The organism is Salipiger marinus (assembly GCF_035481585.1).
In the GTDB taxonomy this organism is placed as follows: Bacteria; Pseudomonadota; Alphaproteobacteria; order Rhodobacterales; family Rhodobacteraceae; genus Salipiger; species Salipiger marinus.
Genome location: NZ_JAYKSL010000020.1, coordinates 1 through 96575 on the forward strand (window position 1 = coordinate 1; position 96575 = coordinate 96575).

The 96575-nt window shown below is 65.2% G+C and carries 71 protein-coding genes and 4 pseudogenes; 40 read left to right on the plus strand and 35 right to left on the minus strand.

Features of this window, described 5'->3' with window-relative positions; genetic code table 11:
• Positions 1 to 506 precede the first annotated feature (506 nt).
• Together VK682_RS20975 and VK682_RS20980 are read left to right on the plus strand one after the other, a co-directional pair.
• The gene (locus VK682_RS20975) at positions 507 to 866 is read left to right on the plus strand and encodes a TA system antitoxin ParD family protein (RefSeq protein WP_089851822.1); all 360 of its coding nucleotides are present in this window, start codon (positions 507 to 509) and stop codon (positions 864 to 866) included.
• A gap of 14 nt (positions 867 to 880) precedes the next feature.
• Positions 881 to 1450 carry an ATPase gene (locus VK682_RS20980; protein ID WP_324782529.1) on the plus strand — a complete coding sequence of 190 codons (570 nt, stop codon included), beginning with the start codon at positions 881 to 883 and terminating at the stop codon, positions 1448 to 1450.
• A 241-nt stretch (positions 1451 to 1691) separates the two neighbouring features.
• Here VK682_RS20980 and VK682_RS20985 read toward each other — a convergent pair whose 3' ends face one another.
• Positions 1692 to 2489, minus strand: a complete 798-nt coding sequence (locus VK682_RS20985; protein ID WP_324782491.1) for an MmyB family transcriptional regulator — start codon at positions 2487 to 2489, stop codon at positions 1692 to 1694.
• A gap of 179 nt (positions 2490 to 2668) precedes the next feature.
• On the opposite strand from VK682_RS20985, the gene VK682_RS20990 reads away from it, so the two are divergent.
• The 4 genes from VK682_RS20990 (at position 2669) to VK682_RS21005 (ending at position 8097) form a co-directional block, all read left to right on the plus strand.
• Entirely contained in the window at positions 2669 to 3025 is a 357-nt protein-coding gene (locus VK682_RS20990; protein ID WP_324782492.1) for a hypothetical protein, read from the plus strand.
• A complete protein-coding gene (locus VK682_RS20995; RefSeq protein WP_324782493.1) occupies positions 3022 to 3351 on the plus strand; it encodes a DUF1330 domain-containing protein in 330 nt (109 codons plus the stop codon). Before VK682_RS20990 ends, VK682_RS20995 begins: the two co-directional genes overlap by 4 nt.
• A gap of 261 nt (positions 3352 to 3612) precedes the next feature.
• Positions 3613 to 3948, plus strand: coding sequence for a VOC family protein (locus tag VK682_RS21000; RefSeq protein WP_324782494.1), 336 nt, complete (start codon positions 3613 to 3615; stop codon positions 3946 to 3948).
• Between the two features lie 216 nt (positions 3949 to 4164).
• Positions 4165 to 8097, plus strand: coding sequence for a PAS domain S-box protein (locus VK682_RS21005; protein WP_324782495.1), 3933 nt, complete (start codon positions 4165 to 4167; stop codon positions 8095 to 8097).
• Between the two features lie 102 nt (positions 8098 to 8199).
• On the opposite strand, the gene VK682_RS21010 is transcribed toward VK682_RS21005, so the two are convergent.
• Both VK682_RS21010 and VK682_RS21015 read right to left on the minus strand, forming a co-directional pair.
• Positions 8200 to 8580, minus strand: a complete 381-nt coding sequence (locus VK682_RS21010; protein ID WP_165616925.1) for a response regulator — start codon at positions 8578 to 8580, stop codon at positions 8200 to 8202.
• 180 nt (positions 8581 to 8760) lie between these two features.
• Positions 8761 to 8968: pseudogene (locus tag VK682_RS21015) on the minus strand (transposase); the annotation flags it as partial.
• Between the two features lie 450 nt (positions 8969 to 9418).
• Between VK682_RS21015 and VK682_RS21020 the strand changes: the two are divergent.
• The gene (locus VK682_RS21020; protein ID WP_324782496.1) at positions 9419 to 11380 is read left to right on the plus strand and encodes a CHASE4 domain-containing protein; all 1962 of its coding nucleotides are present in this window, start codon (positions 9419 to 9421) and stop codon (positions 11378 to 11380) included.
• 102 nt (positions 11381 to 11482) lie between these two features.
• On the opposite strand, the gene VK682_RS21025 is transcribed toward VK682_RS21020, so the two are convergent.
• Genes VK682_RS21025 through VK682_RS21035 form a run of 3 tightly spaced genes read right to left on the minus strand, consistent with a single transcriptional unit; the run spans position 11483 to position 14927 of the window.
• On the minus strand, positions 11483 to 12193 hold the full coding sequence (locus tag VK682_RS21025) for a sulfite exporter TauE/SafE family protein (protein ID WP_230796986.1): 711 nt from the start codon (positions 12191 to 12193) through the stop codon (positions 11483 to 11485).
• Positions 12190 to 13587, minus strand: coding sequence for an amidohydrolase family protein (locus VK682_RS21030; RefSeq protein ID WP_324782497.1), 1398 nt, complete (start codon positions 13585 to 13587; stop codon positions 12190 to 12192). Before VK682_RS21030 ends, VK682_RS21025 begins: the two co-directional genes overlap by 4 nt.
• Positions 13584 to 14927 carry a uracil-xanthine permease family protein gene (locus VK682_RS21035; protein ID WP_324782498.1) on the minus strand — a complete coding sequence of 448 codons (1344 nt, stop codon included), beginning with the start codon at positions 14925 to 14927 and terminating at the stop codon, positions 13584 to 13586. Before VK682_RS21035 ends, VK682_RS21030 begins: the two co-directional genes overlap by 4 nt.
• Before the next feature lie 175 nt (positions 14928 to 15102).
• Between VK682_RS21035 and VK682_RS21040 the strand changes: the two genes are divergently transcribed.
• Positions 15103 to 16119: a substrate-binding domain-containing protein gene (locus VK682_RS21040; RefSeq protein ID WP_324782499.1), complete on the plus strand. Its 1017-nt coding sequence runs from the start codon at positions 15103 to 15105 to the stop codon at positions 16117 to 16119.
• Positions 16120 to 16170: 51 nt separating this feature from the next.
• Here VK682_RS21040 and VK682_RS21045 read toward each other — a convergent pair whose 3' ends face one another.
• The gene (locus tag VK682_RS21045; protein ID WP_324782500.1) at positions 16171 to 17031 is read right to left on the minus strand and encodes an alpha/beta fold hydrolase; all 861 of its coding nucleotides are present in this window, start codon (positions 17029 to 17031) and stop codon (positions 16171 to 16173) included.
• Between the two features lie 106 nt (positions 17032 to 17137).
• Between VK682_RS21045 and VK682_RS21050 the strand changes: the two genes are divergently transcribed.
• A complete protein-coding gene (locus tag VK682_RS21050; RefSeq protein ID WP_324782501.1) occupies positions 17138 to 18100 on the plus strand; it encodes a LysR family transcriptional regulator in 963 nt (320 codons plus the stop codon).
• Positions 18101 to 18376: 276 nt separating this feature from the next.
• On the opposite strand, the gene VK682_RS21055 is transcribed toward VK682_RS21050, so the two are convergent.
• The gene (locus tag VK682_RS21055) at positions 18377 to 18760 is read right to left on the minus strand and encodes a DUF1761 domain-containing protein (RefSeq protein ID WP_324782503.1); all 384 of its coding nucleotides are present in this window, start codon (positions 18758 to 18760) and stop codon (positions 18377 to 18379) included.
• A gap of 116 nt (positions 18761 to 18876) precedes the next feature.
• Here VK682_RS21055 and VK682_RS21060 point away from each other — a divergent pair.
• The 3 genes and pseudogenes from VK682_RS21060 to VK682_RS21070 all read left to right on the plus strand — a co-directional run.
• Positions 18877 to 18948, plus strand: a pseudogene (locus tag VK682_RS21060) (hypothetical protein); the annotation flags it as partial.
• 394 nt (positions 18949 to 19342) lie between these two features.
• Positions 19343 to 19504 (plus strand): WYL domain-containing protein, encoded by a 162-nt coding sequence (locus tag VK682_RS21065; RefSeq protein WP_324782530.1) that lies wholly within the window; start codon positions 19343 to 19345, stop codon positions 19502 to 19504.
• A gap of 299 nt (positions 19505 to 19803) precedes the next feature.
• Entirely contained in the window at positions 19804 to 20835 is a 1032-nt protein-coding gene (locus tag VK682_RS21070) for an SDR family NAD(P)-dependent oxidoreductase (RefSeq protein ID WP_324782504.1), read from the plus strand.
• Positions 20836 to 20869: 34 nt separating this feature from the next.
• Here VK682_RS21070 and VK682_RS21075 read toward each other — a convergent pair whose 3' ends face one another.
• The 3 genes from VK682_RS21075 to VK682_RS21085 are packed head-to-tail and all read right to left on the minus strand — an operon-like array spanning position 20870 to position 26518.
• Entirely contained in the window at positions 20870 to 22333 is a 1464-nt protein-coding gene (locus VK682_RS21075; RefSeq protein WP_324782505.1) for a CgeB family protein, read from the minus strand.
• Positions 22320 to 25685 carry a glycosyltransferase family 2 protein gene (locus VK682_RS21080; RefSeq protein WP_324782506.1) on the minus strand — a complete coding sequence of 1122 codons (3366 nt, stop codon included), beginning with the start codon at positions 25683 to 25685 and terminating at the stop codon, positions 22320 to 22322. The genes VK682_RS21075 and VK682_RS21080 overlap by 14 nt, the downstream gene beginning before the upstream one ends.
• Positions 25686 to 25723: 38 nt before the next feature.
• Positions 25724 to 26518, minus strand: coding sequence for a sulfotransferase family protein (locus tag VK682_RS21085; RefSeq protein ID WP_165616923.1), 795 nt, complete (start codon positions 26516 to 26518; stop codon positions 25724 to 25726).
• A gap of 236 nt (positions 26519 to 26754) precedes the next feature.
• On the opposite strand from VK682_RS21085, the gene VK682_RS21090 reads away from it, so the two are divergent.
• Positions 26755 to 27900 (plus strand): GSCFA domain-containing protein, encoded by a 1146-nt coding sequence (locus VK682_RS21090; RefSeq protein ID WP_324782507.1) that lies wholly within the window; start codon positions 26755 to 26757, stop codon positions 27898 to 27900.
• Positions 27901 to 27959: 59 nt separating this feature from the next.
• Here VK682_RS21090 and VK682_RS21095 read toward each other — a convergent pair whose 3' ends face one another.
• The 4 genes from VK682_RS21095 to VK682_RS21110 all read right to left on the minus strand — a co-directional run bounded on the left by VK682_RS21095 (position 27960) and on the right by VK682_RS21110 (position 36815).
• Positions 27960 to 29918, minus strand: a complete 1959-nt coding sequence (locus VK682_RS21095) for a heparinase II/III domain-containing protein (RefSeq protein WP_089851787.1) — start codon at positions 29916 to 29918, stop codon at positions 27960 to 27962.
• Positions 29919 to 30181: 263 nt separating this feature from the next.
• The gene (locus tag VK682_RS21100) at positions 30182 to 30877 is read right to left on the minus strand and encodes a hypothetical protein (RefSeq protein ID WP_324782508.1); all 696 of its coding nucleotides are present in this window, start codon (positions 30875 to 30877) and stop codon (positions 30182 to 30184) included.
• Positions 30878 to 30896: 19 nt separating this feature from the next.
• A complete protein-coding gene (locus VK682_RS21105) occupies positions 30897 to 31976 on the minus strand; it encodes a GSCFA domain-containing protein (protein WP_089851783.1) in 1080 nt (359 codons plus the stop codon).
• Positions 31977 to 32069: 93 nt separating this feature from the next.
• Positions 32070 to 36815: a calcium-binding protein gene (locus VK682_RS21110; protein WP_324782509.1), complete on the minus strand. Its 4746-nt coding sequence runs from the start codon at positions 36813 to 36815 to the stop codon at positions 32070 to 32072.
• 394 nt (positions 36816 to 37209) lie between these two features.
• Here VK682_RS21110 and VK682_RS21115 point away from each other — a divergent pair, with 394 nt between their 5' ends.
• Both VK682_RS21115 and VK682_RS21120 read left to right on the plus strand, forming a co-directional pair.
• Positions 37210 to 40821, plus strand: a complete 3612-nt coding sequence (locus VK682_RS21115; protein WP_089851779.1) for a glycosyltransferase family 2 protein — start codon at positions 37210 to 37212, stop codon at positions 40819 to 40821.
• A 4-nt stretch (positions 40822 to 40825) separates the two neighbouring features.
• On the plus strand, positions 40826 to 41623 hold the full coding sequence (locus VK682_RS21120; RefSeq protein WP_165616921.1) for a glycosyltransferase family A protein: 798 nt from the start codon (positions 40826 to 40828) through the stop codon (positions 41621 to 41623).
• 250 nt (positions 41624 to 41873) lie between these two features.
• On the opposite strand, the gene VK682_RS21125 is transcribed toward VK682_RS21120, so the two are convergent.
• Positions 41874 to 42665, minus strand: coding sequence for a hypothetical protein (locus VK682_RS21125; protein ID WP_131821875.1), 792 nt, complete (start codon positions 42663 to 42665; stop codon positions 41874 to 41876).
• Between the two features lie 218 nt (positions 42666 to 42883).
• On the opposite strand from VK682_RS21125, the gene VK682_RS21130 reads away from it, so the two are divergent.
• Both VK682_RS21130 and VK682_RS21135 read left to right on the plus strand, forming a co-directional pair.
• On the plus strand, positions 42884 to 43168 hold the full coding sequence (locus VK682_RS21130; protein ID WP_131821874.1) for a hypothetical protein: 285 nt from the start codon (positions 42884 to 42886) through the stop codon (positions 43166 to 43168).
• Positions 43169 to 43263: 95 nt separating this feature from the next.
• A pseudogene (locus tag VK682_RS21135) lies at positions 43264 to 43448 on the plus strand (IS5/IS1182 family transposase); the annotation flags it as partial.
• 52 nt (positions 43449 to 43500) lie between these two features.
• Here VK682_RS21135 and VK682_RS27395 read toward each other — a convergent pair.
• Positions 43501 to 43781, minus strand: a pseudogene (locus VK682_RS27395) (IS481 family transposase); the annotation flags it as partial.
• A gap of 89 nt (positions 43782 to 43870) precedes the next feature.
• Positions 43871 to 44905, minus strand: coding sequence for a hypothetical protein (locus VK682_RS21140; protein ID WP_131821833.1), 1035 nt, complete (start codon positions 44903 to 44905; stop codon positions 43871 to 43873).
• Between the two features lie 136 nt (positions 44906 to 45041).
• Here VK682_RS21140 and VK682_RS21145 point away from each other — a divergent pair, with 136 nt between their 5' ends.
• The 4 genes from VK682_RS21145 to VK682_RS27400 are packed head-to-tail and all read left to right on the plus strand — an operon-like array spanning position 45042 to position 51418.
• Positions 45042 to 46061 carry a hypothetical protein gene (locus VK682_RS21145; RefSeq protein ID WP_324782510.1) on the plus strand — a complete coding sequence of 340 codons (1020 nt, stop codon included), beginning with the start codon at positions 45042 to 45044 and terminating at the stop codon, positions 46059 to 46061.
• A 55-nt stretch (positions 46062 to 46116) separates the two neighbouring features.
• Positions 46117 to 48612, plus strand: coding sequence for a glycosyltransferase (locus tag VK682_RS21150; RefSeq protein ID WP_324782511.1), 2496 nt, complete (start codon positions 46117 to 46119; stop codon positions 48610 to 48612).
• Positions 48613 to 48664: 52 nt separating this feature from the next.
• A complete protein-coding gene (locus VK682_RS21155) occupies positions 48665 to 49816 on the plus strand; it encodes a KpsE/RkpR family capsule polysaccharide export protein (protein ID WP_089849321.1) in 1152 nt (383 codons plus the stop codon).
• A gap of 15 nt (positions 49817 to 49831) precedes the next feature.
• Positions 49832 to 51418 (plus strand): ABC transporter ATP-binding protein, encoded by a 1587-nt coding sequence (locus VK682_RS27400; RefSeq protein WP_089849323.1) that lies wholly within the window; start codon positions 49832 to 49834, stop codon positions 51416 to 51418.
• Between the two features lie 55 nt (positions 51419 to 51473).
• Here the strand turns inward: VK682_RS27400 and VK682_RS21165 are convergent, their stop codons facing one another.
• Positions 51474 to 52793 (minus strand): UDP-glucose dehydrogenase family protein, encoded by a 1320-nt coding sequence (locus tag VK682_RS21165; protein ID WP_089849325.1) that lies wholly within the window; start codon positions 52791 to 52793, stop codon positions 51474 to 51476.
• Between the two features lie 282 nt (positions 52794 to 53075).
• Between VK682_RS21165 and VK682_RS21170 the strand changes: the two genes are divergently transcribed.
• A complete protein-coding gene (locus tag VK682_RS21170; RefSeq protein WP_242656765.1) occupies positions 53076 to 53888 on the plus strand; it encodes an ABC transporter permease in 813 nt (270 codons plus the stop codon).
• Here the strand turns inward: VK682_RS21170 and VK682_RS21175 are convergent.
• From VK682_RS21175 to VK682_RS21185, 3 genes are all read right to left on the minus strand, one after another.
• Positions 53864 to 54145: a hypothetical protein gene (locus VK682_RS21175; protein WP_324782512.1), complete on the minus strand. Its 282-nt coding sequence runs from the start codon at positions 54143 to 54145 to the stop codon at positions 53864 to 53866. The two genes, VK682_RS21170 and VK682_RS21175, sit on opposite strands and share 25 nt — an antisense overlap.
• A 43-nt stretch (positions 54146 to 54188) precedes the next feature.
• Positions 54189 to 54356 carry a hypothetical protein gene (locus tag VK682_RS21180; RefSeq protein WP_165616861.1) on the minus strand — a complete coding sequence of 56 codons (168 nt, stop codon included), beginning with the start codon at positions 54354 to 54356 and terminating at the stop codon, positions 54189 to 54191.
• Between the two features lie 83 nt (positions 54357 to 54439).
• The gene (locus VK682_RS21185; protein ID WP_089849327.1) at positions 54440 to 55639 is read right to left on the minus strand and encodes an RNA-guided endonuclease InsQ/TnpB family protein; all 1200 of its coding nucleotides are present in this window, start codon (positions 55637 to 55639) and stop codon (positions 54440 to 54442) included.
• 26 nt (positions 55640 to 55665) lie between these two features.
• On the opposite strand from VK682_RS21185, the gene tnpA reads away from it, so the two are divergent.
• Positions 55666 to 56070, plus strand: a complete 405-nt coding sequence (gene tnpA, locus VK682_RS21190) for an IS200/IS605 family transposase (RefSeq protein ID WP_278184865.1) — start codon at positions 55666 to 55668, stop codon at positions 56068 to 56070.
• 49 nt (positions 56071 to 56119) lie between these two features.
• Complete coding sequence (locus tag VK682_RS21195; protein ID WP_165616862.1) at positions 56120 to 56905, plus strand: Bug family tripartite tricarboxylate transporter substrate binding protein; 786 nt, start codon at positions 56120 to 56122, stop codon at positions 56903 to 56905.
• A gap of 236 nt (positions 56906 to 57141) precedes the next feature.
• On the opposite strand, the gene VK682_RS21200 is transcribed toward VK682_RS21195, so the two are convergent.
• Both VK682_RS21200 and VK682_RS21205 read right to left on the minus strand, forming a co-directional pair.
• Positions 57142 to 58638, minus strand: a complete 1497-nt coding sequence (locus VK682_RS21200; RefSeq protein ID WP_324782513.1) for a CAP domain-containing protein — start codon at positions 58636 to 58638, stop codon at positions 57142 to 57144.
• Between the two features lie 44 nt (positions 58639 to 58682).
• The gene (locus tag VK682_RS21205) at positions 58683 to 61214 is read right to left on the minus strand and encodes a M10 family metallopeptidase C-terminal domain-containing protein (RefSeq protein ID WP_324782514.1); all 2532 of its coding nucleotides are present in this window, start codon (positions 61212 to 61214) and stop codon (positions 58683 to 58685) included.
• A 283-nt stretch (positions 61215 to 61497) separates the two neighbouring features.
• Between VK682_RS21205 and VK682_RS21210 the strand changes: the two genes are divergently transcribed.
• Positions 61498 to 62871, plus strand: a complete 1374-nt coding sequence (locus VK682_RS21210) for a phosphomannomutase (RefSeq protein WP_089849337.1) — start codon at positions 61498 to 61500, stop codon at positions 62869 to 62871.
• A 263-nt stretch (positions 62872 to 63134) separates the two neighbouring features.
• On the opposite strand, the gene VK682_RS21215 is transcribed toward VK682_RS21210, so the two are convergent.
• Positions 63135 to 63413 carry a hypothetical protein gene (locus tag VK682_RS21215; RefSeq protein ID WP_324782515.1) on the minus strand — a complete coding sequence of 93 codons (279 nt, stop codon included), beginning with the start codon at positions 63411 to 63413 and terminating at the stop codon, positions 63135 to 63137.
• A 344-nt stretch (positions 63414 to 63757) separates the two neighbouring features.
• Between VK682_RS21215 and VK682_RS21220 the strand changes: the two genes are divergently transcribed.
• From VK682_RS21220 to kdsA, 3 genes are read left to right on the plus strand one after another with little or no spacing between them, the layout of a single operon-like run.
• Complete coding sequence (locus tag VK682_RS21220; RefSeq protein WP_324782516.1) at positions 63758 to 64741, plus strand: KpsF/GutQ family sugar-phosphate isomerase; 984 nt, start codon at positions 63758 to 63760, stop codon at positions 64739 to 64741.
• The gene (locus VK682_RS21225) at positions 64741 to 65535 is read left to right on the plus strand and encodes a 3-deoxy-manno-octulosonate cytidylyltransferase (RefSeq protein WP_089849341.1); all 795 of its coding nucleotides are present in this window, start codon (positions 64741 to 64743) and stop codon (positions 65533 to 65535) included. The genes VK682_RS21220 and VK682_RS21225 overlap by 1 nt, the downstream gene beginning before the upstream one ends.
• Complete coding sequence (kdsA, locus tag VK682_RS21230) at positions 65532 to 66356, plus strand: 3-deoxy-8-phosphooctulonate synthase (RefSeq protein WP_230796997.1); 825 nt, start codon at positions 65532 to 65534, stop codon at positions 66354 to 66356. Before VK682_RS21225 ends, kdsA begins: the two co-directional genes overlap by 4 nt.
• A gap of 96 nt (positions 66357 to 66452) precedes the next feature.
• Here the strand turns inward: kdsA and rfbA are convergent, their stop codons facing one another.
• The 4 genes from rfbA to VK682_RS21250 form a co-directional block, all read right to left on the minus strand.
• Positions 66453 to 67334, minus strand: coding sequence for a glucose-1-phosphate thymidylyltransferase RfbA (gene rfbA, locus VK682_RS21235; protein ID WP_089849346.1), 882 nt, complete (start codon positions 67332 to 67334; stop codon positions 66453 to 66455).
• An 85-nt stretch (positions 67335 to 67419) separates the two neighbouring features.
• Positions 67420 to 68469, minus strand: a complete 1050-nt coding sequence (rfbB, locus tag VK682_RS21240) for a dTDP-glucose 4,6-dehydratase (RefSeq protein ID WP_089849348.1) — start codon at positions 68467 to 68469, stop codon at positions 67420 to 67422.
• Positions 68470 to 68473: 4 nt separating this feature from the next.
• Positions 68474 to 69037 carry a dTDP-4-dehydrorhamnose 3,5-epimerase gene (gene rfbC / locus VK682_RS21245; protein WP_089849349.1) on the minus strand — a complete coding sequence of 188 codons (564 nt, stop codon included), beginning with the start codon at positions 69035 to 69037 and terminating at the stop codon, positions 68474 to 68476.
• 106 nt (positions 69038 to 69143) lie between these two features.
• Positions 69144 to 70169: a replication initiator protein A gene (locus VK682_RS21250; RefSeq protein WP_089849352.1), complete on the minus strand. Its 1026-nt coding sequence runs from the start codon at positions 70167 to 70169 to the stop codon at positions 69144 to 69146.
• A gap of 450 nt (positions 70170 to 70619) precedes the next feature.
• Between VK682_RS21250 and VK682_RS21255 the strand changes: the two genes are divergently transcribed.
• The 3 genes from VK682_RS21255 to VK682_RS21265 all read left to right on the plus strand — a co-directional run bounded on the left by VK682_RS21255 (position 70620) and on the right by VK682_RS21265 (position 74341).
• Complete coding sequence (locus VK682_RS21255; protein WP_089849354.1) at positions 70620 to 72002, plus strand: AAA family ATPase; 1383 nt, start codon at positions 70620 to 70622, stop codon at positions 72000 to 72002.
• A 68-nt stretch (positions 72003 to 72070) separates the two neighbouring features.
• Positions 72071 to 73108 (plus strand): ParB/RepB/Spo0J family partition protein, encoded by a 1038-nt coding sequence (locus VK682_RS21260; protein ID WP_089849356.1) that lies wholly within the window; start codon positions 72071 to 72073, stop codon positions 73106 to 73108.
• Between the two features lie 141 nt (positions 73109 to 73249).
• Complete coding sequence (locus VK682_RS21265) at positions 73250 to 74341, plus strand: DUF2793 domain-containing protein (protein WP_324782517.1); 1092 nt, start codon at positions 73250 to 73252, stop codon at positions 74339 to 74341.
• A gap of 85 nt (positions 74342 to 74426) precedes the next feature.
• On the opposite strand, the gene VK682_RS21270 is transcribed toward VK682_RS21265, so the two are convergent.
• From VK682_RS21270 to VK682_RS21285, 4 genes are read right to left on the minus strand one after another with little or no spacing between them, the layout of a single operon-like run.
• Positions 74427 to 75743: an HlyD family type I secretion periplasmic adaptor subunit gene (locus tag VK682_RS21270; protein ID WP_089849359.1), complete on the minus strand. Its 1317-nt coding sequence runs from the start codon at positions 75741 to 75743 to the stop codon at positions 74427 to 74429.
• Positions 75740 to 77884, minus strand: a complete 2145-nt coding sequence (locus VK682_RS21275) for a type I secretion system permease/ATPase (protein WP_089849361.1) — start codon at positions 77882 to 77884, stop codon at positions 75740 to 75742. The genes VK682_RS21270 and VK682_RS21275 overlap by 4 nt, the downstream gene beginning before the upstream one ends.
• Complete coding sequence (locus VK682_RS21280; protein WP_089849363.1) at positions 77881 to 79233, minus strand: TolC family protein; 1353 nt, start codon at positions 79231 to 79233, stop codon at positions 77881 to 77883. The genes VK682_RS21275 and VK682_RS21280 overlap by 4 nt, the downstream gene beginning before the upstream one ends.
• Positions 79230 to 80090: a SapC family protein gene (locus VK682_RS21285; protein ID WP_324782518.1), complete on the minus strand. Its 861-nt coding sequence runs from the start codon at positions 80088 to 80090 to the stop codon at positions 79230 to 79232. Before VK682_RS21285 ends, VK682_RS21280 begins: the two co-directional genes overlap by 4 nt.
• A 340-nt stretch (positions 80091 to 80430) precedes the next feature.
• Here VK682_RS21285 and VK682_RS21290 point away from each other — a divergent pair, with 340 nt between their 5' ends.
• Together VK682_RS21290 and VK682_RS21295 are read left to right on the plus strand one after the other, a co-directional pair.
• Positions 80431 to 81804, plus strand: coding sequence for a polysaccharide biosynthesis/export family protein (locus tag VK682_RS21290; RefSeq protein WP_324782519.1), 1374 nt, complete (start codon positions 80431 to 80433; stop codon positions 81802 to 81804).
• A 59-nt stretch (positions 81805 to 81863) separates the two neighbouring features.
• A complete protein-coding gene (locus VK682_RS21295) occupies positions 81864 to 82625 on the plus strand; it encodes a metallophosphoesterase family protein (protein WP_324782520.1) in 762 nt (253 codons plus the stop codon).
• Between the two features lie 21 nt (positions 82626 to 82646).
• Here the strand turns inward: VK682_RS21295 and VK682_RS21300 are convergent, their stop codons facing one another.
• Positions 82647 to 83324 carry a sugar transferase gene (locus tag VK682_RS21300; protein WP_324782521.1) on the minus strand — a complete coding sequence of 226 codons (678 nt, stop codon included), beginning with the start codon at positions 83322 to 83324 and terminating at the stop codon, positions 82647 to 82649.
• A gap of 915 nt (positions 83325 to 84239) precedes the next feature.
• On the opposite strand from VK682_RS21300, the gene VK682_RS21305 reads away from it, so the two are divergent.
• The 7 genes from VK682_RS21305 (at position 84240) to VK682_RS21335 (ending at position 96242) form a co-directional block, all read left to right on the plus strand.
• Entirely contained in the window at positions 84240 to 89375 is a 5136-nt protein-coding gene (locus VK682_RS21305) for a beta strand repeat-containing protein (protein ID WP_324782522.1), read from the plus strand.
• A gap of 64 nt (positions 89376 to 89439) precedes the next feature.
• Positions 89440 to 90297, plus strand: coding sequence for a hypothetical protein (locus VK682_RS21310; RefSeq protein WP_324782523.1), 858 nt, complete (start codon positions 89440 to 89442; stop codon positions 90295 to 90297).
• Positions 90298 to 90318: 21 nt separating this feature from the next.
• On the plus strand, positions 90319 to 90708 hold the full coding sequence (locus VK682_RS21315) for a hypothetical protein (RefSeq protein WP_324782524.1): 390 nt from the start codon (positions 90319 to 90321) through the stop codon (positions 90706 to 90708).
• A gap of 414 nt (positions 90709 to 91122) precedes the next feature.
• Positions 91123 to 91923, plus strand: a complete 801-nt coding sequence (locus tag VK682_RS21320; RefSeq protein ID WP_324782525.1) for a glycosyltransferase family 2 protein — start codon at positions 91123 to 91125, stop codon at positions 91921 to 91923.
• Between the two features lie 11 nt (positions 91924 to 91934).
• A complete protein-coding gene (gmd, locus tag VK682_RS21325; RefSeq protein ID WP_324782526.1) occupies positions 91935 to 93056 on the plus strand; it encodes a GDP-mannose 4,6-dehydratase in 1122 nt (373 codons plus the stop codon).
• A gap of 3 nt (positions 93057 to 93059) precedes the next feature.
• A complete protein-coding gene (gene fcl, locus VK682_RS21330) occupies positions 93060 to 94031 on the plus strand; it encodes a GDP-L-fucose synthase (protein WP_324782527.1) in 972 nt (323 codons plus the stop codon).
• A gap of 75 nt (positions 94032 to 94106) precedes the next feature.
• Complete coding sequence (locus VK682_RS21335; protein ID WP_324782528.1) at positions 94107 to 96242, plus strand: polysaccharide biosynthesis tyrosine autokinase; 2136 nt, start codon at positions 94107 to 94109, stop codon at positions 96240 to 96242.
• Between the two features lie 192 nt (positions 96243 to 96434).
• Here VK682_RS21335 and VK682_RS21340 read toward each other — a convergent pair.
• A partial coding sequence (locus tag VK682_RS21340) for an integrase core domain-containing protein (RefSeq protein WP_324782531.1) occupies positions 96435 to 96575 on the minus strand: 141 nt, incomplete at its 5' end.

A 96575-nucleotide genomic window follows, 5' to 3' on the forward strand; every position in this document is an offset into this window, starting at 1 on the left:
GTGAGAGACAAAAACCAGACCAGTGCGCCCTAACTTGCGGCGCGCTGCCCGTCATGCCCTCGAATTCCGTTCCGCCTCGTCTGCAACCAGCTCCGCGTTCCCGCCTCGCCGCCGCCCCGTCTGGCGTCCCGTCAGCACCTCAGCGCCGCCGGTGAGGGGCTATCTACGGAATACAACAAACACCCGCAACCCCTTTTTCGCAAAAACTTCACGGGCAACAGAAAGAAAGGTTTTTCGCCTATCCCGAGGGCGTTGCGCCCCTCTCGGGCGCTGGCCTGCACCTTCAGGCTCGCACCGCGCGCCCCTTGGGCCCCCATCCTCCGAATCCCTGCCCTATCCCCCGGCGAGAGATGGGGCCTGCCGCGCCGCGTGTCCCCGGCCCCGGGGAGGTCCGCCGCGCCTCCAGCCCCCCTTTGCGCAGAAGAAGGCGCGGTCACGGGTCCGGCCCCTCCCCTTGATTTTGAGGTAGCAAAATGCCACCTTGGCGGGAGATCGAGGAGGACATCATGGCCCAGTCAGTGAAGCTTTCAGATGACGTGATGGCGAGCGTGCGCCGGGAAGCCGATCTCCACAGCCGGTCCGTTGCTGGCCAGATCACCCACTGGCTGCGGCTCGGACGGGCGATCGAGCAGTCGGGCGCCTATGACCATACCCGCGTGACGGCAGCACTGGAGGGCCGCCTCGACACGGTCGAGCTCGGGGACGAGGAAGCCGCCGCCTGGCTGGATGCGTTCACCGAAAAGATGTCTGCCCCTTCCACGACGGAACAGGCCTTCTTTGCCAAGCGGCAGAAGCTTGGCCGGGGTGTCGGCCTCGACGCGGCCGGAAACCTCATTCATGCGGCAGGATCTGACGCGGCAGCATAAGACCCAGTCTCGTCCTGCTTGCGGGCCCGAACGGCGCGGGAAAATCCACGCTCTATCAGACCCGGGTCGCCCCGAGCTTTTCCGGGCCGTTCATCAATGCGGACCTGATCCAGCGCGACGAGCTCAGGGATGCCTCGATGGAGGCGTCCTACAGGGCGGCAAGGATCGCAGCCGAACGCCGGGCGGACCTTCTGGAGGCCCGCAAGAGCTTCGCGACCGAGACCGTCTTCTCCCACCCCTCGAAGCTGGACGTCATCACGGACGCGCGCGCGCGCGGTTATATGGTCATCGTCATGCATGTGGGCGTGGATGATCCGGACCTCTCGGTCGCGCGGGTGCGGGCCCGCACCGAAGAAGGAGGCCACGACGTCCCCGAGCAGAAGATCCGCGACCGCTATGCAAGAGGCCAGCCCCTGATCCGGCAGGCCGTGCGTCAGGCCGACCGGGGCATGGTCTTCGACAACTCGAGACTCAACGCGCCGCCTCGCCTGTCCCTCCTCTTTGCCGCGGGGCGTCTTGTTCAGGCGGAACCGGTGCTGCCGCGCTGGATCCTGTCCGGCTATGCCGAGGATCTGGTGATCTGACGCCGTGTTTTGCCCGCGACAGAAGATGCGCGCCCTGTGTTTGCCATGGAAGGGGTCACTTCCTGACGGCAGAGCCCGTCCGGGCAACCTCCTCAAGGCATCGGGCAAGCGGGATGTCCGTCAGCCTGCGGACCTGAAGCCAGAGTTTCCCGGCATAGGACGCTGTCACACCGGGTCGCCTGCGGACCGCTGGCCTTGGCGCAGATCTTTCCGGAGTCTGCTGTCGGCCTGCCAATGCCGGTCATGATCCGAGGTAGAGGCCTGCCATGGCCTCGGCTGTGTCCTGATCGGCGGGAAAGAACGCCTCGATCGTCACTTCGGACAGGGTGACATCGACCGCCGTGCCAAAAACCGTCGTCGTGCTGATGAAGGACAGCGGACCCCTGCTGCTTTTCAGCCGCAGCGGGACCGCGATATCCTGAGGCTGCCTTGGCATTCGGGGCTGTTTTGCGGGTTCGGGGCAGGGCAGCGCTGTGAGTTCGGCCCGGAGAGCGGCAAGGCGCGCGTCAGCCGTTGCCTCGATCTCATGATCCAGCCGGGCAAGGACATGCGCGCGCCACGCGCCAAGGTTGAGGATACGCGGGGCGAGGCCTTCCGGATGGAGGCTTACGCGCAGAACGTTCACCTCCCCTGCCAGCAGGTGCGGCGCGACGCCGGTCAGCAGGTAAGGCACGGCGGCGTTTGCGGCGAGCAGGGTCCAGTGGCGATCCACCGCCAGCGCGGGATGCGGCAGATGCCCGCGCAGAATCCGGCTGACCGCCTCGCGGGCGGCAGAAAGGTCGGGCGCGTCAAGCGGGCGTTGCGGGAACTGCGCCGCATAACCGCCCGCGTTGAGCATGAGATTCCGGTCCCGCAGCGGCAGGCCGAGATGTTCGGCCAGCTGCAGGATCATGTCGCGGCTTGGCTGGGAGCGGCCCGATTCCAGAAAGCTCAGGTGGCGCTGTGAAATCTGCGCCTCGAGGGCAAGCGCGAGCTGGCTGAGCCTGCGCCGGGTCCGCCACTGCTTCAACAAGGATCCGACCGTGTGCTTCTGCTCCATGGGGGCAGCCTCTTTGTTCATGCGCCTCGGTCCAATTACCTCTGAGGTAATGGACGGCTGTCGCCGGTCGCAAGATAGTCGGGCCATCCCTTCGGCAAGCGGAGCCTGAAATGATCGAAGATCCACATAGACCCAGCCTGAGAAACATCCTCGCCCTCGACGCGGCGACATGCACCGCCATGGGGCTGCTGCTTGTTCTGGCCGCGGGGCCGGTTGCGCGGCTGACGCAGATTCCGTCAGGACTGCTGTTCTGGGCGGGGCTGCTGCTGCTGCCCGTCGCCGCCTTCATGGCGCTTGTGGCCAGAGCCCTGCCTCCGCCCGGCTGGGCGGTCGCCGTGATCGTGGCGGCAAACCTGCTCTGGGTTGCGGCCAGCCTGATCCTGCCGGGGGCGGGCGTGTTTGCGCCAAGCGCCCTGGGCTGGGTCTGCATTCTGGCGCAGGCAGCGGGCGTCGCGCTGTTCTCCTGGCTGGAATGGACGGCACGTCCTGCGGCCATTGCGAAAATCCGACGCCGAACCGAAAGACCGCGCCCATGACCTGCTATGCCATCGGCCATCTGCGGACCGTCCAGATGGGACCAGAGATCATCGCCTATCTCGACGCCATCGATGCCACTCTGGCGCCGTTCGACGGACGGTTCCTCATTCATGGCGGCCAGAACCATCTGCTGGAAGGGAGCTTCACCGGCGATCTGATCGTGATCGCCTTCCCGGATCTGGCCCGGGCCCGAGGCTGGTATGGATCGCCGGACTATCAGAAAATCCTGCCGCTTCGGTCGGAGAATGCCGAAGGCGACGTGTTCATCATCGAAGGTGTGGCTGCGGATCATCGCGCACCCGACATCCTTCGGCAGGAAGCATGACCGCAGGCGCGTCAGGGATCGCCATCGATGCCGCATATCAGGGGGATCCTGCGGTCATTTACCGGAACCCGCGCGGATCCCATCCGGGCCACAAAGACCGCTGCCCCCGGCCCGAATTGGGCGGTGATCCGCGCTGTCATCCTGCGGGGGTGTGAAATCGGCGGGCGGGTGCCGCCCGGCATGGGGCGACGAGGTGGGGCGGCAGGTGCTAGATTCAGGGCGCGCAGGTTCAGGAATGGCGCCAGTCAAAAGGGAGAGCCCATGAAAATCCGGCCGGGGAAAAATATCGCAATCAAGGTGCCGCGTCACAAATGGCAGGAAACGGTGGCCTTCTACCGCGACAAGGTCGGGCTGAAGGTCGCAAGGGAGCTGACGAACAGCGTCGGATTTGTCTTTGGCGAGATGACTTTGTGGGTGGACAGGGTCGAACGGCAAAGTCAGGCTGACGTCTGGCTGGAGCTTTTTACAGAGGATCCGGATCGCGCGCTCGATCATCTGGAAAGCCCGCAGCGCGACGAGCTGGAGCCTCTGGACGGTGTGACCGGGCATTGGACTTCGGATCCGGCTGGCGTGGTCCTGCTGCTCAGGAACGAATGACCGCACCGGCTGTTCCTGGTGAAATCCGGCAATTCCGACGCACCGCCGCTGGGGCGTCCGGAGGGGTCTTTGCGTGTCAGGCTGGCTGCGGCAGGTCAGAACACGCAGATCTGCGCGTATCTCGCAGGGCCCGATTTGCAGTGAATTAATTTGCTTAAATTAATTCTTGTAAATAGCCTAAATAACAAGAGTTCACCACCAGACTGTGAGGCAATAATGACCACATTTCCGGTGCTGTCTCGCGCGGCGATAGACGCCTATGATCACCTTTCGCTTCCGGTCTGGGTGTTTTCGGCCAAAACCCTTCGGATTCTGAGCGCGAACGCCGCCGCGCGCGACTGGGTCGGATATGACGCTGAGACATTGCAGGCCATGACCATCGCCGATCTGCGGCCCGAAGCGGACCGGGGCAGGATCGTGGATCGGGTCCGCGCGTTCGATGGCGTCAGAGCCGATGCCGGGACTTGGACCATCGTCGCAAGCTCGGGCATTCCCTACACCGCCTCGTTCACCTGGAGCAAGGTCGTAGTCGAAGGCGCCGAAGCGGTCGTGGCAAGCATCCGCGATGTGACGCGGATTGCCCAAGCCGAAGCGCTTGTCGAAGCGCTGAGCCATCAGAACGAAACGCTGCGCCGGACTGCCAGCCTGTCAGCGGCGCATCTTTCGAGGCTGTTTGACGGGCTTCCCGGCAAGATGGTGGTGCTGACACCGGGGGACTACACGATTGTGGCCGTCACCGATGAATATGCGCATGCCGTGAGGCTGGACCGCGACGCGTTGCTGGGCAGGCGGCTGCTGGACCTGTTCCCCGACGACCCCGCCGACCCGCAGGCGGATGACGCGGGCAACCTTCGCGCCTCGCTGCGCCGCGTGGCCTCTCTGCGCGTGACCGATGTGATGAACCTGCAATGCCAGCCCGTGCGCCAGTCCGATGGCGCATTGCAGGACCGGTTCTGGCTGCCGCGCAACAAGCCCGTGCTCGATGCTGACGGGCATCTCATCTACATCGTCCACCGTGTCGAGGACATGACCGAGGTTCTGGCCGGGAAAGGCGCACCCGACACGCCCGGGGCCGACGCCATCACCGCGCTGCAGACGCGCACCGCGCTCTTTGCGCTGCGCGAGCGGGAAACGCGGCTGAAAACCGCGGAGATGCTGCTGGATCTCGGCGCATGGGAATATGACTTCGAACGCGGCGCCCTGAGCTGGTCTGACCGGGCGTTCGACATTTACGGCGTCCCGCGCGACCGGGAGGCGCCGGATTTTGATGGCTATGTCGCGCTGGTGCATCCCGATGACCGGCAGCAGATGCTGGCCGCCTATACCTGTTTCTTCGAGTCGGGCGCGCCGGAGATCGAGTTCCAGCACCGGATTCTCCGCGCCGACGGAACGCTGTCGTATATCCGGGGCGTCGGCGTGCGGCATCAGGTGGACGGGCGCGACATCGCCATAGGCTTCGTGCAGGACATCACCGCCATCAAGCTGACCGAGGAAGAACTGCTGCGTCAGGGGCGGCGGCGCGAGCTTGCGGGGCGTCTGGCGCGTCTCGGAAGCTGGCACGCAAGCCTTCAGGACACGCATGTGTCATGGTGTGACGTGACCGCGGACATTCACGATGAACCCGACGGCTTCTCGCCGACGCTGGAACAGGCCATCTCTTACTACATCCCGGAACATCGCGACCGCATTCGCGCAAAATTCGAGGCCTGTGCGAAGGAAGGCCGCCCCTACAACGAAACCGTGCAGATCGAAACAGCCAAGGGACGGCGGGTCTGGGTGCGCACGCTCGGCGAGCCGATCCGCGACGAGAGCGGCGCAATCATCGCGGTCGAAGGCGCGTTTCAGGACATCACCGACCTGATTGCGGTGCAGGACAAGGCCTCGGACCTGTCCGCGCGGCTCCGGGCAACGCTGGAGGGCATGAACGATGCCTTTTTCCTGCTGAACGAGGCCTGGCAGTTTGCCTTCATGAACTCCATGGCTGAAGCATTTCTGCAACGTACGCGAGACGACCTGCTGGGCAAATCCCTCTGGCAGGAATTCCCGGAGGCGGTCGGCAGCACCTTTCAGGAGCATTACGAGCGCGCAATCGCCGAAGGGTGCGCCGTCCGTTTTCAAGCGTATTATCCTCCGCTGCAGAGATGGTTCGAAGTCAGCGCGGACCCCACCACAGCCGGGCTTGCGGTATATTTCCGGGACATCACGCAGCAACGCGCCCAGAATGCCCACCTGCGTCTTCTGGAAGCCGCAGTCTCGCGTCAGAGCGACATTCTGCTGATTACCGAAGCAGAGCCGATCGACGCACCGGATGGTCCAAAAATCGTCTATGTCAATGACGCCTTCGAGCAGCTCACCGGCTTCTCCCGCGACGAGGTGATCGGACTGACCCCCCGCCTGCTGCAGGGCCCGAAGACCCAGCACGAGGAGCTTTACCGTATCCGTCAGGCGCTGGAGAAATGGCAGCCGGTCCGGTCGGAGCTGATCAATTACACCAAGTCCGGCGAGGAATTCTGGCTGGAGCTCGACATCGTGCCGATGGCGGACGAGACGGGCTGGTTTACCCATTGGATCGCGGTCGAGCGGGACATCACCGCGCGCAAACAGGCCGATCTGGCGCTTCAGGCCAATGAGGAACGGTTCCGTCTGGTCAGCAAGGCGGCGGGCAGCGCCATCTGGGACTGGGACGTGACGATTGGCCAGCAATGGTGGAGCGAGGGCCTGCGCGACATTTTTGGACATGAAAGGGATACGTCCGGCACGGTGCCGACCGTCTGGCGCCGGCATGTCCATCCCGACGACATGGCGCAGGTCAATGCCGCCTTGGACCGTCTGATGACGGATCAGGACAGCGTCCTGCGCGAGCAATACCGGTTTCGGCGGGCGGATGGCAGCTGGGCATTTGTCGAGGACAGGGCCTTTGCCCTGCGCGATGACAACGGCAGGGTGCGCCGTGTTCTGGGATCGCTGACCGATATTACAGATCAGAAACTGCTCGAAGAGCGGCTGAGCCAAGCCCAGAAAATGGAAACGGTCGGTCAGCTGACTGGCGGCATAGCGCATGATTTCAACAACTTGCTGACAATCATTCTGGGCAATACCGAAATCCTTGCAGAGGATCTGGGCGAGCTGCCGCATCTGCAGAGACTGGCCAAGATGTGTTTGGACGCAGCCGACCGCGGGGCGGAGCTGACCAGCCGGCTGCTGGCCTTTTCCCGCAGACAGGCCCTCGAGCCCAAGGTTCTGGATGTCGCGCAGCTTGTTCAGGGCATGGACGGGCTGCTGCGGCGGACGCTGCCCGAAAGCGTCGAGATCGAGATCGTGCGCGCGGGCGGGCTCTGGAAAATCGAAGCGGATGCCTCGCAGCTTGAACTGGCGCTGCTCAATCTCGCCGTAAACGCCCGCGACGCTATGCCGAACGGCGGCAACCTGACCATCGAGATGGCCAATGCCATGCTGGATGACGAGTATGTCGCCCTGGAACCCGATGTCAGAGCCGGGCAGTATGTGGTGATTGTCGTCACCGACACGGGCACCGGGATTCCGCCGGAGGTGATCGACCGGGTGTTCGAGCCATTCTTCACCACAAAGGAGGTGGGCAAAGGCTCCGGCCTCGGGCTGAGCATGGTCTACGGCTTCGTCAAACAGTCCGGCGGACATATCCGGGTCTATTCGGAACTGGGCGAAGGCACCGCGATCAAGATGTATTTCCCGCGCTCCCGGATCAAGCAGGAGGTCATCGTCACGCTCCCTGCCGCGCGCAAGCTGATCGGCGGCACCGAGACCATTCTTGTGGTCGAAGATGACGACGCTGTCCGCCAGCATGTCACCGCGCAGCTTCAGGGGCTGGGCTATCAGGTGCTGGAAGCCGCCACAGGCGCCGAGGCCATGGACGTTCTGGACCAGTCGCCTGCGGTCGACCTGCTGTTCACCGATGTGGTCATGCCGGGGGGCATGGGGGGGCGGGATCTCGCGGATGCGGCGCGCAAGCTTCGGCCAAGCCTGAAGGTCCTGTTCACGTCCGGCTATACTGAAAACTCGATCGTCCATCACGGGCGTCTGGACCCGGGCGTCAAGCTGCTGAGCAAGCCCTACCGGCGTGAAAAACTGGCCGTAAAAATCCGCGAGGCCTTGGACAACGCCGAAGACTGAGGCGGAGCGGTTGGGCATGGCGATGCCGCGGGCGGAGGGTCAGACCCTTGCAGCCTTGCGGCACAGGAAACCCCCGGAAGGGCCGTCCGGACCTGAACCCCGCTAGAGCAGGTCGTCGACGGCGTTCAGCAGCGTTGCCCTTCTGAACGGCTTCTGAAGGATCGCGTTTGCCCCGAAGAGCTCGGCACTGCTGGTAATTCCGCGCAACTCGGCAGTTCCCGTAGGGATATACCTGGATCCCCCCGTGACGATCAGGATGGGCGTCTTTTTGCAGACCTTGCGGATTTCCATAACCATCTCCAGCCCGTCAAAATGCGGCATGAAGAGGTCCGAAATGATCAGATCGAAGCTTTCCTTGGACAGCATCTTGGGGACGCGGTCGGAAGAGCTTTCCACAGTCACCTCGTGCCCGGAAGTCACGAGAATGGTCTCCATGGTCGCCGCTACGGCAGCATCGTCATCTACGATGAGGATCTTCGCCATTCTTGTTTCCTCCTTCGACGAGACGTGCCTACAAGGCTGCAGAAAATTCAACGCTGCCGCCCCGACCCCGCGGAGGCGCATGCCCCCTTTGGCAACATGACCTAAGGTGCTTTCAGGCGCAGGCAAACCTGCCAGGTCGTTTAGCATGAACAACCATGGGCATACAGAGCCAGCTGGACCCGCGACGATTCGCTTCAGCCTCGCGCTCGTCCTCAAGCTGCTTCAGTCGGCGCTTCTCGTCAGGCAGCAACCCGCCATACTTCTTCTAGGCAAAGTAGGTCGACTGCCTGATCCCTGCCTTGAGGCACTTCTCGGCGACCGACGTCCCCTCCTCGCCTTGTTTCAGGATCAACGCCTTCTGCGTGTCTATGAACTTCGATATCTTAATCGTTTGCGGGTTTCGCAAAATCCGGGACGGGCATTTCGGTAAATCCCGGACACGCGCCTCATAGGACCTCTGACGGGGCCGACATCCACCGACAGCACGCGACGCATGCCCTCGATGCCTGGATCCGCGCCTGCCATAGAAGCCGCCCCCATCAGGTGCCTGCCCGGCGTCGGTCAGCCGAGGCATACACATTGGTGGCTTGCCCTGCGCAGATTCCGCTGGGACGGGACACAGTCACAATGTCATCAACCTCTAGGGCGTGCTACGGTGCTGAGGGGGCGGATTTCAGACTGAGGCCCGTCATGTCGCGATCATACGGTCATTTGCTCACACATCCAAAAAATACAGAAAGCTGTTCCTATCGTGACTTTTTGGAAAGATGACCGACAGAAACAGCCGCTACACCGTCAGCTGTTTCTCTCCATGCTGGTTGTATTGGGGATAGTCGCCATGAGCCTGGTCGTTGTGGGCTATAACGCAATCAGCGTGACGGATACGACTGCGAAGGCAAGGCAGGAACGCTTTGCGGCAAGACTTCTTGAGGCGGAAATCAACAGCCTGCCGGACCAGCAGCGCAGCGCCACGGTCTGGGATGACGCGGTCCTCAACACCGAACTGCGCGATGACGACTGGATCGACGGCAATCTTGGCGCCTGGATGCAGGATTATTTCGGGCATGACGAAAGCTATCTTCTGGATCGCGACGACCGCCCGATCTTTGCCTCGGTCGATGAAGAGCGCCAGCCTCTGGAAGTCTTTGACGCGCGTGCGGAGGACATTGCCCCGCTTGTCGGACGGCTGCGCGCCCTGATGTCCGAGGCAAGTCAGAATGTCGAAAATCCTTACGAAGAACTGGCCGAGGTGTCGGTGGTTTCTGCGGTACACCTCGATACCGGCCCGGCCATTGTCGCCATTGTCCCCATCATCTCCGATACCGGGGAGATCGCGCAGGTCCCCGGCTCCGAAAACCTTCATGTTGCGGTGAGATATCTCGACGCGGAGTTTGCCCGGACAATTGGCGATCCTATCGAGCTCCGGCAGGTCGCCTTTTCAGACGATGCCTCCTCGGATGACCTGGCAAGGGTGCCTGTGACCGATAGCGACGGGGCGCCCGTGACATGGCTGGTCTGGACTCCCGAACGCCCCGGGATGGGGCTTTTTTTCAGCGTCCTGCCCGTGCTGTTTGCCAGTGCTGTGGCCATCGCATTTTTTCTTTGGTGGATCATTCAGCGCCTGCTCCGCGTGTCGAAACAGTTGCGGACAAGCGAGGAGCGGCTGCAGCAGTCGCAAAGGCTGGAAGCGGTAGGCCAGCTGACCGGGGGCATCGCCCATGACTTCAACAACCTGCTGACGATCATCATGGGAAATACCGAGGCGATTCAGGACCGGCTGGGACCGGACCATCCCCTGCGGCCCTCTGCCGATCTGACCGCGCTGGCCGCGGACCGTGCTGCGGATCTGACAAGCCGCCTGCTGGCGTTTTCCCGCAAGCAGGCGCTGCAGCCGCAGGTCACCGACCTGAACGCTGTCGTCTCTGGAATGGAAGGCATGTTGCGCCGCACAATCACCAAGGACATCGACATCAGGATCGTGGCCGCAGCAGATCTCTGGCGGACAGAGGTCGACCCCGCCCAGATCGAGTCCGCATTGCTTAATCTTGCGATCAATTCCCGGGATGCCATGCCCGAAGGGGGTGTCCTGACAATCGAGACGGCCAATGTTGCCCTCGACGAGGACTATGTGGCAAGCGAACCCGGCCTGACTGCGGGTGAATTCGCCATGATCTCGGTCAGCGATAACGGACACGGCATCGCGAAAGAGCAGCTTGGCCGGGTATTTGAGCCGTTCTTCACCACGAAGCCTGTCGGAAAGGGCACCGGTCTGGGGCTGAGCATGGTCTATGGCTTCGTGAAGCAGACCGGGGGTCATATCAGCGTCTATTCGGAACCCGGCAATGGCACGACCGTAAAGATCTATTTCCCACGGTATTATGGCACCACTCCGGCACCAGCCGGAAAGGTGCAAGAAAAAGCCGCCCTACCCGGGCAGGAGACCATTCTGATCGTGGAAGACGACAGCCTGATCTCGCAGCAGCTTTCGTCCCAGCTGACGGATCTTGGCTATAGCGTGCTGGCGGCCCCAGCCGGCGCCGCCGCACTGGCCATCCTGAAAGAGCGCAGGGACATTGACCTGCTTCTGACCGATATCATCTTGCCCGGAGGCATGAACGGGCAGCAGGTTGCCGAGGCTGCCAAAGCGATCAATCCTCAGCTGAAGCTTCTTTACACCTCCGGCTATTCCGAAAACGCGATCATACATCATGGGCGGCTCGCGCCGGGCACGGAACTGCTGAGCAAACCCTATCGCCGCTCCGAACTCGCTTTGAAGATACGTCAGGTTCTGGAGGCGTGAGCCCGCTGAAAACCGAACCGGCTGACCGAGTGCCGATTGGACAGGCCTTCTGACGTCGCGCCAAGTGACCGGTCCCGGCCCCCTCCCCTGCGGCCTCAACGACTACCCCTTCAGGATCAGGGCGGCGCCGCTGACGATGGAGAAGATCAGCACCGCAAGCCGCAGCGCGGGGCCGTTGATGCGGGCATGGACCACGCGGGAGAGGAGGGTGCCGACCAGCACGGCGGGCACAAGCATGACCGCCGCCAGCATCTGGTCCTGCGTGATGCGGCCCGAGAGCAGCAGGATCACCAGCGAGATGACCTCGCCCACCAGGAAACAGGTGGCGACGGTCGCGCGCAGGGTCGGCCCCTCGGCATGCTGATAGAGCAGCGCGAGGGGCGGGCCGCCGATGCCGGTCGCGGTCTCGGTGATGCCGGTGAAGAGCCCCACCCCCACCGAAGCTGGCGGGGTGATCCGGAAGGGCGGCGCCATCAGCGCCACCGCCGCGGCAAGGATGGTCAAAAGCCCCACCGCGATCTCGAGCTGGCGGACCGACAGCGCGATCAGCACCGCCATGCCCAGAAAGGTGCCGAAAAAGCGGCCCGCCGTGATCCAGCCCGCGCCCTGCCGGTCGATGGCCTGACGCTCTCGCCATGCGACAAGCAGGTTGAGCGGCAGCATGAGCACCAGCAGCGTCACCGGCAGATAGGTGGCATCGACGAAGCCGAAGACAGGCGCCATGATCAGCGCAAAGCCGATGCCGACGGCGCCTTGGATGAAGGCGGCACCGCCCACCAGCAGCGACAGGGTCAGGAAAATCGTCAGGGTCACGCGGGCCTCGCGGCGCTCAGGCTGTCCGCCGTCGGATGAAGGCGCTGGATCGGTGCCGCAGCAATCGCGGGGCCCGCCCTGTCGCGGATTTCGGCCATCAGGGCGCGGGCGTCCCAGTCGACGGGCCAGCCCCCGACCATGCGCAGCCGCCCGCAGGTGAAGACCGCGTCGATCTGATCACGGCTGCCATAGCGCACCAGTTCCCATGTCAGATCGTGGGAGGGGGTGAATTCCGGACGGTCGAGATCCACCAGCAGGAAATCCGCCGCAAGGCCCGGCGCGATGCGACCGGTGACGGCGGCAAGGCCGCTGGCCTCGGCGGCCATGCGGGTGGCGGCGTCCAGCCACAGCCAGCCCGCGCCGCAGGAACTGTCCCCCGAGGCAAGGCCATAGCTGATGCGCTGCAGGCTTTCGGCGGCATCCATCAGCCGGAAGCCGTCGGCGCGCGTGCCATCGGTGCCAAGCCCGAACCGGATCCCCAGCGCCTGCATCTGCAGCGCGGGCGCCACGGCATTGCCTTTCCAGACCGAGGCCACGGGGTTATAGGCCACCGCCGTTCCGGTCTCGCGCAGCAGGGTCAGTTCGGAGGGCGTGACCAGCGTGGCATGGGCGATCAGGGTCTGCGGCCCAAGCGCGCCGACATGGGCCAGATGCTCCAGCGGGCGGCAGCCCCGCGCGATCACCGATCGTTCGACCGCGGCCAGATGCTCGTTCACATGGGTCTGAAAGACCGCCCCCGCCTCTGCCGCCATGCGCGCGACATCGCGCAGCATCCCGTCGCTGGCCGCCTCGGGGATCGAGATCGCCAGCGACGGATGGATCAGCGGATCGCCCGCATAATGGGCCAGATGCGCCTCGGCGCTGCGCAGGATGCTGTCGCGGTCGGGGATTTCGGCCGATCCGCCCAGATCGTTGCAGATCCGCGCGATCACGGTCCGCAACCCGGTTTCGCGCGCCGCATCCGCGAGCCTGCCCACATGGCCCGCCGACCGCGTGCCGGCATCGACGGCGGTGGTGAAGCCGCCGCGCAGGCATTCCAGCGCCGCAAGCTTGGCGGAGAGATAGACCATATGTTCGTCAAGGCTGCCTTCCAGCGGCACCCAGATGCGGCGGAAGATCTCGGAGGGCTCGCCAAAGACCAGCGACTTGCCCAGCGACTGGGTCAGATGGGTATGGGTGTCGATGAAACCGGGCATCATCAGGTGATGCGGCAGGTCGACCCGGCCCGCGCCGGGATGGCGGGCGCGCAGCACCTCCGCCTCGGCGATCTCGGCAAAGCGGCCCGCTTTCAGCAGGACGGCCAGTCCGGGCCGGGGACCCGAGGGCAGCAGAAGCCGCCCCGGAGCCACGATCAGGTTTTCGGTCGACGCAAAGGCGTGACGAAGGTCGGTCACTGGGCAGTCTCCCCCGTGTCATGAGGTTTGGGTGCGTTGAACTGGAACATCGCGTTGACGAGGGCGGCGGTGATCGTCCCCATCGCGAGGCCGTTGCCGAGGATCATCTGCGACCATTGCGGGAACTGGCTGTAGACGCCCGGCACGAGGATCGGCATCAGCCCCATGGCAAGCCCCGAGGCGAGGGTGAACATCGCGCCATGGTCGCGCAGATCGACCCGGCTCAGCACATGGATGCCGATCACGCCGATGATCGAGAAGACGATGACCGCGGTGCCGCCCACAACCGCCCCGGGCAGCACGCTGGCCAGCCGCGACACCGGCGCGATCAGCGCGATGATCACAAGGATCACCCCCGCCGCCGCGGTCACATAGCGCGAGCGCACGCCGGTGGCGCGGACGATGCCGACATTTTCGCCCGAGGTGATGATGAGCGAGGTGCCGAACATCCCACCCAGAACCGAGGCCACGGCATCGCCGCGGATGGTGCGCGGCACGATGGCATGGGCATCGCCCTTGCGGTCCACGATCTCGGCGGTGGCGATGGTCTGGCCGGTGGCCTCCGCCATGGAGATGATCGAGACGATGATCAGCGGCAGCGAGGCGAGGATGTCGAATTTCGGCATGCCGAAGGGAAAGAGCTGCGGCACCGCCAGCAGCGGACCCTGCATCACGCCCGAGGCGTCAAGCCGCCCCAGCGCCGCCGCCAGAAGCGTGCCCGCGATCAGCCCCAGCATGACCGAGATCCGCTGCAGCGTGCCGGTGAAGACGCGCGAGAAGATCACCGTCAGCGCGATGGTCGCAAGGGCAAGGCCCACATTGACCGGATCGGCAAAGCCCTCGCTGCCCGGCCTGCCGGTGATGGCGCCGCCATAGATCTTGACGAGGTTCACCGCGACCAGCAGCAGCATCGTGCCCACCACGATCGGCGGAAAGAACCGCAGCAGCCGCCGGAAGACCGGCAGCGCAAGGAAATAGAACAGCCCTGTCATCAGCACCGCGCCAACGGCGGTCTGCACGTCGGTCTGGGTGGCGATGGCAAGGAAGATCGCGATGGGGGCACCCCCCGGCACCATGATGAAGGGCAGCCGCGCCCCCAGCCCCGCCGGACCGAAGCTCTGCAGGATCGAGCCCAGACCGCAGACCAGAAAGGTCGCGCTGATGATCGACACCGTCAGCGCGGGCTCGAAGCCCAGCGTCTGCGCAACCAGAAACACCGCCGTGATCGGCGAGGCGGCCATGACCAGCACATGCTGGAAGCCATAAAGGACCAGATCCTTCAGCGGCAGTTTCTCGTCCACCGGATCGAGCCGGGGGTGGTGGTCCAGCACCTTCGTCATATGCATTGTCCCTGTGTGCATGAGCGGCGTCTGCTTGCGCAAATCTTCTGCGATTTTTATGCAAATCGTTTTGCTAAACTCCGATTTACCATGGTGAACGATTCGTGCAAATCGTTTTGTTGCCTCGCTGCGGCGCGGGTGCTAGGAAGGCCGCGCAGCGTGGACGGGGGATCAGGTGCGAAAACCGACCATCTCGGATCTGGCCCGGGCGGCGGGCGTGTCGGTGACGACGGTCTCTCATGCCTTCAGTGGCCGCCGCCATGTCGATCCCGAAACCCGCGACCGGATCCAGCGGTTGGCCGATCAGCTGGGCTATCACCCCAGCAGCACGGCCCGCGCGCTGCGCAGCGGGCGGACCGGGATCATCGCGCTGGCCTCCTCCATGCCCTTCGCCGTGGCGGCGGGCCCCTCGCGCCTTGGCTTTCTGATGGAGATCGCGGCCTCGGCGGCCATGTCGGCGCTGACCCGCGATCTGGCGCTGTGCCTGATCCCGCCCCATCCTTCGGCGCAGAGCTACAGTGCGGCAAGCTTTGACGGGGTGATCCTTGTCGAGCCGATGCGGGATGACCCGCTGGTCGCGCATTTCGAGGCGCGCAAGACCCCCATCGTCTCCATCGGCACGGTGGCGGGCCGTCCGGACATTCCGGCGGTCGACATCCGGTCCCGGCAGACCGCAGAAATGCTGCTGGATCATCTGGCCGGACAGGGCTGCCGTCAGGTGGCGGCCCTGATCGGCGCGGGCTCGCGCACTAGCCAGATCGAGAGCATCGAGGCTTATGAGGCCTTCGCCGCCCGGCAGCAGATCCGCCCCCGGCTCCTGCTGCTTGACGAGGAGGAGGCCGAGGAGACCGCCTATGGCCAGATGTGCGACCTGCTGCACAGCGATCCGGAGATCGACGGCATCTTCGCCGCCATCGACGCCTTTGCAACCGGCGCGGTCCGCGCCGCCCGGCAGCGCGGCCGTGCGATCCCGCAGAGCCTGCGCATCGTGACCCGCTATGACGGGCTGCGCGCCAAGCTGTCCCAGCCGCCGCTGACGGCGGTCGACCTGCATCTGCCTGCGGTGGCGGAAAAGGCCGTCACCCTGCTGCTGAACCAGATCGACGGCCACAAGGGCGCGGAGATGGCGGATCTGCCGGAGCTTGTCGCCCGGGCCTCCTCCCTGACGCCCGGCGCGGACGACCGCCCCTGAACCTCGGCCCTGCGCCGCGCCTCCCCCGCTTGCCGCAGGGCCGCCCCGCCCTCAGCCAGCGCCCTCCGCTGCGGCGCCCAGATGCGCGAGGACAAGCGCGGTGATCCGGTCAGGCTGGTCTTCCGGGGCGAAATGCCCGCATTCCTCCAGAACCGTCAGCCGCGATCCGGGGATGGCGTCATGAAGCCTGTGCGCCCAGTCGACCACCTGCCAGCGGTCCTCGGCGCCCCAGATCAGCTGCACCGGCAGCCGCCCCAGTTCGGACAGCCGGTCGGCCACCTCCAGCGTATGGACCGGATCGTAATGCCGGATCTGATGCTGAAAGAGGCTCGGCTGCCCGATCCACCCGGAGATATGATCGAGATAGCTCTCCAGCGGGCCCTCGGCGAAGCGGTCCCTGTGGTGGACAGCACTCAGCAGCCAGTCGCGGAAATGCCGCCGGTGGACGTCTTGCGGGGCCTGCACCAGCGCGTCGAGACCCTGCGCCATCTGCGTCCGGGTGCGCGGCGAGGGATAGCTGTCATAGCTGACCACATCGATCATCGTGAGCGAGATCAGGCGCTCCGGATGAAAGATGCCGAAGCGCTGCGCGATGCCGCCGCCGAAATCATGCGCCACCAGATGACAGCGATCGAGGCCCCAGTGCTCCAGCATCGCCCCGAAAATCTCCACCTGCGCGGAGATCGAGGTATCGACCTGCGGATCCTGCGGACGCTCCGACAGGCCGAACCCCAGCAGATCGAAGGCATGAATGCGATAGCCCGCCGCCGCCACGCGCGGCGCGATGTTGCGCCAGATCAGCGAGGAGGAGGGCGTGCCGTGCAGAAACACGACCGGGGCGCCCTCTCCCTGAACTCCGCTGGCGATGCGGTGGCCGTTGACAAGAACATGGTCGGTGAGGAGCGGGGTCATGGCGGTTTCTCCGGAATGCAGCTTCAGGCCCAGACTGGAGCACCGGTGACATGACGTAAAATGCAGATTTTGACAGGAACCATCCAGATATGTCATGTCATCCCCCATGACAAAGCTGGATATCGGGGCGCTGCAGGCCCTTTGCGCGATCCATGACCATGGCGGCGTGTCCCGCGCCGCCGCCGCCCTTGCGCTGTCGCAGCCGGCGGTCTCGCACAAGATCAGGCGGCTGGAAGCGGCGCTTGGCTGCACGCTGCTGGACCGTCGCCCGGGCCGTCCCCGGTTCACGCCGGAGGGTGAAAAGCTGCTGTCCTATGGGCGCCGCATCCTCGCCCTGCATGACGAGGCGCTGCATGCGCTGAGCACCGAACCGCTGAGCGGACGGATCCGGCTGGGCGTGACCGAGGACATGACAAGCGGCGGGGTGTCCCGCGTGCTCGGGCGCTTCACCCGCCTTTACCCCGCCGTCGCGGTCCAGATCAGCGTGGCGCAGAGCCGGGTGATCGCGCAGCGCCTGAGCCGGGGCGAACTGGATGCGGGGGTGTTTCAGATATTCGCCAGCGACCGCCACCCCGGGGACGTGACGCTGATCGAGGACAGCCTGCACTGGGTCAAATCGCCCGATCTCGTGCTGGACATGGCGCGGCCGATACCGCTGCTGGTCTTTGATGACGACTGCTTTTACCGCGACTGGGGCCTGCATCGCGCGGCCCAGCCGGGGGCGGGATTCCGCATCGTCATGGAATGCGCCAGCATCGCCGGCATGACCTCCGCGCTGCGCGCCGGGCTGGGCGTCAGCCTTCTGAACGGGCGGCATGTCGGGGCGGGTCTCGACATCCTCGCCGCACCTTTCCCGCCACCGCCCGAGCTTGCCTATGTCATCCGCACCGGCCCCAAGGCGCGCAGCGCCACCGTCAGGGCGCTGATCAAGATCGTGGCGGGCGAACGCGACTGGCCTTCGGAGCAGCCGGGCAGGGACGCGGCCCGCCTCCCCCCCGCCAGCGCCCGTCCCGGCGGGCCCGGAGGATCTGCTCCAGACCCGCAGGCTGCATCATACCCTGAGACATGAGATCCTGTGCGATCCAGATATTGCGCGCTGACCAGCCGGACCCGGCAGGTCGCCCCCGCCGAGCGCTTCCCCCCGTCGATCCAGCCCCATGCCAGCGCAACCCCTACAGCCGGCCCAGTCGATACAGGGCTCTTGCAGAGACGGATCCAGAGCCCGTCGCGGGTCGCGGCATGCGCCGCAAACCAGCGGTGAAGGGCGGCGGGATCGGCGAAGCTCAGGGCGGTGTCGTCGGGATCGGTCCTCCTCCGGCCTGAAAGGCAAAAAGCACGGCCACGGTCACCAGAGCTGCGGCCAGATGATAGGCCCCGCTGATGGCGCCATAAAGAAGGGGGCGCGGGATGTTGGGGTTGAGGCCGGTATTGACCGTGGTCGCGGCCAGATAGCCGCAGCCAGGGAAAGCCCGAGCCCCAGCGCCTCCGGCAGCGTGCCGGAGCCAAGCCGCGCCATAAGCACGGCGGTGGCAAAGGCGGTGATCAGGCCCCAGAGGGCGGAGCCTACGATCATCAGCGGGGCGGGCCTCGACTTGGGGACAGGCGCGCGCCCCAGCGCCCGCGCATAGGCGCGGCCAAAAAGCAGCGTGAACCACAGGCCGCCCAGCAGGAACGAGGCGAGGGCGGCGGCGATGATCCCGGTCCAACTGATATCCGAGAGGGTGAGCACGGGGTTTGTCCTTTAGAGCTGTCTAGACCCCGTATAGACCCGCCCTACTGACAGTTTCCGGCAGCAGGGTGATGGCACGATCCGACCGACTTCTTCGTCTGCTGCAGGTCATACGCATGAAGCCCGCGCCTGTCACGGCGGCAAGCCTGGCCGAGGAGACCGGCGTGTCGCTCCGCTCGGTCTATCGCGACATTGACAGCCTGCGGGCCGCAGGCGCGCGGATCGAGGGCGAGCGCGGCTATGGCTACTGGCTGGTCGAGGATCTGGCCCTGCCCCCGCAGATGCTGGACCGCGACGAAATGGAGGCGCTGGCTCTGGGGCTGGCTCAGGTCCGGGCCATGGGGGATAAAACCCTCGCCCTCGCCGCTGACTCCGGGCTGGCCAAGATCGCCGCCTCCCTGCCGGAAGGCCGGGCGCAGCACCTGTTTCACGCGGTGTCCCAGGTCTACAGGCCGGAACCGTGCAGCCCCTCCTCCCCCGACATGGACAGGATCCGCGCCGCCTGCTTTGGCGAGCGCGCCCTGCGGCTACCGGGACAGGCACGGCACCCTCACGACCCGCCGGATCCTGCCTCTCGCCGTCATGTATACCGAGCGCGGCCTCACGCTTCCGGCCTGGTGCTGCCTGCGCGAAGGTTTCCGCATGTTCCGGGGCGACAGGATCGCCGCCTGCCAAGAGGACGGGCAGAGCTTCCGTCCGCGCCGGGTCACCCTGCTGCGCGCCTCCGCCGCCAAGGGCGAGTGACGCGCTCCATCACCCCAGCCCGTGGTGAAAGCCGGGGACGGGATAGCCTGCGCAGCAGGAAGATTGCGCACGACAAGATGAAGCCTTTGCAGGAGTTTGCGGTCATGATCCGGGCGCCCGCTTTTTCCAGTCCATGCAAGAAGGCCGGGAGATCCCTCATGAAGAGGGCCAGTTGCCCTCTTGCAGACCTGCGGGACCATCTCAGGATCATGAGGGAAAACGCTCAAAAAGGGTCGGCTGTGCTTTGCCTTGGCGCGACACTTGACTAGGGTGCGCGACACGCAGCAGGAGAGGTCGCGATGCGGACGGTATTGGTGACGGGATCGGCCGGGTTCATTGGCTTTCATCTGTGCCGGCGCCTGCTGGCTGATGGCTATCGGGTGATCGGGCTCGATGCGATGACCGATTATTACGAGGTGTCGCTGAAAGAGGCGCGTCTGGCCATGCTGCGGCCTGATCCCAGCTTCACCGAAGTGACCGGAAGGCTGGAGGATCCGGGCCGGATGCGGGGGCTTTTCGAAACTGCCCGGCCCGAAATTGTCATTCACCTGGCGGCGCAGGCGGGCGTGCGCCATTCCATCGACAATCCGCGCTCCTATCTGGACAGCAACATCACCGGCACGTTCGAACTGCTGGAGGCGGCGCGCGCCTATCCGCCCGCGCATATGCTGCTGGCCTCCACCTCCTCGGCCTTCGGCGCCAATACGGCCATGCCCTATCGCGAGACCGACCGCGCCGATCACCAGATGTCGTTCTATGCCGCCACCAAGAAGGCGACCGAGAGCATGGCGCATTCCTATGCCCATCTTTACGATCTGCCGGTGACCATGTTCCGCTTCTTCACCGTCTACGGGCCATGGGGGCGGCCGGACATGGCGCTGTTCAAGTTCACCAAGGCGATCCTCGAAGGCCAGCCCATCGACGTCTACAATCACGGCGACATGCAGCGCGATTTCACCTATATCGACGATCTGGTGGAGGCGATCTGCCTGCTGATCCCCGCCGTGCCGCAGCGCCCGGCAGAGGGCGTGGTGCCGGAGGGCGACAGCCTGTCGCCGGTGGCGCCGTTCCGGGTGGTCAATATCGGCAATTCCGAGCCGGTGCAGCTGACCGCCTTCATCGAGGCGATCGAGGCCGCGACCGGCCTTGCAGCCCGCCGCAACCTGATGCCCATGCAGCCCGGCGACGTGCCCGCCACATGGGCCGATGCGACGCTGCTGCGGCAGCTGACGGGCTACGCGCCGCGCACCTCGGTGCGCGACGGCGTCCGCCATTTCGTGGACTGGTATCGCGATCACTACCGCCCGAACGAGGCGGCGCGCGCCCGCTGACCGGCCCGGGCGGCAGGACCGCCGCCCGCCCCCGTCAGGCCAGACGGCGCTTGGCGGCGGCGATGCGGTCGATGCGGTCGGAGAGTTCGGCGGCGCGGTGGTCGAAGGTATGGGCGGCCATGACGATGTCATGGGCGCGCGCCGCGCGGTCCAGATAGGGGGCGGGATCGTTCAGGCAGTCCTGCACGAGAGCCGCGAAGCCTTCGATCTCGCCCGCCTCGGAAATCGTGTCGCCGAACACATCAGCCAGCCCCGCCACCGGATCGGTCAGGATCGGCGTCGCGGTGCCCGAGCCGTCGAACAGCCGGTTCGACAGGAAGCCGTTGTCGCGCATCGACTCCCAATGGTCATTGAGCAGCATCAGATGGCTGCCATAGAACTCGGGCAGATCGGCATTGGCCACGGAGGTGCCGCGCAGCATGCCCTCGGGCAGCACGCCCTCCCAGCCGCCGCCGTAAAGCTCCAGCGGGATCTCCTTCTGCAGGCACCATTTCACCATGGTGCGGTATTCCTTGCGGGAATTGCCGACAAACAGGCAGGCGGCGCGCCGGGTGCGGTCGGGATCGTGGCGGAACAGGGTCGAATCCGTCGCCTGATGCAGCACGCTGACCGAAGGCAGGCCGCGGGCGCGCAGTTCTGCCGCATAGATGTCCGAGGCCACCGCCACATGGTCGTAATCGGCGAATTCCTCGTCCGGGATGCGGTCGGGATGCGAGATGATCCACATGATGTTGACCCGGCCCGGATCGGTCTTGACCCGGTGGCGCCCGCGGATGGCGATCACCACATCCTCCTGCGCCTTCTGGGCATACCAGACATCGGCGGTGTCGACGCTGGCCTGATGGCCCAGCCGTTCAAACCCCGCCGCCAGCGAATTGGCGAAATGGTAATCGCCCCACATGGGCGCTTCCTTGAGGTTGGGGCAGGAGATCTTGATGCGGATCGCCAGATCCTGCAGCGGGCGCGGGATCAGCCCCGGCGCCGGGCGCAGCGCCTCGGGGCCAAAGCGCAGCCTGCCGCCCTCCAGCAGGTAATCCGACCCGGCAATGCCCAGACTGGCCACCACGGGGGCTGCGGCGCCGGTGATCTGCGGCGGCAGCACCATCAGGAACCGCCCGCCCTCGGCGGCGCGGGCCACCGCCACCGCCACCACCCCCGCCGGGGTAAAGGCCACCACCGCCACGTCGCGGCCCGGATGGCGGTTGTTGCGGGCGCGTCCGCCCAGCAGGCCGCCGCGCACCCAGTCGACCCGGCCGGTCCAGCCGCCCACCTGCACCGCCAGCGGGCTGCCGGGCAGATCGGCGCCGTCGCGGCGGCAGTGCAGCACAAAATCCGCCTCGGGCCGGGGATCCAGCAGGATCTGCCCGGTCTGGCCCACCGGGCTTGCCTGCGGGGCGAGGCCTGCGGCCATCTCCAGTTCCGGAACCAGCCCCGGGGCGCCAGTCACAAGGATGCCGTCATGCAGCACCGGCACAAAGCCATAATCAGACGCGGGCATCGCTGGCCTCCTGTTCGGGCAGATCGTGCAGCAGGCGGTACAGCAGATGGGCCAGCCGTTCTTCGGCCAGATCCGGGTGATGCGCGATGGCCTGCACGGTGCGGCTGCGCTCCTGCAGGCGGGCAAGCCCCGCCGGATCGGCCAGAAGCTTGCGGATCTTGTCGAAGACCCATTTCGGATCGCTGTTCTGCAGCTCATAGGCGGCCTTGGCCTCGATCCACTGCCGGGCAAAGCCGGTGGCGCGGGCGCGACCGGCATCGGGCAGCACGGCGGCGGGCACGCCACGCCCCTGCAGCGCGCTCAGCAGCGACAGGCCAAAGGGATCAAGCTGGCTCACCGGGCCCAGACAGACGGTCATCGCCACCTGTCCCAGCAGATCCGGCAGGATATTGCCCGGGGCGGGGACCAGCGGCTGGGATCCGCCCCCCTCCAGCCGCTGCCAGCCCTGCCCGCGCAGCGGCGGCAGCACCAGCACCAGCCCGCGGCGGCGCGCCTCGGCCTGCAGCGCGGCGTCCAGCCCGGCGGGCGCGTCGGCGGGGGGCATCACCAGCACCACCAGATCAGCCGCGTCATGCGACCCCTCCGGCAGCAGCAGCGGCAGCGCGCCCAGATCGAAGCGGGCGTTGGGCAGATCCAGCCCCTGCAGCAGCGCGCCCTCTCCGCCCGACTGCAGCCGGTAGCAGCGGCGCGGATCAAGCCCGGGCAGCGCCCGCAGATAGCCGCCGCGCAGCCCCACCGACAGCACCGGTCTGCCCTGCACCAGCGCGCCAAGCGCATGGCCAAGCCGCAGCGGATCGCGCTGCAGCGCCATGGGAATGCTGTGCCGGGTCAGGCCTTCGGGATCCTGCGGGCGGGGGGCCTGTTCCTCGGCGGGCACGCCCAGTTCCACCAGATCCACATCCGCCACCCGCGCCGCCATCCGCGCAAGGCTCTGCGCCATGCTGCGGCTTTGCGGCCCGGGCAGATGCCCCTCGGCGCCGCCGCAGATCACCGTGACCCGGCTGCGGCCCGGCCACGGGATCGTCAGCCGCTCATGCCCGCCTTCCAGCCGGCGGCGGGTCTTTTCGTTCACCGTGTTCTGCGCGCCGGAATTCATGTGCAGATGCGTGACCTGCCCCCATGCGACGTTGCGGCGGTAGAACACGCCGATGCGGTTGACGAAGGCCGGGCGGAAGATCGCGGTATAGCGCAACGCCAGATCCCAGTCCTGCAGCCGCGGCAGCGTGCCGTCGAACCCGCCCAGCCAGTCGTAAAGCCTGCGGTGATGGACGATGGTGTTCAGGTCCATGAAGTTTTTCGAGGCAAGCCGCACGGGGCGGAAATTCGGCCGCGAGACGGTCTGCAGATGCACCTTGGCGCCGTCGATTTCGGTGTCGAGATAGGCGGCATAGGCGATGGCAAGCCCCGGTGCCGACAGCAGCTTGCGCAGCATCAGATCCAGAAACTGCGGATGCCAGATGTTGTCGCTGTCCAGATAGGCGATGTACTCGCCCCGGGCAAAGCCCAGCCCCTTGTTGCGCGCCCCAGCCCCGTTGGATTTCAGGAATTTCATGTAGCGGATGCGCGGATCGTCGAAGCGGCGCACCACCTCGGCGGTCTTGTCCTCCGACGCGTCGTCGCAGATCAGCAGCTCCCAGTTGCCATAGCTCTGGTCGAGCACGCTCTGGATCGCCTCGCCGATGGTGAAGGCGCGGTTCCAGCTGGGCATGATGATGCTGACCAGCGGCTGCCGGGTCAGCGCGGTGCTGGCGATGTCGCGGCGCAGCGCGTGCTCGTCGGCCTCGATCTCGGCGCGGGTGCTGTCGGGAATGTCGAGCCGCGCCACCCAGGCGGCATAGATGCTGCGCGCCGGGCTCAGCGCATGGGTGGGCGGCGGCAGCGGCGTGGCGGCGGGCGGCGGCGGGGCAGAAAGGCTGGTCTCGTCGCGGCCACAGCCGGGGCGGGCGGCGCCGGCCAGCCCGGCCAGCCGGTCGGTCGGATCGCCGGAGGTGTCGCCCAAGGCCCGGCTCAGCGCCGGGGCAAGCCCGCTCAGGCTGCCAAGCGCGCCACGGCCCAAGGCCAGTTCCAGCGCGAAGGCGCAGGGCAGACGGCCTTCGGCGATGACCCGGGCCAGATCCGGATGCAGCGCCCGCGCCGCGGCCTCGTCAAAAAACGGCCCCGGCGAGGCGCCGTCAGGGGCGGCGGCGGCATAGGCGCCGATCAGCGCCTCGGGCGCCAGATCGCGGGCGGCGGGATGGCTCCAGCGGAACCACAGCGGATCGAACCGGTCATCGGGATCGGCGCAGAAAGCGTCAAAGGCGGCGCGGGCGCGGGCCAGCCCCTCCTCCTCCAGCGTTTCGGGGGCCAGCCACGGGGCAAGGGCATCGCGCGGCTGCCCGCCCGTCAGCACAAACCGCGCCAGCGGCTGGTCCTCGGCATCGGTGACCAGCAGCACCTGCGCGGCCTCGGGCAGATGGCAGACCGGCTGCCCGGGACGGCCCTGCACCTGCAGCGGCACCCCGTCGGCCAGCAGGCGCACCGGATCGGTCCAGCGGCTGCCATCGGGCGCGCGCAGCCCCAGCGTCAGCCGGGGGCCGGACTGTGCCTCGATCTCCACCCGGGGCTGGTCGGGGGCCACGCGCAGGCGCAGCGGCGTGCCATCCAGCAGCGCACCGCCGGATTTGGCCCGCACCTGCAGCTCGTGCCATGCCCCGTCGCGCAGCGCCTGCGGCACCGGCAGCAGGAACCCCTGCCGGGATCCGGATCCAAAGCCCGGCACCTCGCGGTCAAGCACCACCGCCTGCGGCGGCGCGTCGTCGAACTGCACCAGCACCGTGCTGGTGCCAAGCGCCCAGCCGGTGACCGCGGCGCGGCGGGGATCAAAAAACGCCACCCCCTCGGCAGCCCCCGAAGGCGGGACCGGGGCGGCGGCGGCGGCGGCGGGATCGGCACCGGAAGACGGCTCGGACGCGGCGGCCTGCCCCGGCGGCGGCGTGTCGGGTTCGGACACCGCCATGTCGGCGCGGGCCTCGATCTTCAGCCGTCCGCCGCGCAGCACCGGCCCGTCAAGCCCCAGCCGCAGTTCCACCAGATGCGCGCGCCCGTCCCGCAGGCGCCGGGGCAGCGTGGCGTCGAACCCGCTGCGCAGCGGGCCCAGACCCGCCGCCTGCACATCCTCGCGGGCAAGGTCGGCCACGATGTTCATGGCAGGCTCGCCATCCACATGCAGGCTCAGCAGCGCGGGCGTGCCCGGATCCGCCGGATCGGCAGCCCAGCCCGCCACGCGCGCGGCGTCGAAATGATCCACATAACCGGGCCCGCGGACCCGCCCCAGAAGGCGTGCGGCACGGGAGAGCAACGTTCTGGTATTCATTCAGCGCCGACCTTCAAAAACACATGGAGGCAGCCGGATCAGCCGCCTTCCGTCTTGTAGAACCTGTCTGCCCAGAGCGACATCTGCTCTCGGGCTATCTTGCGCATGCCCCGGATCGGCCCCATGTCGACCGCCCGGTAGAGTTCGGCAAACTGTTCCGGCACCTTGCGCGCCTTCTTGGTGCGGACAAACTCCGCATGACCGTCGAGCATCGCCCGGAACGCCGGATCACGCGCCACGCCCAGAAACCCCAGCAGCGCCGCCTCGGTCAGCGCCGGATCCGCATACATCTGGTCGTAATCCAGCAGGAACAGCCGTTCGCGCAGGGCGCGGTCGCGGACCATGCCGTGCAGGATCTCGTGCTGCTCGGCCCAGCTTTCGCAGGCCGGACCAAAGCCCTTGCCCTGCGGCCAGCTGTCGCGCGGCCGGTCGGCCCGCGCCTGCCACGACAGGCCCACATCCTTGAGGTTGCGCAGGATGCAGATGTATTTGTAATCCGGGTTCGCCGCCATGAACTCTGCCAGCACCGGCATCAGATCGGGCACCTTGTCGCCGATGACCTCGGCCTCGTCCCATTTCGCGGCGATCGCGTCATAGGTGGGCTGCCAGGCCGGGCGGACCTCCGGGCGCAGGTTCGTGTCCTCCTTGCGGAAGTCGAAGAACCGCTCGCGGGTGAAGAACTCGGGAGAATAGTCATGCTCCAGCAGATAGCGGAACTTGAACCGTTCGATGCCAAGGCAAATCCGGGGATGCGCGTTGAGAAGTTCGGCCAGCGCGGTGGTGCCGCTGCGGGCCACGCCGGTCACGATCAGAAAGGACTTGCCGTCAGTCATGAATTTCCAGTGCCTAGGCCGCCGCAGGGCGGATGTCAGGTATTCGCGGATATGTGCCGCAGAGCGGCTGACGGCGCAACCTCTTTGCATGCCCCCCGGCAGGCAACCGCCGGGCGGCGGAGCGGCGCCGGATCGCGGGGTTTTGACCCTTGCGCCGTTGTGAAAAACTCCGTTTCCTGAAAAGGGTCTGCCCCGCCTGCGGGATCTCTCTTCCCGACGGAACAAGGAATGTTTTTATGATTTCTGCCAAGGACGTGCTGAAGGCTGGCCGCAACAACGCCCATGACCGCTGGAACGGGGCCGAAGGCGGCGCCGCCGAACGGATGGCCGCGCGCATGGTGGTGCCCATGGGGCGCCAGAGCTTCCGCGCGAAGCCCGGGGACACTTTCTTCGCCATCGGATCCTGCTTTGCCCGCAATGTCGAGGAACGGCTGGAACTGGCGGGCGCCCGCGTCACCAGCCGCAACATCGCGGTGCGCGATCTGGGCAATGCCTCGGCGCGCGAGGGCGGCGTGTTCAACAAATACACCCCCGTCTCGATCCTGCAGGAGCTGCAATGGGCCGCAGGAGAGGCGGACTATCCCGAGACAGCCCTGCTGCCGGTGGGCGGCGGCGAGGTCTATGACCCCTATCTGTCCGGCAAGGCCGGGCGCGGCAGCGTGGCCGAACTGATGGCGCGCCGCGCCGAGGTGGGGCGCTATTTCGCGCAGGCATTCGAGGCCGATGTGGTGGTGCTGACGCTGGGGCTGGTGGAATCGTGGATCGACCGCGAGACCGGGCTCGCGCTCAACGAGACCCCCGCCCCCACCCTGCTCGCACGCGAGGGCAAGCGGTTCGGCTTCGAGGTGCTGAGCCTTGAACGCTGCGAGGCGGCGGTGGCCGACAGCGTGGCGCTGCTGCGCCGCCATGGCAAGCGCGGCCAGAAGATCGTGCTGACCGTGTCGCCGGTGCCCCTGGGCCGGACCTTCACCGACATGGACGTGATCGTGGCCAATACCATGGCCAAATCCACCCTGCGCGTGGCCGCGCACCGGCTGTCCGACCGCATCGAGGGGCTGGATTACTTCCCCAGCTACGAGGCGGTGATGCATTCCGACCCCAATCTCTGCTGGCAGCGCGACCGGCGCCATGTCAGCGACGTGATCGTGGGCCGCATCATCGAGACCTTCCTCAACCGCTACGGCGCCACCGAGGAGGCGCCGCAGGATTTCTCCGACGCCCTGAGCGCGCTCGACAGCGATCCGACCTTCCAGAAATGGTCCGAGATGGCCGGGGACGAAACCGCGCTGATCGCCCGGCTCAATCAGGAAGTGAACAAATACAAGAACATGGTCATCAAGCTGCAGGGCGAGCTGAAAAAGGCCCGCCTCGGCGACACGTGATCTGACCCGGCTCGGGGACTGCCCGCAAAGGGGGCAGCCCCGCCCTGTGGAAGGCCGGATCAGCCTTTGGCGGGCTTTTCCGGTCTGGCAAAAATCGGGATCCGCGCGGCATAGGACGGGCCCTGCACGGTCAGATGCCCCTCGTCATAGGACAGCCCGAAGGCCGGGATCTGGCTGACATCCTGATCCGGATCGGGCAGGATCCGGACCTGATAGGCCAGCGCATTCATCCCCTGCCGGGCGGTATGGGCAAAATCCAGCGCCTTGGTTTCAACCACTTCCCATTTTGCCGGAGAATAGCCGAGGCTACGCCAGCGCATTATCTCTGAAGATGGCTGAAGGGAGTGGGTGTTCTGGACCTGATTGGGACGGATGAAAATTCCGCGTCGGTCCTGCCTACGCAGAGAGATGCCTAGCCCAGGTGCCTCATCTTCGACCTGAGATAGAGCCGGATGGACCACAAGCTGCGACACGCATGTCTGTCCCGTCTCGACTGCCTCGAACAGATCGACCACCAGCAGGTCAAAAGGCTTGAGGAAAAGCAGCAACCTGCGGACATTTGGCCGCCTTGTTCCTTCATCCGCCTCATGATCGCAGACCACATAGCTCGCCTCGTCGGAAATCTGCCAGCCGGGCAGAATGCGGGCGCGCAGCGTCTCGCGCAGGCGGCCTTCGTTCTCAAAGCGCAGAAGATTGTGAGAGCTAGCCGCAACCCCTTCTGCCGAAGCTGCAATATTACGGTCATTTGCATAGCTTCCCGCATCGACCAACAATTCCTGTCCCAGACCAAAAAGCTGGAAACTGCCATCGTCCTGATGCTTGTGGATCCGGGTATGAAATCCGCTCTTTACAAAAATACAGGTAGGGCCGTCGGGCTGGCTTGCCGCTTCGCCAAACCGCCAGTCCGTGCGGAAACAGGCATAGCCTGCCGACCTAAAAACGCGGTCCGTCTCGCAGGTCTCATCCGGATGTCGCGCAGTGTTCGCCAAAATCTGGCAGATAGCCTTAAATTCAGGATCCTTTTTTCGCCACTTGCGAAAAGCTCCATCTTTCATTTCCGCGATGACATCAAATCTTTTAGTATCTCCAAAAGCTGCTAGCTTGAGATCCGGCTGGATGAAAAACAGAAGAGATTTCATCAGATTGAGTTTTTCCTGACATAGGTTTTCCCGCAACCCCTTCCCAAGATCAGGATCTAGGCTGGACCTATTGAGCAGTTTCATAAAAAAAAAGTGATATCCGGGACTATTTTCCTTATGGACATGTTCCCGATCAACGGATTGTTGGACCTGTTTACTCAAAAACCGGTCCTGAGCGATCTGATTAAGCATCGCGGCCTGGGACAGGCCTGGAACAAGCGATGACGCCTTGGCGAGCGCAATGTCCTGCATTAGGCCATGATTGTGCCGGGGCGCGTAGAACCGCTTGTCCGCCAGAACGAACAAATGGATCAGCAGAGCTCGAATAGCCTCAAATGCCAGCCCTTCGGGCAGAGGCTCGACCATTCTGCAGCGCTGAATCAGGTACTGTGCCAGTACCCGCACGCGCACGGCAAGCACATGCTCGTCCCACCCTATGATCTGTATGCCAGCGGGGTCAAGAAAATAGCGGCAATAATCATAAACCGCCGCATCCGTTGTTCTGTACCCCTGAAGCTGCAAAGTTCTTGCGATCCAAGACAGGTCATGGAAGCGGCGATACCAGTGCCGCTCGGGAAGATACTTGTGCTGCCAATCGAGAGGAAATTCCAGTGCCTGAACTGGATGCGGTGGTAAATCCACCGTTACACTACCACGCCCCTCTGGGCTTCCTGGTGCAATTTCAGGCAGGCAGGTAAGCCCAAAAATTTCCTGCAGAAAACGTCCTGGATCCTCTGTCGGATGTTCCAGGAAGCCTTTCAGATCGTGCCAAGAGGCCTGTTCCTTAAAAAGAGGTACCAATAATTTCTCAAGATCCGACTCCGGTGCTTTCAACCCCTCAAACAAAGAAAGAGCGTTTTTCATATTCTTGCTGAGCATTCCTGATCTCCATCAAAGCGCCTCAAGCATCAGAACTGATCAAAGATTCATGTCAACGTATGCCTCAGATCAGTTGCGAAAACTGTTATGACCCCGAAGCGTATCCAGCAGAAAATAGAGCCCGCGCGCAACAAAATCTGGCCTCTGAACGCATTTGAAGGAAAGTTTAGTACCGGGCAGCATATCTGGAGGGTGTTTGCCGGCATGAAAACCCGGGGCATGGGGCCCCGGGGGATGGTCGCGTCATGCAGGGCAGCCGACCCCTAGCCGAGTCCCATGGCGGCGCGGGCGCTCAGGAGCAGGTCCGCGCCGAACTCTTCGTTCATATGGCTGCGGTCGCCGCTGTCATGCAGCAGCCCGGCGCCGCGCAGACCGCGCGAGCCACGGCTGTAGTTCCGCCGGGTCAGGACATCGCGATAGCGGGTGTGATCGGGCTGGCGCAGCCCCCGCACGTCCAGTTCGGACCAATGCGCCTGCGTCTCTTCCAGCACACGGTCATAGGACAGCACCTGCGTGACGACATGCTCGTTATGCGTGGTGATGTCGCTGGCGCGCAGCGGCGTGTGGGCGACATGGACCGGGATGTCCGACACCTGACGCAGCAGGCCCGCCAGTTTCCACGCCACGCTGCTGCGGACCAGATTGCGCAGCACCGCCTGCTGCACCGCGTGCGACAGGCGGGTGCTGACCGGGGGCAGGTTGTAATTGAGCCCGATGGTCAGCACCGCGTCATGCCGCGCAGGGTCGATGCGGTCCGCCCCGCCGGAGGTGGTCTGCAGGCTGGTGCGCAGCAGTTCGGTCTGCGGCACCAGACAGCCCTCCGCCACCGCAAAATCGTTCATGTTGCGGCCGATCGCGGCGTAGAAGGTGATGTCCAGCCCCCGGCCAAGGTCAGGGCGCGCGTTGAGCGCGTGCAGCAGGCAGGCCGTATGGCTATTGCCAAGGATGGCTAGGCGCATCGATGTCCTCGGGTGATGATTATGACTTGCCGCCGACGGGTCCGAAGGCGGCCAGCATCTCTTCCTCGCAGACGAGATCGGCAGAGGATTTGGCGGGCTGTGCGGCGCGGGCGGGGCGCGGCGTGGCGGGCTGGGCCGGATCGGCCTGACGGGCGCGGCTCAGCCCCTCGAAAAAGGTCCGCATCACAAAATCGACGCCATTGTGGTTCACGTTGCGGCGGTTGGCCTCGAAGAACACTCCCTGAAAGGGCGGGGAGTTGATGATCTCATACGAGGGGAAGTAGTCGCAGCGCGGCACGCTGCCCGCCACCTCGCCCGCCACAGCGCGCAGGCGCGATTTCGACTCCATCGTCGCCACCAGCACATGGTTGCCGGAATTGGTCGCGGTCAGCGGCACCGGCGACACGGTCAGCAGAAACCGCAGGCCGCGGCGCAGATGGCGCATCAGCCCGATGGCGCGGCGCAGGCTGGCGCTGATCTGGGCATAGCCCTGATTGATAAAGACGTCGGAGGGACGGCCGAAGCTGTCGTCGATGGCGGCGGGGCAGATCGGGTATTCATACCCCGTCTCCTCGTTCCACCAGCTTTCGGTCAGGCCCAGCGTGAACACGAAGGTGTCCGCCGTGGTGATAGCGCGGCGGAAGGCCTCGACGCAGAGCAGGCGGGACTCGATCACCTCCTCGCGGCTGGCAAAGCCGTTGGGTTCGATGCGCGGACGGAACGGATCGTAAAACCGCCCGTCTTTCTCCCAGACTTCGTCGGGCACGGGCTTTTCGCCCACCGCCCATTCGGTCCACTGCAGCAGCAGCGAGGTGGTGTAGATATTGCCGGTGCGGGCGGAAAAGATGCCGTAGTTGAACCGCTTGGCATCGTCCTCCGACAGGCCCATCGGCGCCGGTTCGGCATCGAACCACGAAAAGTTGCGGGCCACGAGGGCCCGGCTGAAATGCTGCGCGAAGCAGGATCCGAAGGTGACGATCATCGACTTGCCGTCGATCTTGAAGGCAGGCCGCCACAGATCGTTGATGTCGAACATGTTGCGCTTGGCGATGGCGGGGGACCAGAAGGCGCGTTCTTCAAGGGAACTGTAAGGGTTCATGGCACCAGCTCACTCTGACAAGACGAACAACATCGTTCAGTTTGTGCTAGCCCATCTGCCCCTGCAGTTCAAGAACGCGCCCCCTGACGCGGATCAGACGAGGATGAAATCATCCGCCCCCAGATCGGGACGGCCTTCCAGAACGGCAAACAGCACCGGCGCCGCATCGCCAGTCCCGTCCACATCGACCCAGAGCCGCCCGGTGCCGCGATCATACAGGATCACGTCCTCCGCATCCTGTGCGGCGGCTCCCAGCACGAAGGCATCCGCCGAAAGCGCGCCGCGCGGCAGGCCGCCCAGATTGCTGCCGAGCAGCATGATGCGGTCCTCGCCCGGGGTGAAATCGGTGATCCGGTCGACATTGCCCGGCCCCGGCGCCGTGAGGAAGCGGAACGTGTCCGCGCCCCCCTGCCCCGACAGCGTGTCATTGCCGCCCATCCCGTCGATCAGGTTGTTGAAATTGTTGCCAATGATCACGTTGTTCATGTCATTGCCGAAGCCGTTGATCCCGACCGAGGTCAGCAGGTGCAGGTTTTCCACCTGATCGGGCAGGGCGAAGCTGAACAGCGCCTTGACGGTGTCCGTGCCCTCGCCGGCAAGCTCGATGATCGTGTCGCCGACGGCGCGGACAAAATAGGTGTCATCGCCCAGACCGCCGACCAGACGGTCGGCCCGCGGCCCGCCATCGATGATGTTGTCGCCGTCATTGCCGATGATGACGTTTTCCAGCCCGTTGCCGATGCCGCGGGTGTTGCCGGTGCCGGTCAGGGTCAGGTTTTCGATATGGTCGCGCCCCATCAGGAAATCGACCGAGGAAATCACGTGATCGACCCCGTCCCAGCGGCGGCTTTCCGCGACCCGGTCGCCGAGATTGTCGATGATATAGGTGTCCGACCCGGGCCCGCCATTCATGATGTCGGCCCCGGCGCCGCCATCGATGGTGTCATCGCCGCCGGTGGCGAGGATGGTGTCATTCCCCGAGCCGCCATTGAGGTAATCCGAGGCGCGTCCGCCCCAGAGGATGTCGTTCAGCACGTCGCCGGTGATGTTCGTGCCGACCCGGTCGGTGGATTTGACCGTGTGGGAAATGCCCCCCGTCAGCTCGACCTCGCGCGCGCCGTCGATGGACACGGTCCGGCCCCGGCCCAGCGGCAGCACGTTGAGCAGCAGCTTGTTGCCGGTATCCCCCACCGCAAGCGTCAGGCGCTGCGTGTCGCTCTGCGCCGCAAGCTGGGCGCTGATGCTGAAATTGCCGAACCGCACCCCCGAGACGTCAAAGACCTCGACCCCCGAGAAGCTGCCCGCCGCAAAGAGATCCCCGGTCAGCGACTGCGTCGCGATGGCCACGGTGTCGAGCCCGGCCCCGGCGATGATCTTCAGCGCCGGATCGGCGAGATGGAAGGCGGTGATGTTGAAGAGATCGTGCCGGTTGGTGCCCAGCCCGAACATCTCGTTGGCGCGCAGCGAAAAGGTCTGGCCGGCCAGCACGTCGTTTTCCAGCCGGAAATTCGCCGCGACAAAATCCTCCACACGGGTGTTCATGAACCGGGTCAGGCCGGTGGTGCCATACCACAGCAGGGTGTCACTGCCCTCCTGCTCGAAGACCAGCTCGGAGAAGGCGCGATAGCCCGTGCCGATCAGCACCATGACATCGCCGCCCGCCCCGGTTTCGAAATCGGTGATCGTGTCGGTGAAATCGTTGAACTGGCGCAGGAACTGGTCGCGCCCGCCGCCGCCCGTCAGGATGTCGCCGTTTTCGCCGCCATCAAGCGTGTCATTGCCCGAGCCGCCATAAAGCCGGTCATTGCCCAGCCCGGTGGAGAGGTAGCCGCCATCCTCATGGGCATGGATGATGTCGTTGCGCTCGCCGGTGATGGCATCGCGGAAGGTGACGTCATTGGCCTCGATCGTCCAGTAGGGGTGCAGCGGGAAGCTGCCGCCCTGCACCGCATCGAACTGCGGGGTGGAGCCTGCGGGATAATCCTGCCGCATCACGTCGACCACCACGGTGTTGTCCGCATCGGGGCTGCCGTGGAAGTTGATGTCGCGGTTGGAGAACAGCAGGTGGATGTTGTTGTAATGCTCGGCGCTGTAGCTGGTGAACAGCACGGCATGGCGGGCATCGGTGCTGGAAAGATTGGTGAAATCGTTCGAAAACGCCTCGTAGAGCATGAAGTGATAGCCGTTGCCGCCCGCCTTGTTATGGGCGCCGACGCCGGTCAGGCTGTCGCCGGTCACGTCATAGATGCGCTGGAAGCGGAAGGCGTGGCTGGCCGGTTCGATGATGCTGATGTTCTGCAGGTGGCTGTCGCGCACCCCGTCCATTTCCAGCGTCGAGCGGCCTTCCCATGCGTCCAGCGTCACCTCGAAATTGAACGGATCCGAGTTGCCCCAGATGCCTTCGATGGTGAAATGGCTGAGATTGACGTTGCTGAGGAAGGTGGATTCCGCCAGCAGCGCCACCCCCGCTTCGAAGGCATAGGGGCTGGGTTCGGCCAGCGTGGCCACGTTGTTTTCGATGGAGACGATGCGGCTGCGGAATTCGCGCAGGTAATAATCCTCGCCGTCGCGCACCTGATCCTCGGGATTGACCGGCGGCTCCCAGCCGGTATTGCCGGTTTCCGCCAGCCATTCCGCGTCATTGGGCTGGGTCACGTAAAGCAGGTCGCCCACCGCGAATTCATGGCTGTCGGGCAGGGTGACGGTGCGGGATCCCAGCGCGATATCCTCGGGGATCACGCCCAGACGGATCTGCATGTCGGTCGGTTCGACCTTCAGCGTGGGGCCGGGCGATTCCGGCGACACGTCGGAGCGGAAGATGGTCTGCCCCTCTCCGGCGCCGACAAGGCTGATGTCCGAGCGCGAGATGCGCAGCGTTTCGGTGATGGAATAGACGCCCGCCGCCAGATTGATCGTGGCCCCCGGAGGCGCCCCGTCCAGCAGCTGCTGCAGATCGGCCATGGCGATGCTAGGATCCACGTTGAAAACCAGCGGGTTTTCCCCGGCAAACAGGAAATCGCCATCATCCAGATCACTGGCCTGGGTGTTCAGAAACACCAGCGACAGCCCGTCCGCCGTGACGCGGACATTGTCGCCCTGATTGGTGAAGGTCAGGTCGGCCCGGCTGGTCAGATCGGAAAAGCCGGTCAGGTCGACCCGTTCCACCACATTGTCCCGCTCGTAATCGGCCAGCGTGGTGGTGCCCGCTGCGCGCCCGATCACGAAGGCATCGCTGCCCTGACCGCCGGTCAGCATGTCATTGCCGCCCGAACTGACCATCGTGTCATTGCCGTCATCGCCGGAGAGCCGGTCATTGCCGCTGCCGCCGGAGATCAGGTCATTGCTTTCCCCGCCGGTGATCACGTCATCGCCGCCGCCGCCGGACAGCGTGTCCTCGCGTTCGTTGCCCTCGATCGTGTCGCCAAGCGCGCCGCCCTGAATGAGGCTGGGATCATTGCCGGCGCGGACATGGCCCGCGATGCTGTCGGAGATGGTGACCTTCTGGCCGGGCACGTCGCGCAGGGTGACGGTGCCGGTGCCTTCGACCACGACCTGATCGGCGCTGGCAAAGCGTTCGGTGTCGAGCAGCAGCGGGCTGGCGCCGTGGCGGACCAGCAGGAAGCCGGTTTCGGAGCCTTCGAGCGCGCGCGGCCCCAGCGACAGGCCCGAAACGCCGGTGGCGCCGGTCAGGTCGATCACCTCCACCGAGGTCATGCCGGCCAGACGGCTGGAGGCGATGTTGCGGTCCTCGCCCCAGATGCGCAGCGTGTCGATCCCCGCGCCGCCGTCGAAGATGTCGACCCCGTCGAGCTTGGCAAAGGTGCCGCTGAGTTCGAAGATGTCATTGCCCCGGCCGCCGGTGAAGCGGTCGGCGGCTTCGGTGAAGCTGAAATCGGCGGGCGCGCTCAGCGCCTCGGCCATGGTGGCCACGTCATCCCCGGCAAAGACGAAACTTGCCGCCGAAACCGCAGCGCGGCTGATGCCGGTCAGGGTGATGGTGCTGCCATCGGACAGGGAGACCAGCAGGTCGGGGCCGGTCTGCGCCAGCCCCAGATCGGCAAAGCTCAGCCCGGCAAAGGCCCGCAGGTCGATGCGCTCATAGGGGTTGGTCGCCTCGAAATCGGTGACGGTCAACTGCTCGCCCGGGCTCAGCACATAGGTGTCGGCCCCGGCCCCGCCGGTGGCGCGGGTGCTGCCCACGCCGCCGCTGATCAGGTCATGGCCCGCGCCGCCGTCCATCTGGTCATTGTCGGCGCCGCCCGACAGCCGGTCCTGCCCGGCCCCGCCCGACAGCGTGTCATTGCCGCGCCCGCCCGACAGCACGTCATCGCCATCATTGCCGCGCAGCTGGTCGCGGCCATTGCCGCCCTCCAGCAGGTCGCGCCCGGTACCGCCCGAAACGCTGCCATTGACGCCATTGGCCACCACGACCCGCTGCAGGCCTGCATTGAACAGATCGACCTGCCCGGTGCCGTTCAGCAGCATGGTGCCCGCATCCGGGCTGGTGACGCTGCGCAGATCCAGCATCACCGATCCGGATCCGAAGCTCAGCCGCACCGTCGCGTCCTGCGCCTGGGCCAGGACGGCATCGTCGAGCGACATCACCACGCTGGGGGCGGCGCGCAGGTCGAATTCCTCGATCCCCGAGAGACCGGCAAGATTGAGAGAGCTCACCGACAGCGCAAGGCTGCGGTCGAAGCGCAGCGTATCGAACCCGGCCCCGCCGATGATCGTGTCATCCGCCGCAAGGTTGGTATTGGAGGGCGGCACGACGATCAGGTCGTCATCAGCGGTGCCTTCGACCAGATCGGCCACGGTGGTCAGGGAAAAAGTTGCCATATCTCTCTCGATCTTACTTTTTAAGCATGCCCGCCAAGGCATAACGGCACGAGTGCGGCGCTCCATCGGCACCGGGAGTGTTGCCAGGATGGGTTAATTCTTCGTGGTGATATACTCAAAATCGACGGGAACGAGTCCGTTCAAATCTATATTTTCGAAATGTCACATTCCGGACAAGCTTTTTTGCAGGCCGGTCGGGAGGTCGGCATCGGGTCTTGTGCCCGGTTCCGGCGGGGCTCCGCCCGTCGGACCGGAGCCCTCTGGCGAAGCCCCGCGCATCGTGCCACCAAAACCACAGACACCAGAGGCGGGCAGGCTGATCCGAGGCTCCGCCGCGCTTGAAACCACGAGGAAACTGTGCTGCTTGAAGGCGTAGTATTGAGGAACCAGATTTATGAGCCAGGCCTTGCCCACCACCTTTCTTGACCGGATTGCCACCTATCCCGAACCGGTCCGGCACAGTCTGCAGTCAAACCTGACTGCCCCGGTGATCCGGGACTACATGCTGATCCTGCACGGGCAGAGCGACGTGGAGGAGACAAAGGTCGAAGGGCTTCTGGCCACCGGCATGGTGATCGATGCCTTTCTCAGCCGGCTCCTGCGGTCCAAACGGTTCTGGACGCGGCTCGGGCGGCTGCCCCAGCAGTTCCAGAACGGCATCCCTCCGGAAAACCGCACGCTGGTGCTGGATTTCATCGATCCGCTGGCCGATCCAGACCGCCCCTTCCTCTACAAGCTGCGCGAGATGCAGTCCGAGACGGAGATGCTCTCCGAGGATCAGGCGCAGGATCTGGCCCTGCTGATGACCCTGCTCGACACCCATACCCGTCTGAGCGGCCTTCCCGCCGATCCGCAGCGCATTCTGGAGGCGGAGCTGCTGCTGGCGGCCTCGGGCGAGACGGCGCCGCTGCTGCCCTGCCTGATGGGCGCGCTGGATGCCCCCACCAGCTTTCGCGGCGCGGCCCCCCTGCCCGCCGGGCTGCCTCTGGCCGCAGGCATCGCCTTTCTGCAGGCGGAACTGGCCGAAAAGGGCGTGGGCGCGCTGGATCCGCTGGATCAGCGCAGTCTGGCGCTGATCGGGCGCGACCGGCAGAACGCCATGGGCGAGATCATGCTCTATCCGCCGCAGCCCCTGCGGGTGGTGCTGTCGGGCACGCCCGCCGCCGCCGCGCAGGAGTTCTGGGAGGACATGGCCGAACGCGGGCTGGTGACCGCCCGCCCCGAAACCCGCGAGACGGCCGAGCCCGAGACGCCCGCCCCCGCAGAGACGGTGCTGACCCTGCCCGCCGATCTGCCGGTCTCGCCGCTGCTGCTGGGCTATCTGCGCTGTGCGGCGCCTGCGGGCAGCCCTGTGGCGCTTGAATTGACGCTGTCGCGCAGCACCGACACCTCCTCCTGGGCCTCCCGAATCGAAGGTTATACCGATGTGGCGATGACCGATGTGGCAGGGCAGGTCCGGCGCGGCCCGCAGAAGGCGCCCGCGCAGCCCGACAGTCTGGAACTGGCACGGATTTCCCAGCAGGTGCTGCCACAGCAGGCCGTGGCCAGCGCCGGGGTCCGGCCCGAAGACGCCTTTGCCATCCTGCTGCGGCTCGATCCCACCGCAGAGGTGGAGCCCTATCTGAACACCGATCACTGCCTGATCGTCGAGGGACGCGCGGCGCTGCTGGAACGCTTCGCCGAGGCAGGCCCCGCCCTGCTGCAGAAGCCGGTGGTCTGCATCGGGCGCCGCACCCCGCTGCAGGAGGATTACCTGATCGCCTCGGTGCAGAATTACTGGGGCCGGGGCGGGCGCTATCCGGTGACCCCGGTGGCGCTGAGCTACAATGGCGAAAGCTCGACCTTTTCCATCGATCCCAAGCCGGGCGAGGGGCTGACGCTGATGGCGCTGGCCGATCTGGTGACCCTGCCGCTGGCTCTGGCGCTGAAGCTCGACCAGCCCGGCGCGCCGCACGCCATCGCCGGTCTGCTGCTCTGGCCCGAGGGGCTGATCGTGCGGGGCGGCGCGGGCACGGCGCTGGCCCCCGACCTGCTGGTGGGGCTGGAACGCAGCGTCAATACCATGCCCCTGACCGAGACCGATCACGAGGCGGCCTTCCTGACCGGGCAGATCGACGAGCGGTTCTTCGCCCGCCGCTCCACCATCGCCGACTGGCCGGTGGCGCCGCTGATCGGCGCCATCGTGCAGCGCAGCCGCAATCTGGAAACGCAGCTGGCCAAGTTCGCCGCCGCGCCTTCGCCCCGGCAGGCCGGGCTGGTGATGGCCGCTCTGGAACGGGCGGGCGACACCCCGCATCTGACCACCGCCATCGACGCCTTTGCCCGCAGCGCCTCCGGCCAGCCGCAGCTGCTGCTGCGCATGGAAGAGGGCAGCCTGCGCGCCTTTCTGGGTCTGGCCCGGCAGGTCGCCTCCTGCGACGAGATCGCGGCACGGCTGGCGGTCTGCGCGGGCGACATCGCCCGGGCCAGCCACCATCACATCGTGCCGCTGTTCGAACTGCTGGCCAGCTGCCTGCCGCTGCCCGTGGTGCATGCCGCCCTTGCCTTTGCCGCCGCCGACACCGAACAGACCAAGCGCGCGCAGTACCGGTTCGGCGAATGCATCCGCCGCTACGGCTCGGTCGAGCTGATGACCCAGCATCTGGCGCATCTGGCCCGGACCGGATCCGACCTGCTGCAGGATGTGGGATTCCTGCGGTTCTTCCAGAAGCTGCTCTATTCCGACGTGCTGCCCACGGTCCGCGCGCTGGTGGGCGAGCCGGTGCTGCAGGCCATCGCCGGGACGCTGGATTTCAAGGACAGCTTCAAGAACGCGCTGGTGGAGGGCGACCGCGACCGGCTGCTGGCGATGATCCGCGACCCCGACCGCACCCGCAACGTGGAGTTCATCCCGTGGATGGATTCGCTGCGCAGCCATTCCAACGAACTGCATGACATGGCGCTGCCGATCACCGGCGCCGCCCTGCCGCAGCTGTCGGGCGTCTATGGCAACAAGCTGATGGGGGCGCTGTTTTCCGACCGCGCCGTGCTCGAGGAGCTGCGCGAGGCGCGGCTGCTGGAGGATGACACCGATCTGGACGTGATCTGCAAGAACGTGCTGGGCGATAACGGGCCGCTGAACGCCATGCTGGCCCGGCGCTTCGAGGGCAGCGGCACGGCGCCGCTGCGCATCGAGGGCCGCAGTGCGGCAGAGGTCTTTGCCCATGCCGCCACCGCCTGCGCGGGCAGCGCGCAGCACCGGGACGGGCCCAAGGTCAGCGTCATCATCTCGGCCTATAATGCCGACATCCCGCTGCTGAAGCTGTCGCTGGCCTCGGTGCTGGAGCAGTCGCATGGCAATATCGAGGTGTTTGTGGTCGACGACGCCTCCGAGCCGGAGAACAGCGCCGAGATCCGCGCCGCCGTGGAGGGCGACCCCCGCGTCAGCTATCTGCGGATGCCGGTCAATTCCGGGCCCTATATGGGGCGCAACCGCGCCATCGCCGCCGCCTCCGGCGCGTTCGTGGCGATTCAGGATGCCGATGACTGGTCGCATCCCGACCGCTTCGCCACCCAGATCGCGGCCTTTGCGCAAAGCCCCGTCACGCAGATGGTCACCACCCCGCATATCCGCATCGACCGCCATGGCCGCATCCAGATGGAGGCGGAATTCACCATTCTGGGCGACGGGCCGATGACCTCGATGTTCCGGCGCGAGGCGTTCGACGCGGTGGGGCTTTTTGCGCAGGTGCGCTCGCGCGGGGATGTGGAGATGCGCGAACGGCTGCGCGCATATTACGGCAACCACGCCCTGACCGAACTGGCTCTGCCGATGATGCTGTGTTTTGCGGATTCCGCCACCCTGTCGCAGAAGACCAAGAGCGAGAAGATGGAATATCTGCAGCTGTTCCGTACCAATATCAGCGGGCGGCGCAGCCTGCGCAACCTGCGCCGCGACGGGCAGGCGCTTGCCCCCGAACATGCCATCGCGGTGCCGCTTGCCCTGCGCCCGACCCAAGGGGTTTGAAGACATGACAGATTACGGCACCATCGACATTTCGATGACCTCGATGAGCTCGCGCATGGCCACGCTGGGCCAGACGCTGCGCTCGCTGCTGGACCAGAATTACGCCAACCTGTGCATCCATCTCTATCTCTCGCGCGAGCCTTACCTGCTCGACAAGGGCGTGACCGAGCTGCCGGAGGACATCCAGCAGCTACAGCGCGAGGCGGCGGGGCGGCTGAAAATCCAGTTCTGTCCGAACTGGGGGCCCTATCGCAAGCTGCTGCCCTATCTGCGCGCCAATTGGGGCAGCTCCAAGCTGGTGGTGACGGTGGATGATGACACGATCTATCCGCCCGACTGGCTGGAAGGGCTGGTCGCGGCCTATCACACCTATCGCTGCGTGATCGGCTATCGCGGCCACCGCATCAACGTGCGCGAGGACAAGATCGCCCCCTATCGCAGCTGGATGCGCACCCGGATCGAACAGAATCCCAGCATGCTGATCCTGCCCACCGGCAAGGACGGCATCCTTTACAACACCGCGTTTTTCCCGGTGAACGTGCTGAACGTGGCCGATGCCCTGCGCATCGCCCCCACGGTGGATGATCTGTGGTTCCGCTGGCATCTGTCGCTGAACCGGATCGCGGTCAACGTGATCAATGTCGATTACAAGGCCGGCACTTTCGACGAGACCGATTACGAGAGCTCGCTCTATCTCAACTTCAACAAGGGCGGCGGCAATGACGTCGCCGTGGGCGAGCTGCAGAACTACTTCAAGAGCCGTTTCGATTTCGATCTGGCGGGGCTGGCCCGCCGGGAGTGACCTTGTGCTATAGTGGTATCGTTTAACGACACGACATGCTGCGCTGCGGATTCCATCCGCGATCTTGGTCACCACAAGCTGCATTACACACAGGGCGGCGACACCCTTGTCGTCAACTATTCAAATAAAAAGTTATAAAAAAGATACCTCATAAGATGGTAAGAAACCCTTCCTTCATTAACCCAACCTCAGCCATTGATTCTGAGGTTGGGTTGCGATATTTGCATACGTTACGCCATCATATGATAAATTAGTTACGCATATAATGTTCATAAGGAAGGTCGAATACCCTCAGCAAAGATCGCGCATATATTCGGCGCAAACCAAGGCTATCCGCCAGATGATGATCAAAAATTGCAGGCGCAAACTGTGGCTTAAGAGAGCGGGGAGAAGACGGAGTTTTTTGATACCCCACCGCATTATTTATATCAAAATAGCGAAATAGTCCAGCCTGAGATTCTAATCGCATTCTCTCGTTAAAATCCATCAACATCTTATTCATCTGCCTTTCCCCAAGTATATGGGAATCAAGTCGACTGGAAAATAACTCAACATCTTCTTCAGAAGAATCTCCTGTTTTTATGATCCTCTGGACGTACTTTCTCGTGAAGTTACGGTGTGACAGAACGGTCAGGTGGCAACCTTTGATCGCAAGATGATCTCCAGGGAAATTCAATGATTTAATAAATTCAAGATAAATGCCCGAGAGCCAGTCTACATATTCCCCAGGAGTTAGATCTGTATCATTTTTCACTACCTTGCGATAATAATACCCCAACTCCAAGTCGACCTGACCAAACCCCAGCACCAGATGCTTGACGTTGGGTAGAGCTGCTCGAATAATCTCTTTGGTTTTAAGCGTTGAAGCTTTAGGTCTGAACCCAGCAATCGAAGCCGCAGGAATGGCTTGCCCCACGATTGAAAAATATTTTCTGTTTATGCCAATTCTATCGGACATAGATCCTGCCTTGGGTAGGATATGATGTGAGTGGGAATCCCCAAACACACAAATAGAGATAGGAAGAATATTGCCCTTGGTCAAAATGGCACTCCTTGAAGCCACACGATATTCAAGCACAGGGTCATCCTGCGTAGAGCACCACTATAAATAAGATCAAGCCAACAGGCCGCTTGAAAAATTTCTTGATCCAAAATATTGTTGCCCCGTTGCTGGTGTGCCTCATCGGGTCCACACCCCTATGCAACCCCGGACGGACCTCCCGCCGGAGATGTCGATCAGATACGATGAAAGGTATCACCATGTCCGACACCCCCCACGACACCGCTGCGCCCCTGAGCGCCCGCACTCAAAAATCTCTGAACTTGACCGCCAAGTCGGTCAAGCGCCGGATGTCCAAGATTTCCAGTGGGACTGAACCTCGCGCCCTGAACAAGAAGAAGGGCAAGCTGGCCATTGCGATCCTGAACCAGATCGCTGCAGGCCAGATCAAGAACCCAGTCGCCGTTGCAAAAGCCTTCGCCGATGAGCAGAACGAAGAAGGCGCTGAGCCCGCTACGGAAGAGACAGCAGATAAAGAGACCTAGGGTCAGGACACATTGATCATGTCATAAAGATCTGGTTCACCGCTCGACCATCGAGCGGTGAAATCTGTAATTTGGTCTGGCTGAAAGACACGCAGATGGTGCGTCTTGAGTTCTTTTATCCAAAGCCCTGCGTCGATAACCGGCGTATTCTACCAAGGATAATACTAATTATATTAAATTTTTACACTAATGCGACGCGCCCAAACGTTACCGTCCGCACAGGACGCTCTACAGCCGCTGGAAGCGCTGGAACGACAAGGGTATGTTTGCCCGGATCATATCACAAACTGGCAGACTCTTGTTATGATCGAGAAACTCAAGGGGCCAGATCACAGGCACCGATGAAGCGCTGAGCAGGTGCGGGATCGAAGGCTGAAGGGCGGAGAGGCAGTCGTCCAGTGGCAGCAGCGTGTGCCACGGCTATTGCTCCCTCGACCCAGTTTTCATTCAACGACTTTCATTCAACGGCCGTCGCCTGCTTCCGCCATTTCGCCACCGTCTGTGAGTTGATGCCAAGTTCTCGGCTCGGCTGCACGAGCCAAGCTTGTGATCGCTGTATCGCAGCTCTGGCGGTGTGCATTGTTGTGGCGCTGCCCTGACGAGCTTGTCCCATAGTGCGTCCTTCCATTCTTTCGAACAGATCCCACCAACGATCCGTGGGAACAAACACCTAAGCCCCTCGCTCCACTAAAATTCCTGCATCTACCAAGACAAAGTTTTTCGAAAGAATTCCGATGTGAAACCTTCGCAGATTCCTGCGAGAGTTTCCGCATTCATAGTAGGATCGACATCGGTGTTGCGTGGAGTCTTTGACACCGGCAAGGCAAGATCATTCAGCAAAAGCGCGGCCTCCTCTGCAGTCATCCAATCGGTCAGCGTTTCCATCTGTTCTCGATTGGCTGCCATAACATTTTCTCGGTCCACAGGGCTTAAAAACAAGGCTTTTGGGCTTTTGGGCAAGGTGGTTTCGAGCTTGTCGAGCTCGACGTTAAGGCGATGGCGGAGACTCCGATCGACCTCGACTCCCAGAGCACCAAGTCGACGCAACAGGGTGCGTCGCATGAGAAAACCTGTTAGCGTCATGGCGGGGTTGTCATGCAGATCGTGGTCGATCAGCGGATCTTCTGGATCTACCCCCAACACCTCAAAAACACGCCGCAAGTACCCTGGATAGTCCGATTTTGAAAAGGTAAGAACCTGCACAGATCTGTGCCCCAACAACTCGTCCCATTCGGCGACATTCCGCAACATGCCGAACGAGCCGTCAACATCAATCTTGGGCGTACGAAAGTTCTTATAGGCTTGGTTGGCCATCGATTCTACGTAATCGTCCGGCCGACGCACACTGTAGACAACTGACAATTTGGCGCCACCCAGCATTTCCAAAAAGGCCTTCTTGGCCGCGCGTGAGCTACTAGCGAAAAGCTCGCTGCAGAGCACGATGCGCTTTGCATCTTGCGCAGCGATCTCCTCAGCCAAACGGTCGCGCAAGATGCCGACCTGCTGCTTGCTCGTACGGGTCTTATCGTCGCGCACAGCATGGTAGAACAGATGATGGGCTACGGAATGTGAATTGGCTGATCCGGTGTTTCGCCGAGTGCCAGTCTTGGGGTAAAGCAGGCCGTAACGCCTTGCGATGCTGTCACGGTTACGAAACATCAGGGTCTGAATAGTACTTGTTGCTGTCTTGTAAGTGCCCGCGTGCAGCACAACTTGAAGATCCTGGGAGGAAGCCATCTTGAACCTTGCGCAATAAAATTCTCTTACCCTCGAAGGACACACAACTTTTCCTGCCCTCCGGGACCTTAGCCGATTGTCCGCAAAATGGAACTCTAGTAGATAAACTGAGATGTAAAAGCAGTAAAGTGGTTCAATGCCTCGTCTCATCCTCCACATCGGTACGCACAAGACGGCGACCACCTCCATCCAGAGGTTCTTCAAGCACCACCAAGCCAGTCTGGCCGATCGGGGGGTGTTCTACCCAGATTATTCGCTGATTGGACGGAAGCCACATTATGCGCATCTGGGCATGGTCAACGCGCTGTCCGGACGGCACAAGAATTACAGCGCCGAACTGGCCGAGAGTTTCTTCCGCAAGGTGCTGGAACGGGTGCCTGATCACGAAACCACCATCCTCAGCGCCGAACCCTTCTACCGCCATGTGCTGAACGATCCCGAGGAAGAGCCGCTTTACACCCCCGAGGAGTACTGGCCGCTGCGCGAGAGCTATATCGCCCGCATCCGCGACCTCTTCGGCGAGGCGCAGGTGGTGGTGGTGTTCCGCCGTCAGGCCGATTACGCGCAGTCGCTTTATCAGGAACATGTGAAGGTCACCCGCTATCGCGGCAACTTCCGGGAATTCCTGAACGATTTCTGGTATCACTTCGTCTTTGCCGAACAGGCCCGGGCGTGGAACGCGGCCTTTCCGGGGCTGCAGGCCATGCTTTTCGACCGGCTGACCGCCACCGGCGATCCCACCGCCGAATTCTGCCGCCTGCTGGGCCTGCCGGTCGAGGGTCTGGGCCCGGTGCCGCGCGCCAATGAAGGCCTGCCCGTCGATCTGGTGGTGCTCAAACGCATGCTGCACCGGGGCCGCGACGACAAGGACACGCTGCGCGACAAGCTCGAGGCGCTGGCCGAACGGCTGCCCCCCGAGGTGGTCGAAGGTTTCCGCGCGCGCTCGTTCTTCAACGGGGCGGGCGAGATGAAGACGTTTCAGACCGGGTTTGCCGCGCAGAACGAGACGCTGCGGCCCTTCCTGCTGCATGACGACCTGCCCGCCGAGGGCCCGGTCTTTCCGGCGGAGTTCCGCAAGGGGCTGAATTTTGGCGACCGGCTCAAGCCGCCGCTGCTGCGGGCGCTGCTGGATCTGAGCCTTCAGGCCCCGGTCTGAGACGGCCCGCGCGCATGGCGCCCCGTCCGATCCGGCCCCGGCCCGGGGCCCTGCGGTGAGATCCCGCGCGCTTGGCATCTGGCGCCGCCACATTGCCGCCACGCTGGTGCTGCGCGGGCGCCCGGGGCCGATCCCCGGCCCCGCCGGAAAGGTGGCGGGCCATCTGTCCGCCATCACATGGGCCGCCAACCGGCTGGTGGTGGAGGGGCGGCTGGAGGGCGCGGGTGATCTGACGCTGCGCCTTGGCGAGATGCGGGCGCAGGCCCGGCTGCCGGCAGGCGGCGGCGCCTTCGCGCTGGCCCTGCCCTGGCCGCCGGGGCTGGCGCTGTCCGGCACCACGCCCGATCTTTTGCTGGACGATGCCCCGCCGCTGCCGCTGCCGCTGGGGCCGGTGCGGCGGCGGCAGGCCGCGCTGGCGCTGCGGCTGGGGGGCACGCTGCTGCGCCTCACCCCCGATCTGGGGCGCTGGATCCTGCGGCAGGACCGCGCCGCCCGCGCCCGCGTCAAGGAGGCGCTGGGGCTGGGGCTGCGTCCGACGGCGGGACCGCTGGAGGCGGCGGTCTTTGCCAAGACCGAGGAGGCCGCCCCGGCGGAGAGCCCCGGCCCGCTGACGCTGGTGCTGCCGGTCTATAACGCCTTCGATCTGCTGCAGGACTGTCTGGACCGGGTGGTGCGCCACACGCCGGAGCCGTGGCGCATGGTGGTGGTCGAGGACGGATCCCCCGATGCAAGAATCCGCCCCGCCCTGCGCGCCTTTGCCGCCGCGCGCCCCGAAGGTCAGGTCACGCTGATCGAGGCGCCGCAGAACCGGGGCTTCATCGCCAGCGTCAACGCCGCCTTTGCCGAGGTGCTGCGCCTTCCCGCCGACCGGACCGGGCCGGTGGTGCTGCTGAACAGCGACGCGCTGCTGCCGCCCGGCTGGGCGCCGCGGCTGCTGGCGCCGCTTGCCGATCCCGGCGTGGCCAGCGTCACGCCCATGTCCAACGATGCCGAGATTTTCACCGCGCCCGTCCTCTGCGCCCCCGCCGGTCTGGCCCCCGGTCAGGCGCTGGCCATGGATGCGGTGGCGCGCAGCCTCGATCCCACCCATGCGCGGGCCGAGGCCCCGACCGGCGTCGGCTTCTGCATGGCGCTGCAGCGCCGGTTTCTGGATCTGGTGCCCCGGTTCGACACGGCGTTTGGCCGGGGTTACGGCGAAGAGGTCGATTGGTGCCAGAAGGTGCGCGCGCAGGGCGGGCGGCATCTGGGCATCGCCACGCTGGTGGTGGAGCATCGCGGCGGGGCCAGCTTTGGCAGCGCCGAAAAACAGGCGCTGATCCTCGCCAACAACGCCCGGATCACCCGCCGCTATCCCGCCTATGACGACGAGGTGCAGGCGTTTCTGACCAGCGATCCGCTGCGCAGCGCCCGCATGGCGCTGGCGCTGGCCTGGGCGGGCAGTCTGGGGCGCGGGCCGGTGCCGGTCTATCTGGCCCATGCCATGGGTGGCGGGGCGGAAAGCTGGCTGCAGCACGCGCTGCCCGCCGCACTGGCCGAGGCCGGGGCGGCGGTGGTGCTGCGGGTTGGCGGGGCGGTGCGCTGGCAGCTCGATCTGGTGACGCCGCAGGGCCGGGTGTCGGGCTGGACCGGGGATTTTGCCCTGATCGAGCGGCTGCTCGCCCCGCTGGCCCGGCGCCGCATCCTCTATTCCTGCGGCGTGGGCGATCCCGATCCGGTCAGCCTGCCCGGGCATCTGCTGGCGCTGGCCCGCAGCCCGCAGGACGAGGTCGAGATCCTGTTTCACGATTTCTTTCCCATGTCTCCGGCCTTCACCCTGCTGGGATCCGATGGCCGCTTTCATGGCGCCCCGCGCCCCGGCACCCCCGATCCCGCCCATCAGGCCAGGCGCCCCGACGGGGGCCGCGTGCCGCTGGCCGACTGGCAGCAGGCCTGGGGGGCGCTGGTGGCGCGGGCGGACCGGCTGCGGGTGTTCAGCGCCTCGGGGGCGGATCTGGTGGCGCAGACATGGCCCGAGGCCCGGCCCCGCATCAGCCTTGATCCGCATCAGCTGCCGCATCGCCCGCCCCGCCTTGATCCCCCCGCCCCGGGGCCCCGCCCGGTGCTGGCAGCGCTTGGCAACATCGCGCCGCACAAGGGCGCGGGGCTGCTGCAGGCTCTGGGCCGGATGAGCGCCGAGGCGCGCGGCTTCGATCTGGTGCTGATCGGCAATCTTGATCCCGGCTACAGCCTGCCGCGCAGCGTGCCGGTGCATGGCGATTACAGCCCGGCGGACATCCCCACGCTGGCGCGGCATTACCGGATCAGCCACTGGCTGATCCCCTCGCTCTGGCCCGAGACGTTTTCCTTCACCACCCACGAGGCGCTGGCCACCGGCCTGCCGGTGCTGGCCTTTGCGCTGGGGGCGCAGGGCGATGCGGTGGCCTCGGCGGAAAACGGCATCGCCCTGCCGCATGACCCGGCGGCGGATCCGGCAGAGGCGGTGCTGGCGGCGCTGCGCCCGCCTGCGCCCGCTGGTCAAAAGGCGCCTTCCTCTGTAGGACAGGCAGGATGATGGACAGGCTCGCGGCATCCGCGGCATCTTACAGGCAGGACCGTTTCCACTCATGTCCGACACCTCCCACGCCATTCCCCAGGTGACCCGAAGCCACCCGCGCAAGCGGCACTGGCTGGTCCTGCTGAGCTTTGTTGTCATGGTGCTGCTGCCGCCGCTGGTGGCGGGCTGGTATCTGTGGACCCGCGCCGCGGACCGCTATGTCTCGACCGTGGGATTTTCGGTGCGCACCGAGGAAATGGGCTCGGCCATCGAGATGCTCGGCGGCATCGCGGAGCTGTCGGGCTCCAGCTCCACAGACACGGAAATCCTCTACAAGTTCATCCAGAGTCAGGAACTGGTGCGCCGCGCCGATCAGGCGCTCGACCTGCGCAGCCTTTGGGTCAAGGGCGGCCCCGAGATCGACCCGGTCTTCGTCTACCAGCCCCCCGGCACGATCGAGGATCTGGTCAGCTACTGGGGCCGCATGGTGAAGGTCTATAACGACGATACCGGCCTGCTGGAGCTGCATGTGCAGGCGTTCGAGCCCGAGGACGCGCAGCGCATCGCCGAGTTCGTCTTTGCCGAAAGCGCCGACATGATCAACCGGCTGACCGCCATCGCGCGCGAGGATGCCACCGCCTATGCGCGCGAGGAGCTGGACCAGTCGCAGGAGGCGCTGAAGACCGCGCGCGAGGCGATGACGCGCTTCCGCAACCGCACCCAGATCGTCGATCCCTCCGCCTCGGTGCAGAGCCAGATGGGGCTTCTGTCCTCGCTGCAGCTGCAGCTGGCCGAGACGCTGATCAATCTCGACATCCTGCGCCAGACCGCCGCCGCGAACGATCCCCGCATCACCCAGGCCGAGCGCCGGGTGGAGGTGATCGAGAACCGCATGGTCGAGGAGCGCGAGAAGCTGGGCCTTGGCGCCGAGGACGTGGCGGGCAGCAATGTCTTTGCCGATCTGGTGGGCGAGTTCGAGCGGCTGAATGTCGAGCGGGAATTTGCCGAACAGTCCTATACCGCCGCCCGCGCCGCCTATGACGCGTCGCTGGCCGAGGCACGGCGCAAGAGCCGCTATCTGGCCGCGCATATCCAGCCCACGCTGGCCGAGGCGCCGGAACATCCCCGGCGGCTGACGCTGCTGGCGCTGGTGGGCATCTTCGCCTTCCTGATCTGGGCCATTCTGGTGCTGGCGCTTTATGCGCTGCGTGACCGGCGTTAAGGGGCGGCGCGCGCGATGATCGTCCTGCGCAACCTGACCAAGACCTTCGTGCTGAACGGGCGGCGCAAGACCGTCGCCCGCAATCTCAACGCGGTGTTTCCCACCGGCACCTCGGTGGCGCTGCTGGGGCGCAACGGCGCGGGCAAGTCCACGCTGCTGAAGATGATCGCGGGCACCACCACGCCCACCTCGGGCGAAATCCTGTCGGACGGGCGGATCTCGTTTCCGGTGGGGCTCGCCTCGTCGCTGCATCCCGACCTGACGGGGGCGCAGAACACCCGCTTCGTGGCGCGGATCTATGGCGCGGATACCGATGCGCTGATGGCCTATGTGGAGGAGTTCGCGGAGCTTGGTGAGCATTTCCACCTGCCGGTGCGCTCCTATTCCTCGGGGATGCGGGGGCGGCTGTCCTTCGGGGTCAATATGGGGCTCGAATTCGACACCTACCTGATCGACGAGGTCACCGCGGTGGGCGATGCCGCCTTCAAGCGCAAGAGCCGCGACGTGTTTCTGGCCCGGATGCAGAAGGCGGGCGCGGTGTTCGTCAGCCATTCCATGGGGGCCGTGCGCGAGATGTGCAAGGCGGGCGCGCTGATCGAGAATGGCGAGCTGACCTATTACGAGGATGTCGAGGAAGCCATCGAGCGCTACATGCACATGATCGATGGCGCGATCTCGGCCATGGCCGAACCCCTGCCCGAAGGGGCGGCGCAGATGGATTTCCCGCGGGATTCCCGGATGCTGTTCGGCATCGGCCTGCCGCAGACCCGCATCGACTGGGTGGCGGACTGCCTGCGCCGCCACCGGCCCTGCCATTTTGCCCAGACCCGGGAGCCGCATTATTTCGACATCCGCGCCGGGCTGTCGCAGAAGCTGCGCGACCGGCGCTTCAGCACCGCCAGAACGCTGGCCGACCGCATGCCCGCCGAAACCGAGGAGGCGCGGCGCTACACCGTGCAGCTTCTGGGCGAGATGAGCGCGCTTTTGTCCATCCACACCGCGCCGCAGGACGGGCCGGACCGGCATGACGCCTATCTGGATTATCTTCTGGCCCGGCATCGCGGCCAGCAGGTGATCTGCGATTTCACCCCCGCCTATGCGCTTCTGGGAACGGCGGATCTGGCCGAGATGGCAACGGTGGGGGCGGCGCGCTTCGTCTGCGTGCTGCGCGATCCGGTGACCCGGCTCTGGGCGCAGATGCATGACGGCCTGCTGCCGCGCCAGCGCGTCACCTCCGAACCGCTGGAGGCGCTTGCCCGGGCGCTGCTGGACAATCCCGCCCGGCTGGAGCTTTACCCCGAGACGGATTACGCGGGACTGTTCGAGCGGCTGGAGGCGGGGGTCAGCCCGGCGCGGCTGCTGTATCTTTTCCACGAGGATCTGACCGGGCGGGCCGGGCTGATGCCGCTGACCGAGTTCCTGGACGTGCCCAAGGTGCTGGAAATCACCATGCTGCCGCTGCCCGAAGAGGTGCTGCCCCCCATTCCGGAGGATCTGCGCCAGAGGCTGCGCGCCCTGCTGGCCCCGCATTACGCGGCAGCCGAACAGCGCTTTGGCGACCGCCTGCCCGCAGCATGGCGCGCGGCAGACCCCGCAGAATGACGCAAGGCCCCGCAAGGGGGCCCTGCCGGAGTGCCGGATCAGATCCCGGACGGGATCAGATGCCATACCCCGCGCGGCCGATGCTGTCATAGGCGGCAAAACCCGCCGCCTCGGCATCGGAGGCGGAATAGACGTTGCGCAGATCGGCCATGCGCGCCGTGGTCATGGCGCCCGCGATGCGCTTGAGATCCAGCGCGCGGAACTCGTTCCATTCGGTCAGGATCACCAGCAGGTCGGCGCCTTCGGCGGCGGCATAGGGATCCTCGGACCAGCCGATGCCGGGCAGCAGCGCCTCGCCCTCGTGGCGGCCCTGCGGATCGCAGGCGCGCACCTTGGCCCCGCCGCCCACCAGCGCGGGCACGATGGTCAGCGCGGGCGCGTCGCGCATGTCATCGGTATTGGGCTTGAAGGTCACGCCCAGCACCGCCACGGTCTTGCCGTTGAACGAGCCGCCGCAAAGATCAAGCAGCTTGTCGATCATCCGCCGCTTCACGTCCTCGTTGATCTTGATGACCGCCTCGGTGATCAGCATCGGGCTGGCATGTTCCTGCCCGATCCGGGCCAGCGCCTTGGTGTCCTTGGGAAAACACGAGCCGCCATAGCCGGGGCCCGCATGCAGGAACTTGTTGCCGATGCGGCCATCCAGCCCCATGCCCTTGCTGACCTGCTTCACGTCGGCGCCGACCTTTTCGCAGAGCGCCGCGATCTCGTTGATGAAGGTGATCTTCACCGCGAGGAAGGCGTTGGCGGCGTATTTGATCATCTCCGCCGATTCCAGATCGGTGGTGACGATGGGGAAATCGCGCAGGTAAAGCGGGCGGTAGATGTCGGACATGACCTGCGCCGCGCGCTCGGTCTCGACCCCCACCACCACGCGGTCGGGCTTCATGAAATCGTCGATCGCAGCGCCTTCGCGCAGGAATTCCGGGTTGGAGGCCACGTCGAACTCCAGATCCGGATTGGCCGCCGCAACCACCTCGCGCACCTTGGCATTGGTGCCGACGGGCACGGTGGATTTGGTGACGATGACGATGTAGCGGTCCGCGGCCTTCGCGATCTCTTCCGCCGCCGCCATCACATAGGTCAGGTCGGCATGGCCGTCGCCGCGCCGGGTCGGCGTGCCCACGGCGATGAACACCGCATCCGCCTGCTTGACCGCCGAGGCCAGATCCAGCGTGAAGGACAGCCGCCCCGCCTCGACATTCTTGATCATCAGCGCATCAAGGCCGGGCTCGAAAATCGGCACTTCGCCGCGTTCCAGCTTCTCGATCTTGCGCGGGTCCTTGTCCACGCAGATCACCTCGTGACCAAAATCGGAGAAACAGACACCCGACACCAAGCCCACATAGCCGGTGCCGATCATGGCAATGCGCATCCTGTATTCCTTTTTTCAAACTTTGCGTGGCAGTCCTGCGGACCTTCTGCTGCATGTGTTTCCTTAGCTTGGCACGCCGTTGCAAGCGGAAAAGGCCCCGATGCCGCATTGCAGCGACGGACGTGCAGATCCTTGCCGGTTCCGCACGCGCCGCAGGTGACAGCGCTGTAACAGCTGGGCATCAGGCGGGCAGCAGGCTGGCGCCATGCCGGGGCGCGTGCTAGCAGGGATGCCGGAAACCGGGCCGATCCAGCCCCGTCCAGAGCCCGAAGGAGCGCCCTTATGGCCGCACCCTCTTCCCCGCAGCGCCTGCGCCCGGTGAACCGGACCATGCGGCTGGCCACCCCCCGCACCATCCTCGCGCTGATCCTGCGCGAGATGTCCTCGACCCATGGCAAATCGCCGGGGGGCTATCTGTGGATGGTGCTGGAACCGGCGCTTGGCATCGCCCTGCTCAGCGCGATCTTCTCGCTGGGCTTCCGTTCGCCGCGGCTGGGGACCAATTTCCCGATCTTCTACGCCACCGGCCTCCTGCCCTTCATGATGTATACCGATATCAGCAACAAGATGTCCCAGGCGGTGAACTATTCCAAGGCGCTGCTGGCCTATCCGCGCGTGACCTTTCTGGACACGCTGCTGGCCCGGTTCATCCTGTCGGCGCTGACCCAGCTGCTGGTGGGGGCGCTGCTGTTCACGCTGATCCTGTCGATCTGGGACACCCGCACCGTGCTGCTCATGGACCGGCTGATGCTGTCCTATGCCATGGCCATGGCCTTTGGCGCCGGGGTCGGCACGCTGAACTGCTTTCTGGTGACCATGTTCCCGCTCTGGCAGCGGGCCTGGGGCATCCTGACCCGGCCGCTGTTCCTGATCTCGGGGCCGATCTTTCTGTTCGAGACCCTGCCGGAATGGGCGAAGGAAATCCTGTGGTGGAACCCGCTCATGCATGTGACGGGCGAAATGCGCGGCGCCTTCTATCTGCAATACGAGGCGGATTACGTCTCGCCCGCCTTCGTTTTCATGGTCTCGGCGATCTGCGGGGTGATGGGGCTGATCTTTCTGCGCCAGTATCACCGCGACATGCTGGAACGCTGACCCGCACAGGGCAGACTGGCACAGGGCAGACCGGCGCCCGTCCGCAAGGAACGGGCGCCGGCAGACGCGGCAGGGGCCTGTGGCTCAGAAGATGAAATCATCCGCCGAATAGGCCAGCCCACCCCGATCTCGGACACCGAGATCCCTTCCAGCAGGATGGTGTTGGCGTTGAAGAAATCAAAGGCGGCCGCCCCCGACAGCACGATCGCGTCGCTGCCGAGATTGCCGAAGACGCCGTCGGCGCCGATGGTGCTCACGTTATAGACGAATCAGTCGTCGCCCTGCCCGCTGGACAGATGGTCAGCGCCCGCATCCTTTCAGCGTGTCGCCAAAATCGGAGCCGTTGATCGTGTCATTGCCACCGAACACCGCGCCCAGCAGGTTGTTGCCGGTGGTCATCTCCACCAGACAGGCGGAAAAGCCGGTGACGGAGAAATCGGTGTTGTTGTTGTCATGAACCTCCCCCACCAATACAGTTGTTTGGAGGGGGTTTTGACCTCTTGCAGTTGCTTCTGCACAAGGTCCCGACCGTCCCGGCCGGGTTGACCGTTTCAAGAGCCGGCCAGTTCTGCCAGACCCCAGTCCAAGAGAACACGCGCGGCCGCTTCGTCGCGGCCGAGACGGCATCCACACTCGCAGTCGTGGAGGCGCAGGCTCAGCGGCTTCTTCCGGACACCACCGCAGCCCGGACATCGCTGGGACGGCTTTAACCGTCGCGTCTGCGCTTCAAGGAACTCCGAACCAGCCTCTGCCGCTTTGTACCGGAGCATGTTCAGAAACGCGGCCGGAGCCGTGTCGAGGATCGACCGGTTCAGCCCGGCCTTCTGTGCTACGTTCCGGCCCGGCGCCTCAAGGGTGCCACGCGCGGAGCGCGTCATGTTTCCGACCGCCAGCGCTTCGGTAGCGATCACGGGATGTGTCGCGACCAGCCGGGCCGAGGTCTTGTGCTGGAAGTCCTTGCGCCGCGCCGCCACCTGGGCGTGCCGGCGCGCTAGGCGCTTGCGCTCATGGCGGACCGCGCGGCGGCTGATTTTGCGAGCCCGGGCCTTGGCCGAGAGGCGGCGCCCGGCGTCGCGCAGCTCCTCTGCTTCCCGGTCCAGATGCCGCGGGTTCGGGATAGCTTGGAAGGTTCCGTCCTGCAGCGCCAGAGTTGCGAAATCGGCCACGCCCCAGTCGAGCCCCGCGGCCGACCCACGCGCAGGCGCGCGCTCCGCGCAGGCGGTCTCTACCACCAAGTTCAGGCTCCAGCCGAAAGCGCTGCGGCTCACATCCGCCTTTAGGATTCGGCCCGGGGTGCGGGCCCGGCCGCGCATGCGCATCCGGCCGATGCCGAAGAGCGTGACATGGCCATGGCGCCGACCATCGCGCATCTCGACCCTGAAGCCATTGCCGTGCTCCTTGTAGCCCCAGCCTCGAAACCTGTCCGCGCTGCGGAAGCGGGGAAAACCGGGCTTTTCTCCGTTTTTCACACGCCGGAAGAAGGCGCGGAACGCCAGATCTAGCCGCTTCAGCACGGTCTGTGCCTCATGCGTGTGAACGAGACCGTGCCAGCCGCCGACATCGGCCCGCATGTCCTTCAGCGCCTTCTCCTGGTGCGAGAGGTTGATCCTCACTCCATGGCGCCAAGCGCCGATGCGCTCTTCGAGCGCGGCGTTCCACAGGTCCTTCAGCATGCCATGCTTGCGCAGCATAGCCTCGTCCTGGGCTCGGCTCGGATAGAGCCGGAAGGTAATGGAACGTGTTGCGATCATTTGAGAAAATGTATATTGGTTCAGTCATGAGAAAACAAGCTTTAACACATACAAATAATGGCTTCTTTTCCCTCACCTACCATATGGTTCTGGTAACAAAGTGGCGCCAGCCGGTTCTAACCGGCCCCATGATCGACATGGCGCGCAGCATCACTGCTGCGCGCTGCGCCGCCCGATCCGGCGAACTGCTCGAGTTCGGGGGAGAGGAGGACCACCTCCATCTCCTGTTCTCGTTGCCGCCCGTGGCCGCGCTTGCGGACTTCGCCAACGCGCTCAAGACATCGACTTCGCGGCTGCTTCGGAGAGATTTCCCCGCCCTGAAGCGGCAGGGGCCGGCCCTGTGGTCGCCCAGCTACTTCGTCTGCAGTTGCGGCGGTGCCTGCCTGAAAACGGTCAAAAGGTATGTCCAGGCGCAAGAGCGCCCGGAGTGAGCTGACAGCCCACAGGGCTTCCCCACCAATACAGCAGCTTGGAAGGGGCTTGTGTCAGCTCGTTTTGGTCATCAAGATCACCGGTCAGGGCGGCAACAAGGGCGCCGCCGAAGTGGCAAATGCGGATCCCGACGGCTGCACGATGCTGTTCCAGCACGAGGCCATTCTGGCAAGCTATCTGACCGGGCGCGTCAATTTTTCATGGGACGGGTTCAGCCCGGTCGCCATGACGAATGTCGAACCCGCCATCTTCGCCGCCTCGCCGAATGCGCCGTTTTCCGATCTGGACGGCCTCATCTCCTATGCCAAGGACAACCCGGGCGAGGTGCTGGCCGCCGCCAGCATCGCCTCGAACACCCATTTCATCCTGCTGCAGTTTCAGGACTCGCTGGACATCAGCTTCAACATCATCGGCTATGAAGGCGGCAGGGAACGGGTGACGGCGCTGCTGTCGGACACGGTCCAGCTTGGGCAGGTCGGCGAATCCGATGGGCGGCAGTATTTCCCAGACCAGCTGAAGGCGCTGGCCATCTTCTCGGACAAGCGATCCGACACCCTGCCGGATGTGCCCACGGCCATGGAACAGGGGCATGACATCGAGATCAGCATGGCGCGCGGCGTGCTTCTGCCCGGGGGCGCCTCCGACGATCTGGTGGTGCTTTATGCGGAGCGCTTCGAAAAGGCGCTGCAGGATCCGGCGGCCATCGAGTCCCTGACGAAGATGGGCAGCTCCATCCGCTTTGTCGGCGGTCAGGATTACGCGGACTGGTGGGCCGATCAGGCGGCGCAATGGGAAAAAGTGGCGCGCGACATCGGCATCTACATGGTGAACTGAGCCCGCGACCGGATGGCCCTGACGGGCCATCCAGCCCTTCAATCCTGGTGATGACATGAGCAAACGACTATCCGGCATCCTGCTGGCGGCGGGGCTCTTGGGCCTTGCGGCCCTGATGTTCCTGCAGACCTTCAAGGTGCCGGATTCCGGCGCCCGCCCCGGCATAAGCCCAGGATCTTTCGCAGCAAAACCCGCGATCCGGCTCTGGCGCGGCAGCTGTCTGCCCGCGCCGGACCTCAGAAAATCTCAATATCCGAGGCGGTGACCTGCGCGTTCTGCTCGAAGGTGGCGACCAGAAGCTGGGCGTCGCCGCCCGCGCCGTCGCCATCGAACCAGAGCTGTCCCGACGCACGGTCGAAGATGAAGCGGTCATCGCCATCCTGCGCCCGGGTTCCGGCGACGAACAGATCCGCCTCCAGCAGCCCCGCCGCCAGCCCGCCAAACAGCGCGCCCTTCATCTTCAGAAGATCGCCCTCATTGGCCTCGTTGGTGTTGAAGTCGATGATGCGGTCGACATTGTCCCGCCCCGGCGCGCGGTCGAAGACGAAGGTGTCGGCTCCCGCCTGCCCGCGCAGCGTGTCGCGGCCCTCGCGCCCGGCGATCAGGTTGTCATAGGGATTGCCGATGATCAGGTTGTCGAGCCCGTTGCCGATGCCGTTGATCGTCAGCGGATCACCCGCCTTGGTCAGGACCGTCTGCAGATAAAGCCGCTCCACATGCGCGGGCAGCGCATAGGAGAAGAACGCCTTCACCGTATCCGCCCCCCCGCGGCCCGGCCCCTCGATCACCGTGTCGCCGGGGGTGCGCACCAGATAGGTGTCATTGCCCGCCCCGCCGATCAGCGTGTCGATATTGGGCCCGCCATCCAGAATATTGTCCTGATCATTGCCGCGGATTTCGTTGCGCAGCCCGTTGCCAGCCCCCAGCACGGCCTCGCCGGTAAGGAAGAGGTTTTCGATATGCTGGCGGCCCATGCGGAAATCGACCGAAGAGATCACCGTGTCGGTGCCACCCCATTTGCGGCTTTCCAGCACCAGATCGCCCAGATCGTCCACATGGAACAGATCGCCCCCCGGCCCGCCGATCAACTTGTCGGCGCCCGCGCCGCCATCGATCGTGTCATGGCCATACCAGCCGTTCAGCGTGTCATCGGCGCTGCCCCCGGTCAGCATGTCGCCGCCGCGGCTGCCCATCAGATCCTGCGGGCGGTCGGGCTGCGGTTCGGGATCGGGCGGGGTGCCGTCATCCAGCAGCAGCACGCCATCGGTGGCGGCAAAGTTCTGCGTCGCCATCACCGACAGCAGCGTGGCGCCGGAGGAATAGGTGAATTCGCCCAGCTCGATGCCGATGCCGATCACCTCATATTCGGGGCGAAGAATGTTGGCGCGGTGGCCGGGGCTGTTCATCAGGCTGACATGCAGATCCTCGACATCGTCGAAATAGCCTTCGGCGCCGCGCGCCGACTGCACCGCCAGATTTTCCCCCGACCGCCAGCTGCCGGAAAAATCGAAGCCCGCCGCGCGCATGCGGTCGGTGGCGCTGCTGGCGTCGCTGTCGCCGGGCAGCACCCGCCCGGAATGGCTGAAGATGTCACTGTCGAGCATCCAGTCGGAATGGATCTCTGCCGAGGCGTTCAGATGCTGTTCAAGCCGCAGGGCCTGCAGCCCCAGCGCCGCGCGTTCGGCATTGATGAGGTCGAGCATGTGACGCTCGAGATCGCTGGCGATGGACATATAGGTCTCCGTCAAGGCCATGATCCCCGCCGGGGCGGAGCTTTCTAGAAAAAAAGCACATCCCCCGGACCGAGGTCCACCCCCGCATTCAGCACGAAGGTCAGCTGCGCGGGTTTCGGCCCGGTGCCGTCGGGATCGACCCAAACTCCGCCGGTGGCGGCGTCATACAGCAACCGGTCCCCGGCATCGGCAGCGCTGCGGCCTTCGTGAAACATGGCCCGGCTGACCCCGCCCGGTGCCAGCCCGAACAGCTGCGCCTTGATCCAGAGCGCATCCTCGCCGGGGGTGAAATCCAGCACCCGGTCCACATTGTCCGGCCCCGGCGCGCGGTCGAAGATGAAGGTATCGGCCCCGCCCTGCCCGCGCAGGATGTCGCGCCCGCCGCGCCCGGCGATGACATTGTCATAAGGCGTGCCGACGATGGTGTTGGCCAGATCGTTGCCGATGCCGTTGATGGAAACCGGGGTGCCCGCAGCCGTGCGCACCGTCTGCAGATGGAGATCTTCCACATGCGCGGGCAGGGCATAGGAGCGGAAGGCCTTGATGGTGTCGTGCCCTTCGCCCGGGGCCTCGATCACCGTGTCGCCGGGGGAGCGCACCAGATAGGTGTCATGGCCCGCGCCCCCCACCAGCGTGTCGCTGTTCTTGCCGCCATCGAGAAGGTTGGCGCCCGCATTGCCGGTGATGCGGTTGGCAAGCCCGTTGCCGATGCCGCGCAGCGGCGCGGTGCCGGTCAGGGTCAGATCCTCCAGATGCGCGCCGCCCATCCAGAAATCCACCGAGGCCAGCACATGGTCCTGCCCCTGCCAGCGCGGGCTTTCCAGCACCCGGTCGCCAAGATTGTCGACGACATAGACATCCGAACCCGGCCCTCCCATCAGCAGGTCGGCGCCCGGCCCGCCATCCAGCCAGTCATTGCCCGACAGCCCGGTCAGCGTGTCGCTGCCGCCGCCGCCCGACAGGACGTCGCGCGCCATACCGCCGGTCAGCCGGTCGGCGCGGTCGGTACCGCTGGACTCTTCGGACGCGGCCAGCACCTGCGCGAACCAGCCCGGCATCAGCCGGTCCGCCTCCAGCAGATCCATGGCGCGGATCCGTGCCACCGGCAGGCCGGTGGCGGTGGCAGTGGTGAGGCGCAGCACCTCCCGGCCAAAGGCGATCTCGGCGCCATCCTCGGTCTCGCGCAGGGTCAGCTGGTCGGGATTGCGCAGGAAGGCCCAGCCCGACAGGTCGAGCCGGTCGATCCCCGGCTGGAAATCCGTGATCACATCCGGGGCGCCATCGGCGGTCAGCACGAAGATATCCGCCCCCGTCCCCCCGGTCAGCGTGTCGGATCCGGCCCCGTCCATCACGATGTCATTGCCCGCACCGCCAAGGATCCGTTCGGCCCCGGCGCCGCCCGCCAGCAGGTCATCGCCGCTGCTGCCCGCAAGCGGCGCCTCGGTCCCGGTCCCCTGCCGCAACAGCCCCGCAGGCAGGTCGGCGGCAAAGACGGTGATCCCCGGCTCCGATCCGGGGGTGACCGCCAGCCGCAGCACCCCGTCCGGCCCCACCGCCAGATCCATGGCAGAGATGCTGGCCAGCGTGCTGCCTTCGCCATCCTCCAGCGTGCCCATATGCAGCAGCCGCCCGTCGGGCAAAAGCTCGAACAGGCTGAGCCCATGTTCGGATCCGGCGGCGGCCAGCCAAACCCGGCCATGATGTTCTGCCACCTCCAGCAGGCGCACGCCCCCCAGCCGCATGTCGGGCGCGTCCATCACGTGATCGGTGGCGGTCAGCCGCCCGCCCGACCCGGCGCGGAAGACCGAGAGCGTGCCGCTGCCCTGCCCTGCCACCACCACATGGGCCACCCCGCCCGACAGGGTGCTGACCACCGCCGCAGCCCCCGCGATGCCCGGGCCGCTGTCCATGTCGAAGCGCTGCAGCAGCGCCGGGCGGCCCGCCTCGTCCAGCCGGTAGACCCCCAGCCCTGCGGCGCCATCGGCGCTGGCCACAAGGTAATCCGTGCTGCCATGGCGGTAGCTGGCAAGCCCGGTGATGCGCCCGCCCTCCCCAGCCAGATCCGCCGGGGTGCTGGCCATCTGCACCAGCGCGCCGGTCTGCGACAGCTGCCATGTCAGGATGCGGTCCTGCCCCTGCGGCGTGCCGAAGACGAGGCTGCGCGTGCCCTGATCCAGCTGCAGCACCTGCGCCAGATCGGCGGGCAGCGCCCGGGTGCCGGGGCTCGCGCCACTGCCGGAAAAGGCGCCGCCCTCACCCGTCGCAAAGCTCCAGAGCCCGGCGCGGTTCACCCCGGTCGCGGCCAGATGCGGCGCGGCGCCGCCCATGTCCAGCAGCAGCAGCCGGGTGTCCTGCCCCACGGCCACGCCACCGGGAAAGCCCGCCGCATCAAACCGCTGCGGGCTGCCCGCCCCGTCAAGCCGCCAGCCCGCCAGCCCCGCGCCGCCGCCGCGCGTGGCGGTGTAGATCACCACCTGCCCCCCCGCCGTGGCCAGTTCCAGATCGCTGACCCCGCGCAGGAAAGGATCCCCCGCCCCCGCGACCCGCATCCCCCGGTTCCAGTCCAGCTGCACCATGACACATCCCCGCCCAAGACCCCCGCCTGCGGAGATGCCCGCGCGGCGCGGCGGCAAGCGGGGACAGGATGTGGCAGGATCGCGGAGTTCGTGCCGGGTTTGACTCAAAGCCTGCCGATCCGGCAGCGCGGGGGCAAAACCTTTCGCATGCGAAAGATCCGGGCGTGCTGCAGCGGCACAGGCGTTGCGATCCTGTCATGGCCGCGCCTATAGAAAGCGGTGGGATCCCGGCTGCATCGCCGCAGTTCCGGGGCAGGGAACAACACGAGGGACAGAGCGGGTCATGGCACCAAAATTCGGAACAAGCGGGCTGCGCGGGCTGGTGACGGAGCTGACGCCCGCGCTGGTCGAGGATCACGTGCGGGCCTTTCTGGCGGCCTGCGACACTGGCGGCGCGATCTGTCTGGGCTGGGATCTGCGGCCCTCGTCGCCGCGCATCGCGCAGGATGTGATCCGCGCCGCCGCCAGCATGGATGTGGCGGTGATCGATTGCGGCGCCGTGCCGACCCCGGCACTGGCGCTGGCGGCGCAGGCGCGCGGCGCGGGGGCCGTGATGATCACCGGCAGTCATATCCCCGCCGACCGCAACGGGCTGAAATTCTACGTGCGCTCGGGCGAGATCACCAAGGAGGACGAGGCGGCGATCACTGCAGCGCTTGGCACCACGCCGCGCACCGACACCGCCCCCGAGACCCAGGCCGATCCGGATTGCGGCGCGCGCTTTGTCGCCCGCTATCTGCAGGCCTGCGGGACGGGCGCGCTCCGCGGGCGCCGCATCGGGCTTTACAGCCATTCCGCCGTGGGCCGCGACCTGATGGCCGAGATCCTGACCGGGCTCGGCGCCGAGGTGGTGGATCTGGGCCGCTCCGACATCTTCATCCCCGTGGACACCGAGGCGGTGGATCCGGAGGTGCGGGCGCAGATCGCGGACTGGGTGGCGGAGCACCGGCTGGATGCGCTGGTCTCTACCGATGGCGACAGCGACCGGCCGCTTCTGGCGGATGAAACCGGCGCCATCGTGCCCGGCGACATCATGGGCCAGATCACCGCCGCGGCGCTGGGGGCAGAGACCGTGGTGACGCCGATCTCCTCCAACAGCGGGGTGACGGCCAAGGGCTTTGCTGCAGTGCAGCGTACCCGCATCGGCTCGCCCTTCGTGATCGCCGCCATGGAAGCGGCAGGCGGCAAGGTGGTGGGCTATGAGGCCAATGGCGGCTTTCTGCTGGGGTTCGAGGCCGAGGGGCCCAAGGGATCCTTCGCCCCGCTGCGCACCCGCGACTGCGTGCTGCCGCTGGTGATGGCGCTGATCGCCGCAGGCCCGGGGCCGCTTTCGGCGCGCGTGGCGCAGGAGCCGCCGGTGGTGACGCTGGCCGACCGGCTGCAGGAGGTGTCGCAGGAGGCCTCGCAGCCTTTCGTGGCAGCCTTGGCCAGCGATCTAGAGGCGCGCGCGACCTTTCTGGCGGCACTGGGCGGCAGCGAAGCGGCGGTGGATCTGACCGACGGGGTGCGGATCACGCTGACGGATGGCCGGGTGGTGCATGTGCGCCCCTCGGGCAATGCCCCGGAACTGCGGCTTTACGTGGAGGCGCAGGACCGCGCCGGGGCGGAGGCGCTGCTGCAGGCGGGGCTGGCCGAGCTGCGCCGCAGGCTCGGCTGACCCTCCCCTCTGCCCCGGTCTGTACGGACCGGGGCAGGGTAGACAGCCTCAGAAAATCTCGATATCCGCTGCGGCCACCTGAGCGTTCTGGTCGAAGATGGCGACCAGAACCTGCGCCATCGGCGGTCAGCATCCCCGGCTCCGACCCCGAGATGACGGCCAGCCGCAGCACCCCGTCCGACCCCACCGCAGATCCATGGCCGCCGCGCCGTTCCGGCGCGGAACACCGCCAGCGTGCCGCTGCCCTGCCCCGCCATTACCACCTACACCTCGCCGTCCAGATCCGCGCTGACCACTGCCGAGGCCCCCGCGATGCCTGGGCCATTGCTCATGTCGAAACGCTGCAGCAGCGCTGGCGTGCAGGGGCTATTGAGGCGCCATGCGGCCACCCACGCGCCGCCGCGCGTGGCGGCATAGATCACCACCTGCCCCCCAGCAGAGGTCAGTTCCAGATCGGTAACCCCGCTGAGGAAGGGAGCGGTGATCCCCGCGATCCCGTCTTCCGAGTCCAGTTCAGCTGCACCACGGCACACCCCTGCCAAGACCTTTCGCTCTTGGGGGATACCACGCCGGGCAGGCCACAATCGGGGACAGGATGTGGCGGGATCTCGGAGTTCGGGCGCGATGTGAGTCACAGCCTGCGCAGCAGACCCAATAAACCTTTCGCATGCGAAAGGTTGCGCAGGGGCCGCGGGGGGGACATGCCGCTTGAAACCCTTGCCCGGGTCATCGACAATCGCGCTTCGGGTGGCGGCCATTGCGGCCCGGATGTGCCTGCCCTTGCCAGAGACCGCTGCCTCTGCTTCACCCGCAGGGACAGGCCGCGACAGGGCAGGGGCCCGGGCCTGCGGTATCGGGCCGGAAAATGTGATGGGGAGACTCCGCCTTGAATGATGCGGCAGAGATCTGGGGCCATGTCCTTGACGGGTTCGTGACCCGGTTCACCGAGGTGGTGGCAAAGGAGGCCGACGCGGTAAAGGCGCTGGCCCTGGCGGATCCGCAGGCCATCGCCGCCGCCTGCCAGCTGATCTTTGACTGCCGCGGGCGGGTGATCTGCAGCGGCATGGGCAAATCCGGCCATATCGCGCGCAAGATCGCCGCCACCCTGTCCTCGACCGGCACTCCTGCGCATTTTGTGCATCCCGGCGAGGCGAGCCATGGCGATCTGGGCATGATCCAGCCCGGCGACGTGCTGCTGGCGCTGTCCAATTCCGGCGAGACGCGGGAGCTGGCCGATGTGCTGACCTATGCCGCGCGCCGCGCCATCCCGATGATCGCCATCACCAAAAGCGCCGACAGCGCGCTGGCCCGTCATGCGGCGGCGGTGCTGCTGCTGCCGGACATGCCAGAGGCCTGTTCGATCCACATGGCGCCCACCACCTCGACCACCTGCAGCCTTGTCATCGGCGATGCGATGGCGGTGGCGGTGATGCAGGCACGCGGGTTCCAGCGCGAGGATTTCCTTGGCTTCCATCCCGGCGGCAAGCTGGGGGCGCAGCTGCTGACGGTGGAGCACCTGATGCACAAGGGTGCTGCGCTGCCGGTGCTGGCGCCTTCGGCCTCGATGGAGGAGGCGATCCTCGAGATGACCTCCAAGGGCTTCGGCATCGCGGCGGTGGTCGAGGACGGGCGGCTGCTGGCCGTGGTCACCGATGGCGACCTGCGGCGCAACATCCGCAACATTCTGGACAAGGCGGTGTCCGAGGTGGTCAATTACACCCCGAAGGTGATCGCCCCGGGGGCCCTTGCCTCGGAAGCCCTTGGCATGATGAATGCGCTTCGCGTCAATGCGCTGTGCGTCGTCGGCGAAAACAACAACCTGGTCGGTCTGATTCATCTGCACGACTGTCTGAGAGCCGAGGTGGCCTGATGCCCGAACCGATCATCCTCATTCCCGCCCGCTATGCCTCGACCCGCTATCCCGGCAAGCCGCTGGTCAGCCTGAAAGGCGCCGATGGCGAAAAGACCCTGATCCAGCGCAGCTGGGAGGTGGCCTGCCGCGTGCTGCCGCGCGACCAGGTCTATGTCTGCACCGATGACGACCGCATCATCGCCGCCGCCGAAGGCTTCGGCGCCCAGACGGTGCTGACCTCGGACCGCTGCCGCAACGGCACCGAACGCTGCGCCGAGGCGGTGCGGAACCTAGGCACCGATGCCGAGATCGTGGTCAACCTTCAGGGCGACGCGCCGCTGACCCCGTCATGGTTCGTCGCCGATCTGATCGAGGCGATGCGCCGCGCCCCCGAGCTCAGCGCCGCCACCCCGGTGCTGCGCTGTGACGCCGCCACGCTGCAATCGCTGAAGAACGACCGCCGCGCCGGCCGTGTCGGCGCCACCACCGCCGTTTTCGGCACGGACTGGAACGCGCTTTACTTCTCCAAGGAAATCATCCCGTTCTGCGACCAGCTTGCCGCCGATGCACCGATCCCGGTGTTTCACCATGTTGGCGTCTATGCCTTCCGCGCCAAGGCGCTGGCTGCCTATCCCGACCTGCCGGTTGGCACGCTGGAACAGCTTGAAGGGCTGGAACAGCTGCGGTTTCTGGAAAACGGTCTGGTGATGAAATGCGTCGAGGTGAATGCCCGCGGCCGGGTGTTCTGGGAGCTGAACAATCCCACCGACGTGCCGCTGATCGAGGCGGAGCTGCAAAAGGAACTTGCATGAAAACGGTGACAGTCAAGGATGTGGCGATCAGCAACGCGGCCCCCCTCGCGCTGATCTGCGGACCTTGTCAGCTGGAGACGCTGGAGCATGCCCGCATGCTTGCGGAGGCCATCGCCGCTGCTGCCGAGGCGGCAGGCACGCGCTTCATCTTCAAGGCCAGCTTCGACAAGGCCAACCGCTCCTCGCTGTCGGGGACGCGCGGCGTGGGCATTGACGAGGGCCTGACCATCCTCTCGAAAATCGGCGCAGAATTCGGCTGCCCGGTTCTGACCGACATCCACGAGATCAGCCAATGCGCCCCCGTGGCGCAGGCGGTGGACATCCTGCAGATCCCCGCCTTTCTGTCGCGCCAGACCGACCTGCTGCTGGCTGCGGGCGAAACCGGCGCCGCGATCAACGTGAAGAAGGGGCAGTTTCTTGCGCCCTGGGACATGAAGAACGTCGCCGACAAGATCGCCTCCACCGGCAACGAGCGCATCCTGCTGTGCGAACGTGGCGCAAGCTTTGGCTACAACATGCTGGTGTCGGACATGCGGTCGCTGCCGATCATGGCGGAAACCGGCTATCCGGTGGTGTTCGACGCCACCCATTCGGTGCAGCTGCCCGGCGGCAAGGGCACGTCCTCGGATGGCCAGAGCCAGTTCGTGCCAGCCCTCGCCCGCGCCGCTGTCGCCGTGGGCAGTGCGGCGGTGTTCATCGAGACGCATGAAGAGCCCGCGCGCTCGCCCTCGGACGGGCCCAACATGGTGCCGCTGCACGAGCTGGGCGCGTTGCTGAAGACCCTGCGCCGGATCGATGACATCACCAAGGAAACCGCCTGACCGCGGGGGGCAGCCAGAAGACCTGCGCCAAGCGGGCCTTCTGGCGAAGGGAGCAGGAGTGACAGATCTTTCGCATGCGAAAGATCCGCTCCCGTTTCAGGTGCGGCCTTCGGCCAGCGCCAGCAGATAGGCGCCATAGCTGTTCTTGGAAAACCGCCGTGCGCGTTCGGTCAGCTGCTCGGCGGAAAGCCAGCCCATCTGGAAGGCGACCTCGTCCGGGCTGCCCACCTGCTGGCCCTGCCGTTCGGTGAGCGTGCGCACAAAATTCCCCGCATCGAGCAGCGAGCCATGCGTGCCGGTATCAAGCCAGGCATAGCCGCGGCCCATGCGTTTGACCGTCAGGGTTCCGTCGAGCAGGTAGCTTTCCAGCAGGCTGGTGATCTCCAGCTCGCCGCGCGGCGAGGGCTGCACCTTGCGGGCGCGGTCCGGGGCGGTTCCGTCGAGGAAATAGAGCCCGGTGACGGCATAGGAGGAGGGCGGCACCTCGGGCTTTTCGATGATGGCGCGGGCATTGCCCGCAAGGTCGAAATCCACCACACCATAGCGTTCGGGATCGGCGACGTGATAGCCAAAGACCGTGCCGCCGGTGTCCTGCGCCCCGGCCTCGGCCAGAAGGTCGGGCAGGCCATGGCCGAAGAAGATGTTGTCGCCCAGCACCATGGCCGAGGCCGCGCCGTCAAGGAAGTCTTCGGCCAGCAGATAGGCCTGCGCCAGACCATCCGGCGAGGGCTGTTCGATATAGGTCAGATCCAGCCCCCACTGGCTGCCATCGCCCAGCGTGCGCTGGAACTGGTCGCGGTCCTGCGGCGTGGTGATCACCGCGATCTCGCGCAGGCCCGCCAGCATCAGCGCGGTCAGCGGGTAATAGATCATCGGCTTGTCATAGACCGGCAGCAGCTGTTTCGACACGCCCTGCGTGATCGGATAGAGCCGCGTGCCGGAGCCGCCTGCCAGAATGATGCCCTTGCGTCGTGTCATCGTCACCAGACTCCTTGTGTAAACCCTTACGCAGCGCCGTCTGCCAAACCTTTCGCATGCGAAAGGTTTGCGCAAGGTCCGGGTGTCATGCGGTGACGCCCAGCCGTTCGCCCACGCCGTGGCGCGACTGCAGCGCCTGCCACCAGGCGGGATTGTCGAGATACCACTGCACCGTGCGACGCAGGCCTTCTTCCACCGTGACCGAAGGCCGCCAGCCCAGTTCCTCGCGGATGCGGGTCGGGTCGATGGCATAGCGCGCGTCATGGCCCGGACGGTCGGTCACGAAGGTGATCTGGTCGGCATAGCTGCCGCTGGCCTTGGGGCGCAGATCGTCGAGGATGGCGCAGAGCGTGCGCACCAGGTCAAGATTGCTGCGCTCGTTCTCGCCGCCGATATTGTAGCTGCGCCCGACCGCGCCCTTCTGCACCACCAGCAGCAGCGCGTCGGCGTGATCCTCCACGTAAAGCCAGTCGCGGATGTTGGAGCCGTCGCCATAGATCGGCAGCGGCTTTCCGGCCAGCGCGTTGAGGATGATGACCGGCACCAGCTTTTCGGGGAAATGATAGGGACCGTAATTGTTGGAGCAGTTGGTCAGCACCACCGGCAGGCCATAGGTCTCGTGCCAGGCGCGGACCAGATGGTCCGATCCGGCCTTCGACGCCGAATAGGGCGAGCGCGGATCGTAAGGCGTGGTCTCGGTGAATTTCACCGCCGGATCGGCGGGCAGCGAGCCGAAGACCTCGTCGGTGGAGATGTGGTGAAAGCGGAAAGCCGCGGGGCGGCCTTCGGCCTGCCAGTAGCTCCGCGCCGCCTCCAGCAGGGTGTAGGTGCCGGTGATGTTGGTGTCGATGAAGGTGCCCGGCCCGTCGATCGACCGGTCGACATGGGATTCCGCCGCCAGATGCAGGATGGCCTCGGGGCGGTGCTGCGCGAGGATGCGGTCAAGCGCCGCGCGGTCGCGGATATCGGCTTGCTCGAAGGCGTAATCGGGGCTGTCGGCCACCGGCGCCACATTGTCGAGACAGGCCGCATAGGTCAGCGCGTCCAGATTGACCACCTGATGGCCGCGCGCGATGGCAAGCCGCACCACCGCCGAACCGATAAACCCGGCGCCGCCGGTCACAAGGATCTTCATGCTGTCAGTCTTTCCATGCGAAAGGGCTGTCAAACCCGGCGATGCCGCCCGCCTCGGCATCCTTGGCGGAAATCACCGGCTCGATCCCCGACAGCGGCCAGTCGATGCCGATCCCGGGGTCGTTCCACAGCAGCGCGCCTTCGGTTTCCGGCGCATAGGTGTCGGAGCATTTGTAGACGATCTCGGTCTCGGGCAGCAGGGTCATGAAGCCATGGGCAAAGCCTGCGGGCACCAGCAGCTGGCGGCCATTTTCGAAGCTCAGCTCATAGCCCACCCATCTGCCATAGGTCGGGCTGCCGCGGCGGATGTCCACCGCCACATCGAAGAGCGCGCCGCGCCCGCAGCGCACCAGCTTGTCCTGCGCGCGGGGCGGCGCCTGAAAATGCAGGCCGCGCACCGTGCCCGGCGTCATCGACAGCGAATGGTTGTCCTGCACGAAATCGATGCTGATGCCGTGATCCGCCAGCGCCTTGCGCGACCAGCTTTCGGAAAAGAAGCCGCGGTGATCGCCAAAGCGTCGGGGGGTAATGAGCCTGACGCCGTCAAGCCCGGTCTCTTCGATCTGCATGGGCGCAAACGCCTTTCAATCCGGATGATGAATGCTGTCCGGCTCTTAGCATCCGGCCCCCGGCCTGTCACCAGCAGCCCCCGGCGCGCGCGGGATCCCGCGAGGATCAGCCCTCGCCGCGGCGGGCCAGCCAGCCCAGAAAGGCGCGGTCGGGGCTGCGCAGCACCGGGCTGCCGGAGCGGCGCCACATCGCCTCCCATTCCGCCTGCAGCGCATAGACATCGGCGCCGGGGGCTGTGGCGCGCGCGGCCTCCAGCGTGGCTGCGGCCAGCTGCGGGCGCGGGCTCTGGACGGGGGGCTCCACCATGCTGGCGCGGGGGCTGGCGCGGATCACGTCGCCCGGCTCCTCGGAGAGGTGGTAATCGGGCAGAAGATCAGCGGCGATCATGTCGCGCAGCATGCGGCGGAACACCCGGCGCGGCGAGGCGGATCCGGATTTCTTGTGCAGCACCTCCACCGAGACGCGCCATGCGGGCTGGCGGCCGCAATGTTTGCGGATCAGCTCGTAGATGCGCCGCTCCAGCGGCTTGCGCAGCTGGAAATACTCGCGGCTGAGCGTCAGCACCGATTTCGACAGCACCGCGCGCCACAGCCATTCGCTGAGCGTGACCGCGACGCTGACCATGCGCCCGCCGCGCGACTTGCGCACGATCTGCCAGCTTTCGATCAGGCCGAAGCCGGTGGTCACCTCATGGCCGCCGGTTTCGTAATTGGTGGTGATGCGCGTGCCCGCCAGCCGCTCGAAAGCCTCGCGCAGGCGCTTGTAGCCATCGCCAGAGGTTTCGCGGTTGGTGGCCACCAGCAGGTCATGGGCGCGCAGATGCAGGGTGCGGCTGAGGCTGCGGCCCGCATTCATCGCCGCCATCAGCTGGCTGATGCAGTAGATCAGGATGTCCTTGTCATGGATCGTCGCCAGCCCCTTGACCGAAGGCACCACCTCGATGCGGGTGCCGTTATGGTCATAGCTCAGGATGCGGCGGTCGGGCCGGGTGGCAAGGCTGAACAGCGGATGCTCCATGCTCGCCATGTCATCCTTCGGCGAGGCATCAAAGATGTCGCAGAGGAAGAAATCCGCCGTCGGTTGGCGGTCGGGCTCCCGCCCTCCGCCGCGTGCCGGGATCACCCCGCTCATCAGCCTGCCCTCTGCCCCGCCCCGGGGGATCGTCGCTGCGCGGCCGCTCTGCTGTCGGCCTTGGCGCATCGTGGTTTCAGTGACACCCAGACTAAAGTTGTCCACAGCCCGCGTCCAGTGCGCAGACCGCCGCGAACGTGGCTTTGGAGTCACCTCATCGGGGGATCGGAATCGTTTGAGCGTGGTTTCGGAATCGCCTGTGTCGCCCGTCAGCGCCGATCCGGCTTGAAATACAGGGGTTTGCACCGCAAGCCCGGGACCTGTAACATATAACTAACCCAATTTAACAGATCCCGCGCGACGGATTTGCCACAGGCAAGGCCCGGCCCGCCCGGACACCCCCCGACAACCCATAGATTTTGCAAAGAAATTATGATGGTGTCCTCAAAATCCTTTCATGTACCGCGTTTTGTGATATCCTGAAAAAAACGCGATACATGAGGCGCAGGCATGGCCCCCGAGACCCTGACCCTACCCCCCTATTTCAACATCGATCCCGATCAGGCGCTGGCCGATCTGGGCGCGCCCGCAGGCAGCGCGCGCTTTGCCGAGATCGCCGCCGCCTGCGGGCGCGGGCGCGACGATCTGGCCGGGCGCGGGCTCAACCCCGAGGGCCGCAAGGAACTGCGGCTCTTCTCCACATGGGAGATCACCCGCTACCTGATCCCGGTCGCACCCGCGCATTTCCGCCGGGTGCTGCGCCAGCATCCCGACCTGCCGCAGGGGCGTGCCGCCTCGGAAGGGGCGGCGCGCTGGTTCACGCTTGATGAGGTGCTGCGGCTGCGCGCGCATTTCGCGGCGGAAGGATCCCGGGCCAAGGAATACCGCCCCTACCGCCCCGAGGGCCTGCCCGCCAAGATCGTGGCGGTGGCGAATTTCAAGGGCGGGGTGGGCAAGACCTCGACCTGCGCGCATCTGGCCATGTCGGCCGCCCTTGATGGCTACAGGGTGCTGGTCATCGATCTGGACAGCCAGGGCTCGATGACCTCGATCTTCGGGGGGCGCGTGGCGGATGAATGGGCAACGGTCTTCCCGCTGCTCGCCCGCCATTACGCCCGCCACCAGCAGGCCGAGAACCGCGCCCGGGTGGATCGCGGCGACAGCCCGCTGCCGCTGGACGACACGCTGTCGGAGGCGCTGAAGCTGGAGGCGGGCGCGCTGGTGCAGAAAACCCACTGGCCCAATATCGACCTGATCGGCGCGCAGCTGAACCTTTACTGGGCGGAATTCCAGATCCCGGTCTGGCGGATGCAGGGGCGCAGCTGGAAGCTCTGGGATGCGCTGTCGGAAAGCCTCGAGGCGGATGGCATCCTTGACCAGTATGACCTGATCTTTCTCGATACGCCGCCCGCGCTGGGATATCTGACCATCAACGGGCTGGCGGCGGCGGATATCCTGCTGGTGCCGCTCGGGGCCTCGTTTCTGGAATTTGACAGCACGGGGCGGTTTTTCGACATGCTGCATTCCACCTTCGCCTCTATCGAAGAGGCGGAGAACATGGCGGCCCGCGCGCTGGGGCGCGAGGGGCTCGCCTTTGAATGGGATGCGGTGCGCGCGGTCATCACCCGTTATGACGGCAACCAGCAGGCGGAACTGGCCGCCCTGATGCAGGCCTATCTGGGTCCGGTGCTGAGCCCGCACCGGCAGGATTTCACCGCGCTGATCGGGCAGGCGGGCGAACAGGTGGCGGGCATCTACGAGGCCGATTACCGCGATTTCAACCGCGAGACCTATGCCCGCGGGCGGCAGACCTTCGACGAGACCTATGCCGCCTTCAAGCGGCTGCTGGTCGGCATCTGGCGGCGCGAGGATCTGGCGCGGGCCGAAGGCTGAGGCCGCGGCGCATCTCCATCTTCCGGCGCGGGCCCGCGCCGGACCAGCACAGGGAAAGGACCGGGGTCATGGCAAAACGCAGACGGCTGACACCCGCGCAGGCCGGGTTCGGGGCGGAACCGGATCCGCAGCCGGGCGCCGTGCCCGCACAGACAGCACCGGGGGCGGCAGCCCCAGCGCCGGGGCAGGGCGGGCCGCTCAGCCCGCTGCGCCCGCCCATCGCGCAGGTGGCGGGGGCCGCCGCCACCGAGGCGGCGCTGTCGGAGATGACCGGCATTCTGGCCCGGGCCGAGGCCGAGGGCCGGATGATCCGCGCCCTGCCGCTGGAGCAGATCGAGGCCGAGCATCTGATGCGCGACCGGCTGGGGGTGGAGCCCGAGGCTTTTGAGGCGCTGAAGCAGAGCCTGCGCGCCCGCGGCCAGCAGACGCCCATCGAGGTGATGGCGCTGCCCGGGGGGCAGGGTCCGCGCTACGGGCTGATCTCCGGCTGGCGGCGGCTGCTGGCGCTGCGCCAGCTTGCGGCAGAGACCGGCGAGGCGCGGTTTGCGCAGGTGCTGGCGCTGCTGCGCCAGCCGCAGGATCTGGCCGCAAGCTATGTGGCCATGGTCGAGGAAAACGAGATCCGCGCCGATCTTTCGCATTACGAACGCGCCCGCATCGTGCTGCGCGCGCTGGAGGCGGAGGTGTTCGAGACCGAGAAACAGGCGCTGCAGACGCTCTTTGCCTCGGCCTCTTATGCGCGGCGGTCCAAGATCAAATCCTTCCTGCCCGTGGTGCAGGCGCTGGACGGGGCGCTGCGCCATCCCGCCGCTCTGACCGAGCGGCTGGGGCTGGCGCTGTCGAAGGCGCTGGAGGCGGAGGGACAGGCGGAAGCCCTGCGCGCGGATCTGGAGGCGCGCCCGCCGCGCGATGCCGAAGACGAGGCGGCGCGGCTGCAGGCCTTTCTGGGGGCCCGCCGCGGCCCGGCCCAGCCTGCGGCGGTGCCCGCCCGCACCCCGCCGGTGCGCATGGAGGCGCGGGCCGGCCATGTGGTGCTGAGCGGGGAGGCGGTGGATCGCGGCTTCATCGCCGATCTTTCGGCCTGGCTGCGCGCGCGCGGGCGCTGAAACCTTTCGCATGCGAAAGGTTTCGCGGCGGGGCCTTGGGTGGCGCTGTTGCGGCGGCGGCACCTCCGGCGCGCGGGGCGGCAAGAAACCGGCAAGCTCCGCGCCTCTAGCCTGCCCGCGGATCAGACCGCGGAGAGCCCCATGCCCGACACCTCGCCCATCCTTGCCCTGCCGCTGCTGCAGCCCGCGCAGGCGCAGAAACATGTGACCGTGAACGAGGCGCTGCTGCTGCTGGAGGCGGCGGTGCAGCTGGTGGTGGAGGATCGCAGCCGCACCGCGCCCCCCGCCGAGCCGGGGCAGGGCCAGCGCCATCTGGTGGCGCCCGGGGCGGTGGGGGACTGGGCTGGGCAGGAGGGCGCGGTGGCGGTGTTCGACAGCGGGGTCTGGCGCTTCGTGCCGCCCGCCCCCGGCTGGTGGGCCGAGGTGCGCGCCGAAGGCCGGCAGGTGGTCTGGACCGGCAGCGCCTGGGAAATCCGCCAGCCCGATCTGGACCAGCTGCCGGGGTTGGGCATCGGGGCGGCGCATGACGCGGTCAACCGGCTGGCGCTGGCCGCCGAGGCCTCGCTCTTCAGCCATGCCGGGGCGGGCCATCAGCTGAAGGTCAACAAGGCCACGCCCGCTGACACCGCGAGCCTGCTCTTTCAGAGCAACTGGTCGGGCCGGGCCGAGATGGGGCTTTCGGGCCGCGACGACTGGGCGCTGAAGGTCAGCGCCGAGGGCAGCGCCTGGATCGAGGCGCTGGTGGTGGACGGGGAAACCGGCCATGTCAGCGGCGCGGCGGTGCAGGCCTCGGCCAGCGACGTGACGCCGGGGCGGCTGATGCGCGCCGATTACGGCTACAGCCGCGGCAACCTGCTGGGCGAGGTCAGCCAGAGCGGCGGCCAGCCCACCGGGGCCGCGATCCAGTCGGGCAGCACCGCCAATGGCAGCTTTCTGCGGCTTGCCGATGGCACGCAGATCTGCACCCACAGCCTGACCATGCTGGCCGGAGCCTATAACAATGTCGGCGGCACATGGTCCTTTGCCCAGCCCTTTGTCGGCACGCGCAGCGTCAGCCTGACCGCGCCCAATTCGGGATCCGACTACATCAACTGTTCCGCGTCGCAATTCGGCCTGTGCCGACAGGGATCCGGCGGCGTCTCGGTGGTGCTGAACCTGACCGGCATCACCCCGATCGACCCGGCGGCGCAGGTGCGCAACGTCCGGGTCAGCGCGATCGGGCGGTGGGTCTGAGAGACTCACCCGCGCGCAGACGGCCCTTCTGTCGCTGGCCGTCCGGGCCAGCGACGGGAAGTTTCCGGGATCCGGAAGACGCCCTCTACTCGCGGAAGGCCTGATCCTTGACCTTGATCACCGGCTTGATGATGTAATCGAGCACGGTCTTGCGCCCGGCGAGGATATCGACCTGGGCGATCATGCCGGGCATGATCTGCACCGTCTCTCCGGCCGCGTCGAGGATCGTGCTCTGCGTGCGGATCTCGGCCACGAAGACCTCCTCGTCATTGCGTTCCGAGCGCTGGATCGTGTCGGCGCCGATGCGCAGGATCTCCCCGTCCAGCGCGCCGTAGCGCGCGAAATCATAGGCGGTGATCTTCACCTTCACCTTCTGGCCGGGATAGAGAAAGGCGATGTCATCGGGCTGGATATAGGCTTCGACCAGCAGTGTGTCGTCAAGCGGCACGATCTCCAGCAGCGGCTCGCCGGCCCGAGCCATGCTGCCGCGGGTGGTGCGGTGGATGCGGTTGACCACGCCGCGCAGCGGCGCGCGGATCTGGGCCCGGCCCGCGCGCTGCTGCAGGGCGGGCAGGGAGGGTTTCAGCGCCGCAAGCTCGGCGGTGGAGATCGCAAGATCGGTGAGCGCATCGGCGCGGTAGCTGCGTTTCTGCGCCGCGATCTTCGCGTCGATCTCGGCCATGACCGAGGCGAACCGCCCGATCGCCGCCTCGGCCCGCACCTTGCGCCCCTCCCATTCCACCTCGCTCCGGCGCAGGGTCAGCAGCGTGGTCTGGGGTTCGATGCCGCGCGTCACCAGCGGCTCCATCATGGCGCGTTCCTCGGCCATGACCGCCAGCGTCTCCTCGGCGGTGGCAAGACCCACCAGTTCTTCCTCATGCTCGCGCTGGCGCTGCTCGCGCTGGTTTTCCAGAATGGCGATCTCGGTGGAGAGGGAATCGAGCCGCCCCTGGTAGAGCGCGGCCTCGGTCTTCACCACCTCCGGGGCCAGCGCCACCAGCGACTCCTCGAAGGTCAGCCCTTCCTCCGTGCCGGCGATCTCGGTTTCCAGCCGCTCGATCCGGGCCATGAGCCCATAGGCGCGCTGCTGTTCCTGATCGAGCTGCGCGGTCAGCTGCATCCCGTCCAGTTCCATCAGCAGGGCATCGGCCGCCACCACCTCGCCCTCGCTGACATGCAGCGCCTCCAGCACACCGTTTTCCGCCGCCTCGATGATCTGCACGTCGCCCGAGGGCACCACGCGCCCGTCCGCCCGGGTGACGTCGTCGATCTCGGTCAGCGCCGCCCAGAGGACGGCGGCGGCGATGAAGCCGAGGATCAGCAGCAGCAGCAGGCTGTTGCGCGCGGGCGACCGGCCCTTCATCTGCCGGGCCAGCGCCTCGAAATCCCGGTGCCCGCTCATGCGCCGGTCCCCACGGCGCGGGGTGTGGTGGCGGAGTTGCGCTGCAACAGGCTCTTGGGGCCGTCGGCCTGCACCTTGCCGTCGCCGATCACGATGACCCGGTCGACCAGATCGAGCAGCGAGGTGCGGTGGGTGACGATGATCATCGTGCTGTCCTTCATGCGGCTGCGCAGGTTCTGGATGACCTCGGCCTCCTTCTGCACGTCCATGGCGCTGGTCGGCTCGTCCAGCAGCAGGATCGGCGGATCGCCCACCAGCGCGCGGGCAAGGCTGATCGCCTGTTTCTGGCCGCCCGACAGGCCCTCGCCCTTCTCGCCAAGCGGCATGTCATAGCCGGCGGGGTGGCGGGCGACAAAATCTTCGACCCCGGCGATCTGAGAGGCCTTGAGGATCTCGGCATCCGAGGGCCGGATGCCGCCGATGGCGATATTGTCGCGCAGCGTCCCGGTGAACAGCCAGACATCCTGCAGCACCGCGCCGATATTGCGGCGCAGGTCGCCCGGATCGATCTGGCGGATGTCCACCCCGTCCACCCGCACCGCCCCCGAGGCGGGCTGGTAGAGCCCGAGCAGCATCCGCGCCACGGTGCTCTTGCCCGAGCCGATCCGGCCGAGGATCGCGACCTTCTCGCCGGGCTGGATGGTGAAGGACACGCCTTTCAGCGTCTCCACGAGCTGGCCGGGATAGGTGAAGCGCACCTCCTCGAAGGTGATCTCGCCATGCAGCACCGGGCGGGAGATCCAGCTGCGGTCATCCGGGCGCTCGCTGTCGGCGCGCATCAGCGCGTTGAGCGAGCGGAACGAGCTGCGGGCCTGATTGAGCCGGGTCAGGGTCTGGGCCAGCTGCGCCAGCGGCGCCAGACAGCGCCCGGTCAGGATCACGCTGGCGATGAGCGCCCCCATCGAGGTCACGCCTTCGGAGATCAGGAACACCCCGTAGAAGATGATCATCACCTGCGCCGCCTGCTGGGTGAAGGCGGTGGCGTTCAGGGCGAACTGGGTGATGGCGCGGCTCTGGCCGCCGTGCCGGGCCTGTTTGGAGATGGCCTCCTCCCAGCGGGCGCGCATGAAGCGCGCCGCGCCGCTGGCCTTGATCGTCTCCAGCCCGGTGATGGTCTCGACCAGCACGCTCTGCTTGGACTGCCCGTCCAGCTGGCTGCGCTCGGCGAGCCGGCCCAGAAAAGGCTGCACCGCCAGCCCCACCACCAGCACCAGCGGCACCGCGATGGCGGGGATCAGCGCCAGAGGCCCGCCGATCAGGTGGATGACGAAGATGAACAGCAGGATGAAGGGCAGGTCGACCAGCGCCACGAGGCTGGCGGAGGTGAAGAAGTCGCGCAGCGTCTCGAATTCGCGCAGGGTGCTGGCCATGGCCCCGGTGCTGCCGCGCCGGGCCGCCAGCTGCAGATCCAGAAGTTGGTCGAAGATGCGCCGCCCCATCATCAGATCGGCCTTTTCCCCGGCCCGGTCGATGAAGCCCGCTCGCAGGGTCTTGATGAGAAAGTCGAAGACCAGCGCGATGCCGATGCCGATCGTCAGCGCGATCAGCGATTCCGTCGCCTCGTTCGGCAGGATGCGGTCATAGACCACCATGGTGAAGATCGAGGTGGACAGGCCCAGCACCGAGGTCAGCACCGCCGCAAGGATCACCTGCGCATAGGACCAGCGGTTCGCGGCGAGCGAGGACCAGAACCAGTGCCCGCGCGCCGGGCGGGTGCGCGCCAGATCCTCGCGGTAATCGGCGCGCAGCAGCAGGGCATGGCCGGTATAGCCCGCCGCCAGCCGGTCGCGGGCGATCTCGCCGGGACGCTCGCCCAGATCGGGATCATAGACGATGCAGGTCTTGCCCCGCACCCGGTGCAGCACCACCGCGCGGTCATTTTCCAGAAACAGGATCGCCGGGGTCAGGCTGTCATCGAAGCGCTTCAGCGGATGCGCGCCAAAGGCCGCCTGCAGCCCCGCCCGTTCCGCCACCTGCAGCGCGTCGGGAATGGTGAGGTAGCCCTCCGGATCGGAGACCGCCGAATAGAGCGCGGCATGGGTGATCGGCCGGTCGAGTTCGGAGGTGACATGCAAAAGGCAGGCCTCCAGCGCCGAAAGCGGCCGCTGCGGCGCCTCGGTCAGGGCGGCGGGCGTGGTCATGGCAGCACCACGGGTTCGAGCGCGATGCCGAAGGCGTCAAGGATGTCGCCGGTCAGGGCCAGCGCCTGATAGCCCGTGAGCAGCCGTTCCCGGCGGGCATCGACCAGCGTGCGCTGCGCTTCGAGAAATTCGCGCTGCGCGTCCAGCACCTCGAGCAGCGAGCGGCGCCCGATGGAGAATTCGTCGCGGGCGGCGGCGACATTGGCCTCGCTCGCCTCCACGGCGGCGCGGGCGGCGGTCAGGCGGCGTTCCCCGGCGGTGCGGTCCGAGGCGAGGAAATCCAGCGCGCGGCGGATGTCGCGGCCCAGCCGGTCCTTCTCGTAGCGCAGCCCGTCCAGTTCGGCCTCGGCCCGGTCGATGGCGGCGCTGGACTGCTGGCGGGTGTCGAAGGTGTAGTCGACCGAGATATCGAAAACCACATCCGCCCCGCCGCGATCGCCGCGCAGCGCCGTGCTGCCCAGTTCGACCCGGGGGGTCTGCTGGGCGCGCACCGCCCGCAGCCGCGCCTCGGCGGCCTCGATCTGGCCTTCGAGGCTGCGCATCCGCGGGCTGGCCGCGATGGTGCGCTCGGTGCTCCAGTCCAGCGCGGGGGCGCGGGGCGGGGCGCTGAGGGCGGAGGGGTCGGTGTCGAAGACCTCGGCATAGATGGCGCGGGCCTGATCCAGCCCGGCCTCGGCATCGGCGGCGCGGGTCTCGGCATCGGCCAGACGGCTGCGGATGGTCAGCACGTCGGATTCGAGCCCCGCGCCGACGCTGCGGCGCTCCTCGATCTGGGTCATGTAATCGCGATGGGTGTCGAGATTCTGCTGGGTCAGCGCCAGAACCTCCTGCGCGGCCAGCACGCCCACATGCGCCTCGACCGCCGCCATGGCGGCGCCTGCGGCCTGCACCAGCCGCGCGTCGCGCGCCTGCCAGACCCCGGCGGTGGCGGCGGTGCGCTGGTTGCGGGCCACGCCACCGTCATAGATCAGCTGGCTCACCCGCACATAGGGGCTGGTGCTGCTGTTGGTGCTGTCGCTGCGCGAGGAATAGCGCGACTGCAGGTCGAGCCCGGTGGAGAATTCCGGGCGGAAGGCGCCCTTGGCCGCGACCAGCTCGGCCCGGGCCGAGCCGATCTCGGAGGTGGCGATGCGCACGTCGGGGCTGGTCAGCACCGCGCGGGCCACCGAGGCGCCAAAGGCGCTGCGTCCAAGATCCGGCGCCAGACGGGCGGCGGGCGGCGCGGGCGGGGGGGAGGCTGTGGCGGCGGGAGCCACGGGGGCGGCGTCCTGCTGCGGGGCGCGGTCCGCGCATCCCCCCAGAGCGATTACCGACGCCGCGATGCAGATGATACCGTGCCAGCTGGTCATGATCCCTCGGAGGTTGAGTAAGGTGAGGTTGCGCTGTCTTGCTCATAGGCGAGCGTCATGGCGTCGAGAAAGCCCCCGAGACCGTCGGGCGACGGGCTCTGCGCCCCGGTCTGCCGGGGGCCCGCGCGCAGGGCCCGGGCCAGCCGCCGCAGATGCGGCACGGTCTCGAGCGAGGTCAGATGCGCATGCAGAAGCTCCATCGCGCCCGTGTCCAGCAGGGCGAGCTTGCGCGCCTGTCCCAGCCGCGACAGGGCCGGCGGATCGACGACCCGGTAGGGCGCGAAACAGGGATCGGCAAAGGCGGGCAGGCTCTGCGCGGGCCGCAGCAGCGCGGCCTTGGCAATGGCGGCTCCGGCGCGCAGCGTCTGGCGCAGCGAGAGATGCCAGGCCTGCAGGAAGGCCTGCAGCCTGGTGAAATCCGGGGTCGGGGCGCCGGTGCCGTCGAAGGCCCGCCGCGGCGCCGCGCTGCCCGGGCCGAAACAGGGGCTGCCGGGATCGCGGAGGATGCGGAAATCCGGCGCGAGCGCGCAGGCAAAGGGATGGGCGCGCAGCAGCCCCGGCACATAGATGCCGCTCCAGTCGCCGGTCTCGGTGATCAGGCGGGTGTCGGCCTCGTCCTGCAGCCGGAGCAGGGCGGCGGGATAGAGCGCCCCGCCATGGGAGGCGAAGAGGATCGGCATGGCGCAGGCGGTCTGGTGCAGCTCGGCCAGCACGACCGGGACCGACAGAAACTCCCGGGCAAAGCCGTAGGAGGCAAAGGGCGTCCAAGACAGCGCCGGGCAGGTCTCGGCTTCAACCGGCTGGCCCGTTCGGGCAAGATGGTCTGCCAGAGACATGATCTGTGTGGGCGTGCTCATGTCGCGGTCCCAAATATGGTCATGAAAACAACTTCGTCACTCTTATGCGCCCGAGCCTGACGGTCCTGTCTGCAGAGTTCAAGTCCGGTCTTGCACGGATCCCGGTCTTCCTGCAGGACGCAGGCATACTGCAAGCTCTTGCCGGAAATGATGACCTGTTCTACGCAATGTGAAGCGGAAATGCCGGATTGTTGCAGATTTGGCGCGATCGAATTTGATTGTCCGGCTCAGGGAACGCGGCAAGGTCGTGTCGCAGGAGCGGACATAGTAAACAGGGGTCAGGCTGATCCGGTCCGATCCTCTCAGTCAATTGGACCATTTTTAGAACGCGAGGATTTCAGTGCCTTTCGATATGATGACCTTTGCTAGGATCGCCACACTGGCTCTGCTGGGCCTCGCTGCGGGCTGCGGCGTTTCCTATAACAGCCCGTCGGTCAGGGAACGCGCCGCAGGCGCGCCAGTCACGGTGGTGCCGCTGGATGCGGAAACGGTCGTGCTCGCCAATGCCGCAAAATACACGCCCCGGCAGCTGCCCGCCGAATTCTTCGCCACCGCCGGAACGGGATCGGGGCTGATGGGGCCGGGGGCGCTGCCCGCGATGCCCTATCTTCCCGATGAAAACCGCCGCGTGCTGGAATTGCGGCCGCTGCCCGAGGTCCAGCCCCAACCCTATCGCATCGGCGTGGGCGATGTCCTGCTGCTGGCGACCCGCAGCGCGGGCGATACGGTGGAACAGCTTTCCGGGCTTCTGGCGGCGCAGAATCAGCGTCAGGGCTATACGGTGCGCGATGACGGCAGCATCGCCATTCCCGAGATCGGCGCCGTGCAGGTCGAAGGCCGCACCCTGCAGCAGGCCGAGGACCAGATTTTCCAAGTCCTTGTGGAAAACCAGATCAACCCGAGCTTCAGCCTCGAAGTGGCGGAGTTCAACTCGCAGAAGGTCACCGTGGGCGGTGCCGTGGGAACGCCTGCCCTGCTGCCGATCACGCCTAACCGGCTGACCCTGGCCGAGGCGCTGACCGCGGCGGGCGGGATAACGGTGCGGGACGTGGAATTCGCCTCGATCCGGGTCTACCGGGGCGGCACGCTCTATCAGATGCCGGTGGAAACCTATCTGCAGCGCTCTGACCTGCAGCAGAAGGTGCTGCTCAACGGCGATGCGGTCTTTGTCGACACCAGCTACGACCTCGACCGCGCCATGGAATTCTACCAGGCGCAGATCGATGTCATCACCCTGCGCAACGAGGTGCGCGCGTCTGCAATTGAAGTGCTGGTAGATGAAATCGCCCTGCAGCGGAACGCGTTGAGCGATCGCCGTGACCTGTTCCAACTGCAGGATGAGTTGGGGGCGATCGAGCGGGATTACGTTTACCTCTCCGGCGAGGTGAAGGCTCAGAGCCGGTTCGCGCTCCCCTTCAACCAGCATGCGACGCTGGCCGATGCGCTTTATGATGCAGGCGGGTTTAGCAACACGACGGGTGATCCCAGCCAGATCTATGTGCTGCGCGGGTCTTCCCGGCCTGACGTGGTGGGCGCGATCACGGCCTATCACCTCAATGCGCGCAACGCCGCTGACATGATCTTGGCCACTCGCTTCCAGCTGCGCCCCAATGACGTCATCTTCATCAAAGAACAGCCGATCACGCAGTGGAACCGCGCCCTGCAGCAGCTTTTCCCGACCTTAATAAACTCTGCTGCACGAAGCGCTCTTTGACCTTTCCGCGGGCTGCAAGGCCCCTCGCCTAGGCCATGTGTCCCCGATATAGGGGGCACATGAAGATTCTCCGCCACCTGTTCAGAGCCAAGAGTTCGGGCCAACCGAAGCCAACATTCGATGCCCCCCTAGCTCCCGATGTACCGTTCTGCGCCATCGGCGACATCCATGGCTGCCTGCCCGCGCTTGAAGACTTGCTGTCCAAGATTGAAGCCCTGCATCCAGTCCCCCCTGTCATCTGCCTTGGCGATTACATGGACCGGGGCGAGCAGTCCGCAAAAACCTTAGCCTGGCTCCGGGAGCTTTCCCGGGAGTTTGGCGACAGGTTTGTTTGCCTGAAAGGCAATCACGAGCAGATGTGCCTGGATTTTCTGAAAAACCCCGAGGAGGGGGGGGCGTTTTGGCTGCGTCATGGCGGGCTGCAGACCCTTGCCAGCTATGGCATCGGTCACCGACCGGGGCAGACTTCTCATAGAGTGCTGCGCGACAAACTGGCAGAGGCGATGGGGCCGGATCTGCTCGACTGGCTGACGGGCCTGCCGCTGTCCTGGCAGTCGGGAAATGTCGTGGTGGTCCATGCCGGAATGGATCCCGCGCTGCCTCTGGCGGAGCAGCGGCCCTCCGTTCTGATGTGGGGCCATCCGGACTTCGAGAAGACGCCCCGTCGGGACGGGCTCTGGGTGGTGCATGGCCATACCGTCGTGCCAGAGCCGCAAGTTGTGGCCGGCCGCATCGCCACCGATACCGGGGCCTATGCCACCGGAAAGCTGAGCGCCGCCCATGTTTCCATGGACGGCGTCACGTTTCTCGCAAATCTGTAAGCCGGGGCCGCTGCCTGCGGATCAGGCGCCGGCGCAGCGGAACACCACCGACAGGGTGCGCCAGATGATCCAGGCTTCCAGCCGGAAACCGGCATTGGTGATGTAGTAGAGATCGGCGCGCACCTTGCGGCGGGTGGCTTCCACCCCCTCGATATAGCCGAGCTCGGTCTGCGCGAGCCCGCTGATCCCGGGGCGGACGAGGTGCCGTTCGCGGTAGCCACGCACTTCTTCGAGGAAGTGCAGGGCGTGGTCATAGTAATCCGGACGCGGCCCGATCAGGCTCATGTCCCCGCGCAGCACGTTCAGAATCTGCGGCAGCTCGTCGATCCGGCACTTGCGCAGGTAGCGGCCAAGCTTGGTGATACGATCGACCTCCAGCGGGCAGTTTGCGGTGCGCTTGGCTGCTACCGCTGAGGCGTCGCGCATGGTTCGGAACTTGATCGCCCGGAAGGGTTTGCAGTGCCGACCCATCCGGGTTTGGACAAAGAAGAGTTTTCCCTTATTCATGAAGGGGTTGATCAGCAGCAGCGCCAGCATGAACAGGCCCAGGAGCGGCAGCATGGCGATACAGAGAACGATGTCGAAAGCGCGCTTCACCATGAAGAACATGGGCTGCTGGGTCGACTTCCGGCCGAAACGGCTTTCGAAACGAGAGTAACGGGCATACTCGTTAACAGGAACCGCAGTCTGGTCGAACATCTCAACCTCCAATTATTCGGCGGAAATTAGCAGAATCTTAACTATTTTCTGGAGCGATACTGCAGCCATTCCGCCAAGTCAATTCTGTGTGGGGCGGTGGGTGGAGTTTTTCTGCGGTGCAACAAGGCTTGGTTAAATCCTGAGCAGCTTTGTGTGGCTTGGATTGCGCACCCGAAGTTTATAAAGTGATTACATGCGATTAAGCTCGACATCTGTCGAGCTATCTTGGCGGTTTGGATCTTGGGCCACCCTCTCCGGTAACACAGTGACGACAGCCTAGAGATGCTTCGGGAGCCTGATCTGAAACAAGGCTTTCCGGGGGCGGCGCCAAGATACTTGGTCAGCCTTTAGCGATAGACGTGCTTCGGTTTTTTGTGTCCCGGCCACATCTTATTTAATCACTTTCCCATCTTTTCAGAATGGAAAAGGTGTTAACAAAAAGACCGCCAGATTCTTGACTTTATCTTCCTGACATATTTTCGTCATGAAGCTGTTCGGAGGCTGCTGGTTTGCAGCAGGATACGGAGGGATCCGGCATTCTCCTGAGCCAGGAAATTAGGCAGTTAGATTGTGTTATTCGGATGACACACGACCGCTTAAACTGATCACTTGCCAAGAAAGCTGGCATTCCTCAGGCGGGGCTGCATGAGGAAATTACAGATTCCAGAAGAATCTGTCGCCACAAGGTTCTTTTGAAAACAACGCATTAGCAAACCTAACCTAGGGTAACATGCCTGTTTTGCCTTTCATGTGCAAGACCCGGCGCATCTCCGGTTACAACTTTAGCGCGCGCTGCAGTCCTGAGCGGTCAAAGTTTTCCGGAGGTCAAGAGCCATCCATTAATTGACGTGCAGACTCCAGCGGACTATTCAGGTTGTATCCCTGTCCCTTTTATTCAGCAAATTGAGTATGACCATGCCCAGAACCCCGACTGCTCCCCGCCCGGACATGCTACTTGATCAGAGCAAAATTCATCAGATCCTCAAGCGCATCAACGAGAGAAAAGCCACGGCGCTGACCACGCTGGCGGGCACGCTGCTCATGCTGCCCCTTGCCGCGCATGCTCAAACCGCGTCTGGCCCGGTCTCGATCTCGGATCTGGCCGGGGTAACCAGCTACAAGGTGCTGCCGGACGGCTCGATCGAAATCACGCTGGCCAACGGCACGAAGGCGCTTGTGACGGCCGCGAATGTGGTTTCCACCGCTGATGGGCAGGTGATGATCAGCCCGCCCGCCGCGACACAGATCGAGGCCCTGGCGGCGGCTCCCGGAACCGAAGGCGCTGCTGCGGGAGAGCTTGGCGGTATTGGCGCGGCGGTGGGCGGTCTGCTGGCCGTTGGTCTCATCGCGGGCAGCGGTGGCGGCGGCGGTGGTGGCGGGGGTGATGGCGAAGAGCCGCCCGTCAGCGTCTCCAAGACCCTGCGCGTTATTGATGCGCCGCTGGAAAATGCGCTGGTGTTTTACGATGCCGATCTTGATGGCGCCCCCGACCAGATGGAATATCTGGGCATGACCGATGGCAACGGCGCGCTCAACGTGACCTATGAGCCGGTGGCCGGAGCCAAGTTCATCATTCTTCCGGCGCCTGTCGCCGATGCCATCGCGCAATATGGCTGGGACGAAGCCTTTGCCGGTCAGTTCGAAGATGTGGTCACCCGCGATGTGGTCACCGACAACATCTTTGATCAGGTGCTGCAGGCCGACGATACTGGCGCTGACGGGGATCAGGTGGTCTCGCCGATCTCCACGCTGGTGGCGGCTGGCCTGCCGGATGAGCAGATCAAGGAGATTTTTGGTCTGCCTGCTGATCTCGATCTGGCGAGCTTCGATTTCTTCAGCGCCCTCTCCGACCCTGATCCGGCGGTCCGGGATGCCGCGCAGAAGATGTCGGCTGCGGCCACCGTCATGACCTCTGTCGTGAAGGCGGCACTGACTTCCGCCGCCACCGGCGGCGCGCTCAACGCGGCCGAGGTGCAGCAGGTGGCCGCAAAGGCCTTCCTGGATGCCGTCAATGTCATCGAAAAGATGCCCGCAGGCCTGTCCTTGGCCGAGGTGACCGAGGCGGTGTCGGGCGTGGTGATGGCCGGGGCGCTGAACCCCGCGCTGGACACCGATGCCGCAGCCCAGAACCTGATCGATGCGATCGCTGGCGGAGCGTCGGCCGAAGACGCCCTCCAGCAGACCATCGAACAGCTGCGTGCGGACGGCGCCCTGACCGATGCGCAGGCCGACAGTGCCACCCGCACCGCCGATGTGCTGGGCAACTCGGCACAGGATGTCGAGGACATCTTTGAAAACCTTGACGTCGCGAATGGGGCTGATGCTGGGGCGCTGGAAGAGGCGCTGAAGGAGCAGCTGGACGCGGCCCTCGACGAGACTGATGAGGAAGTGTCCGAGACGGTCAACGAGACGCTTCTGGGCGTCCGCCTTGCTGCAGACTCGGCGTCGGCCACCGAAGGTCAGGCCGCGCTGGTCAAGGGCAACGTGCTGGAAAACGACCAGCTGGCCGATGGCACAACCCTGCCCGCCTCCACAGCGATCTTCTCGGTGAACGGCACCGAGCTGGAGGAAGGATTTGCCGGGGAAGGTTCCTCGGAAACCTATGTGATCAGCACGGCTGACTGGGCGACCAATACCGGCGTGACCGTGCCGATCGGCACCATCGCCGACGCGATCGGCCTTGAGGGCAACTTCCCCGTCGGTCGCCCCAGCGGCAACCCGACCCGCGGTTCTGCCATCGTCAAGGAAATCACCGTCGAGGCCGGAGAGACCATCACCTTCGATTACGACTTCGGGTCCTTCGACTACCTGCCCTACAACGATTACAGCTTCTTCGCGGTCAAGGCCGTGTCGGGCGGATCGGCTGCGGAACAGTCAGGGGTCGTGCTGCGCGGCGAAGATAATGACGGCACGATGGATGTGCGGGATCTGAAGGGTCCGGTGCTTTACAATCAGGCGGGTCAGCTGGTCACGGCCACCCGCACTGGCGCCTTTGAATACACGTTCGAGGAAGCGGGCACCTTCACCATCGCCATCGGCGTCACCGATGTGCGCGATTCCATCGTCGACTCGATCATGACGGTGCGGAACATCGAGCTGAGCGATGCCGAAGGCAATGCGCTTGGCACCGTGGCGCTGGACGACTTTACCAAGCTTGGCAATGTGGCCGAGGGTGGCGATGTGATCAATGAGATCACCGCCACGCTGGCCACGGGCTATTACGGCTCGCTGGTGGTGACCAAGGGCGGCGATTATCTCTATCAGGTGGGCGGCGAAAATGCCGAGCCCATCCCCGAAGGGGTCGTGGTCACCGACAACTTCACCTACACGGTGCAGCTTGAGGATGGCCGTTTTGCCACGCAGACGCTGAAAATCAACGTGACCGGCGTGGCCGATCCCGATGGCGAGCTGCCGACGATCCAGCTTGATCTTGTGGACATCTCGGCCGCCACCGCCGCCACCGCGGCGATCTTCGGCACCACCACCAATGCCACTGGCGGTCTGGTCGATCTGGTCATCTCCGACGAGGATGCCGGCACCGAGGACATCGTGCTGACCGGCATCGCGGTCAATGACGATGGCAGCTTCTCGGCTCAGGTCGATGTCACCGGCCTGACCGATGGCACGCTGACCGTGGATGCGGTTGTGACCGTTGGCGGAGCTCAGGCTCAGGCGGGTACCTCCGGCAGCATCGAGCTTGATACCGTCCTTGATCCGGTCAGCATTTCTCTGCTGGAGGGCAGCGAGGCGGCGCCGATCGACGTGCAGGGCGACAGCCCGGCCCTGACCTTCGGCATCACCGGCCTTGCCGAGGATGTGACCGGCACCATGACGGTCAGCGACGGCACCACCAGCACCGACTATGTCTTCACCGGCGCAGGGGCGGGAACGACGACGATCGCGGTGACCGGCTTTGCGCCGGGCAGCGCTCTGGAGGTCAGCTATGACTATGCCGACAATGTCGGCAACAGCGGCTCGGGCACGGTCGAGGGCGTGACGGTGCCGGTGGTGGTGAACACCAGCCAGAACATCGGCTATGGCTCGCTGGCCGAAGCGATCGCGGCGGCGGCGGAAGGCGACACGCTGGAACTGGCCGAAGGCAGCTTCGACGAGGCGGTGACCATCGACAAGCCGCTGACGCTTCTGGGCGTTCAGGCCGGCAACAGCGCCAAGTTCAGCCCCGAGGATCTGGCGGATATCGCGGCGGGAGACAGCCCGCGCGGCGCGGAAAGCCAGATCACCGGCACGGTCACCATCGCCGCAGCCGGCGTGACGCTGGACGGTGTAGTGCTGGAAAACGACAGCCAGCCCATCACCTGGGACGAGGCGCTGCTCGACACGACGCCGGGCGCGCTCGACAACTTCACCCTGACCAACTCCATCCTCTTCGGCTATGACGCGGACGGGGCGCCGAGCTTCAACGCCAATTCCGATGCGGCCCCGGGTAGCTATACCGGCCCGGCCGCAGCCTCGGGCTGGGAGATCAGCAACAACCTGATCGGCGGCGTGGCCAACGGCAATGGCGGGTCGATGTATCTCAGCGGTCTGGCTGACTCCAGCATCTCCGAGAACATGTTCTGGCGCCCGGGTGCGGGCCATCTCTACCTGTCCTCGCTGACCGGCACCGAGGTGGAGGGCAACTTCTTCTATCACGGCCTGCATGCGGGGGGTGCCGATTTCGATGGTCTGGCCGAGGAGCTGGGTAATTCCGGCGGCTATGGTTACGGCTATGGCTACGGGGATGACAGCGCGGAGTTCTTCGGGCGCAACTTCTGGCTGGAGCTGAAGGGCGACAATGACGGTGTCACCATCACCGGCAATGACGGCCAGTATAACAGCGGCGGCATCCAGATCTTCGGCGAGGAGGCGGGCTACAGCTTCGACAACATCACCATCTCGGGCAACATCTTCCGCGACTTCGTGAACGCCGATCCCAATGGCGTGCTGGGTGCGGGCCGGGGGCAGTCGGGCTTCATGGGCGCGGTTTCGGTCTCGGTGGGCGATGGCAGCCAGGCCTCCGGGGTCCTGATCACCGGCAACGTCATCACCGCGGCGGCCGATCAGGTCTATTCCGCACGGGATCTGGGCTCGCTGATCTTCGTGCAGGGCAATGTCGCCGGGCTGGAGATCTCCGAGAACCCGCTGACTTGGACGGAGGACTCCTCTGCAGCGATCCTCGACGGTCTGGCCGATCTCGAGGTGCCGCTGTCGTCCTATCTGGGCGCGCTGTCGGGCATCAGCCTTGCCGGGGCGCTGAGCGGCAATGTCCTGATCGAGGGCAACGGCTTCAACGCGGATCTGGGCGACCGGACCATGATCGGGGTCTATGTGGTCGGAGAGACCGCAGAGACTGGCCAGCTGACGGCTGCGATCATGGAGCAGGGCAACGACTTTACCGGCTGGACTGGGCAGGCGGCGCTGGACATGCTCTTCAACGAGCTCGACCAGAGCTATGATGCCTCGCAGCTCGATCTGGACACCCAGGATGTCTTCATCGTCGTGCAGAACGGCGATACGGAAATCACCGTGCCGCTGGTTCTGGGCGATGATGCCGCCAATTCGATCACCGACATGGCCGGCACGCAGCTGATCTTCGGCAATGGCGGCGCCGACACGGTCGACCTTCGCGGGGGGGGCAGCGACTTCGTTGCGGTGGATGGCACGCCAGCTGCCGGCGATGTCGACACGATCCTCAACTTCACCGGCGGGTCGGTGCCCGGAAGCAGCGACCAGATCCTGATCACCGGGATCGATCCGGAGCTGCTGTCGGGGTCGGAAATCCAGATCATGACCGGCGAAGGCGACAGCCTTGATGAAGAGACCGGGCTGCTGGTCTATACCAACGAGCTGCAGGGGTCGCTCTCCGACTTCCTCGGCTCGCTGGAGGGCGCGGAGACCGGCGACCGCTTCTATGTGGTCGCGGATACCGAAGAGGCCGAACCCGGTCTTTATGCGGTCGAAGTGGGCGGCGCCACCCAGCAGGTCGCCTTCCTGCCGGGGCTCGATCTGGGCAGCCTGACCGAGGACAACTTCTCGTTGCCCGAAGTCTGATCCTTCTTATAAGACCCGGAAACGCCAGCCTGTCTGGCGTTTCCGCATGCAGGAAAGAAAATCCATGGCCCTTCCTTCCCGGTCCCTTCTCGGTCTTGCCGCAGCCTGTGCTGCAAGCGTGCTGTGCGTGAGTGGGCCAGCCCGCGCCCAAGGCAGCGAGATTACCCCAAGCGACTATCTGGCCTCCCTGCGCAGCATGGCCGACAGCCTGCCGCCCCGCCGGGTCGGCACGGCCTCCACAGTGGGGCTGCCCAGCGGGTTCACCCTGCCGCGGGGCACGGGGTTTGCGGCCTTGGCGCTCAGCGACCGCCGCGAACGCACGGGCTCTGATGAACTGGACGGATCGGGTGCGCTAGGTCTGGGCTTTGGCGATGCCGAAGAAACTGTCGGTGTCGACGTCATCCTCGGTTTCAGCAGCGTCGGCAAAGGTGAAGGCAATGAGATCGACTGGGATGACTTTGGCGATTCCGGATCTGCCAGCATCAAGTTTGCCCGCCGCATTCCAGCGCCTTTCGAGGGCGAGGTGGCGAGCGTGGCAGTCGGCGTGGACCGGGCCGGACGCTGGGGGGACATGGAAGAGGCCGATCCCAGCTATTATGCTGCTGGTACCACCACCTTTTCCCTGCCGGTGAACGACGACATCCTGCTGCCCGGCCTGATGACGCTGGGCTATGCCACGGAGATCGGCACGAGCGAGGACGAAGACGGTCTGTTCTTCGGCCTTGGCCTCGGGGTGAGCGACCATCTGTCCCTTGGCGCCTCTTGGTATGGCGACGAGGTGATCGCCGGCGTGACCAGCACGTTCGAAGTGAGCGATCGGCTCGATCTTCAGCTTGGTCTCAGCTATGGTGATGTTGGCCAGCGCAACTCCGATGGCCGCTGGATGCTCAGCATCGCCGTTGTCCGAGCGGACATCTTCTGAGAGCCGGGACTGGAGAGTTTTATGCGCCGCATCTTCCTTATCCTCGCCTGCAGCCTGACCGGGGCGACTTTCGCCTCCGCCGGTCAGGTCTCGGTGATCAACCCGCCGAATATCGTGGTTCCCACCCCGCCCGCGCCACCGCCGGTGGTCTCGGTGTCGCCTACTCCCATTGCGCCCTCCGTGGCACCGGGAGTGGATCCGTTCGGCGGTGCCGCCAGCGGTATGTCCCCAGGCGGCGTCACCCTGCTGGCGATTCAAAGTTTTGACGTGGGACAGCTTTCCCCGGCGCAAATGCAGGAAGCGGCAGGGCTGATGCGGCAGATGCTGAACCGGGGTGGACTCAGCCCCATGCAGCGCGCCGTCCTGCGCAGCCAACTCGCCGACATGAACGCGGAGATGGCGGCGCGCTGACGTCAGGCCAGAGGTCACTACTCGAATTGCTCTCCGCCATGAGAGGCAGCTTCCGCCGGATTGTTGCAGAATAGGGATGTGCGGAGCGAATTCGACGGGTTCTTAGGTTTGGCATCAGCAAGCCCAACCAACCTGCTATCGCGCAACGAACTGGACTTTACCTGCCACTGGGGCAGACACGCCCTCAATGATCAGTGAAGCTATATGCGTAACCTTACTGCAAAGCCGCGTAACCAAAGATCTATGCTGGAAGGTTGTAAATGTTGAAGAAGGGACTGCCCGCACAAGTCGCAGCAGGCGCTTTCGCGGGACATTCCCGTCCATAGGTATAGGCTTGTTGCTTGTGGATCCTCTGAGCCTGTGTGAGAGAAGACAGGCTTCTATTGGCCCGGTCCAAGTGCCGCTGGGACTGGTTTGTGTCTCGTTTCACAAAGTAAATTTGGTTGTTATCTCCTTTCCAAAAGGTTGCTGACCTTGAAAATTTCTGTTGTGACGGCCGTCTTCAACCGAGAGCGCACCATTGCGGAGGCCATCGAAAGCGTCGCCGCCCAGACCTATCCGGATGTGGAACACGTCATTCAGGACGGCGAATCGAAGGATGGTACGCTGGCGGTGATCGCCCGTGTCGCCGGGCCGGAAGTGTCGCTGCAGAGCGCGCGCGATACGGGGATTTATGACGGCATCAACAAGGGCATTTCCCGCACCACCGGCGATGTCGTGGGGCTGATGCACTCCGATGACCTGTTTGCCAGCCCGCATGTTCTGGCCCGCGTCGCCGAGGCGATGGCCGATCCGGCGGTCGATGGGGTTTATGGCGATCTCGATTACGTGGCCGAACAGGATACAAGCCGCATCATCCGCAAATGGCGCTCGGGCTCCTATGATCCGGCAAAGCTGCGCCGGGGCTGGATGCCGCCGCATCCCACGCTCTATATGCGGCGCGAGATCTTCGACCGCTGGGGGCTTTATGACACCTCCTTCCGGATCGCGGCAGATTACGATGCCATGCTGCGCTATCTCTCCAAGGGGGAGATCCGGCTCGCCTATGTGCCGGAGGTTTTCGTGAAGATGCGCGTGGGGGGAGAAAGCAACAAATCTGTCTTTCGGATTTTACAAAAAAGCCGGGAGGACTATCGCGCCCTGAAGGGCAATGGTGTAGGTGGTCTTGGAGCCCTTGCCATGAAGAACCTGTCCAAGATCAAGCAATTTTTCTGAGAATTGAGACCATGACAAAACGCGCACTCATCACCGGCGTCACGGGCCAGGACGGCTCCTATCTTGCGGAATTCCTGCTGGAAAAAGGCTATGAGGTCCATGGCATCAAGCGCCGGGCCTCGCTGTTCAACACCGGCCGGATCGATCACATCTATCAAGATCCGCATGATCGTTCTCCCAAGCTGAAGCTGCATTACGGCGATCTGACGGATTCCTCGAACCTCACGCGGATCCTTCAGGAAGTGCAGCCCGACGAGGTCTACAACCTCGGGGCGCAGAGCCATGTGGCGGTGAGCTTCGAGGCTCCCGAATATACCGCCGATGTCGATGCCATGGGAACGCTGCGCCTGCTGGAGGCGATCCGCTTCCTCGGTCTGGAAAAGAAGACCCGCTTCTATCAGGCCTCGACCTCGGAGCTTTACGGGCTAGTGCAGGAAATCCCCCAGCGCGAGACAACGCCCTTCCACCCGCGCAGCCCCTATGCGGTGGCGAAGATGTATGCCTACTGGATCACGGTGAACTACCGCGAGGCCTATGGCATGTATGCCTGCAACGGCATCCTGTTCAACCACGAGAGCCCGCGCCGCGGCGAGACCTTCGTGACCCGCAAGATCACCCGCGGCCTTGCCAATATCGCGCAGGGGCTGGAGCAGTGCCTGTATATGGGCAATATCGACTCCCTGCGCGACTGGGGCCATGCCAAGGATTACGTGCGCATGCAGTGGATGATGCTGCAGCAGGAGGTGGCGGAGGATTTTGTCATCGCCACCGGCGTGCAGTATTCGGTGCGCGAGTTTATCACCTGGTCGGCGCAGGAGCTTGGCATTGAGCTCGCCTTCTCCGGCGAGGGCGTGGAGGAGATCGCCACCGTCACGGCGGTGAGCGGCGACCGGGCGCCGGCGGTCAAGCCCGGCGATGTGCTGATGCGCATCGATCCGCGCTATTTCCGCCCCGCCGAGGTGGAGACCCTGCTGGGGGATCCCGCCAAGGCCAAGGAGGTGCTGGGCTGGGTGCCCGAGATCACCGCGCAGGAAATGTGCGCCGAGATGGTCACCGAGGATCTCAAGACCGCCCGCCGTCACGCCCTCCTCAAGGAACATGGCTACGAGCTGCCCGTGGCGCTGGAGGGCTGAGCGATGAAGGTCTATGTGGCGGGCCATCGCGGCATGGTGGGCGGCGCGATCACGCGCCGTCTGGAGGCGCGGCGCGGGGCGGGCGAGGAGATCACGCTGGTCACCCGCACCAGCGCCGAGCTGGACCTGACCGATCAGGCGGCGGTGCGCGACTTCTTCGGCGCCGAACGCCCCGATGTGGTGATCCTCGCTGCGGCCAAGGTCGGCGGCATCCTTGCCAATAACAGCTATCCCGCGCAGTTCATCTATGAAAACCTGATGATCGAATGCAACGTGATCCATCAGGCCTATGCTGCGGGGGTCACCCGGCTGCTGCAGCTGGGATCAAGCTGCATCTACCCCAAGGCGGTGCCCCAGCCGATGCGCGAGGAGGCGCTGCTGACCGGCACGCTGGAGCCCACGAACGAGCCCTATGCCGTGGCCAAGATCGCCGGGATCAAGCTTTGCGAAAGCTACAACCGGCAATATGGCGTCGATTACCGCTCGGTGATGCCGACCAATCTCTACGGGCCGGGCGACAATTTCCACCCCGAGAACTCCCATGTGCTGCCCGCCCTGATCCGGCGCTTCCACGAAGCCGCGCAGGAGGGACGGGGCGAGGTGGTGATCTGGGGCTCGGGCAAGCCCATGCGGGAATTCTTGCATGTGGATGACATGGCCGAGGCCTCGCTGTTTGTGCTCGACCTCGACAAGGCCAGCTACGAGGCCAATACCGACCCGATGCTCAGCCATATCAATGTCGGTTCCGGCACGGATGTGAGCATTCTCGACCTTGCCCGGATGGTGGCCCGGATCACCGGGTTTGAGGGCAGGATCGTCACCGATCCGTCAAAGCCCGATGGCACGATGCGCAAGCTGATGGATGTCAGCCGCCTCAAGGAGATGGGCTGGCAGGCCAGCATTCCTCTGGAGCGGGGGCTCGCGGAAACCTATCAGTGGTTTCTCGCTCATCAGGGCAGTTTCAGGGCAAAATAGTCACCCGGTTGTTGATTGAACAATGCCGCGAGTTTGGCTCTAAGGGTGGCGGATGTAAGGATGCGGACCGTACAAATGAACAATGCCGGAGCTGTTTCCCAGACGGAACAGGAAGACGATACGATCGACCTTCTCGGTCTTGTCAAGAGCCTGTGGCGGGGAAAGTGGCTCATCTTTCTGTGCATCTTTGCCGGTTTTCTTGCAGGGGGCTATTATGCCTATTCTGTTGCCGTTCCCAAATATGCTGCCACCACCACGCTTGCGTTGCAGGTCCGTAACCAGCAAGTCGTGGATTTGGAAAGCGTATTTTCCGGGGTTTCCACGGAATCTGCCGCGATGAACACCGAGCTTGTGGTCATCCAGTCTCGTGGCCTTCTCAGAAAAGTGGTCGACGAACTGTCGCTCAACACCGATCCTGAATTCAATTCGGCCCTTCGACCGGTTTCTGAGTTTTCTTTGCAGGGGATCAAAGCCAAGATCTCTGAACGGGTTCTGGGTCGACAGCCGCAGGAAGATGGCGGTCCACAAAGTGAGGCGGCCATCAACCGGGCTATCGTCGCGCTGGGTCTAGCGGTGTCCGCCGAGATTGAGCCGGACACCTATGTCTTTCAGATCCGAGCAGAGACGCAAAGTCCGGAAAAATCCTCCCTGATCGTGAACACCCTCGCCCAAATTTATATTGAAGATCAGGTCAACGTAAAATTCCAAGCGACGGAGAGCGCGGTAACATGGTTGTCGGAACGTGTGGTCGAACTTGAAGCGGAACTGGCGGAAAAGGAAGACCAGATCAAGCAGATGCGCTCCGAGATGGATCTGGTCACACAGGAGGGCGTGCAGTTCCTCAACCAGCGCGTGCGGGATCTGCGCGACAGGCTCGAACGCAGCAGGTCGGATCTGGAGGCTCTCGAGAGCCGCATCGTCACACTGCGCGAGGTCCGGGAAAGCGAGGATCCGGAGCTCATCGCGGAGGCCTTCGCGGATGCAGCCCTCAACCGACTACGCAATCAAACGCCTGGCGAGCTCAGTAACGGCCAGCTGCAGGCTTTCCTAGCCTTGGCTGACCAGCGGATCGCAGAGCTTGAGAACGACTTAGTCCGCACTAGGCTGCAGTTCCAGTCGCTTGAAACCTCGCTGGCCAGCGCCGAGGCTGAGGCAAACGAGGAGTTCGACAAGTTCGTGCAGGTGCAGCAGGCCGAACGCGAAGCAAGCGCCGTGCGAACACTGTATGAAACTTTCGTGACCCGTTTGAAGGAAACTTCAGTCCAGCGTGGCTCCCAGCAAGCAGACAGCCGGGTGCTGTCTGAATCCCCTGAGGGTTTCTACGTTTCGCCGCAGAAGCCTCGAGTCATGGCCTTAACAGCGATCTTGGGGATGATGGTGGGTATGGCGATCGTTCTGGGTCGGCAACATTTTCACTCCGGCCTGCGGACATCTGAGGAATTGGAGCGAATTTCGGACCTGCCTGTGCTTGGCCAGGTCCCAAAGCTGAAAATCCGCAATCGTAGCGAACTGATCCCGTTCCTCAAAAATAACCCGACCTCTGCAGCGGTGGAAGCTTTCCGAAACCTGCGGACTTCGGTGCTATTGTCTTCGCTTGATCACCCGCCGCAGATCATCGCGGTGACCTCATCAGTCCCTGGTGAGGGCAAGACAACCAACAGCCTCGCGCTGGCGCAGAATTTTGCAGGTCTTGGTAAGCGGGTTCTGCTTTTGGAGGGCGATATTCGCCGCCAGACTCTGCATGCCTATGTCGAAGGCAGTCATAAAAGTGGTGGCTGGCTTGCCGCACTGGAGGGGGAGCGCCCGCTAGAAGAGGTCCTGCATCGCGATTCTGGCATGGGAATTGATGTATTGTTCGGAGAGAAAACGCCGGTCAATGCTACGGATGTTTTTTCCTCGACCAAGTTTCAGGAGTTTCTGCAAGCGCTCCGAGACCGGTACGATCACATCATTATTGACACGCCACCGGTTTTGGTAGTTCCGGATGCGCGGGTATTGGGTCAGTATTGTGACGCTCTGCTCTTTACCGTGGCCTGGGACCGCACCAACGCTCAGCAAATCAGAGAATCGATCCGGCAAATGTCTTCGGTCAATCTTAAGATCACCGGGATGGTGCTCAGCCAGATCGATGCCGCCGGAATGAAACGCTACGGCTATGGTGACAATTATGGCGCTTACTCTGGGTATGGAAAAAGCTATTACGATTCCTGAGGTGCTATATGTCGGAAACCCTCTAGAAACTGTATCTTACAGGCGGCCATCGGCCGCCAAATTTGATGCTTTCCTCCATCGCAAGGGACGTGACCTGCCACGGGATTTTTCCTCCACCGTCGATTAGGGTCCGGCCCAACCTGCTCTGCCCCCCAACGTTGGACCGCCCGGAGGCAGAGTTTTTCGGCTTTATCAGGGTGACAGGCTGGTGATGCCCCCCGATTTCGTCAACATGATCGGGACCCTGTTGCCGATCGCGCCATGTGGCCGTTCCTCGTTGTAGTATCTACGCCAAGCCTCCAACTTTTCGGCTGTGTCCGCAAGCGTCAGGAA

Coding starts and splice junctions, on each gene's coding strand:
- VK682_RS20975 (WP_089851822.1), top strand. CDS start 507: ATGGCCCAGTCAGTGAAGCTTTCAGATGACGTGATGGCGAGCGTGCGC.
- VK682_RS20985 (WP_324782491.1), bottom strand. CDS start 2,489: ATGGAGCAGAAGCACACGGTCGGATCCTTGTTGAAGCAGTGGCGGACC.
- VK682_RS20990 (WP_324782492.1), top strand. CDS start 2,669: ATGGGGCTGCTGCTTGTTCTGGCCGCGGGGCCGGTTGCGCGGCTGACG.
- VK682_RS20995 (WP_324782493.1), top strand. CDS start 3,022: ATGACCTGCTATGCCATCGGCCATCTGCGGACCGTCCAGATGGGACCA.
- VK682_RS21000 (WP_324782494.1), top strand. CDS start 3,613: ATGAAAATCCGGCCGGGGAAAAATATCGCAATCAAGGTGCCGCGTCAC.
- VK682_RS21005 (WP_324782495.1), top strand. CDS start 4,165: ATGACCACATTTCCGGTGCTGTCTCGCGCGGCGATAGACGCCTATGAT.
- VK682_RS21010 (WP_165616925.1), bottom strand. CDS start 8,580: ATGGCGAAGATCCTCATCGTAGATGACGATGCTGCCGTAGCGGCGACC.
- VK682_RS21020 (WP_324782496.1), top strand. CDS start 9,419: ATGAGCCTGGTCGTTGTGGGCTATAACGCAATCAGCGTGACGGATACG.
- VK682_RS21035 (WP_324782498.1), bottom strand. CDS start 14,927: ATGACGAAGGTGCTGGACCACCACCCCCGGCTCGATCCGGTGGACGAG.
- VK682_RS21045 (WP_324782500.1), bottom strand. CDS start 17,031: ATGACCCCGCTCCTCACCGACCATGTTCTTGTCAACGGCCACCGCATC.
- VK682_RS21050 (WP_324782501.1), top strand. CDS start 17,138: ATGACAAAGCTGGATATCGGGGCGCTGCAGGCCCTTTGCGCGATCCAT.
- VK682_RS21065 (WP_324782530.1), top strand. CDS start 19,343: ATGTATACCGAGCGCGGCCTCACGCTTCCGGCCTGGTGCTGCCTGCGC.
- VK682_RS21070 (WP_324782504.1), top strand. CDS start 19,804: ATGCGGACGGTATTGGTGACGGGATCGGCCGGGTTCATTGGCTTTCAT.
- VK682_RS21075 (WP_324782505.1), bottom strand. CDS start 22,333: ATGCCCGCGTCTGATTATGGCTTTGTGCCGGTGCTGCATGACGGCATC.
- VK682_RS21080 (WP_324782506.1), bottom strand. CDS start 25,685: ATGAATACCAGAACGTTGCTCTCCCGTGCCGCACGCCTTCTGGGGCGG.
- VK682_RS21085 (WP_165616923.1), bottom strand. CDS start 26,518: ATGACTGACGGCAAGTCCTTTCTGATCGTGACCGGCGTGGCCCGCAGC.
- VK682_RS21090 (WP_324782507.1), top strand. CDS start 26,755: ATGATTTCTGCCAAGGACGTGCTGAAGGCTGGCCGCAACAACGCCCAT.
- VK682_RS21095 (WP_089851787.1), bottom strand. CDS start 29,918: ATGCTCAGCAAGAATATGAAAAACGCTCTTTCTTTGTTTGAGGGGTTG.
- VK682_RS21100 (WP_324782508.1), bottom strand. CDS start 30,877: ATGCGCCTAGCCATCCTTGGCAATAGCCATACGGCCTGCCTGCTGCAC.
- VK682_RS21105 (WP_089851783.1), bottom strand. CDS start 31,976: ATGAACCCTTACAGTTCCCTTGAAGAACGCGCCTTCTGGTCCCCCGCC.
- VK682_RS21110 (WP_324782509.1), bottom strand. CDS start 36,815: ATGGCAACTTTTTCCCTGACCACCGTGGCCGATCTGGTCGAAGGCACC.
- VK682_RS21115 (WP_089851779.1), top strand. CDS start 37,210: ATGAGCCAGGCCTTGCCCACCACCTTTCTTGACCGGATTGCCACCTAT.
- VK682_RS21120 (WP_165616921.1), top strand. CDS start 40,826: ATGACAGATTACGGCACCATCGACATTTCGATGACCTCGATGAGCTCG.
- VK682_RS21130 (WP_131821874.1), top strand. CDS start 42,884: ATGTCCGACACCCCCCACGACACCGCTGCGCCCCTGAGCGCCCGCACT.
- VK682_RS21140 (WP_131821833.1), bottom strand. CDS start 44,905: ATGGCTTCCTCCCAGGATCTTCAAGTTGTGCTGCACGCGGGCACTTAC.
- VK682_RS21145 (WP_324782510.1), top strand. CDS start 45,042: ATGCCTCGTCTCATCCTCCACATCGGTACGCACAAGACGGCGACCACC.
- VK682_RS21155 (WP_089849321.1), top strand. CDS start 48,665: ATGTCCGACACCTCCCACGCCATTCCCCAGGTGACCCGAAGCCACCCG.
- VK682_RS27400 (WP_089849323.1), top strand. CDS start 49,832: ATGATCGTCCTGCGCAACCTGACCAAGACCTTCGTGCTGAACGGGCGG.
- VK682_RS21165 (WP_089849325.1), bottom strand. CDS start 52,793: ATGCGCATTGCCATGATCGGCACCGGCTATGTGGGCTTGGTGTCGGGT.
- VK682_RS21170 (WP_242656765.1), top strand. CDS start 53,076: ATGGCCGCACCCTCTTCCCCGCAGCGCCTGCGCCCGGTGAACCGGACC.
- VK682_RS21185 (WP_089849327.1), bottom strand. CDS start 55,639: ATGATCGCAACACGTTCCATTACCTTCCGGCTCTATCCGAGCCGAGCC.
- tnpA (WP_278184865.1), top strand. CDS start 55,666: ATGAGAAAACAAGCTTTAACACATACAAATAATGGCTTCTTTTCCCTC.
- VK682_RS21200 (WP_324782513.1), bottom strand. CDS start 58,638: ATGTCCATCGCCAGCGATCTCGAGCGTCACATGCTCGACCTCATCAAT.
- VK682_RS21205 (WP_324782514.1), bottom strand. CDS start 61,214: ATGGTGCAGCTGGACTGGAACCGGGGGATGCGGGTCGCGGGGGCGGGG.
- VK682_RS21210 (WP_089849337.1), top strand. CDS start 61,498: ATGGCACCAAAATTCGGAACAAGCGGGCTGCGCGGGCTGGTGACGGAG.
- VK682_RS21225 (WP_089849341.1), top strand. CDS start 64,741: ATGCCCGAACCGATCATCCTCATTCCCGCCCGCTATGCCTCGACCCGC.
- kdsA (WP_230796997.1), top strand. CDS start 65,532: ATGAAAACGGTGACAGTCAAGGATGTGGCGATCAGCAACGCGGCCCCC.
- rfbA (WP_089849346.1), bottom strand. CDS start 67,334: ATGACACGACGCAAGGGCATCATTCTGGCAGGCGGCTCCGGCACGCGG.
- rfbB (WP_089849348.1), bottom strand. CDS start 68,469: ATGAAGATCCTTGTGACCGGCGGCGCCGGGTTTATCGGTTCGGCGGTG.
- rfbC (WP_089849349.1), bottom strand. CDS start 69,037: ATGCAGATCGAAGAGACCGGGCTTGACGGCGTCAGGCTCATTACCCCC.
- VK682_RS21250 (WP_089849352.1), bottom strand. CDS start 70,169: ATGAGCGGGGTGATCCCGGCACGCGGCGGAGGGCGGGAGCCCGACCGC.
- VK682_RS21255 (WP_089849354.1), top strand. CDS start 70,620: ATGGCCCCCGAGACCCTGACCCTACCCCCCTATTTCAACATCGATCCC.
- VK682_RS21260 (WP_089849356.1), top strand. CDS start 72,071: ATGGCAAAACGCAGACGGCTGACACCCGCGCAGGCCGGGTTCGGGGCG.
- VK682_RS21265 (WP_324782517.1), top strand. CDS start 73,250: ATGCCCGACACCTCGCCCATCCTTGCCCTGCCGCTGCTGCAGCCCGCG.
- VK682_RS21270 (WP_089849359.1), bottom strand. CDS start 75,743: ATGAGCGGGCACCGGGATTTCGAGGCGCTGGCCCGGCAGATGAAGGGC.
- VK682_RS21275 (WP_089849361.1), bottom strand. CDS start 77,884: ATGACCACGCCCGCCGCCCTGACCGAGGCGCCGCAGCGGCCGCTTTCG.
- VK682_RS21280 (WP_089849363.1), bottom strand. CDS start 79,233: ATGACCAGCTGGCACGGTATCATCTGCATCGCGGCGTCGGTAATCGCT.
- VK682_RS21285 (WP_324782518.1), bottom strand. CDS start 80,090: ATGAGCACGCCCACACAGATCATGTCTCTGGCAGACCATCTTGCCCGA.
- VK682_RS21295 (WP_324782520.1), top strand. CDS start 81,864: ATGAAGATTCTCCGCCACCTGTTCAGAGCCAAGAGTTCGGGCCAACCG.
- VK682_RS21300 (WP_324782521.1), bottom strand. CDS start 83,324: ATGTTCGACCAGACTGCGGTTCCTGTTAACGAGTATGCCCGTTACTCT.
- VK682_RS21305 (WP_324782522.1), top strand. CDS start 84,240: ATGCCCAGAACCCCGACTGCTCCCCGCCCGGACATGCTACTTGATCAG.
- VK682_RS21310 (WP_324782523.1), top strand. CDS start 89,440: ATGGCCCTTCCTTCCCGGTCCCTTCTCGGTCTTGCCGCAGCCTGTGCT.
- VK682_RS21315 (WP_324782524.1), top strand. CDS start 90,319: ATGCGCCGCATCTTCCTTATCCTCGCCTGCAGCCTGACCGGGGCGACT.
- gmd (WP_324782526.1), top strand. CDS start 91,935: ATGACAAAACGCGCACTCATCACCGGCGTCACGGGCCAGGACGGCTCC.
- fcl (WP_324782527.1), top strand. CDS start 93,060: ATGAAGGTCTATGTGGCGGGCCATCGCGGCATGGTGGGCGGCGCGATC.
- VK682_RS21335 (WP_324782528.1), top strand. CDS start 94,107: ATGAACAATGCCGGAGCTGTTTCCCAGACGGAACAGGAAGACGATACG.